The sequence below is a fragment of the Echinicola jeungdonensis genome (assembly GCF_030409905.1).
GTDB lineage: Bacteria > Bacteroidota > Bacteroidia > Cytophagales > Cyclobacteriaceae > Echinicola > Echinicola jeungdonensis.
This window is the reverse complement of record NZ_JAUFQT010000002.1, coordinates 519042-634384: the sequence shown is the minus strand read 5'-3', so window position 1 is coordinate 634384 and position 115343 is coordinate 519042. Positions and strand designations below refer to the sequence as shown.

Here is a 115343-nt window from a genome sequence, read left to right as displayed (position 1 = left end):
AAGTGGTCACGGGGAATTTGTAATTCCTGCCGATGCAGGCCTTACCCTCAGAGGTGACCTAAGCTTGGGAGTTAGTGTAACCATTGCCAGCCTTACGGGGGGAATAGAATTGGCTGGAACCTTAGGGCTGGAAGGGGAAGCTGCTGCGGAAGTGGATGTCAACTGGAGTCCTCAAACTGGAATTACCTTGGATGCAGAGGGCAGGGTAACCGTCAACCCACAATTTACCTTTGATATCAATGCTTTTGCTAGGGCAAGTCTGGGTATTGGCTGGTTTTCCATTTCAGAAACCTGGAGGCATAACCTTGCTTCTTATGAGTGGGGGCCTGGAATCGAATTTGGGGTGGTATTTCCTATCCATTATCAAGAGGGCGAACCATTTGACATGTCATTTGATGATATTGAGGTGATTTATCCGGATCTGGATGTTGTTGATATGGCAAAAGACCTCGCAGGAGATATAAAAAATGATTTATTTGATTAAATTGATACTATGGAATTGAACAAAGCCATTACACTTAACAACCAAGGGGCTAAGCATTTTTTGGAAAAAGAGTATGAAAAAGCGGAACAATGTTATTTAGAGGCTTTTGAGATCAATCCAAAAAATGTATCTGTGCTCAATAACCTTGGTCTTTTTTATCATCAGCAAAAGGATTATGAAAAAGCCCTTTCTTATTTTGACCTCGCTATTTCCCATGAAGAGAAACCCAATTTCAGGGTAAATGCAGGAAATTCCCTGGTCATGTTGAATAAGCCTGATAAAGCCAAGGAACAATATTTAAAGGCTACCAAATTGGACCCTCGACATATAGGGGCTTGGGTAAGTTTGGCCAAACTTTGTACTCATTTGGGTGAGCTGGAGGATGCAGTCCTTTTTTGGAAAAAACTTATGAGATACACGGCCAAGGAGGAATATATATTGGAACTGGCCAAGGTTTATATGTTAAAGAAACAGTTCAATGTGGCAGTAAGCCTTCTTTATGAACGTATTCCTAACCCCAATAACCCAGAAATCTGGTTTCAAATTGGTCGGGGGGAATTTTTATTAAAAAACCATGGAATGGCTGAAGATGCCCTTAAAAAAGCGTTGGCAGAATGTCCTGACCAAGTGGAATATAGATATTATCTGGCCATCAATTACCTGTCGATGGGACAAATAGAAGGTGGTTTGTACCACATTAATATGATACTTAAACTTCAGCCTGATAATTATCAAATTTTAACCGAAAAAGGGATCATCCTATGTGGGCTCCATGAATACGATAATGCATTGAAGCTATTTGAAAAAGCACTTTCAATTCAACCTGAATATGATAAGGCCATCCATTATAAAAAGTTAATTAGCAACCAAACCTCATAACTTATGAAATTGTTAAAATTTAGATCCAGGGGTCCTGAAGTTCATTTTTTGGAGGAATTACTCACTGATTTGGGATATGATGTATTTGTCTCCAATTATTTTGCTTGGGATACCCACCTTGCTGTAAAGCAATTTCAAAAAGAAAATGACCTGGTCATTGATGGCTTAGTGGGAGTAAAAACCTGGAGCAAACTTCTCGGAAAAAACCGTCAGGTATTTGACCAAAATTCAAAATTACTTTCCGAACGTGATTTAGAGGATTTTGCAAAAAATTATGACCTGGAACTGGCTGTAGTAAAAGCAGTAAATGAGGTGGAGAGCAATGGTAGGGGATTCTTGGCCGATGGCCGGGCAAAAATTTTGTTTGAGGGTCATATTTTTTGGCGGGAGCTTAAAAAAAGGGGACAAAACCCTCAGGAATTTGTTAGTGAACAATCCAAGGATATTCTTTACCCCCGATGGACCAAAACCCATTATCAAGGAGGGGCAGGGGAATACACCCGTTTGAATAAGGCCACCCTACTATCCAAAGATCCAGTTTTTAAAGAGGCCGCCTACCGTTCTGCATCCTGGGGTAGTTTCCAGATCATGGGGTTCAATGCTGATAGTTTGGGTTTTAAATCTATAGATGACTTTGTCAATAAAATGCAAAAACATGAAAGAGAGCATTTAAATGCTTTTGGAAAATTTTTAGAAGTAAACCATTTGATTGGCCATCTTAAATCCAAAAATTGGGCAAAATTTGCCAAGGGATACAATGGCCCAGCTTATGCCCAAAATAAGTACGACACCAAGCTTAAAAAAGCATACGAGAAATATTCATAAAATATTATGGACCAACTATTACATTTTTTAAAAGTTGCCATTAAAGCCCGGTTGGATTTTGAATTAGGCAAAACACAACAGCTTGAACAGCCCAAAATGGATATCCATATTCCAAAGCAAGAGGCATTGGGTCAATTTATCAGGGAATATCAAATCAAAAACCAAGACCTCCTATTATTGGTCTTGGCCTGGGTTCCATACATCCATCCCGGTTTTATCCATAAAATCATTCATGAATATTTTCCCAATGGAGGTGAATTTCCAGAATTTGGAGGGATAAAAATGAAAAATCACCGGGGTATTATCCCAACCGGTGAAACAGCCCTTTATATCCTCGCCGGTAATGATCCAAAAACCAGGAAAAAATACTTGCCAATTTTTCAAAATTCCATTCTATTTCAAAAAGAGGTTCTTTTTTTGGACCAAACCCAAAATGGAGAACCTTTCTGGGCAGGGGCTTTATTGATGGAATCAGAATATGCAGAATGGTTTTCCACCGAAAAAGTCAGTAAACCTAAATTGAGCACTAATTTCCCTGCTCAATTGATTGAAACGCAATTAGACTGGAAAGACCTTGTCCTAAACTCCAAGACCTTGATTCACATTCAAGAAATTGAGGAATGGTTAAAATTCGAAAAAGTATTGATGGAGGACTGGGACATGAAAAAGCGGATCAAGCCTGGTTATAGAGTTATGTTTTATGGTCCTCCTGGTACTGGAAAAACTTTAACCGCCTGTTTGCTGGGCAAATACACCCAAAAAGATGTCTATAGAATTGATCTTTCACTTTTAACTTCCAAATACATTGGAGAAACGGAAAAGAACCTTTCTTCTCTTTTTGATAAAGCTGCCCATAAGAATTGGATCTTATTTTTTGATGAGGCTGATGCCATTTTTGGAAAAAGGACCAATGTGAGGGATGCCCATGACAAATATGCCAATCAGGAAGTTTCCTACTTGTTACAGCGAATCGAAAACCATCCTGGATTGGTAATTCTTGCCTCTAATTTTAAAAGCAACATTGACACAGCTTTCACCAGGAGATTTCAAAGCATTATCGAATTCCCCATGCCGGTGGCTTCAGAAAGATTAACCTTATGGGAAAGCAATATACCCCCAAAAGCAGGACTGGAGAAAGGTTTGGACCTTAACACATTGGCCAAAAAATATGAATTATCAGGAGCCAATATTGTAAACATCATCCAATTTGCCAGCTTAAAGGCACTTTCAAAAAATAAACAGGAACTTGAGTCAGAAGACCTTCTTGCAGGAATTAAAAAAGAATTGGCCAAAGAAGGGAAAATGGTTAATTAATGCTGAAGGGACGGAAACCAGTTTTTTAATTTTGAATTAAGAATTGAGAATTGGAATTCATGCTACTTTTTCAAATTAAATTCAAAATTCAGAATGCCATCAGGAAAATTTCAGGGGAGATAATCATTTAAAGTCAAATTTTATCTTTCAAATAATCAATTTCTGAACTGGATTTTGGAATTCTTTACTTTTTCAATTTTTTACATAGGTTCCTTTCCTGTAGTAAACCCTTCAATAAAACCGATATTTCTTTATATATTTTTCAATCATTTTACAATATTTTATTTTTATATATTACATAAAACACAATATTGAATAACATAAATCTGTTAATAGTTTTATTATTTATTTTGTTTTATTTATTTTCAGAACATTCTTATCATCCACCAATAACTCCGGGAATTTGAAAAAGACATCAACCATAAAACAATTTTTTAGCGAACTAACACATAGTGACCATCACAGACCGTTATTTTATAAACCTGGAAAGGATATTCCATCAGGTATTGTAGTTTTTTTGGTGGCACTTCCTTTGTGTTTAGGAATTGCTTTGGCCAGTGGGGCCCCTTTAATTACCGGATTAATTTCAGGAATAATTGGAGGGCTGGTCATAGGAGCCATCAGTGGTTCAGGAACCAGTGTAAGTGGGCCTGCTGCAAGTTTATCTGCAGTGGTCCTTGTTATGATCCAACAATTAGGAAGTTTTGATGTCTTTTTAACTGCCTTAGTTATTGCTGGGGTATTCCAATTTCTTATAGGAATCCTAAAAGCAGGGGTCATTGCAGAATATATGCCCACCAGCATTATTAAAGGTTTGCTTTCGGCTATCGGGATTATTTTGATCATTTCCCAGTTGCCTTATGCTTTGGGTGTGGAAATGAAAACAAGGCTATCCGACTATTCTCAAAATATGGTTGATGATGCACCAGAAAGAATTACTACCATTTTAGAATCTTTTGCTCCTGGAGCCATTATCCTTTCTTTGATTTCCTTAGGCTTTCTAATCTTTTGGGACAAGACATTTCTAAAAAAGTTTAAACTCCTTCCTCCATCACTATTTGTAGTAATTTTATGTGTTATCCTTAATCAACTTTTTAAATGGATAATTCCAAGCCTTTATTTGGAAGGCCAACATTTGGTCCACATCCCAAAAACTGAAGGGTTGTCTTCCATATTGACTTTTCCTGATTTTTCTGTCATTTCCGATCCTAATATATGGGTTTCTGGGTTTACCATAGCAATTATTGCTTCTATTGCCACCCTGATCAATCTGGAAGCAACGGATAATTTGGACCCTCACAAAAGAAGGAGTCCACCCAACAGGGAACTGGTTGCCCAAGGGGTAGGAAATACCATAGCGGGCCTAATCGGGGGGATCCCCATTACTTCGGTAATTGTTAGAAGTTCCGTAAATATAGCTTCGGGGTCAGAGACTAAATTATCTACGCTGGTCCATGGAGCCTTGTTATTGGTCAGTGTATTGTTTTTCAGTGGGGTAATCAATTTAATCCCACTAGCCTCCCTTGCTGCCATTCTATTGGTAGTGGGATATAAATTGGCATCAATAGCCTTATTTAAACAAATGTACCGGAAGGGCTGGTCCCAGTTTATTCCCTACATTGTCACAACAGTTGCCATTATTTTTACGGACGTTTTATTAGGGGTATTGATAGGTTCCGCATTCAGTATTTTCTTTTTGCTTAGGAGTAACTACTTCAATCCATTCAATATTAAGTTTACTCCCTCTCCGCAAGGAGAAATCGCGCATTTGGAATTATCCAATGAAGTTTCATTTCTGAATAAAGCAGCCATCAAGAGGTTTTTATACAAACTTCCCGAGAAATCCAAGATGGTAATTGATGCCTCATTTTCAACCTATGTTGAGCCAGATATTATTGAAATGCTTAGGGATTTTCAAAATACCTACGCCAAGGAAAATAATATCAACCTAAAAATTATTGGCCTCAAAAGCAGTTATGAACATGATAAAAATCTAAACTTGGAAAAAAGGGAAATAGAAGCCGATAAAAAGCTAAATACCCCTCAGGATATTTTGGATTATTTTAAAGATGGAAATACCCGCTATGTCAATGGGGAATTGGTTTCCAAAAGGTTTAGAAATAAAGACCTAATGGATTTTTTCGAATCGCCACCGCTTTCCGCAGTCATCAATTGTATAGACATGAGGGAACCCTTGAATATTTTGTTGGATACAGAAATTGGTGACCTTATTCCTATGCGTGCAGCTGGAAATTTGGTGGGGGAAAGTATCATTCACAGTGCGGAAGTTGCCTGTAGGTACCAAGGTTGTAAACTTATCTTAATAATGGGAAATTCCAACAACGCTTTTATTAAAGAAGCCTTGGAACATCACCATAATGGAAAAGAGAATTCTTATTTGAACCGCTTGATTGAGCCTGCGCTAAGCGATGTAAAAATAAAACAAATGGCTCAGGAATTATCCACAAAGGAACTGGCCGATCAAATAATTAAATGGAATTTAAACGAATCCTGTAACAGGTTATTAAATGAAAATGAATACATCAAAAGCCAAGTTTTACAAGGAAAGATTGGGATATGCACCGCATTTTTTGACCGGGATACCGGGGAAATTACCTTTTCCCCTTTAATGAACACATCCAAAGTTTTAAAGGAGCAGATATAGCCTTAATTTTAGGAATACACACCAATATTAACATGGTCCTCATTTGCAAAGGATCCTAGAAAACAGGCATTTAAAATGCCATCATAAAGACATTATCTGATAGCTAAACCATGTAGGGAAAATCAGGGATCCATTTCTTTAAAAAAACAGGAACAAACCTCTTTTTTGAAATTTGCTCCTGTTTTTCTTGCAAAACCATTTAAACCAATTTGGCATCCATGGTAATTTCAGCCGTTTTTTTTAGCAACATGGAAATTGGACAGGTTTCCTTGGCTTCCTTGGCGGCCTTTTGGAATTCATCATCGTTCATGCCCTCCACTTTGGCTTTTAGGTCCAAATGAATGGCCTTTACTTCTCCATCTTCAAAAGTCACTTTGGCATCGGTATCAATATTTTGCGGATCGTGTCCCATTTCATTGATTACAAAGGCCAGCTTCATACTAAAACATCCTGCATGGGCAGCTCCAACCAACTCTTCAGGATTAGTTCCTTTTTCATCTTCAAACCGGGAATTGGCCGAATATTTTGCCTTGTCTAAAACTTTACTTTGAGTGGTGAGGGTACCTTTACCATCTTTTCCACCACCTTTCCAATTTGCGGATGCTCTTCTGTTAAATTTCATAAGTTATTTTTTAATTAAAAGATTTAAAATACTAAAAACTAATTATGCATCGAATGCCCATATAATTTCAAAATAAAATCGCATTTTCCCAATTATTCCCATGGGGTTATTCACCATTATTTTATTTTATTAACAGTCAAACCTATTAATTTCTTACATTTGATATTGAAATAAAATAATATATTTTACTAGCTATTAATAATTGTTTTAAAATCCTATTAACCAATTAATTACACGCAATGACTCAATTAGCTAATGGTCTGTTAAAATTCCCAAAAGCACAGGAAGTCCCTGAGGAATTTAGATTGACCGAAGAAATCCATCAAAATGAATACCTCTGCAATGGACAGATGAAGCCATGGAATGGGGATGTTCATGAGGTATATTCCCCAATTTGTATTGAAACTGAAGAAGGGCTTAAACGCCAATTGATTGGTGCTTATCCCATTTGTACTGCCAAAGAGGCCATGGAAGCTTTGGATGCAGCTGAGGCGGCATATGGCAATGGAAGGGGAGAGTGGCCTACCTTGACTGTGGGGGCACGGATCAAGTGCATAGAGAAGTTTGTCCATGAAATGATGGAAAAAAGAGATTTGGTTGCCAAGTTGATCATGTGGGAAATTGGCAAATCCTATACTGATTCTCTAAAAGAATTTGACCGTACCGTCCAGTATATCAATGCTACTGTGGATGCTTTGAAGGATTTGGATAGACAATCTTCCGGTTTCCACCTTGTAGATGGAATTGCGGCCCAGGTGAGAAGGTCTCCGTTGGGTGTGGTACTTTGTATGGGCCCTTTCAATTATCCTTTGAATGAAACCTACACCACTTTGATCCCAGCTTTGATCATGGGAAATACGGTATTGTTCAAACCACCAAAGCATGGTTCATTGTTGCATTACCCGCTTTTGGAGGCTTTCGGAAAATGCTTCCCTAAAGGGGTGGTTAACTCCGTATATGGAAGGGGTGCCAATATTATCCCGCCTCTAATGGAATCCGGAAGAATCAATGTATTGACCTTGATCGGATCCAGTAAAGTGGCCGACAAGCTGAAAAAGCAACACCCAAAAGTGAACCGATTGAGGGCTATTTTGGGATTGGATGCCAAAAATGCCGCCATCATCACTGCTAATGCAGATTTGGATCAAGCAGTAAAGGAATCTTTGGCCGGAGCTCTTTCTTTCAATGGCCAACGTTGTACAGCCATCAAAATCGTATTCGTCCATGATAGCCTAAAAGACCAATATTTGGAAAAACTGAGTAAGGCTATCAGCGAATTGAAAATAGGGATGCCTTGGGAAAAAGGGGTTAATATCACTCCATTACCTGAACCTGACAAACCACAATATCTCAAAGATTGCCTGGATGATGCAGTGAAACACGGTGCCAGGATCATTAATGAAAATGCAGGGGAAATCAACGAATCTTTCTTCTACCCGGCCATCGTATTTCCGGTAAATGAGAAAATGAAGTTGTATAGGGATGAACAGTTTGGACCTATTATCCCTGTGATTTCTTTTAGCGATATTGAGGAACCTATTGATTATCTGATTGATTCCCCACACGGGCAACAGGTGAGCTTGTTCAGTGATGATAGCCATGAATTGGCTAGATTGATCGATCCATTGGTCAATCAGGTGAGTCGGGTAAATATCAATTCCCAGTGTCAAAGAGGGCCTGATGTGTTCCCATTCACCGGGAGGAAAGACAGTGCCGAGGGTACACTTTCTGTATCTGATGCTTTGCGTTCTTTCTCCATTCGCTCTTTGGTAGCTACCAAATTGAACGATGAAAACAAAAAGCTGCTCAATGATATAGTCAGCGATGAAGAATCCAACTTCTTGAGCACGAAATTCATATTCTAAGAATTAATCAAGAGTCCTGAGTAGAGAGTATAGAGCTTTTCACTCAGGACTTTTTTTATCAAAGAATTTAGAAATCAAGAGAAAATATTAAAATTCAGTTTAACATTTAGAGACTTCCAATCGATTTATTGAATATCAATCGATGAGATAGGCTTGTACAATGTATTAATTCCCCTTATAAAAATTGCTTACATTTGTAATATGGCTAAGCATGATATCAGGAATAGAGAAGACATAGAAAAATTGGTTCATACCTTTTATGGTCAAATTAGGCAACATCCTGCCTTAGGGCCAATTTTTAATGGAATTGTTACCAATTGGCCAGAACACCTGGAACGCTTATCTGACTTTTGGGAGATGATCCTCTTCCAGACTGGGCCTGGAAAAAACAAATTCAATCCCCTCAAAGCCCACAAAGAGGTGGATATGAAAATAGGACAGCGGCTTACCCAGGTTCATTTTGGGAATTGGCTGGAACTATGGTTTACCACCCTGGACAATTTATTTTATGGCAGAGTTGCCGACCACGCCAAAGAACATGCCCGCAATATGGCCAGCATTTTGTATTTGCGGATTTATGAATCCCGCGACCAATAATAGATAGAAGTAATGAGTATTGAGTAGTAAGAAGACTCGGGATTCATACACACTACTCGAAACTACTATTCAAATCAATTCCCCATACCAAGGGCAATAAAAAATACACAAACAGGGTAATTAATATTATTGAAAGAATATTCATCCAAAAACCGGCCTTGGCCATGGCTGGAATGGTAAGATAACCTGATCCGAAAACCACAGCATTAGGGGGGGTGGCAACAGGAAGCATAAAGGCACAGCTGGCGGCTAGAGTAGCTCCAACCATCAAGCCATAAGGATGGATTCCCAAAGCTGCTGCTACTGAGCCCAGTATCGGTAAAAGCATGGAGGCGGTGGCCACATTGGAGGTGATTTCAGTTAGAAAATTGACAGATGCTACAATCACCAATAAAAACAATAAAAAAGGAATGGATATAAGTGCTTCAAAATGACTACCCAACCAGGAAGCCAGTCCAGTTTCTTTAAATCCAGCCGCAAGAGAAAGTCCACCTCCAAAAAGTATCAGAATACCCCAAGGGATATTTTCTGCTGTTTTCCAGTCCAATAATCTGGCTTTTGTTTTATTGGCTGGAAGCACAAATAACAACACAACTCCCCCCAGGGCAATGATGGTGTCATTCAAAAAGGGGAGGAACCCTTGAAGCAAAAACACCCTGGAAATCCAGCAAAAACTAACCAAAGCAAATACCAACAGCACCCTTTTTTCAGGTACCGTCATTTTTCCTAATTCATGGAGCTGGCGAAGGATTTCTTTATGGCCGCCAGAATATTTTTGACCTTTGGGAAAATGATAAGCCCTATTGACCAAATACCACCAGCATAAGCCCAAAAGACATATAGAAATAGGCAAGCCTATCAACATCCATTTGGCAAAGCTAATGTCCACCCCATATAATTCCTTAACAATACCGGCAAAAACAATATTGGTAGGAGTTCCAATGATAGTGGCCACCCCTCCAATGGAAGCACTATAGGCAATGGCCAACATCAAGGCCCTTCCCATGGAGGTTTCAGAAATAGATTGTTTCGAATTTCCTTCCCCCAACTGATGCACTACAGCCACACCAATAGGAAGCATCATCAAGCTGGTAGCTGTATTGGAAATCCACATTGACAAAAATGCAGTGGCCACCATAAAACCCAACACAATAAATCGCATATCTGTCCCGATATATGCAATGATAGAAAGGGCAATACGCTTATGGAGGTGCCATTTTTCTATGGTCACCGCAATCATAAAACCACCCATATAAAGTAATACCATTGGGTCAGCATAGGGTGCTGCCGCCTGATCCATGTTGAGAGAACCTGTTAAAGGCAAAACCAGTAATGGCAATAAAGCAGTTGCAGAAATAGGAATGGCTTCTGAAATCCACCATACTGCCATCCAAATTGCCAGAGCCATTACAGCCAAGGCTTTTGACTCCAACCCTGAAGGTTCCCATAAAAAATTAATGGCCAAAAAGGATATTGGCCCAAGGAAAAAAACAATGCGGGGGACGTTTTTGCTCATTTATTAAAAATTAAAATCTGACTATCCATTTTCTTTAAGGTAATTACTGGAAGGTAAATTATTAAGAAAGAACCGTGGATGGCCCTTGAAGCATCTGGTTTTTGGGCGATAGCGGAGGGCGTAATAAAAATGAATTAGCTCGTGAAGTGGGTGAGCGAGATCCATTCATTTTTAGCCCGGAGCAATTGGCCAAAAATTAAATTGGGCCAACGAACTTGTTATCGAAAACGATTATGACCCAATTTGAAAGATGTTTCACAGGCCTTGCCCCGAAAGCTTTCGGGGTTGGACACTTTTTCATCAAGGGAAAGTGTCGAAACCTTATAAATAAAGAAAAACCATAAAGAAAACATTATGTTTAAAGTTTCAAATTATCATAAATAATAATTTCTTCATTCTTTAAAAAAAGACTCAAATTCACCCAAAGGCGTTTTCAGGGCCAGGGTATCTTTTCCGAATTTTTGGGTTTTATATCCATTTTTCTCAAGAAGTTCATAACAATTTTGGAGGTCTTCTTTATTCAGGTTTTCATTTTCGAAAATAATGGCCTGGGGTTGCGTTTTTTCAATATCAAATATCCTGATGACTTCCAGGTCAAAACCCTCGGCATCAATTTGCAACAAATCTATTTTGGAAATGGAATAGGATTCCATTAAAGTCTCTGGACTGATGACTTTAACATTTTCAAAGCTTATCTGCTGAGAGGGATCCATAGGCATATTAAGGCCATATTTTTTACAGTTTTTTTGAACAATCCCTTCCTTATAATGTTCCTGCACTTTCTCAAGAGAAAAGGAAGCCAAGCCAGTGGCCCAACGCATTTCACTAAAACCTATCTTATACAGTTTCTGGGAGCCATCTTCTTCCCCAATAGCGGCACAAAGTGGATGTAGTCCTTCATGGTTCTGATAAATTTTACTTAAGGATTCCCGGTAAACTGTAGGCTGTGGTTCCATCAATACTCCAGACCACCTGTCCCTTTTGATAAATTTATGGATAGGATCATGGGTAATGCCATCATTGGCACCAATCTGAACAACAAAAAAATCTCCTTTTTTTGAATTGGAATATTGAGAAAGAAAATCGGATAAACTTCCTTTCTTGGGCTGGTAAAAATATTTATAAAATCCAATAAACAGGGGATTATCAGAGGCACTCAGTTTAAATCGAAATGATTTCCAAAAACTTTTGAATTGGGATTTAATTATCTTTTTCATCTTATACCAGCCATTAAATTCTTTTCCACAAAGGTAATCCACTCCCAAAGGAAGCCTTATTAACCTTTTTTATTTTCCGCTAATATTAGCAAACCTTAAATGTAATGATTTTTTATTAACCGCATTATGGCTTTTGTTTCAATTAATTTCCATCAAATGTGCTTGTATGCATTAAATGAGCCGAAATTATCAGGAAAAATAGCCAAATCGATAGGGGAGATGGGGGGAAGAAATCTCAAAAAGATGATTATCTTTGAAATTAGATTGTTTTATAACGCCAGCTCATCCATGAATAATAAATTAATCTATTCCATTGTTACGAATAATTATGATACTGTAAAACCGGCAATAAAACACCCTGATTTTGATTTTTGGCTTTTTACGGACAATGAAGATTTAAAAGTACCTGGTTGGGAAACCAAGCCCTTACCAAAAGCTGAAAATCCCATTCGACAGCAAAGAGGAATCAAAATCAATAGTTGTTTGCATACAGCAGATTATAAGGTAACAATTTACATGGATGCCAATATTGAAATCATCAAAGATCCTGCAGAATTTTTAGCAAAACATTATAAGGGAGGTTTTTTGACCACAAAGCATCCAAAACGTTTTTCAGTCCAGGAAGAAAGCGAAGAAATACTCAGAAAGAATAAAGATTTGCCATCATCCATTAGCAAAACTTTGGGTTACGCAGAAGAAATTGGGTTTAAAGATGAACAGGGACTGTTTGAAACCATGATTATCGTCAGGGATAAATCCACCGAAGTAGCAAAGCTCGAAAAACAATGGAGCCATATTTTGGAAAACTATTCACACCGGGATCAGCTTTCATTGCCGATAGCCAGTTTTTTGACCGGCGTCAAAATAGATGTAATCCCCAGGACAGAAACTTTTAAATATATGAAGCGAACCCGTGGCCATAACATTTCCTGGAAGTTCCGCAAAAACGGGCATCAGAAGAAATTTCAAATCTCCAATATCTGGCATCAGTTGAAGCTGAAACTAGGGGTATAAGCAATGTTGGTTTTTTGGCAAAAGAGGAAAGGGGTCGGAAATGGGATAGGTATCAGAAAACTCTATTTAACATAATGTAAATTATATAACAATATAGGTTTTATTGCTGCTGGCTCTGATATCTGTCTATTTCGATTATATTCTGCCAGTGCACGATCCAATCGTACACCTTGCCCTAAGCCGAGCAACTATTAATAGTTTTCAGCCCACCGGCTTTTCCGCTCTGGCGGAATCGGTCAAACCCTTAGCAAGAGATCCCGACCCTAAGCCCTGAGATTTGCATATATGAAAGTTTCATGGACAATTGGTCGAATGTCTTTTATCTGTGTTCGCTAAATCGCTCAAGCCACTAGGCTCATACTTTTCCATTGATGAAAAGTATGAAATAATCTAGACAGAATATAGATTCTACTTAACATAATATTAAGTGAAGTTCGATTTTACTTCTTCCCATATTGGTCCGGTTTTTTTCATTCTGGATGGGTTTTTTTTGTTCTTTACCCACATCGCTCTTTTGCTATCAAGTTTTGGCGGCATCATGGCCTGTTTTCATACAGCATCCGCATTGGTCGCTATCGGTTCGGTGTTTGTTCAGTCCCTTATGAAAAGGGACTTTTTTGGTCATCCCCCACCTTTTCATTTTTGGTAAAAAAAAATTGAAATCTGCGGTAGGGATTTTTAGGACTTTATGGTTTTCTGATTGAACACAAAATATGAAAATCATGAAAAGAACAATTTTAATTGCTTTAATAGCTTTTTCAGCTGTACTAATTCAAAGCTGTGGAGAAGATGAAACCATTCCTACTGATGCTCAAGCAAGTTTTGAAATGAAAGCAGTGACCGGTACAACAGGGTCAACTAGTGGACGAGTGGCTAATACCGGATACACTTTTACTGAAGTATTTGCTGGAGTTACCGAAATCGAATTGGAAACCCTTGAGGAAGACTTGGAAGAAGAGGAAAATGGTGAGGATGAAAATGAAGAGGTGGAATTTGAAGGGAATTTTGTCATCAACCTTCTTACCGGAACCAGCGATCCTGATTTTGGACTTTCCGAGCTTCATGCAGGTGTTTACCAGGAAGTGGAAGTAGAATTTGATAACATACTTGAAGGTGATAAAACCCTAATTGTGAATTTCAACTTCACTCCTGAAGGTGCTACGGAACCAACTTTTGTTGAGTTCTCTACAGCAGAAGAATTTGAGCTTGAAATTGAAAATGAAGCCGGATTTGTTTTAGACGGAGGCACAGTAAACGCGATACTTGTTACGCTAGACCTTGATGTACTCTTTTCTTCTATTGATTTTAGTTCGCTAGTTGCTGATGAAGATGGCGTGATCAGAATCAATGAAAATTCTAATAGTGACCTTATGCAGGAAATTGTAGAAAAGCTTGAAGTCGCACTAGAGGCTGAAGATGAAGATGATGAGGACGAGGAAGAAAGTGATGACGATTAATAAAGACCTTTTACGATACATCTAACTCCAAATAATTAGGACTACATAAATATTTGGTGGTGATTTGGGCCTTCGGGCTCTTTTCTTTTATACAGCGTTTAAAACTTATATGAGATTCGAACACTCACATTGGGGGTAATACCAAGTGCTTTTTGATTTACCTGCGACAATTCTCCATCCTCTGTGATGCTCGACAAAGTGTTAATGATGTTTTCACGGTTGGTAAGATTCCAAACGGCAATCCCGCAGTTACCACTCCATTTATCAGATATATCAAATCTATACTTAGCCGAAAAATCCATTCGGAAATAGTTATCAAGCGTCATTGCATTAGGAAAGTCATAGACAATCTCATCATTGGTTTTGTCAATTCCTTGCGGCTCAGTAAAGGGCACACCACTTCGGTAATTCACGCCAGAGGAAAGCTCCAGATTGTTTAATTGGTAGGTCAAGCCAACCGACAATGCATGGGAAATATCAAAGTTATTTCTAAACTCCTGGGGGACAAGATCAGAAAAAGTATAGTCACTATTTAGGAATGAATAAGTAAGCCAGCTATCTAAATCCCCAAAACTTGGATTGACTAATAGCTCTATCCCATGTGACACGTAGCTACCAAAAGTCCGCTCAAATTGGAACTGATTCAAGAATCCCTGACTTGCTGTTACTACACCATCTACACCCTTTATAAAACCCTCCAAAGAGACCAACAAAGATTTCTTTTGATAATTTACCCCAACAGAAGCCTGTCTACTGGTCAAAAGTGGAATATTCTCACCATTAACAAGTTCCCATTTACGATTCTCAACACCCAAAAAATCAGTTTGAAAATCCACTACTTGTACAGTCGTTTGACTTTTTGTTTCCACTAAAACTTCCAAAGAAAAAGGTCCTCCAAGTTTTTTTAATATTGTAAGTCGCGGCTCAATTCTGTACTTGTTGAGCTTATCAAAATAATTGGCACGGATTCCTGCAGCTATAGTTGTGTATGTTTGTAGATGTGCATTGCCTTCCACATATAAGCTTGTAGTTCGAAGTACTTCTTTGCTCAAAGAACGAAATGCGGGTAGATTGATGCCCCTGAAATTACGAATCCCTGTCTCTACTAGTTGAACCCCAGCTTCCACATCCCACGTGTCATTTAAAAAGTACGAGCCTTCTGCTCTTATCGCTGTTTCCAGCACTTCGTTATCAAGGATATGTTCTTGTCCGGTCAGTACGTCAAAGTTTACAGATTCTTGTTTGTAGTTCATGATCGATGAATACAGCGTGGATTTGAATCTATCTGACCACCGTTGTTCGTAAGATAGAAAGCCAGCTATTGTACCCTGATCGAGATTGCTAACTTTAGATTCTACCCTATTTTGGCTACCAAACTACTTTCTTCATAGCTAATGCCATTTTCAAGGGCCATAATACCGCCCTTGATATCTGCAGTCGAGGATGGTTTGTAGTTTGCATTGAATGAAAAATCATAAAAGCTGAATTTTTCATCTGAGTTGATCACCTGAGAGTTGGGGTTATTAATGACATCAGAAAATCGAAACGCCCGATCAAAGTATTGATCATAGGTAGGTGTATTAAATATACCTCCAATCGATTGCCTCGATGCGATTAATAAATGAAGCTTATCTATTGGTACTTCGAGAAGTACATCACTATTGATCAGGTTACTGCCAGCATGTGCTGTGATCTCGCTAGCACTTTTCTTTTTTGTCTCTACTTGTATGGTACCGGACACCCCTTCTCCAAGTCGTGTAGGTGTACCATTCTTTGTAAGGGTGGTTTTTCCAATGATATGAGGGTTGATCGCTGATATCAACCCAAAAAAATGACCTGTTTGGTAAAGTCTTAGCCCATCCCATAAAATAAGGTTTTGATCGTTTGATCCCCCTCTTATATTAATATCTGTGACTGTTTCATTGATACTTTGAATTCCAGGAAGATTTTGCAAAGTGAAAAAGATATCCGGCTCAGTCAAGCCCGGAAGCATGTGGGTGTTTTGAACGTCCACTACAGTTTCTCCATTGTCTCTCTTATCAATTCCCCTGGTGATATAGTTCTTAATGATAACTTCTTCTAACCGTTCAATTGATGGGATGAGGTAAAATTTCATGCACTCATTTGACAAGTTATCAAAACTTAAAACCTGATCTTCATAACTCACATGACTTATCTGAATAGCAGAGCGTATTACTTCATTTGGTAATTCGAAATACCCATTTTGATCTGAGGTTGTTGAATTTTTTTGACTGAAAATTAACGCATCGGACACAGGGTTTCCATCATCTTTATCCAATAGATATCCACAAATTTGTACTACTGTTTTTCGTCTTCTGATGGAAATAAAATTCTTATCAAGCTTAATGAAATCAATTGCAATCTGACCCTCCAGATTATCAAGAGCTTGTTCCAGGTCTAGGTTATTTCTAGGCAGCTGGACCCGTATGCTATCAATAGTCTGATCCATGTAAGAAAAACATACAGGGAACTGTTCTTCTAGTTGATCCAGTACATCACGCAGAGGTTTTTTACCAATACCCTGAGCATTACTTTCCTCTAACAGGAAAAAAGCAAAAAATAGAATCAACCATATTTTTGGATTATTCCTTCCCACCCGTGATTAGTACTTTACCATCCTTTTGTTGATAAAGATAACCGGAAGGTATAGTAACAGCGTCAAGTGCTACGTCAAGGTCATCGTTTGGAAAGCTACCTGTAAAGGTAGCTTTTAGATCAATGTCTTTTGTTTCAATAACAATCTCATATTGATTTTCTAGCTCCTCCAGCACTACATAATATTGGGTTCTGAAAAAGGAACTTTGACCGTTTAACCAATCAGGTTTATAGTCTATATTAAGATCAAATTTCTCTTCGCCACTAGAAGCCTCACGGTAGCCGTCACCGGCAATAAGTGTCAGGTTTTGTCTTGAAGTTTCCACTCCGACTTTCCCTTCATAACATATTACTTCGTAGTAATCACCACGTTGTTTCACATTAAATGAAGTACCCAATACGCTTACTGTTCCATTTGAAGTAGCCACTTCAAACGGAGAACCCTTTTTAACCTGAAAAAAACCTTCACCTTTTAGCATCACTTGACGGGAAGTAGCCCATTCTTCTGTTTCGTAGACCAACTCAGATCCTTTATTTAGGGTAACTATTGAAGAGTCCGGCAAATAATAAGCTTTTAAACCTTCAGATAGCTTGACGGGCTGAGTGTCTGATGATGGTCCAAGAAGCAAAAAACCAATGACAGAGATAAGAATGACAGAGGCTGCAATCCCGACCCAACGTTGATGCCAAGACACCTTAATCACTTTGGTTTGTTTGTTGTGTGATGAATGAAAGCGCTCCAATTCCCCTTCAACAGAATAGTCTGGTGGCGTTGCGACACTCAGACCAGCCCATATTTTTTCCAGTTGGGCAAACTCATCAGTCTTCCTGAGAAGCTTTTCATCCGCTTCTGTAAGCTGATCAGTCAGCCATTTCCTTATGAGTTCTTCGTTTTTCATGCTCCTTCTTTTCAAAAAACCGAAATGTCCCCTATTTCCCTACCGCTCATTATTATTTATTTACAAAACGTTTCCAAGTTTCTCCCGCAAAGTGTTCATTGCTTTATATAGTCTTTTCTCTACAGCCTTCTCTGAGATGCCCAGCATTTCAGCAATTTCTTTCTGTTTCTTGCCTTCTATCCGTTTCAATAATAAGGTCACCCGTTGTTCCTCCGGAAGTTCCTGAAGGGCCCGATTCAACTTGTCCTCAAATTCAGATTCCTCCATTAAATACAGTGGGTTCTCCACGCTAATCTCATCTACTTTCAGATAGGGCTGATGCTTTCGTGCCGTATTTTTCTTTGACAAAATGTTTTTCATCAAATTATTGGCAGACACGAAAAGAAATCCTCTCGCCTTTTCAATAGTTACTTTCTTACAATTATCCCACAGTTTTCCAAAGACCTCTTGAACAAGGTCCTTTGCTTCGTCCTCATCCTGATATTTGAAATGCAGGAAATTAAACAGGTCCTTGGCATTATCCCCAAAGACCTGATTGAATACCTTCTCTTTACATACGTTATCACTTTTTTCCATTTCTCGCTACTGAATCAGCATCAGTATGATATTGTTTTCAAACCTATTATAATTACAGTTTCATAACCCAGACTCGAAAGTAAAATAAAAAAAATATTTTCGGTCGGTTCGGTAGGGATTTTTTTAGGTTTTCTGTTTTTTAATTGAAATGAAGCATACACTATCCATATTGGTAAAGCTCTTGATTTTAGGTATCAGCTTAATGGCTTTGGCTAGTTGTCAGGATGAAATTGAACCTGAAATAGAAATAGATATGGATGGGATCATTTCAGATGATCCCGTGGCGCAATCAATTGTAGCTGTTTCGACGAAAGATGGCTCTGCAGACAACATCATTGATAGATCAAGCTGTACAACGGTCATATTCCCAATCACAGGAATTTTCGAAGATGAAGAGCAGGTGTTCGAGGCTTTGGAAGAAGTAGAAGTTCTTGGAGCAGGAGCATTAGAAGTAGATTGGATATATCCTTTCAATGTCATCATATTTGACCATTCAGAAATAACCTTGAATTCTGAAGATGAGCTTGAAGCTATACAAGATAGCTGTATTGAGGGAGGAAGTGATGCAGATAATGAATGCATTGATTTCATTTATCCTTTCACCATTCAGGTTTTTGACACACGCACAGAAAATGTAGCCTCTCGGCAAATATATAGTGATCGAGAAGCATATAACACCTTTATATCACCTGACTTAATTACTACCATTGAATTTCCCGTCAGGATGATTGATGCAATGGAAAATACGCTGGAAGCTTTCTCGAATGAAGAGTTGACCAACATTATAATTAATGCGGCTAATTCATGTGATGAGCAGGACATTATAGAGTTTGAAGAAATTTTTGAAGATGAGTTAAAAATGCTTTTCACATCGACCGATTGGGAAGTAAGTTTCTATGAATCAGATGGTGTTGAGAACACCTCACTTTTCTCTGGCTATACCCTGCGATTCAATGAAGACATGACACTCCAATCACAAGGTGAAGAGGGCTTAGAAGGCGAGTGGGATATCGAGTTATTGGATACCGGAGAATCAGTTTCCATTGAATTCGATACGGAAGAGGAGCCACTATTTCTATTAAACGAGAACTGGACAATAACAGATCATAATCAGACACAAATCACTCTGGAATACCAAGACATTGAGGAAGGCACGAAACGACTACAGCTTTCATCGATTTAAATTTTAAACAAAAAGGACAATTAAAATGAAACAAACAATGAAGTACACGGTAATTGCATTACTTGCTTTTGCATTGGTGTCATGCAGCGATGATAAGGATGGAACAAACAGCCCAACAGTCGCATTTAGTTTTAAAACTAATACATCTTCGATAAACGTTCCTGCAGGTAGAGTTCAGGCTAATACCTTGGAATTTACATCTGGGACTATCCGACTCTCTCGAATTGAATTTGAAGCAGAGACGGATGAGGCTGACTCTGTAGAAGTAGAAATTGAGCGTACCATAGAAATTGATTTCGCAACTGGTGAGACCTCTCCGAACCTGGATAATTTGGTTTTTGCTATGGGTACCTATACTGAGGCACGAGTTGAATTGGAGATTCTGGATGAGAACAGTAATCCGTCAGTGGTAATTGAAGGAACATTTACCGACGCTGAAAATGAAACACATCCAATCCGCTTTGAATTCAATTCCGGAGAGACATTCGAAGTAGAGAAAGAAGGAAGGATTGTTTTTGGCGAAGGAGCCAGTGTTTTAGCTGAGGTTACTTTTGATCCAGGCGTATGGTTTGCAGGAGTGACCAGAGAGGAGCTTTCAGCAGCAACCAAGAACAATGATGGAGTAATCGTAATCAGCGAAACCAGTAATGCAGAGATCTTTGACATTGTTGTTGATGGACTAGATTTAGCTACAGAGGTCGAAATAACATTATAGTTTTCTATATTTGATTTTAATAAAGAGGGTCTGGGTAGTTAAATCCAGACCTTTTTTTATCCTTTTTTGGACATTACCTTTTGGGTAGGTCTTTCGGTAATACACTATCCTTTGCCTCTCTATCCCTAACACATTACCTACCCTTATTCCGCACACATTCACCACTCTTGACGCTAATGGTCAGCACAGGACCTTCCCGCCTGTCCTTCATCCCCCAGCCGGTCGCCCTCACTGCGGCATGGTGATTCCTCAGAACGAGCCGCATAGACAAGGTGTATCCTAACGAAGGTATGGCAAATCGATTCAGCTTTCAAGTGGAGAGATTCACGAGGGGTTGTGCAGCAGCCTGTGCGTTTAAGTAAAAGAGTGTTCCAGCCCCTTCCCTCCTAATGCGTATAATTTTCCCTCCCTTCCTGAAAGCATTAATCCCGCCCCTGAACCAAAGCTATATTAACATAACGCAGGCCATTATATAACATTTGAAGGGGTTCCCGCAATACGAGAGCTTTTAACATAAAACCAGTTATCATCACATTAGTGTGATAGCGTTTGGCTTTATGTTAATGGTATCGCAATCATCATCCAAAATACTCTCCATCACTGACTTTTTCCAGCCAATTGACCACTTCTCCATTTATTTCTTCATGGATGGCAATATGACTCATGGCGTTATTTGGACTTGCTCCATGCCAATGTTTTTCCCCAGGTTCAAACCAAATCACATCTCCGGGCAGGATTTCTTCTACAGGTCCGCCTTCCCGCTGGATCCAGCCCAAACCTGATTGCACAATCAATGTTTGTCCTGCAGGATGCGTATGCCAGGCAGTCCTGGCACCCGGCTCAAATGTCACCAACGCACCGGCAGCTTTCGTGGCTTCTTTTTTAGCAAATAATGGATCTATACGCACATTTCCGGTAAACCATTCCACTGGCCCTTGCTTTGATCCCTGGGTTCCATTTCTGATTATTTCCATAGTTTAATTTTTATCTAAAATCTCATTTCTAACATCTAATCTGAAGCTGAATACAAATCAAAACTGCTACCAATCCTTCTTACCCAAAGTTATTGGGGTTTCAAGGTCCTCAATATAACTAAACAGGTATTTTTCATCCAAAACTTTCCAGATAATCATTACCAGGTCATTATACCCAATGTAGCCCCTAAAATAATAGAAAAGGGATAAATTACTGAAATTAATCTCCTTGCTGTTTAGTTCAAATCCATAAAATGTGTATTTTTGATCTATGACAGATATTATCAATTAACAATACAAAAAGCATTTAATATTAACTAATACAAATGCCTTACCCCAAAATCATATAAGATTTTGTCAAAAAAAATTCTAACTTGGTTTATTATCCCTTTTTTTGTTCAAAAAAAACTAAGATACTTTATTATTTTATGAAAGTACATAATTACATATTTAGTGCAGTGATTCCTCTATTTTTTATATTTATTATTTCATGCTCAAAAGAAGGAGACCCAATATCCTATGTTAAATTTGGAGATGTATCAGTAAATGGTTTTAAATCAAAGTTTAAAGAAGAGGGTCTACTAGAAGCTGTAAATATCCAAGATGAAGATTATGATTCAATTACTTATTTCTACCTGGATGGTGACCCTAATTTAAAAACTACTTTGTGGGAAAATCCAGATGGTTATGAGTTTGATAATTTTTATTCAGCTAAGTTGAATTTTGGATCAGACTCTATAATGTTCTTTGATAAAAAGATATTTCGTCCTGGTAAAGGTGAAATATCCGAATTTAAACTTAACAGAATAATAAACCTCTACAAAAAGTGGTATGGAGAACCAAACCTTTCATTTTTAAATTCTATGCACCATTCTGAAATATCTAAAGTAATAGCATTGTATGAAAAAAGTCAACAGAAGTCATTAAAGGGAAAACTTGCTAATTCTATTAGTGCCAGGAGCGGTAAAAATTATTTTATTATTTGGGAATTGGAAATGTATAATGTAATGATTTCATACAGGAGTAATTTTGCTGATAGTAGCTTCAATAACGGATTCATTAAATATGAAGCATTAAATTATGATAAAATAATTGATCAGAAAAAGGAAGATATAAGAGCGAATGCCTCTTTAAATGATTATATCTATATGAACTTAAATCTAAATACGTTTACACAAGGACAACCCCCTTTTACAGATAGATTAAATTTATACATTTATAGTTTAAGGCATAATCTTCCAGAAGAGTCAAGAAATATTCGTAAATTTAAATTTGATGTAATGTTTGAAGATGAATATGGGGATTTGATCTTAAAAATTAATGATATAGATTTTGACCCTGACTCTCCTTTGAAATCTCCAATTGATGGGTTGATTTTTACAAAATCAGGTGGATATACGATATTTATGGATTTTAATAAAACACATGAAAAGTATAAGGATTTTGAGAAATTGAGAAAATTAAGAGAAAGAAAAATTAGTAATGGAAATTTTGATGATATAAAGATAAAGTATAAGGTAACCTCCTTAATATTCGAAGATGGTGAAGTATTAAAATAATCAAAGGTTCACCAGCTAAGCAACCTTACTTCTAGAAAAAATAAACGAGATCCCGCAATACAACTGGATTTCCATCGCTTAACACTTGACCCTTAACATTAAAACTTTCCCAGCTTCAAACCTTCCATCCCCCTCCCCTTTCCAAATCCCGACATTTTCCTTAATTTGTTTTTTAGTTTTTAAGTTTTTTAGCACCAAGCCTTATGACAAATTCAACTTCCCGTAATATCCATCAAAGACGAAATATCAAGCGTTTCCCCAAGATGCCGGCCATCAACATGAACAGGGTGCCGACTGGTCCCAAAAGAAAATCTCCTTCCTAGAATAAAAAGAACCCGTAGAAGAGTATATCCTCCGTCAGGTATCTGAGATTCTCCATATCCCAGAGGAACCCTTCCGGAATTTTGATGAAGAGCAGGCGATGAATATTATTGCTAATACTTTTCATGCCAATGATAGTGCCACCGGATTCATTTATAACAACCATCCTACATTCCATCCTATTGATAAACTGGTGCAGCTACATGAAGAAAAGATGGCATTGTATGAAAGGATGCTGAAGGAGAAGGATGAGATGGTGGCGAGGTTGGAGAGGCTGATTTCAGGAAAATAGTTCATTATTACCTAACAAGACTAAATAAATTAAAACTAGTTATGGAGATACCCAAATTCAATATACCAGACTTTTCGAGATTAATCTCCAAAACACAAATGCCCACTCAAATCATGAATAATTTTACCCCCCCACAAATGGAATGGGAAGATGGAGTAATGGTAGAAGTAAAGGAGATTTCTTCATTAAATTTTTTAGAAAAAGTATATAGCGATCCGTCTCCTCTAACTCTAGGTAGCCCAAAAAAAACAACAAGAGTCTCGGGCAATGTTGAATTTGATTTAAATAAGTATAATAGAAAATCACTTACCCTAATAAATTTTGAATTCACAGGAGGTGTATCTTTTTCTGGAGATCATAAAAAGAAATTTAATCTTGGGGAGAAAATCATTCTAAAGGACTGTAAATTATTTAAACCATTAATATTCAATAATTGTGTATCTGACGACACTAAACCTGAAGATTTTAGCCAAAAATCTGGCGCAATAGAGATTATCAATGGATCATATATTCTCCTTCGCATTTCAAAATGTGTTTTCCCTTTCGGTGTAGATATTTATGCTGAGGAAGGAGAAAAACTAGAAATAGATTGGTTTGAAAGTCATTCAAACAATTTTTCTAAAGCAGGATATAATTTTGAAAATGTAACATTTAAAAGTAAGCTGGATATTACTGGAGATACCATTAAAAATATTGGGGTTGATTTCAGAAATTGTATTTCGAAATGCCAAACAAGAATTTCTTCTGTGAGTTCTCCCACAATTGCATTTGTTGGTACTCATTCAATTTTTGAAAAGGATATTAGAATCTGGAATGGTGATCTTAATGCTTTGATTTGGAATGATGGAGATTACAATGGAGAAATCAATGTTTCCGCAATTAAACTTGAAAAGTCACTTTCTATAATTGGATCAAACTTTAATGATAAATTTCAATTTCAAAGAAAAGATCCAGGTTTACAAACCGTTAACTTTAAATTACCTGAGGAAATATGGATTCAAGATTCACAATTTAAAAATGGGATTGAATTTCATGGTGATAATATCAAAACTAATAATCTTAACATTGTCTTTTCCGAAAAATCTTCTGGCGTTATTGATTTTCGAAATACATTTTTCAAACAAGTAACTTTAAAAGGCAATAACTTTAACAATTCCCTTTTTCTTCGGGATTGCTCCTATGATAAACTAATATTGACTCATTTATTTAATAAGTCTCTAATTTCATTTAATAATAATAACCCAGAATTAAATGATGGGATACCCAAAGAATTTCTCATTCAAAACTCTAATCTAGGTAATACAGAGTTTTATGATTTTGATTTTTCAATCTATCCAGTTGTTAGAGTTATTGATTCTAGATTTGATACCATTTTTATCAACGGAGTAGAATGGTTTGAACCTCAAAATTTAGAAGTGGATGAAAACGAAAAAGATAATACAAAAATTCTTTCTCAAAAAAGGGAAATATATAGACAGCTAAAACTTGCAGCCGAAAAACAGTCCGACAGAATAACTACATTACTTTTTAAGGGAAGAGAAATTCAGATTCATGATAAGTATTTAAGATCGAAAAGGAAAAAAGGCATAAACTTGATAGCCCTGAAAAACAACCTTTTATTAATCGGATAAAAAAGGCCAAGCTTGCTAGTACTATTAGTCGATTTAGTAATTACATTAAATACCAATCTGACAAAATCAGCATACTCTTGGGAGAAACCAACGATCATGGTCAAAACTGGATAAAGCCTCTCCTTTGTATTACATTGATTTCTACTGGAATATTCCCTCTACTTTTTATTATGGCTGATCCTGAAATTAATTTTTGGCCTGACTTCTCATATGATGGTTGGAACTTTTTTTGGGCTAAGGTCTCAGAACACGGATCTGTCTGGCCTCAGCTATTTAACCCTACCCGAAGAGTTTCCTTTCTCTTTGGAGCAATCGAACATCCATTTTGGGTTTATTTCCTTGATGGTCTCCAACGTATCGTACTGGCTTTCTTTATATTCCAAATCGTTTCTGCATTCAGGAAATTTGTCAAATAGGACTAAAACACAACATCAAACCAAAGCCTTCTCCAACCTTAACTTCCACTTTTCCCAATCGGGCATTATTTCGGATTGAAGCTTATAAAAGGCTTTGCTGTGGTTGGGATGGATCAAGTGGCATAGCTCGTGTATGACCACATACTCAATGCATTTTGATGGGGTCTTGATGACCTCCGGATTCAGTATTATCCTTCCTTTTGGGGTGCAACTCCCCCAACGTTTGTTCATCCGCTTTACCACTAAAGGCGGATCTTGCGGAATACTGTAATTGCTGAATTTTTTGACCGATTCGGCGATGCAGGTGTTAAATTTTCTCTTGGCGTGCCTGTAATACCAATCATTCAAAAGATGTTTTACCAACTGATTGTTGTTCTTTTCATGGGCAAAGACCATCAACTCCCCTCCCCTGTTACATCATTCTTTCTTCCTGTAGCTCATTACATGCTTCCTGTTATACAGGGAGACAATTTTGATCTACAGGGAGCACAACTCACCCTACAGGGAACCCTCATATTGCTACAGGGAGGGTAATTCACTTACAGGAAGCTATTGATATAGCATTGAAAATGCAATGATTTAAAATTCCCCTTGGTAATGGAATTAAAAAAGCCCTTCCGATTGAAAAGGGCTTTTTGATCTTTGGAAAAAAGACTGACTTAATCTGAAATGATATCCTCTGTGCTTTTTTCTGTACGGCTTCTATTAAGCTTACGATAGTAGGCACTGGTAAAGCCTTTCAGTTTTTCGGGATTTTTACGGAATACATATTTGCCCGTGTCCCGAACTTCATCCACAGCTCTTTTCAGAAGGGTATAAGCTTTGTCCCGAATGATTTTGGCCTCATTGTTAGTGGCGCTTTCACCATTCATTTGGGCCAGGAACTTGGACATTTCGGAGGCTGAAGCCTCGGCCATCTGCAGTTTCTCTACACTTACCCCTATGGCTTGAAGCAAGGACAAGTTGGCATTGCCCAGGGCAGCCAAATCACTCAGGTCCTGCACCATATCGGCATGGCTTGTTCCATCCTCTACCTGCTGGACTTTGGCCAGAAGATCGGGGCGTTTTCGGAAAGCAAAACGGCAATCAGCTTCCAGGTCATTTTTCAACTCAAAGGCTTCAGGAGATTTTAATTCCCATTTTCGGCGGGCTTCTTCCTGAGTGTTAAATTCCTTCATCCACAGGGACTGTGCATAACGTAGGGTTCCGGCCAGTTCCGGAAGCCTGACGGCCAGTTTCCAATCCATTCCGGCTTTCTTCATGGCCTCTTTTTCATCTTCAACCCATACCGCAAGGTCGGCAGCTTCCTGGACATAAATATCCACTGGGATAGCTGGTTCTCTTACTTCTTCATTGGGAATGTCATTGAGGTCCTCAAGGCATGATTCATAGTTTTCCTTAGACATAACAAAATTAGGTTTAGTTAAAAAATCATTTATTCTTAAACCCAATATTATCAATTGTTTATGTCAATACCGCAATTAGGGTATTTTTTTACCTCTCAAATCCTATTTCAAATAGCTAAAATCTAATCTCTAGCGTCCAAAACCAATCTGGATGCAGAATACAAATCAAAAACGGCCACCAGTCCTTCCTGCCCATAGTTGTTGGGATATCGTTCATAACTCTCTAGTTCCTGAAGTTCTTCAATATATGCTGGCTTATATTCTTGATCCAAAACATCCCAAATAATCAATAAATAGTTATAACAAATCTTTTTATCGTGGCCTTGTTCCAGCCAGTTTTCAAAAAGTGCTTCATCAAGAGGTTTGGGGTAATCCGGACTTTCGAACATATTAAAGAGATATAGCATTAAGGATAATTCCGGAAATTTAGTCATCTCTTCCTCTTGAGCCAAGAAAGTCTTTCATTCAATTTCCAAGGAAATATCAATTATTTAAAGGGGTTACCTATCCTCACTTGGCACCTCAGGGTAGAAAAAGAATAAATAAATAGCTTCTACAGGAGGATTAGAAGTATTTCCCTAACTTTACTGCCCTTTTATAAACGAAAAAGATATGACCGAATTTCCTCCCTGCCCAAAATGTGGCTCTGAATTTACCTACCCCATGGACTTGTTACTGGTTTGCCCAGAATGTGGTTATGAATGGAATCCTGATGAGATTGCCGAGGAAGAAGAAACTGGACTGGTGGTTAAAGATGCCAATGGGACAGCACTTCAAGATGGCGATAGCGTGATTGTAGTGAAAAATCTGCCCGTAAAGGGTTATCCCCAACCTATTAAAGCAGGAACAAAAGTCAAAAATATCCGGCTGACCGAAGGAGACCATAATATTGATTGCAAAATTGAGGGTTTTGGGTCTATGGCATTAAAGTCGGAATTTGTCAAAAAAGCATAATTATCTGACGGTTTCCCACATGGTATACCAGAAAACAGGAGACTTGGACCGACTGTCAAAGGTTAATAAAATGATGGTATGCAATTGATTTTTCCTGATAAAAATCCCCATGTATCTTTACTATCCTAAATTTCGTCTAATAGAATATGCAGGAAACCTGGAAATTCCATATTAAAAAATTAGGCCCTGAGGCTAGCAAAAAAGAATGGAAATCAGCCATTTGTCAATCTCTTAAGGAGGAGCAAAAAGAGCTGGGTATTTTTTTGTCCTACTTTTTCCGGCCAGATGGTGCTGTGGTGGAAGAAGTTGAGTTGGCAGGTAATATCCATTTTGAAACGCCCACCAGTGGAAACTTTAAAGTTAAATTCCGACTGATTTTTTATAATGCCTGTTTAAATATCCATGAAAAAGAAAAGGATAAATTAACATTATCATTTACGGTCGATCCTGAAAAAAATCAAATCACCTTAATCAGTCCTTATGTTCCTGAAAGAGGAATGGATGATATTTAGATTAGAATTTAAACGGTTTGCTCTGACCACCTATTTTAAAACTTCCTCAAGTCCTTCTATTATCCCTTGATAATCATACTGAAGGTCCTCATGGAGGTTGTTTTTTATTTTTTGAATCTTGTTTAATTGCATTTGGTACAAGTTTTCAATGACAGGATGTGCATAATCCAGATATCCATGCTGAGCAAGTCCCTTACAGAAAAATGCAATCAACTCAAGCTGGACCGTTTTGTCCTTGGTGAATTTTAGGTATTTATTGAGTTTCCGCCGGATGGATTGTGCAGATTTTTTTGCAAAATGGGCACGGTCCATATTGGCATTTTCAAATGCAGCCTGTAACTCTGCTTCCACCATTTCCTGAAAAAACCCTGGGTTTTCCCGGCCAAAGACCTTAAAAAACAGAAATTGCTTATTATCCGTGGTGAACTTTGCCGTTTCCATCAACAAGGCAATAAGCTCCTCTTTGGATAAAAAAGAAACTTCTTTTTTTATAGCAGAAAGACTGGGGAGTTTCATGGGAAGTTTGCAGAAAACAGGTTTTAAATAATCCTAACTTAATCCCTTGATTTGGACATTAAAATGGATTGTGTTTACAAATGTGACCATTATCAGTTGATTTACAACTTGGTGCTATAAAATTCCCTGGTTTTATTCCTTCCATTTGTATCTCCTAAAATAAAAGACCATCACTATTATTGGATAAAAACAATCAGGCACTTTATATTGCTTGCTTATATTTATTCCTAAAGCCATTTGTGAAAACAATTTAAATAAACCTTTAATAACAACATGGAATTACCTATCCTTTTTGAAGATGATTTTTACATTGCCATTAATAAGCCGGCAGGGCTTTTGGTTCATAAGACCAGTCTGGCTATGGATGCCGAGCCGGTATATGCCATGCAGCTCTTAAGGGATCAAATTGGACAGAGGGTTTATCCCATTCATCGGATTGACCGCCCTACTTCAGGAATTTTGTGGTTTGCCAAATCTCCTGATGTGGTAAGGGTTTTCCAGGAATTATTCTTGGACAAGGAAATCAAAAAATATTACCTGGCAATTGTAAGAGGATATACTAAAGAGGAACAGGGTCTTATAAATCAACCCTTAAAGAAAAACTTAAATAAGGATCTTCAGGAAGCACAGACCGAGTACCTGCGGTTAGGTCAAATAGAAATTCCGGAAGCTTCCTCTCCCAGGCATTCCACCAGTCGTTATTCTTTGGTTAGGGCTTTTCCTCATACCGGTAGAATGCATCAGATCCGCAGGCATTTTGCTCATGAGCGGAATTATATCATTGGTGATAAGACTCATGGAGACAACAAACAAAACCGCTTTTTTAGAATGCATTTTCAAATGCCCAACATGTTGCTCCATGCCTGGAAAACCCAAATGAACCACCCAGTCACAGGAAAGGAAATCCATGTAGAAGCCCCTGTTCCCTCCTATTTTAATAAAATTCTCAAGGAATTTAATTGGGAATCACTGGTCCATGAGGTCAAATATGACAGTTGACAGTCGAAGGTCGACTGACGACTGCTTTGAGCAATTTCAACTTTTTAAAAGGATTGAAATAATTATTTCAATGATTTGATTATCCGCTTTTCTGCAAGTACTTGCAAATTAGTTCAACCCCTAATGGGGTTGGCTGTAATATTCATTTTAGCCCTCCCCGGGTTTACACCCGAGGTTATTATTGTTGAAGCTTTAACAGGCTTCAAATTTTAAATTTCCCTTCCCTCGAAGGAACAGGCTTTGAAAACTGATTTTTGAATTAACCTAGACTAATTATTCACTTAACTTCCAGTATGAAAACAATAACGATGGATTCATGGAATAAAGGAAAATTCCCTGAAAGGGAATAATAAATTTAGCCCAGGGCCAAGCTATTGCTTGCCCTGGGTTAAATAAGCAAATGAAGTTTCCTGCATTAGCCGCTGGCACTTTCAATGGAGAGAAAAAATTTCCGCTAATGCCCTTGGCCATTTAATCTTGCTTTCAGGCAACCAGCAATTGAATTTTATTCTTTCTTGTTTTAAGGTTAAATTACATGAAGAGCCATTTGGATGGTTGATTTTAGACCACTGGCCCAATTGCTGATATACCTTTAAATGAATATCTTTACTTGGAAACCTTCAGAAAAATATGAAAAAACCTACTTCCTCCCTCCTTTTAATATTTATTACTTCCATTTCATTTTTCACCAATGCCCAAGGGCAAACCATTGACCAGGTTATTAAACCAAAGGAATCACTGGCTCATTTCCGTTTTTTAGCATCAGATGAACTCAAAGGAAGAGATGCCCTCCGGTCTGAAATAGATATTGCCGCAAAATACATCGCTAACCAATTTTGGAAATATGGGGCAAAGGAACTTTCCAATGCTAATGGATATTTCCAGCCTATCCCCTTTCGCTTATCCCAACCTCCGCAATCTGCCCTGATCCAATTGGACACCAGCCTTTTAAAACATGGTGATAATTTGTTGATGATGGATGGGGGAAGTTTGAAAGGGAAATTTGAATTGAAAATTGCAGGTTATGGCTTGGAGGAAAACCTTAAAAATATTGATCTTAATGGGAAAATCCTGGTGACCCGTGTGGGGGCACCTGGAAAGACCAATCCTGCGGAAATCCTGGAACTTGGAAGAAAAAAGCAGCAATGGGCAAAAGGAAAAGGGGCCATTGGTTTGATAGAAATGTACCATTTGCCCAATACCCCTTGGGGTTTGCTTACCAATTACCTTAATAAGCCCAGGCTGACCATTGCCGAAAGTTTTGATCAGCCCTCCAGCATTCCTTATTTCTGGGTCAAGGACCTAGATGGTAAATTGATGCATTTCATAGATCAGAATAAATCTGTAAAAGCCAAAATTTCCATAGAAAGCAAAGGCAACCAATTGATCAAAGGACGTAATGTAATTGCCAAAATTGAAGGGACGGACGCCCAACTCAAAAATGAATTTGTAATGCTTTCTGCCCATTTTGACCACTTAGGGGTAGGAAGAGTTGATGCAGAAGGTGATTCCATTTATAATGGTGCCAGAGACAATGCGGTAGGAACTGTAGCCCTTATCAATGCTGCTCAATATTTTGCTCAAAATCCACCCAAAAGGTCTGTTCTGCTTTGCGCCTGGACGGCCGAAGAAAAGGGCTTGTTGGGTTCTGCCTATTTTGCAGAAAATCCATTAATTCCCCTTGACCAAATTATTTATAATCTCAATATCGATAATGGTGGATATAATAATACAGAAATCATTACCGTAGTTGGTTTGGGAAGGTCCACAGCTGATCCTCTTATCAAGGAAGCCATAAATCATTATGGATTAAAAACTATCCCGGATCCTTCTCCTGAACAAGGGCTATATGACAGGTCAGATAATGTCAATTTTGCTAAAAAGGGGATACCAGCTCCAACATTTAGTTTAGGCTTTACAGCTTTTGATGAGGAAATCATGAAATATTATCATCAACCAGCAGATGAAGTTGATAGCATGGACCTGGAATATGTTATGAAATATTGGAAATCCTATCTATTGACAGCCCAAAAAATCGCCAATATGAAGGAGCAACCTTTTTGGTTACCGGGGGATAAATATGAAGCTGCAGGAAAATCACTTTATGGATACTAATGGATTTTTTTGAAGTTTACTGCTATTGAGATCTTCAATGTTCATTTACCCATTTCCTTAAGAACAAAGAGTGAAGAGAAATGAATAAAAATGAAATAAAATAAGGTGTAATTAAGAAAAATTACACCTTATTTTATTCTTTGCGAATTTGCGTGAATATTATTTGGTGATTTTTATTTGGAAAATCTGGGTCCAAGCCATTTTTTCCAAATATAAAGGATAATCAATGCGCCAATAACTGCCCAGACCAAACCCCAGCCCAGACTACTTCCTCCCGCACTTTCAAATCCAAGAGCTCTTCCTATTATTCCCCCGACAAAAGCGCCTCCAATTCCAATCAGGATAGTTATAAATATCCCTCCCGGATCCCTGCCGGGCATAATCCATTTGGCCAAAGCCCCTGCAATTAACCCAAATATAAGCCACCAAATGATCTCCATAATTTTGCTCTATTATTTATGGAATATAATCATTATCCATTATTATTTTTTTCCTGACAAGGAAATAATTTTTGAAACATACTTCCTCTTTCTTCAAACCATCCTTGTCAATTTAAAATACGAATACTACCGGAACTTACATTACCATTAACAGTTTCCGGGGCTCCATTATCTATTTCCAATTTATCCCCATCCTTTTGATTTCCAACCTTGACACTTCCACTGGAAGCTTTTAAATAAAAATTAAAATTACTCAAATCATCATCTGTCTGAATATGAATGGAGCCGGAAGAACATTCCAAAAAAGTACTGGAACCTAATCCTCCATTTTCCACCTGAATGGAACCTGAGCTTACCTTTAAATTTCCCAGGGAGCTTACATTCTGAAGTTTCATTTTTCCGGAACTGACTTTTCCATCTACCTTTCCATCCACTTGGTTTAGTTCCAAGTAACCACTGCTGACCTCCCCTTTTATCGATCCTTTCAAATTTTCGAGTTTTCCATGACCAGATCTAACGGTAATCTCCATATCTGCGGCTACATTCTCCCCATTTATTTTTCCTGAACCAGCACTCAAATGGATTTTATTCCCCGATAAGTTGGACACTTCCATTTTTCCAGATCCCGTATTAATAATGATTTCCTTATGGTCCACATTTTTTACAAAAACAGGCCCTGAGCCATTTTTGATAACAAGCTTAACATTTTTAGGGCCCGCTAGACTAATAAACCCCTTATTGTTGCTGAGCCAACCTGGGAAATTACCACTTATATCGAAACTGATAATTAGTAAATCATCTACTATAGAATATTCTATTCCTGGGACTTCTTTATTAGCAGATTCAAAATATGCGTTTAGGAAAAAATTTGACCGATTGGCATCTCCTTCATAGCTTACTTCCAAGGGCCCACCATTTATTTCCACTTTGCTTATTCCATCCAATTCCTTTTGGATATTTGTGATTGCATGTTTGGGTCCATTGTTGCAGGAGTTAATTAGACTCCATAGGGGAATTAGCAATAGCCAATAAAGGGAAGAAAAACACCTGTTATGCATGGCCTTTGGATGCCTCATCAGATTCATTTCCATTTGGAGTAGTACCTCCATTACCTGTCATACCCCCGTTGGACATCATATTCAAAGTTTCATGGGCAATTTTGATATTATATTCGTAGGCGAGACTTTTATAATTTACCAAATCCACAATGGTACCTATCCAACATAACCCTACTGTAAGGAGGTAAAGGATGCCAAGGCCTATTTGCCCTAAAATAAACCGGTGCAAACCCGCAAATCCAAAAAAACCCAAAATTGCCAGGATAAGTATCATTTGGTTATCTTTCCTTCTTGCCCGGTACACTTGAGCAAAAAGATTTGCCTGTTCGTCATCCATGTTTTTAAGGATACCTTGTACATATCCAAGCTCCATACCCTCCAGTTCCGGGAGGTGTTTTAATACATTAGCCATAATATTGCTTTGTTTTTAATTGTTTTATTAGTTGAAAAATACGGATAAGAAGAACTGACCATGCGAAACCTGCAAGGGGGTGCATTTCCCAGGAAGTCCCCCATTTCCCCATAATCATCAATTTCATAGCCCTTCCCAATCCACAACCAGGACACCAGTCTCCCCCCAACCCATGAATTGGACAGAGGGAAAAAGAATGGGTAGCCATTGGGTCAATCCATAGAATACCAAGGAGGGCAATGGACCATAAAATTAATTCTGTAGGAAATGATTTTTTCAAGGCCTGTCTACTTATCTATCGGTTTTCAAATTACTAAAAGAATGCCATATGTTAAAAATACCAGTTTTGGCCTTCCCAAGTCATATCCTAAAATTTCTTTGTATCAAAACCGAACAAAAAAATGTCCGAATTCGAACTATTAAATACATATAATTTGGGATTTAAAACAAATTTTGACCCATTGGCTACCAATTGGAAACCATCGAAGAAATAGGTGTATCTTTAAAGTTTTTGATTTACTTTTTTAATTTAGAGATTTGTAGCTAAATATTAGTTAGACATGAAAAAACATTTCCTATTTATATTTCTTATTAGTTTGGTTTTAGGTTCTCAAAACCTATATGCTCAAGGCTCCTATGACCTTATTTCATTAGAGACCAAAAAATTTCTCGGTCAATTCAGTATTATTCCTGGAAGTGCAAAAAAAATCACAGATAGGCAGGGTTATGACAATCAACCATTTTTCATCAACGATGATCAAATGGTGTTTTCCTCCTCGGATGAAAAAGGGAATTTTGATATTTTTCTGTATAGTTTTGAGTCAGGGAAGTTCACCAATATGACCAGGACTTCAACAAAAAATGAATATTCCCCCCTATTGACAGATTGTGGCAAATACATTTCTGCTGTCACCGTAGAAGAAGACAACAGTAAAAGATTATGGTTATACCCCATCAATTTTGGGGAACCCGAATTGCTTTATGATGACATTGAGCCTGTCAATTATTATGATTGGTACAATAATATAGCTGCGATGAATATAGAAGGGGAACCCAATAAGTTGATTTATCCACGTAGCAGGGAAAATGTGGTCACCTTGGCAGAAAACGTTGGAAGAAGTATCCAAAAAAGACCTAAAACCAGCCAAGTGACATTTTTGGATAAAGGAGCCAATGTGGTAATCAACGGAAAGGACACCTATGAAATCAAAGCTTACGACCTGGAAGAAAATGTGCAGTCCAATTTTGGGGTGGCCTTAAGTGGTGCTGTTGATTTTATATGGTTGGATAAAAACACCCTTTTGATGGCCAGGGACCAAGAACTGTTTATCAAAAAAATTAAGAAAAGCCAAGACTGGGTCAAAATTGCAAAGGTAACGATGCCTGGTTATGGTGCCATAAGCAGAATGGCCATTAGTCCCAAATCAAACCGCCTGGTTTTGGTGATGGAAAGGAATGAAAAGGAATAGATTAAGATAAAAAATGGACTATTTGATTTTCAGGGGTTAAACATTAAATTCTGCATAAATTGTTTTCAGCAAATGTACCACTTAACCTTTTAACAACTCAATAGCCATTAACCAAGGCCCAAAAAGCCTTCCAGGGTCATTAAGCCTGGAAGGCTTTTTTTTAGATCTTAATCCTGATTTATTTTGGCCTCCAATAAATTGATGGCCAATCGGGTATCAATCTTGGAATCAAGCTCTTGTAGGGATTTAATTGCACTATTAACTTCAAAAACAAAATCCCTGCTTTGAGGGTTATAGGGAATGCTCTCCACTCCATGCAATATATCATCCATTTCCTTGGAGATTTCATAAAGTTGAGGGTCAAAATAAGCCTCATTGAATTTGGAAGTGATGTAATCTGAGGCCATTTGATTGGGCTGCAAGAAATCCCGCTCATAAAAACGGTAATCCCTCAAATCACTGATCAAAAATTCATAAGCAGGGAAATATTTTACTTCCGGAAACTCTGATACAATCTGATGCATTGCCACCCTTAATACGGATTTGCTGACCTGATTAAGGGTAATACTATCCTTAGTGTGCATCACGGGACTGAGCACCAATATAATATCCTTAAAATGATTGAGCTGAGGATAAATATGCCGAAATGCTTTTAGGATTTGTTCGGTTGATAATAACTCCTTTTCAAAAAGGTGTTGAGGGGCTTTATGACAATTGGCCACTACTTGTTTGGTTTCCTTATGCCTAAAAACAAAAGCTGACCCAAAGCTCAATATCAAAAACTCATTTTTAAAAAATTCTTTCCGGACCTGCTCGACCTTTATATTAATATTGTTGAGCAAATCCTCTGGAGATTTTCTCCTTCTTAAAAAATTAAACTGAAAATGATTCCAGTTCCCATCGTATTCGGTTATTTGTTTTTCATCTACCTGAACGTGATTACCGGCTATTTCCAGCAGGTTAAATATTGATATGGGGTTGTACACCCGGCCAAACGGATTGTTGGAAATATTTAAACCATATCTCATCAGATTTTCTGCCATCATGGATGAAAACCCCGACCCCATTGAGAGGATTTTGGATCCCTTTTCAATTTTAGTAGGATTCTTGGAAATCTTTAGTTCACTTCTAAATGTACTCATGGGCATATTGTCTATAGTTAAATTTATATCGAAAATTTTGAAGGGCATGCTCCTCCTATTCCATTGGTAAAAAACTTTATCAACGAAAATACATTTTAAGATTGTTCTCTTTAAGATAGGAAAAAAAAGATTTTGACCATATCGGGAACAAATAATCTTTTTTCCTCATTAGATCATTTTTTTTAATGGATTAACTAACTCAATAAAGTAAGTCCTCCCGCCTTCTGATTTCTAGTGGATTAACTTATAATTTTTGTGATGCTTTATTTCTAAGACCACAAACCCTATATTTGCAGCTTTAAATAATTAAAAAGCAGCTAAGAATTTCTATGAACAGCTTTATAGAAGAATTGCGCTGGAGAGGAATGCTCCAGGATATGACACCGGAAATAGAAGAACATCTAAATAAAGGGATTACCTCTGCATATCTTGGATTTGACCCTACAGCAGATTCTTTACATATCGGCCATTTAGTTGGAGTAATGACCCTCCTTCATTTTCAAAGAGCAGGGCATAAACCTTTTGCTTTGGTGGGAGGTGCTACAGGAATGATTGGAGATCCTTCATTTAAATCTGCCGAAAGGAACCTGCTGGACAAGGCTACCTTGGATAAAAACATTTCCGGCATCCAAAAGCAATTGGCTAAATTCCTGAATTTTGAAGATGATAAATCCAATAAAGCCGAATTGGTCAATAACTATGATTGGATTTCCCAATTTTCCTTTTTAGAATTTATACGGGATGTTGGAAAGCACATTACAGTTAACTATATGATGGCCAAAGACAGTGTAAAAAGGCGCTTGGAAGATGGAAATGGCCTTTCTTTCACTGAATTTTCCTATCAGTTGATCCAAGGCTATGACTTTTACCATTTATGGAAAAATAATAATTGCACGGTCCAGCTTGGTGGATCTGACCAATGGGGTAATATTGTGACCGGAACTGAAATGATCAGAAGAATGGGCGGAGGCAATGCCTTTGCGCTTACTGTTCCTTTAATTACCAAGGCAGATGGTTCTAAGTTCGGTAAAACTGAAGGGGGTAGTGTTTGGTTGGATCCTGAAAAAACTTCCCCCTATGCTTTTTATCAATTTTGGCTTAATGTATCCGATGAAGATGCATCCAAATATATTAGGATATTTACCACCTTGGATAAGGACACGATTGAGAACCTGGAAAAAGAGCATGCAGAAGCTCCTCATCTAAGGATATTGCAAAAAGAAATTGCGAAGAACATCACCATTTTGGTCCATTCAGAGGCTGATTATGAAATGGCTGTTAAAGCTTCCTCTATTCTGTTTGGAAAATCATCCACTGAGGATTTGGCCTCTCTGGATGAACGGACTTTCCTTCAAGTTTTTGATGGAGTTCCGCAGGTAGAAATTTCACAGGGGGAATATCAAGATGTCAATGGAGTACTTGACCTTTTGGGTGACAAAGGCCAGGGAGTCATTTTCAAATCAAAAGGGGAAGCCAGGAAAATGATTCAAGGTGGAGGAGTCAGTATCAATAAAAGCAAATTGACCGATCCCCAAGGCAGCTTGGAAGGTACCGAATTGCTTCAGGATAAATATTTGCTGGTTCAAAAAGGCAAAAAAAATTACTTTATCATCAAAGTACTAAACTAATACCTAAGGGGCTCCCCGCCCCTTTTATTTTGCTTTTTAGAAAGTGGTTTCTTTTTTAGATTAATTTGGTTTTAATAAATAATTCTCCACTCTTTACTTTTAAACAAAATTCAAATCAAATAAACTTTAGTCAAAATTCCGTATTGCTCTAAAAAACAGGTACTTTTACTCTCCCACTTCAATCTTAAAAATTAGAAAACTTTAAAAATATTTCAGGTTTAACTACAGCTTTTAAATAAAGTTCAATATTTTTAAAACCTGTTAAGGAAAAATGGATTTTAAAGTTCATGGGAAAATTAGAAAGACAGCAAAAAGAAAAAGATATATTAGAAGCAGCCATTAAGCTTTTTTCTTCCAAAGGGTATCATACTACCAAAATGGATGAAGTTGCCAAGCAGGCCAAAATGAGTAAAGGACTTATTTATTTTTATTATAAGAATAAGGAAGACCTTTATATGGCTGTTACTAAAAAGGCCTTTGAGGAGCTAAAGAATATCTTTAAGGAAACTCAAAAAGCCAAAGGGAAAAATGGAATTTCCCTCATTACAGATTTAGTCAATAATTTTTTAAGTTTTTCAAAGGGCAACAGGATGTATCATGAAGCTATTCTGAATTTTATGGGAATAATGGCCCTTTATAATGATAATTCTAAGAGAAAACAGATTGACCCTTTAATATTGGAAAGCCCCCATTTTAGCCATTTGCTCGAAATCCATCATGAGCCAGCCAAGATTGGGATTCAAATTATTTCTTTAGGGGTAAGAGATGGAAGCATGCGTCCGGACCTCCAACCGGAAATTACCTTTTATACCATATGGACCATGTTGATCGGCTATGAAAGGTTACGTGGACCGATAGAATATGAACATAAAGAAGTAAAAATAAGCCAGGAAAACTGGAAGAATGGATTTATCAAATTGCTTCATGATATGCTGAAAGGCACCATCCAGGCTCAAAAGCCCAAAGCAGTACAGGGTAGCCTATTTTAATGCTGAATTTCTAAATCTGACATATATCCCATCGAAAGGCTCACTTTTTTAAAGTGGGCTTTTTGTTTTTATAGGCATCGGTTAAATCATATAAGCTTAAAAGGAATAAATCTTTCATTAAAAATTTGGTTTAGCGATATTAAAACTCCAGTATTTCCTGTAAATAATCATCAAAAAATTTCAGGGGCACTAAGTCGAATAATTAGGAAATTTTTTATATTAAGTCAACTTTTGTGACACTATAAACTTTTGAAACACATGGATTTATCAAGCCTATTTTCCCTAGACAACAAGGTGGCAATCATTACCGGGGCCAGTAAAGGAATTGGTTTCAGTATAGCGGAGTTTTTTGCCGCAGCAGGCGCCAAAGTAGTTATCAGCAGTAGAAAACAAGAAGCATTGGACGAATTGGCTGATATTCTAAACAAAAAAGGCTATGATGTGACAGGAATTGCCTGCAATGTCGGTAAAATGAGTGATTTGGACGCCTTGGTAAATAAAACAATAGAAACCTACGGTCAATTGGATATTTTGGTCAATAATGCTGGAGCCAGTCCTGTTTACGGGCCTGTTCATGAAACCAGTATCAAGGCATTTGACAAAATTATTGATGTGAACCTTAAAGCTCCATTTCAGTTGGCAAAGCTTTGCTTACCCTATCTGAGGGAATCAAGCAGTGCTTCCATAATCAACATCACCTCCATTGGAGCCATTTCTCCGGAACCTGGATTAGGAATTTATAGTGTCAGCAAGTCGGCTTTGATATCCCTCACCAAAGTGATGGCAAAAGAATGGGGCCAACAGAAAATAAGGGTCAATGCCATTTGCCCTGGGCTTATTAAAACAAAATTCAGTGAAGCCATATGGTCAAATGAAGCCGTTTTGGAACCTATGATCAAAAGGCTTGCTATCAAAAGAATGGGGGAAAGTGATGAAATCGGGGCTTTGGCTTTATTTTTGGCTTCCCCTGCAGCATCTTATTCTACCGGGTCAGTTTATTGGGCTGATGGTGGCTATAATGCCTGAACAGTAAATTAGGTTTTTTCTTGTTCAATTTTATCATCTTCAGGTTCATCCACCTCCTCAAGTTCTACAATCTTGACTTTAATGGCTTGTTTAATGGGTTGAATACCTTTTCCAATGTTTTCAGCTATAAAATAGGTTATCTGTGCCCCAAACAGGAAAATAATTACCGAATAATAAACCCAAACCAAAACTATTACCAGTGATCCTGCAGTTCCATAAGCACTGCCCACATCACTATTCCCCAGATAAAAACCTATAAGGTATTTTCCCAAGGCAAACAATACCATGGTAACAATTGCCCCTAACCAAACCGAACGCCATCGGACCTTTGCATCGGGTAAAATTTTGTACATCAAACCAAAAATCACAACCATAAGCCCTTGGGTAAACACAAAACTAGTGAGAGTAGCCAAATAAATGGATACCCCTTTAATCAAAAGCTCCACATAATTGAAAAATATCACTATCAAGGCATCAATAATCAGGGATACTAATAGCACAAAACCAATAGAGGCTACCAATGAAAAGCTTAAAAGCCTGTTTATGACAAATTTAAGCAGCCCCTTTTCCGGCATCGGTTTAATATGCCAAATATGATTAATGCTGGTTTGCAAGCTTACAAATACCGTGGTGGCACTGAATAGGATTACTCCTATGGCGACCATTTTTGGGACAAATCCTTCTGTTTCCAAGGAGGCATTATATATTATCGAATCCAAGGTTTCGGCACTTTCCGGGCCGCTAAGTTGCTCCACTTGGTTAAGCAGTTCTTCCTTTACGGTACCTTTTTGGTAAAAGGTAGATCCAATATTTAAAACAATAATAAGGAGGGCTGGCATACTAAAAATGGTATAAAATGCCGTACCCGCAGCATAACTCATGGAGTCACTTTTCCCAAAAGCAATGACGCTATCTTTCAGTATTTGAAAGACGGTCATCTCCTTTATTTTATCGATCATTTCTTTAGCCTTAAAAATACCAACTTTATTACAACTATCTTATCTTAAGATAGTTAAGGAAACTAAGAAAAGTTTTGATAAATTAAAAAATATTCGATGGTATATGTTACTTACCTTATACCTTTTTCTGGATGTCTTCCCGTTATTTTCCTACCAAATTCTTTCATTTCACCAATCTGACCATCCATATTACCATCGGGCATAAAAACAGGTCCGATTCCGGCATGTTTCTTCTTATAGTCCAAATAACCTATCACAATCGGAACTTCTGCCCCCTGAGCCACACGGTAAAAGCCAGTTTTCCACTTTGGTGCAAAACTCCTTGTCCCTTCAGGGGTAACCATTATTACCAATTGATCCTTTTCCTTTAACATATTGATCATAGCTTCTGTATAGGTCTGTCTCTTCTTCCCAGATATCCGCTTTCGATCAATTGAAATTCCTCCTAACACTTTGATCAACCAACCAAGGGGCCCTACCATTACCTCTTTTTTAATAGTAAACTTAACCGGTATATCCATCAGAAAAAATGCCGCTCTGGCATACAAAAGGTCCCAATTACTGGTATGTGGAATAGCAATCAGGACTGCTTTTTTCAATCCCTTAGGCCAGCCTCCCATCACTTTCCAACCAGTTATCCAAAAAATAAACCTAGAAATTAATTTCATCATTCTTTTTTAATTTTCTTTTCCCAATTCCGTTATGGCATTATTTGATCGAATAAATTCCTGTGTTGACTTATAACCGGTATCAAAAATAGCTTGGGCACTTTTAATATCAAAAACCCCAAACTCTGCCAAGCCTTTTGGTTCTATAAAATAATCACATTTATTTTTTCTGCTGTAAACATTATAATTAATCGACATAATTACTGTCCTTTCTATCATCCTCTTCATATTATGGACATTGTCACTCTCAGGCAGATGATTACAATTTACCCCAATAATGTACTCACATTCCTTTTCCAAGGCTTCCACAGGCAAATTATTTAACACTCCACCATCTACATAATGCCTGTTTCCAATCTTAATCGGCTCAAATATCCCTGGAATACAAGCGGAAGCCAAAAGTGGCCGAATCAGTTCACCTTGGTAAAAATAAACCGATTTTCCTTTTTTAAAATCAGTAGCAGTAATGCTTAAGGGAATTTTTAGGCTTTCAAAGCTATTATCAACCAAATATTTCCGGTAAAGGGTTTCCAGCATATCCATTTTTAATATTCCTTTCCAACTAATTGCAGGCCTGATAAACCTGAAATAGTTGGTCCGGAGAATTATTTCCAATATTTCATCGGGAGAAAACCCTTGACAAAAAAGCGCTCCCACAATAGCTCCGGCACTAGTACCAGAAACCATTTCTATTGGAATATTTGCTTCTTGCAAAGCTTTAATAACTCCCAAATGGGCAATACCTCTAACTCCACCTCCGGATAGGGCTATTCCTATTTTTTTATAAGATTTCACTTAGCGGAAATGTTTGATCCAACCTAACCCCTTTTTCTGTTTTTTTGAGAGTACAGCATTCATTTTTTGGATCATGCTCTAGAAATATAATGTAGCCCTTTTCGGCAGCTTCTTCCAGAAATATTTTCTTTTCCTCCAGTGTAATCAAGGGGCGGGTGTCATACCCCATTACATAAGGTAGTGGAATATGTCCCACCGAGGGCAGCAAATCGGCAGCAAATACAATTGTTTTCCCATAATAATTTAATTTGGGAATCATTTGCTTGTCAGTATGTCCATTGACCGTGAAATAATCAAAATTAGGAAGAAAAGTACCCTTTTCCTCTTCCAAAAAATTCAAATGACCACTTTCTTCCAATGGAAGGATATTTTCCTTTAAAAAAGAAGCCTTTTCCCTGGCATTAGGCTGTATCGCCCAATCCCAATGGTCTTTGTGGATCCAATATTTTGCATTTTTAAAAACTAATTCCAACCCCTGCTTACCATTTTCTTTGTACTTTACCCCTCCCCCACAATGGTCAAAATGCAAATGGGTCAAAAAATTGTCAGTAAGGTCATCAGGGGAAAAACCTGCTTTTTTTAGCGACCCCATTAAATTTTCCTTGCCATGAAGATAATAATGGGAAAAAAACTTTTCATCCTGTTTGTTCCCAATGCCATTATCTATTAGTATCAAGCGATTATCCATTTCAACTAATAAACAACGCATGGCCCAGGTACACATATTTTTTTCATCTGCAGGATTGGTACGTTGCCATAAAGTTTTGGGGACCACTCCAAACATGGCTCCACCATCAAGTTTAAAAAAACCTGTATGAATGATATGTAATTTCATAAATTACATTGATTGATTTTAATATTTATTTCCAGAAAGTACCCTAATAAGGGATTAATTTTGCTGGCCTAAATAAAAAGACCTCTGTAAAAACAGAGGTCAAAATTAAAGTAATGATTATTTATTTTCATTGACCACTCCCATACTACAAAATTTATCGATACGGGCATCAATTCTTTTTTCGGGTTTCAATTTATCCAACTCTCCGAGGGCTTCAATTATTTTTTCCTTGATCGTCTGGGACATATCCTTAAGGTTTTTATGGGCTCCTCCCAATGGTTCAGGGATAATACCATCAATCAGTTTATTTTCCAGCATATCAGATGCAGTTAACTTCAGCGCCTCTGCTGCTTGCTCTTTGTAATCCCAGCTTCTCCACAAAATAGAAGAGCAGGATTCTGGAGAAATTACTGAGTACCAGGTGTTTTCCAACATATATACCTTATCTCCAATCGCAATACCTAATGCTCCACCCGATGCACCTTCACCAATAATGATGCAAATGACCGGAACTTTTAACTTAAACATTTCTTTAAGGTTTTTGGCGATTGCCTCCCCCTGACCTCTTTCCTCAGCTTCTAACCCAGGGAAAGCACCCGGAGTATCGATGAGTGTAACAATGGGTTTACCAAACTTTTCGGCCATTTTCATCAAACGAAGGGCTTTTCTGTAACCTTCAGGATTGGCCATACCAAAGTTCCTTTCCTGTCTCTGTTTGGTATTTCTGCCCTTTTGTTGGCCAATAAACATTACGGTCCGACCATCCACATCACCCAGTCCTCCGATCATCGCTTTATCATCTTTTACATTTCTATCGCCATGCAATTCCACAAAATCATTGCTGATTTCATAGATATAATCCAAGGCATAAGGTCGGTCAGCATGTCTGGAGAGTTGTACTCTCTGCCATCTGGTTAAATTTTGGAATGTTTCTTTTTTCAAAATTTGTATCTTTTCTTCCAATGACTGAATATCAGCAGATAAATCTACATCTCTGCCCTTTGCCAAATCCTTCATTTCCTGAAGTTTAAGTTCTAAATCAGCAATTGGCTTTTCAAATTCTAATACCATATTTACAATTTTTAACCATTACAAAGATAAAAAGATATTCCTGAAGAAATATCATTAATAGCAGCTTTCCTTATATCTCTGCCCAACTTCTTAGAAAAACTTATAAGGCCGAAAATAATTTAAAATTTATTACCCTGATATTGAGAGTAATAATCCTAAGGGTGATTTTTTTTAAGGACAAGGCTTTGCAATAAAATTAAGAACTACTACCTTTGCATCACTTCAAACGAGAAGAAAACAGCAAAAAGAGGTTAACAAGCCATAAAATGCTGCAAATTGAAAAAACGGAGTGGTAGTTCAGCTGGTTAGAATGCCTGCCTGTCACGCAGGAGGTCGCGGGTTCGAGTCCCGTCCATTCCGCTTTTATTATAAAAAAGAGTTTTAAATAGACTCAAAATGAACCAAAGGAGTGGTAGTTCAGCTGGTTAGAATGCCTGCCTGTCACGCAGGAGGTCGCGGGTTCGAGTCCCGTCCATTCCGCTTAAAGCCTAACAGTTTTGTTAGGCTTTTTTTTATGTCCTTTTCCAAAAGTTTGAATTGGTTAGGATTGGATTTCAAGGTCCCATTTTATCCACCCTTCTTTTCCCACTAATAAATTCAGTTGGTTAGAATGTCCCGCCCAAACGGGAAGGTCGCGGGTTCGAGTCCTCCCGATCTCCTTCGGGACAGGCTGTCAGTTCCACGAAAAAGCTAAAAAATTATATCTCAATAAAATTTTAATCTACATTGGAATAATAAATTGCAGTAAGGAATACTATTCGACATTTTCAATTTCGAATCTTTGATAATCAGTATTTTAAAACCTAGATGATGGAATTAATTAGTGATTTCAACTTCCGGTCAATGATTATTACCCCTAATACGGAACTCAGGGTTAATGGAAATAAAGCCCGGGCCCTTTTTGATTATTATTGCCTTGTGAGCCTTCTTCCCTCAAATGAAAACCTTACTCACTCTTGGAGAAACCCAATTGCAAAACCTGGGTTTTGGAATCACCTTTCCTTATTAATGGAATAAAAAATGCCAACTTCTCAAAGCCTTTATAACAAATTAGGACTATTTGGTTGCTCACCAAGATGTAAAAGAGTGAAAAGTTTCTATATTTATTAACCTTAGCAATCTTTGTGCCTCAGCGAGAAAATTAAAATTACTAAGCTCGATAACATTGCCCGATCACATCAACAGTGTCAACAATTCCAGGTTATCATTAAGGTAATTGTATTTGATCCTTTTTTCATCCATTCTTTTGAAAAGGCCATGCACATCATTTGGGTCTTTCAATTCTACACCTACTACTGCCGGCCCATTTTCCCTATTGTTCTTTTTGGTAAACTGGAAATAGGCTATATCATCATTGGGACCAAGGATTTTACTGACAAAATCCTTTAAGGCGCCAGGCCTTTGCGGAAATTGAACCATAAAGTAATGCTTCAAGCCTTCATACAATAAAGAACGCTCTTTGATCTCAGCCGTCCTCATTATATCATTGTTTCCACCGCTGACCACACAAATCACGTTTTTCCCTTTAATTTTTTCTCTATCATACAAGGATAAAGCAGCTAATGTCATGGCTCCAGCTGGTTCAACCACAATACCTTCATTATTATACAAATCTAAAATGGTTGTACAAATTCTCCCTTCAGGAACCAAATGCATTTCCTTGATACTCTCCTTACAAATTTGGAACGGAATTTCCCCTACCCTTTTTACTGCCGCTCCATCAACAAAACCATCAATATCCTTCAGTGGAACGGTAGAGGATTTTTGAATAGCGGTCAACATGGAAGGGGCTCCTTCCGGTTCAGTACCGATAATATGGGTTTGGGGACTTATTTTTGAAAAATAGGTCGAAATTCCTGCTGCCAATCCTCCGCCGCCAATGGGTAAAAACAGATAATCAATTGGGAATTTAGCTTCATCAAGAATTTCTTTACCTACTGTCCCCTGCCCCTCTATTACTTTGACATCATCAAAGGGATGAACAAATACTGCCCCCCTATCCTGACAAAAACTGGAAGCAGTCTGAAAAGCATCATCATAAGTGTCTCCAGTCAAAACTATTTTGACCATATCCTTTCCAAATAATTGCATCCTTTTAATTTTTTGGGGAGGAGTGGTAGAGGGAATAAAAATCGTTCCTTTGATGCCCAAATTTTTACAAGCAAAGGCAACTCCTTGGGCATGGTTTCCTGCACTGGCACAAACAACCCCTCTTGATTGTTCCTCTTCACTTAAATTTGAAATCATATTATAAGCCCCCCTCAATTTATAGGACCTGACTACTTGAAGATCCTCTCTTTTGAGGTAAAGGTTACATCCATACTCCTCACTCAATTGGTAATTGTATTGTAATGGTGTGGAGGTAACCACATTGGCCAATAAGTGGCCCGCCTGAACTATTCCCTCGAAAGTAACAGCACTCATGATTTCTTTGCGTTTTTGGGTAATCTTCTATATATAAATATAAAAACTTTTTATGGTTTATGTACCATTTTTATTAATTGTCAAACTCCCCAAGTAAAGAACTGGAAATTAGATTATGGTAAATTTTCAAATAGTAATTGTTCAAAAACTAGATCAAAAGTTAAAACCCTAAAACCCCTTATAAGACAAAATCCTTTCCTTCATTTAATCAATTTTATCAGGGTAAAATCTATCATGTTTCAAATTGACATTTGTCAGCTTTCCTGATATTCTCCTCACCTACCTTTACAACCGCATTAACCAAATGATACTTTGTCATGGCTTCGATTACTATCCCTACCCAAAAAACCACAAAATCAAAGACTTCAAAAAGGAATAAAACATGGTTAAAATACTGGAATCCGGAGGATGTTGAACTATGGAATACTAAAGGCAAAAAACTTGCCTGGACCACCTTGTCCATAACTACAATAGCCCTCACCCTTTCGTTTGCTTCATGGTTTATGATAAGTGCCATTGTGACCAAACTTAATTCAGTTGGATTTGCCTTTACACAAACCCAGTTGTTTTGGTTGGCTGCTATGCCCGGTTTGGCGGCTGGGACCCTTCGGATTTTACATACATTCCTTATCCCCATCTATGGGACACGGCACACTATTACCATTTCCACCTTAATTAAATTAATCCCAGTAATTGGTATTGGACTGGCCGTAATGAATCCTGGAACCCCATTTTGGGTATTTATGATATTGGCCTTTACCGCTGGGTTTGGCGGAGGAGACTTTTCTTCATACATGCCTTCCACCAGTTTGTTTTTTCCCTCCAGGTTAAAAGGAACGGCTCTGGGAATTCAGGCAGGCATTGGGAATTTTGGGGTAAGCCTGGCCCAGTTTATGACTCCGGTCATGATTGGCATTGCCCTTTATGGTGCTCCCCAGGTGATCCAAAAATTGGATGGAGCAACTGGAAATATGGTTTACGAGGAATTCTTCCTTCAAAGTGCGGCATTTTGGTATGCTCCCCTATTAATAATAATTGGGATCCTTTGTTGGTATTTCTTAAAAAGTGTTCCGGTGAAAGCGAGTTTTAAGGAACAATTGGACATATTCAAGGACAAGCATACATGGAATTGCACCATTACCTATTTTATGACCTTTGGAACATTTGCAGGGCTTTCTGCAGCCTTTCCGATGATGATTCAAAGCCTTTATGGAAAGTTTGAAGCTGCTCCGGATCCCTTAAAATACGCCTTCTATGGTCCATTGATTGGATCTGCATCAAGGGTGCTATTTGGATTTATTGCTGACAAAGTAGGTGGTGCTGTATTGACCACCCTAACAGGAATTGGATTATTATCAGGTGTAATTACTCTTCTTTCCTTTGGTTTGGTAAACCCATCCGGAATGGAGCAGTTCCCATTATTTATTGGGGTAATGATGGTATTATTTTTCTTTACTGGAATAGGAAATGCATCGACATTCCGACAATTTCCTATTATATTCAAGCATAGTAGTCGTCAAGCGGCAGGAGTTATTGGATGGACAGCTGCCATCGCGGCCTATGGCCCATTTGTTTTTTCCCTTGCTATAGGTGCTTTTATTAGTCATACCGGCAGCGCAGATGGATTCTTTTGGTTGTTAGGAGCTTTTTTGATTCTGGCCACTGGCGTCAACTGGTATTTTTACCACAGAAAGAATGCTGAAAGACCTAGTTAAACCTAAAATAACTTGAAAGGATGTTTAAATTTTTGAATACATTAAACAAAACCGCATTCATCAAAGCCTCGGTTGCAGCAATTTTAGCCATCATTTTGGTATTCATTGGGTCCAGGGACCTACAAAATTTTGACCCTGCTTTGATTGGCTATTTGATGGGAACCATTTTTGCAGTCTTTGGAATAGCCTACCGGTATTCTGTTTGGCTGCAAAGGCCTCCCACAAGACTTTATTGGAGAAGGAGCTGGCAATTTCTTTTAAGCAAGGATTTTGTCAAATATGCCACAAGATCAATAGGTCTTTTTTTTAAAAATATCCTTTTCCAACGATTTATTTACCCTAGGGGAAAAGCCCGTTGGTGGGGCCATTTTATGCTGGCCACCGGTTGTCTTATTGCATTTGCAGTGACAATCCCACTTACTTTTGGTTGGATACATTTTACCCTGCAACCAGGGGCTACGGTATATACAGCTAATTTCTTTGGTTTTCCTGTAGGTCAGTTTGACCTGGGCTCCCCTATAGCTTTTATGACTTTCCATGCATTGGTATGGTGTTCGGTTTTAGTCACCATTGGGGCTGCCATCATGCTAAAAAGAAGATTGACTAATGGCGGCCTGATAGCTACCCAAACCTTTGAAGGGGATTGGCTTCCATTAATATTGCTGATAGCTATTTCTTTGACAGGTTTGGGAATTACATATGATTATACATTTCTGGAGGGCAGAACCAACCAGTTTATGTCCGTCATCCATGCGGTTACGGTTATCCTGTTTTTGATTTGGATGCCATTTGGAAAGTTTTTTCATATTTTCCAAAGATTAGCCCAGGTGGGAGCCAATATTTATATAGTGGAAGGAAAAAGAAGGGGGATGGCAAAATGTCCCCATACAGGGGAGGAATTTGCTTCTAAAACCCATGTGGAGGACTTAAAAAAGGTAACCAAAGAGTTGGGTTTTGATTTTTCTTTGGAAAATGGGCAAAACCACCTGGATTATTCACCAGAAGGAAAAAGGTCTGCCCTGGCCAAAGCCCACTTCCAAGCTCGAAAAGAATCAGGAAAGTTTTTTGGATAAACTCAAAATAAACTCAATAAAATATGTCTAAAATCCCTGTACCGCACCAAAAACTCATTGAAAAATACGGTCCTCACAAGGCTTATACGCCAAAAGGCGGTTTTGAGGGGTCCAGTGAACCGGACAAATTGGTGAAAACCCATTGCTGTTTCTGTGGTATGCAATGCGGCATCCAGTTAAAGGTAAAGGACAATAAAATTGCTGGATTTGAACCTTGGATGGAATTTCCCTTTAATGAGGGCCGTCTTTGTCCCAAAGGGGTTCAGCGGTATTTACAAAACAATCACCCTGACCGGATCTTAAGCCCATTGAAAAGAGTGGAAGGGAAAGGGTTTGAACCTACTTCCTGGGAAAAAGCAATGACCAGGACTGTTCATGAAATCCAACGCATTCAAAAGGAATATGGGAATGATGCATTTGCCATGCTTTCCGGAGTTTCGCTGACCAATGAAAAAAGTTATATGGTGGGCAAATTTGCCCGAGTAGCACTTAAAACAGCCAATTTGGATTACAATGGCCGTTTATGCATGGTAAGTGCAGGAGCAGGCAATAAAAAAGCCTTCGGCCTCGACCGGATTTCCAATAACTGGAGTGACCTGAAACATGCCGAGGTCATCATCATTGCCGGAACCAATATTAGCGAAACCTTCCCCACCCTGACTCATTACATTTGGGAAGCCAGGGATCATGGGGCCAAACTTATTGTAGTAGACCCCAGGGTTACCCCAATTGCCAGAACAGCTGACCTACATTTACCTGTCAGGCCTGGAAGGGACTCTGCACTTTTCGGGGCCATGCTCAAAATCTTGGTTGATAATGATTGGCTGGATCATGAATTTATCGACAATTACACCAGTGGATTTCAAGAAACCATTGATGCGGTAAAGGATTATGATTTGGATTGGGCCGAAGAAACAACCGGCATTCCAAAAGAAAAAATCCAGCAAGCTGCCTCATGGTGGGGAAAAGCCAAAACCAGTTTTCTATTACATGCCAGGGGTATTGAACACCACAGCAAAGGGGTGGAAAATGTATTAAGCTGTATTAACCTTGTCTTGGCTACGGGTAGAATTGGAAAACCCTATTGCGGCTATGGGACCATCACCGGGCAGGGAAATGGCCAAGGAGGAAGGGAACACGGGCACAAATGTGACCAACTTCCCGGAAACCGTGACATTACCAATCCCGAACACCGGAAATACATTTCTGAAGTTTGGGGCATTGATGAAAAGGACATGCCTGGAAAAGGTTTGACTGCCTATGAACTGATTGAAGCCATCCATAGAGGTGAGGTCAAAGGGTTAATATCTATTTGTTTTAATCCATTAGTATCTCTTCCCAACAACAACTTTGTCAGGGAAGCTTTAGAAAAACTGGAATATTATGTATGCATAGATTTCTTTTTAAATGAAACTGCCAGGCATGCGGACATTATTTTTCCTGGTTCTCTTCATGAAGAAGAGGAAGGCACCGTTACCACAGCAGAAGGAAGGGTCGTAAAAATCAACCAGGCAATCACCCCACCGGGAGAAGCCAGAAAAGACAGTGATATCCTCATTGAACTTGCCCAAAGATTAGGCGCAGGGGATAAATTTAATTATAAAAATAGTGAGGCCATTTTTAATGAATTACGGGTGGCCTCCAAAGGAGGAACTGCGGATTACTTTGGCATTACCTATGAAAAAATAGAAAAAAACATGGGTGTTTTTTGGCCCTGTCCTTCAGAGGACCATCCAGGAACACCCAGACTATGGGAAGACCGGAAATTCAAAACGCCGGACGGAAAAGCTCATTTCAACCCGGTTTCTTACCGGGAACCTTCCGAAGTGGTAGACAAAGAATTCCCAGTAGTATTAACAACAGGAAGGGTGGTTTCCCAATACCTCAGCGGTACCCAAACCCGGAGGATTGGAAAGTTGGTGGACCAATACCCAGAGCCTTTATTGGAAATCCATCCCAAATTAGCCTACCAATATGGTATTCAGGAAAGGGAATTGGTTAAGGTCAAAACCCGGAGAGGAGAAGGTGAATTTCCTGCCCAAATTGTGGAAACTATCAGGGAAGACACGGTCTTTATCCCCTATCATTGGGGAGGAAAGCAGTCTGCTAATCAATTGACTATTGGCACATTGGATCCGGTTTCCAAGATCCCTGAATTCAAAGTTTGTGCCTGCCAGTTAATTCCATCTGGAAAAAAAGCCCCTGATATCAAATTATCGAAAGCCTATCAAAGTTTATAACCCAAAATACTATTATTATGCCTAAGACGAGTTATAACGAAAACATGGAATTTTTTATCGACATGCAGCGGTGCATTGGTTGCCATGCATGTGAAATGGCTTGTGCAGAGTGCGAAACAAATGGACAAGAAAGCATGATCCATATCCATTATGTGGAAAGGCCGGTTTCAGTTCAAACGACAGTCCAGGTTTGCATGCATTGTGAAGATCCAGCCTGTGCCAATGTCTGCCCAGCAGACGCCATCACCAAAGATGAATTTGGAGTGGTTCACACTGCCAATACATCCCGTTGCATTGGCTGCTCCAATTGTGTACTGGCTTGCCCATTTGGGGTTCCCCAAAAGCAGGAACAGGCAGAATTGATGATGAAATGCAACCTTTGTTATGACCGGACCAGTGCTGGCAAAAAGCCCATGTGTGCTACTGTTTGCCCCAGCCAGGCATTGTTTTATGGTACCCGGGAAGAAATCCAAAAAATGCGCCCCGACAGTACTCCGGTCAACAAATTTAATTTTGGCCAGGAAGAAGTCAACACCAAAGTCAATATCATGATGCCAAAAGGCAGTACCCATTTAAAAGTTCATTAACCTTGATTTAAAACATGAAAAAAAACAATTCGGAAAAAACACCTAGCTGGAAAAAAGATTTCCCAATTGATTTTGGAGAAGCCACACATGTTTCCCGCAGGGAGTTTGCCAAGTTTTTAGGATTATTTTCTGGTGCCTTGGCTTTAGGGAATGCAGCCATTGTCATCAAAAGCCTGGCCTTTCCAGAAAAAGAACTGGAAGGCCAGCACTTTATTTGTCAAGCATCGGAAGTTCCAGTGGGTGAAATGAAACAATTTGAAATTACCGGGAAAGAAGTAATTCCATATATCCTAATCCATTTGGAGGAAGGAGAATGGAGGGCTTTTGAACAAAAATGTACTCACCTGGCTTGCGCGGTAAGATACCGGGCAGATATCAACCAAATTGAATGCCCCTGCCATAAAGGTTACTTTGATCCAAAGACGGGTAGAGTTTTGCAAGGTCCTCCGCCAAGGCCTCTGCCTCAATTAGATGTGGTCATTAAAGAAGACCAAGTTTTCGTGCAGGCTAAACCCAAAAAAACTAAAAAATCATGAGCGATTTTAGAACTTCCCAGAACAAAGCCCACCCCAATAAGATCAACACTTTGATGACCGGAATAATATTTCTTCTCATTTTATTTATTAGTATTCAAATATGGTTGTTATATTCGGCACTCAATAATGCGCTAAATGCAAAATTTGGCATCGCAGTGGCTACTTTTATAGGCTCTCTCTCCCTCTCTTGCCTATCTTTTTGGCTTTTGCGGTTCCTGCCAGACCCTATACCTTCCAATAAGGAAGGTTAGGATTTGATGTTTTTTTCTTCATTTACGCATTTAATCAAAGTCGGAAAACTTATTCTTTGTCATCCTATGGGTGGCATAATTAAAATAACCATAAAAGAAAATGCAAAACGATATTAGTCCTGTATCACACAGAATCTTGTTTCTAAACACCCTTGCATTTACCATTTGCTTTGCCGTTTGGACCTTTAACGGTGTCATGGTAACATATTTAGTTAACGCAGGTGTATTTGACTGGGGCCCAGTTGAGGTGGGCTGGCTTTTGGGAATTCCTATATTAACCGGCTCTATCCTTCGACTACCCCTTGGAATTTTAACTGATAAATATGGAGGAAAGTGGGTTTTTGTAGGCATATTGTTGGCATGTGCCATCCCGATGCTGCTACTACCCTATGCATCCAGTTTTATAGTTTTTGCTTTGCTTAGTTTTATCTTTGGTTTGGCAGGAGCTTCGTTTGCTGTAGGAATTGGTTTTACATCCGTTTGGTACCCAAAACATTGGCAAGGAAGGGCATTAGGGATTTTTGGTGCCGGAAATGCTGGTGCTGCTTTGACCACCTTATTTGCCCCTACCCTTTTGAATTCATTTACCAACAACGGTGAAAATATTGAAAATTGGGTTTATTTACCCCAGGTATACGCAGGAGTATTGATTGTGATGGCTGTTATTTTCATAATATTTTCAGTCAATAAAAAGCCCGATACCCCACCAAGAACCCTTAAAATGGTCATGAAGCCACTTGGCAATGTAAGAGTTTGGAGATTTGGCTACTACTACTTCTTAGTTTTTGGCTGTTTTGTTGCCTTCTCCCAATGGTTGGTGCCTTATTTTATGAATGTCTATGGCACCAGTTTGGTCGTTGCCGGTTTATTTGCTTCCATATTTAGCCTTCCTTCTGGTGTCATCCGGGCCTTAGGAGGTTGGATGAGTGATAAAATTGGCGCCAGAAGGGTAATGTTCGGTGTTTTTAAATGGTCTATTTTATTATCCGTTCTTCTAATGATACCCAAGATGGACATCTTTACTCCTGGTAAGGGGGTAATCTCTAAAGTTAATGGAGAAGTGACTGAGGTTGGCAATAACTCCATCAAAGTCAATGGAAATGAATACCCTTATAAACCAAAAGGAAATATTGAAGAAAAAAGTGACGACCCGGGAGGGTTGGCTTCCATATTCCCTATTAAATACAATTGGCAGGAACCAGTTGTTGAAGAAGGCGACCAGGTCAAGAAAAAAGAATTGTTAGCTAAAGGAACAACTTTAATTTCCTTCCAAGCCAATATGTGGATTTATATTGTCTTTATGTGTGCCATCGGCATTTCCTGGGGAATTGGAAAAGCGGGGGTTTACCGCTTTATCCCGGATTATTTCCCCAATGAAGTGGGTATAGTCGGAGGTATGGTAGGCGTAATGGGAGGCCTTGGAGGCTTTATTTGCCCCATCCTATTTGGTTACCTTTTGGATTGGACTGGTTTGTGGACCAGTAGTTGGATGTTAGTGTTGTTGATTTCCGCGACTTGTTTCTTCTGGCTACAAAAAGTGGTTCAAAAAATTATCCATAACAAAGCTCCTGAAATCGCAGAACAAATGGAGGAAAAGAATGGGAATAGTTAAGAATTCCATTTAATCCTATATCTAATAAAACCTAATTAAAAAAGGTGGTTTCCCTGGAGATCACCTTTTTTTCTTTTGCAGATAATGTAAAAGCCTCATCCCTTGATTTTTGGAGAAAAAGTAGGAAAACTTAAAATGTATTTTGAATAAAAATAAAGTTCCAACATATATTTTCCACCCCGACAAAAACACCCCATTTACCAAAATACCTTGCTATAAAATCAAAACATAATTTCAATAAAAAATAATAAAACAGCACAAATCAAAATATTAAAACTGTTTTTGGGACAAAAAAATAATAATCGAATGTATAAATTCGAACTATGAAAGGCCAATTCGTGTTGGCTAAAAATAGAAATCGGAAGCCTTGACCCTTTTAATTTTAAAGTAGGCCTATGAGCAAAAAGCAGTATTTTATTATCATCTTAATTTTAGGGGCATTGAGTACAATCAGCCCTTTTTCTATTGACATGTATTTGCCAGGTTTTCCGGCCATTGCCAAAAACCTCAATACAAGCATCGCCAATGTGCAACTTTCCCTGACCAGTTACCTTGTGGGTATTGCCATTGGACAGCTTTTTTATGGTCCACTTTTGGATAGGTTTGGCAGGAAAAAGCCTTTATATATTGGGCTGTTCATTTATGTTTTGGCCTCAGTGGGATGTGTGTTTACCCAGAACGTCGATAACTTGATATTGATGCGTTTTATCCAGGCAATTGGAGGCTGTGCCGGAATGGTAGCCGCTCAGGCTTTGGTAAGGGATATCTTCCCGGTAACCAAAACTGCCCAAGCCTTGGCCATGTTGATGTTGGTAATAGCGGTTTCCCCTATGATCGCACCCACATTGGGTGGTCATATTACTGCCCATTTCCATTGGCATATGGTTTTCTTGACTTTGGCAGCTATCACCTTGGTGATATTAATAGCCTCTTATTTTGTCTTACCTGAAGGGGCCAAACCTGATCCTGCAGTTTCACTAAGGCCTCATAAGGTATTGAAGAATTATTTGGAAGTTTCTAAAAATCCCCAATTTCTAACATACATGTTAGTGGGCGGGATTGCCGGGGCTACTCCATTTGCCTATATAGCTGGCTCTGCAGATGTATTTATGAATATTTATGGGGTTACTGAACAGCAATATGGTTGGATATTTGCCAGCTTGGCTACTGCCATGATCGGTTCGACCCAGCTTAACCACTTGTTACTGAAGCGATTTACCAGCCAACAGATTATTAGAGTATCCCTGACCTATCAAACCCTGGTCGGTTTTATCCTGATCCTTGGGGTTTGGAACAACTGGTTCAATGTAATTACCCTGATTGCATTAATGTTTGTCTTTCTTTCAGGACATGGCTTATGTAACCCGAATGCAGCTGCCCTGACTTTGGCCCCATTCTCCAGAAATGCGGGTAGTGCAGCCGCAATGATGGGAAGTATGAGAATGGCCATGGGAGGAGTAGTTTCCGCAGCAGTTAGTGTTTTCCATAATGGAACAGCAAGTCCCATGGTGATCATGATGACCTTTTGTTCTGTAGGAGGATTGCTGACCATTATTATTGATAAATCGGTCAAGAAAAGAAACCTGGTCAAAAATGGCCAACCAAAAGAACCATCCATGGCAGTATAATTAGTATTTCATTGATTAACTGCCGTATAAACAATAGCCCTACAAAAAGCATTAACGCTTATGTAGGGCTATTTTATGCTTGATTCCACCAATTGGAATATAGGCCTAAATAACCCATAGATCTTTTAATAAAAAACAGGAATTAGGGTAGGTATTTGGTACTGTACCCCAAAAGAAATTTGTATCTTTGCCACTTGTTAAAAACGAATCGGAATAATTCATGATTTCAGTCGATAATCTTTCTTTAAAGTTCGGAAAACGAACCCTTTTTGAAGACGTTAATTTAAAATTCACCCCCGGCAACTGCTATGGTGTTATTGGCGCCAATGGTGCCGGAAAATCCACTTTTTTGAAAATCCTTTCTGGAGAACAGGATAGCACTACTGGAGGGATCAATATTACTCCCGGTCAAAGGATGGCAGTCCTTAAACAGGACCACTTTGAATTTGATAAGGAAGAAGTGCTCAACACGGTAATAATGGGCCATAAAAAACTTTATGCCATCATGCAGGAAAAAGATGCCATCTACATGAAGGCAGATTTTTCTGAAGAAGATGGTATCAAAGCGTCCGAACTTGAAGCTGAATTTGCTGAAATGGATGGCTGGAATGCAGAGTCTGATGCTGCTGCCTTGCTTTCTGGTTTGGGCATCACCGAGGACTTGCATCATAAATTGATGAAAGACTTGGCAGGTAACCAAAAAGTAAGGGTATTATTGGCCCAAGCCCTTTTTGGAAATCCGGATATCCTGATTCTGGATGAGCCTACCAACGACCTGGATGCTGAAACTATCAGCTGGCTTGAAGATTTCCTGGTCAATTTCAAAAACTTGGTCATTGTTGTTTCCCACGACCGTCACTTCCTGGATGCTGTTTCAACGCATATTGTGGATATTGATTTTGGTAAAATCAAAATATACTCTGGTAACTATACCTTCTGGTATGAATCTTCCCAACTTGCAGCCAAACAAAAGGCAGATCAAAATAAAAAGGTAGAGGAAAAACGAAAAGAATTACAGCAATTTATCGAGCGGTTTTCTGCCAATGTGGCCAAATCCAAACAAGCCACTGCCCGAAAGAAAATGCTGGAAAAGTTGAATGTAGATGATATCCAACCTTCCACAAGAAAATATCCTGGCATCATTTTCAAACCAGAAAGGGAAGCCGGTGACCAAATTTTTATGACAGAAGAATTGGAGTTGAAGGAAGATGGTACCACCTATTTTACCGATGTCAATTTGATGGTGGACAAAGGGGACAAAATAGCTTTTATCTCCAAAACCAAGCAGGCTGTCAATAAATTCTTTCAGACCATAATGAATGAAATACCCGTTCAAAAGGGAGATTACAAATGGGGAGTTACCATCAATAAGGCCTATCTTCCCAATGATAATTCAAAATATTTTGAAACCGATCTCAACCTGATCGACTGGTTGCGACAATATTCCTCCAATCAAGAGGAGGCCTATGTGAGGACATTCCTAGGTAGGATGCTGTTTACAGGGGAGGAAACTTTGAAAAAGGCTTCTGTCCTATCCGGGGGTGAAAAAGTCAGATGCATGATTTCTAAAATGATGCTGCAAAACCCCAACCTTTTGGTGATGGATGAACCTACCAACCACCTTGATTTGGAGTCAATTACCGCATTTAACAATGCCATCATAGAATTCAATGGCACAGTGCTCCTCTCCTCCTTTGACCATGCTTTTGTTCAGTCCACAGCCAATAGAATTGTGGAATTCACTCCAAACGGCACCATTGACAGAAGAATGCCTTACGATGATTATTTGGAAAGTGAGGAAATAAAAGCTCTAAGGGAAAAGATGTATCAATAGAATTTGCCTTTTATTTAATCTTTATGGGGTTTATCATGAATTCCATTTGCACCAAAAATAAATAATTATCATCCCTTTTTGCATGCCAGCGGTTCGCAACATGTCAAAAAGGGATTTTTTTATCCAAAACAACATGTCCAATCACCCGAATATCATTCTTAAAAAAGGAAAAGAAATTTCCCTCAAACGGCACCACCACTGGGTATTTTCCGGTGCTATTGCCGAAAAAGATGGCAACATCCCAAATGGACAATTGGTGACAGTTTGGAGTCAGCAGAAGGGATTTTTGGGTATCGGACATTATCAAAATGGGTCTATTGCTGTCAGAATTATTTCTTTTGAAAATAGAGAAATAGACCAGGCATTTTGGAAAGAAAAAATACAAAATGCATTTAATATGCGACAGTCCCTTGGTTTGACCAATAATAAAAGTTCAAATGTTTACCGTTTAGTCCATGGTGAAGGGGATTTACTGCCGGGTTTAATTATTGATTTTTACAATGGTACAACAGTAATCCAGGCCCATAATATTGGAATACATCAACATTTAGATGAAGTATCCAATGCCTTACAAGAAATATATGGAACTGATCTTCAAGCTGTTTATGATAAAAGCGCCGAAACCCTTCCCAAAAACCAAATAGAAACAGAAAATCGTTTCTTATTTGGCCATCCCAAAACCAATATGGTATTGGAAAATGATTGCCAATATGAGATTGATTGGGAAAAGGGGCAAAAAACTGGCTTTTTCATTGACCAAAGGGAAAACAGAAAATTGCTGGGAGATTATAGCTTGGGTAAAAAGGTTTTGAATACTTTTTGTTATTCAGGCGGATTTTCCGTTTCAGCTCTCAAAGCTGGTGCAAAGGAAGTTCATTCAGTAGATATTTCTGCCAAAGCCATTGAACTGACTCATCAAAATGTAGCCTTAAACCCTGATCATTTAGGTCACCATGAAGCTAAAACGGCGGATGTTATTAAGTATATCCGGGAAATTAAGACTGATTATGATATAATTGTATTGGATCCTCCTGCTTTTGCCAAAAATATTAAAGCAAGGCATAATGCGGTACAGGCTTATAAAAGACTCAATGCAGCTGCTTTCAAACAAATTAAACCCGGTGGATTGTTATTTACCTTTTCCTGCTCCCAAGTGGTGGATAAGCGGCTTTTTGCAAATACTATCACCGCTGCAGCCCTAGAGTCGGGAAGGAATATAAAAATCCTGCATTATCTCTCCCAACCTGCAGATCATCCTGTTAATATTTACCATCCGGAAACAGAATATCTAAAAGGTTTGGTGCTCTATGTGGAATAATTTTTTGCCCACAAAGGCTCGAGGTCACTAAGAATAATTTATGGTTTTATATGCTTTGTCGTGGAAAGGCTTAATTAGGTTATTAATGATTTAACTATTTAGTAGTTAAGTACTTAAATTAACTCACTTTAATATACCCTACCCACATACTTAAGGAACCTTTCAATGGTAAAAACCTGGCATTCAACCCTTGTCATTCGTTTATTTGAGCAGGTTACCTAAGAAACTTATTGGCTGAATCCGTTAAAAGAATCCATTCAAACAACTCGCTTCAACTGCACAGAAATTCCCCTCCTGTATTTCCCATAGGATGGTATATATTAATAGAACCAAAAAATTTTGGGGCTTGGGACCTTATTGGGAATTTATGGCCCAAAGGCTTTAATCTTTAAATTCAGGTTTAACATCTCCTATCAAACTGTTACCAATTTCCAGTTTATTACGTATATGGTATTGGACCAAAGAAATCTAGTGATGCGATTTCCTTCAAAAAATACATTGAGTATATTGCTAATAACAATATTGATGACCTTGATTTCCTGTGAGGGCAATGCACAAAAAGAAAAATACATGAAAAAATCAGATCATACCTTTAATATTCAAAAGTCAGATGAAGAGTGGAAATCCGAATTGGATCCTCAGGAATACCATGTACTGATCGAAAAAGGTACCGAGAGGGCATTTACTGGAAAGTATAATGTAAATAAGGAAAATGGTATTTATACTTGCGCTGCCTGTGGGCATCCAATTTTCAAATCAACTGACAAATATGACAGTGGTTCCGGATGGCCAAGTTTCACCGAACCTTATAATGACAGTGCTATTGTAGTTGAAATAGACAAATCCCTGGGAATGATCCGGGAGGAGGTCTTATGTGCCAATTGTGGCGGACACCTAGGCCATAGGTTCCCTGATGGCCCTGAGGATAAAGGAGGAATACGGTATTGTATTAACTCCGTTTCCATGGATTTTGAAAAGAAAGATGATAAGCCAGAGTAAAATTAATCCCAGGAAATAAAATTCCTGGGATTTTTTAGTGATTATCATTTCATGGCAACATTGTAAACAAAAGCCCTGTATTTCAATAAGGCCACAAACACCGCCCCACCAATAGCATTGCCAAATAGTGCGAAAAACTGAAAGTTCAGATAATTACTTACACTTATTTTCGTTGAGCTGATCAATGCTGAGAAAGCTTCTATGTTTCCAATGATGCTATGATGCAATCCAGTAAAGGACATCGTGGCAGTAATGATAAAAATGATGCATATCCGGCTAAAGGTATCCCTGGAGGAGGTTATCAACCAAGATAATAAGCCCATAAGCCAACCCGCCAATATTGCACTGGCAAAAATTACCCCGGCACTAAAACTGGTCACATGAACACCAATTTTTTCTATGGTTATCAAATCGAAAGCACCCAACTTGGGACCGATCCAAATCAAAACAAAGGCAATCATATAGCCACCCAAAATATTTCCGGTAATTACCAATCCCCAAATTTTAAGCAAACTTCCCAAGCTTCTTTTTTTGTTAAGAACAGGCAAGGTTAATAATGAAGTTTGTTCAGTAAATAAGATGGACTGGCCCAAAATGACCATGATAAAACCTATGGGGTACACCAAGGAAATCAGTTTATATAAAACATTTTCCGAAACCATTCCACCAAAAAATGAAAATACGGCACAGATCAATAAATAACTAAAACCAATTTCAAGGCCCGCAGTGATGGAACTTAACAAAATACTGCTTGACCGACGGTCATAAGTTTCCAGGCCCTCAATGATCTGCTGTTTCAGGATTTCCCCATGGGATTTTGTTCCGTCTTTTGAGCTGGATTTTGACTTCCTTAATTCTGTATCAATATTTTTTTGTATTTCTTTTTCTTTTTTGGAATCTGTCATATCGAAATCCATTAATGCCAGTATTGTTTAAATTAATGATACCCCCCTTTTGAAAACTTTTCCATCGGTTACATTCCTTTTGAATAACCAAATTTTGATCCAACCCTTAATATAATCAAATCCTTTCATAACGGAGATCAGGGTTAAATTTCAGAAAATAAAACAAAAAAACTAGTGGTTTTTATTCGTTAGTTTGTCCAGGTATAATAACTAAATGAGAACAATAATAGTTGGAAAAAGTTGAATTTAATTATGAAAAAGTCATTAATTAAAGCATTCCTTCCTCACAACTTCATTTCAAAATGTATATTTGTAGCATCAATAAAACGAACATTTTGCTTACTTCTATTTTTCAAAGATTCTGAATATGACATACGATATAACTATAATAGGAGGAGGAATAGTGGGCTTGGCCACTGGCTTGAAAATAAAAAAACAAAATCCTAACCTAAAAATAGCAATCCTGGAAAAGGAAAAGGAGCTGGCAAAACACCAAACAGGTAACAATAGTGGTGTAATTCATTCCGGTTTATACTATAAGCCAGGGTCACTAAAAGCCACCAATTGCATAAAAGGTTATCACGAGTTAATCCAATTTTGTGAAGAAGAAAATATCCCGTTTGAAATAACTGGAAAAGTGGTGGTAGCCACAAAAAATGAACAACTTCCACAGTTACAAAAACTTTTGGAAAGAGGCCTTCAAAATGGCCTGACCGGCACCCGACAAATCACCTTGGATGAATTAAAACATTATGAGCCTTATTGTGCAGGGGTGGCAGCCCTCCATGTTCCTCAGACTGGGATTGTAGATTACCAAAAGGTAGCCTTGGCTTATGGCGAAAAATTCAAAGCTTTGGGAGGTGAGATCTTTCTTAGCCATAAGGTACTGAAAATCAAAACTAAAAATAACACCACTAGAATTAACACTTCAATAAAGGATTTGGACACCAAATTGATTATTAATTGTGCAGGTTTATTTTCAGATAAGGTGGCCAATATGAACAGCGAGGTCAATTTGGATGTCAAAATCATTCCTTTCAGGGGAGAATATTATAAATTGAAAAAAGAGCGGGAATACCTGGTCAAAAACCTGATTTACCCGGTACCTGATCCCAACTTCCCTTTTTTGGGAGTACACTTTACCCGGATGATGAAAGGCGGAGTAGAAGCAGGTCCTAATGCTGTGATGGCTTTTAAGCGGGAAGGCTACAAGCGATCTGATTTTAACTTTTGGGACTTTAAAGAATCTATTTCCTGGCCTGGCTTGCAAAAGGTAGCGGCTAAATATTGGAAAACAGGTATTGGAGAATACCATCGTTCCTTTTCAAAAGCCGCCTTTACAGCAGCCTTACAAGAACTGATTCCGGACATTAAAGAAGATGACTTAGTTGATGGAGGAGCAGGTGTCAGGGCGCAGGCTTGTGATAGGACAGGAGGCTTATTGGATGATTTTGCAATTACAGAAAATGAGCATGCTATCAATGTTATCAACGCCCCTAGCCCTGCAGCTACCAGCTCCTTAGCTATCGGAGGAACCGTTGCCGAATTGGCTTTGAAAAGAATGTAAATTTTGGAGAGGATTGATCTAAGAAAAAAGATTAATGACCTTAGCTAACCAAATTTCTATTGACCGTTTTTAACAAAGAAAAATAATGTTAAAAACGGTCAACTTATTTCAGGGAATGCCAAATCTCATTTCTCACTAATCCACCCTATTCAACACAGAATCTGGGAAAAACTTATTGGACAGTGCAACCATTTCATCTCCTTTGACAAACATGCTGATGTCAATTTCATTAGTATGATTGACACCACAAGCCCCCAAAAGCTCCAATACGGCTTTCATGGTATTCCTGTGGAATTGATAGGCTCTTTCAGCTTTTTCCTCGACTACCAGGCCTTTGACCAGCATTTTATCTTGGGTGGCCACTCCAGTTGGACATTCATTGGTATTGCACCTCAGTGCTTGTATACACCCAACGCTAAACATAAAAGCCCGCGCGGAATTACACATATCGGCCCCCAATGCTCTCATCCTTAGAATTGAAAAAGCCGTCAATACTTTTCCTCCGGCAATTACTTTAATTTCTTTTCTAAGATCAAATTTTTCCAATGTCCGATTTACAAAAATCAATGCAGGCTCCAGCGGAATCCCTACCGAATCCGAAAACTCTAACGGGGCAGCACCGGTCCCCCCTTCTGCCCCATCCACCGTGATAAAATCCGGGTAAATTTCCGCATCCTTTATGGCTTTACACAGTTCCAAAAATTCTTCCGTCCTGCCAATACATATCTTAAAACCAATTGGTTTTCCATCTGAAAGCTCCCTCAGTTCCGCGATAAATTTTACCAGTCCCTCCGAATTTGAAAACCTCCTATGGCTTGGAGGAGAAATCACCGTAGTGTGTGGTTTTAATCCTCTGATCTGGGCTATTTCCTTTGTATTTTTGATTCCGGGCAACACTCCACCATGACCGGGTTTGGCACCTTGTGATATTTTGATTTCAATCATTTTCACCTGTTCATAGGAAGCTTTTTCTTTGAACTTTTCAGGATCAAAATCTCCATCTTCAGTTCTGCAACCAAAATATCCTGTCCCGATTTGCCAGACTAAATCGCCCCCTCCCTTAAGGTGGTAGGATGAAATTCCTCCTTCACCTGTATTATGGTAATAATGGCCTTTTTTTGCCCCCAAATTTAGCGCCATAATGGCATTTTTACTCAGAGAGCCAAAACTCATGGCGGAAACATTCAAAACGGAGGAACTATAGGGTTGTTTACATTGGCTACTCCCAACAATAACCCTTGGGAATTTTTCCACCGGCGCTGTGGCATACATGGAGTGCCTGATGGCTTGGTAGTTTTCGCCGGTAATTTCCATTTGGGTTCCAAAAGGGTGGGTATCATTGATATTTTTTGCCCTCCTGTAAACCAAGGCTCTATGATTCCGACTGAAAGGTTTCCCATCTGTTGTTCTTTCAATAAAATACTGCTGAATTTCCGGGGCAATCATTTCAAAAATATAGCGGAAATAACCCAAAATAGGGAAATTCCTTAAAATGGTATGCTTTTTCTGGAAACGGTTATAAATCCCCATCAGGGCCATGGGGATGATAATGATAAATGCCCAAATCCATTCTTCATAGTAGTAAGTAAGAATGGAGACCAGGACAATTAATACGATGGTTATATTATAAAAGAGGTAACGCATAATAATTTTAATTGGGTTGAATAAATATAAGCTTTTAAATCCGTCAAAAAAATTTGAGGCTTAAATAGGAGATCAATAGGGCAAACCGGGATAACTAATCCTATATTGAGAAAATATTAAGTAAATCAAAGAAAAAAAAATTGACCATTTTCCAAAAATTGCTTTAATCACACATTCAAATGAGTCCAAGCGGCAAAAAGTTGAATGATTATTGATCAAGTATTTCCATCTTTTGGCGAAAAAAAAGAAAACAATACTTATGGTGAAATTAGATAGTTGGATCCAGCTTTGGATTAAACAATTCCAACATCCGACGTTCCACCCAGGCAATTTCCTCATCCTTCAATGAAAAACCTGTGTGACCACCCCTAGAAGGTGTTTCCAAGAAAATACGTGAATGGGAATGGGCCAATTTTCGCGGAAAACAAACTTCTCCCAATAAAGGGTCATTTAAAGCATTGACAACCAAGGTGGGTACTCCAATATCCTCCATCCAATTGTCAGGGCTAACACTTGAATAAAAATCATTGCCATCTTTAAATCCATGTAAGGGAGCTGTAAAGTGGTCATCAAATACATCAAAATCTTTTACTTTATCCAAAAGTTCCAAATCCAATAAGCCTGGAAATTGTTGACCTTTCGCATGAAACTTCATTTTAAGTTTAGAAAGAAATTTATTTCTGTAAAAGCGGTTTCCTTTTAACCTTAAGGTTGCTGCACTGGAAGGCAAATTGCAAGGGATACTATAAACCACTGCTGCACAAATAAAATCTGAAAGGGAACGGCTTTCTTCCCCCAAATATTTAAGGGTTTGGGCCCATCCCATGCTGATTCCCGCTAAGACTAACTGATCATAAAACCCTAATTTTCAATATGGTCAATAACAGCCTTTAGGTCCTCTGAACTTCCGAGATGGTAAAGTCTTTTATTAAGATTCATTTCACCGCTACAGAAGCGGTTATTCCAAACTATACATCGAAATGATGAGCATTAAAAAGTTTTCCTATAGCCATTGAATAGTGACGGGTGGAGTTTCCTTCCAAACCATGAGAAACCAACCATAATCTGGGACTTTCTACTTTGCTCCAATCCAAATCCAAAAAATCATTATTGGGAGTTTCAATACGCTCCCTCAGGTAACTTACCCCCTGGATTTTTCTAAATAGACTTGGGATAACAGTTTCAAAATGTCCATTGAAGTAATAAGGAGGAGGACCTTGATATGTTGAGTTTTGAATAATGGGCATTTTTAAACCTAAAGGACAAATTCCACAGCTCCAAATATTCAGGCCCTTGTAAAAATGGTTATCAAAAAATAAATTATTCGATTATCTCCTCTAAATCTCTTAGGACTTCATCTACCACCCTGACAAACTCTTCCTGATGCTGCTTTAAATTCCCTTCCAAGCCCTCGGTGGATATTATTTCTTTTCCTTTTTGCAATACAGCCATCAGGCTTTTCAATTCAAAAATGGCTAAAGTCGGTTTGATTTTATGTCTTGCCTGATGAATTGTTTTCTCATCCTTTTGTCCTATCCCCTCCAAGTATTTGCTTCGCAAATCAACAACAGAGCTATAAATTGCAGTTAATAATTCTTTTTCAAAAGACATATCACCCTCCGACATTTCATGCACTTTCTGCATATTAATATTTTGGCTCTTGATCATATATTCTTTCATTTAAACTCCTTTTTACTAGCTGATACCCCTGCTATATATCCTGTGGTCCAAGCCGCTTGGAAATTAAATCCACCTGTAATTCCATCTATATCTAATACTTCCCCAGCAAAATAAATGTGAGGAACCAATTTGCTTTCCATGGTTTGGGGATTAACGGATTTTAAATCCACCCCTCCTGCGGTTACAAACTCTTCTTTGAAAGTAGTTTTCCCATCTACATGCAATATATAGCAAAAAATTTGCTGTTCCAATTTATTTATTTGCTTTTTATTAATATCCATCCACATTTTTTCTGCAGTAATTTCAGCGGAATCCACCAGATGTTCCCAAAGTCTTTTGGGTAATTCGAATAAAGGATTGGTCTTAATTTTCTTTTTGGGATGGCCATTTTTATACTCCAGCAAATGTTGGCGAATTTCATTTTCGGTTAAATCAGCCACCCACCTAATTTGGACATTGGCCTTATATTCTTTTTCATTAAGCCATCTGGCTCCAAATGCGGATAATTTTAAAACTGCGGGACCACTAACTCCCCAATGGGTAATAAGGAGGGGTCCCTGATAAGCCAACTTACTCCCTTCCAATTTTAAATGGGCATTGGGAAGAGATATTCCTGCCAACTTTCTTAAATCTGACTTTGGTGAGTTAAAGGTAAATAGGGAGGGAATAGGGGAAACAATTGGATGATTTAAATTTTCTAACATTCGAAAACCCTCTTTTTTAGGATGACCACCTGTGGTAATGATAACCCTATCCGCCAAAAAATGTTCATTTTTGGTCTTTATACAAAAACCACCTTCCATTCGCTCTATATTAGTGACCGGTGAGGATAATTTCACTTCCACTCCCTGCTTGTTAACTTCCCTTCTTAAGGCATCAATTATGGATTGGGATAGGTCTGAAGTTGGAAATATTCTACCATCTTCCTCGGTTTTAAGCTGAACCCCACGGTCTTCATACCAAGCAATTGTGTCTTTTACAGAAAATTGTTGGAATGATTTTTTTAAAAATCTCCCTCCACGGGGATATTGTTTTACCAAATGGGAATTTTCAAATGCTGCATGAGTTACATTACAACGACCACCTCCTGATATTTTAACCTTGGTCAATACTTTTGACCCTTTTTCAAATATCACAACTTGGGCCCCTGAGGCTGCTGCATGAATGGCGGAAAAAAATCCTGCAGCTCCCCCTCCTACAATGGCAATTTTTAACATACTTTTTTAATTAGGAATTATAAAAAGTAAAATTGTAGAATAAATTTTTTCCAATAAAACAACTTATTAAGGTTTTTCAGATTTTTCACGCTTTAAAAGAAAATGGAATTCTTTTCCTTTAAAGGCCTAAAAACAGCACATTCAATTTGCCTTGTCAAGGTACTATTGGGTAATTACTTATAAATCCAAAATTCCGGAAACTATTTGGAATAAAAAAAATCTACTTTATTGTCCCAAATAGGATGAGTGACTAAATAGAAATGCAGTGTTACCTCTTATTGAAATTACTTCCCAAAAGCTTTCTAAAGCTAAAAATAGAGATTGTTCAAATGGGCAATCCCTACTACCATTTTCCAATAATCAAAGATGGTTCCCATTGGTAACCAGGATTATACGAAACCTTCTAAGACTTAATGTTAAAATGCATATTAATTTATTAATAAATAAATATTATGAGTAAAATCTTTTAGGAAATTACCCTTTCATTGAATTACCAATTATTATTTGACATTTATCTTCCTTACCCATTCAAAAAAATTACTGAGCTAATTCTCCTGAAATAGGACAATTAATAATATGAACTAAACTTCCCTCCTTCTACATTTTAAGGTTGGGTTCCTTTTTTGGCCCATTAATTAATTTTAATGAAAAGTCCTTGCCAGAGGTAATTCAATAGCCCTACTATTATTCTTCCGTATTTTTCGTTAATAATCCTTAAAAATTTTTGAAAAATTAAGGACTTATGCAGGTAATTTAAGTTCTTTATGATTCAAAAATTTCGCTTATTCAGTTCGATTTATGATCTCAATGTTAACCTGCATATTGATCTGCAAAAAAAGATTAATAAATTTTACAAAATATCTTTTTCCATTATTTCTTATTTTCCTGGTTTTGCCTGCTGAAACACAAGCTCAAGTTAAGCCCCATTTGGGAAACACTTCCCATTTATTGCAGCAGGCCAAAGCTCAAATGCAAGCTGAGGAATTCGAAAAAGCTAATTATTATTTCCGACAAATTATTGAAAGTGGGGTTCCCATTCCTACTGAAATGCCATACTTTTTTGCCAAGACTTTATTTGAATTAAAGCAATATGATAACAGCTCCAAATTCCTTAAAAAATATCTTGAAATTAATGGTGAAGGGGCTCAACAGTATAAAATGGCCAAAACTTTAGAAGCCCAATTGGAAAGTCCACTAGAGGCAATAAAAAATTGTTCACTTTGTAATGAGCATGGCTACCAATACCAAACTTGCTCCAATTGTAAGGGGGAGAAAAAAATTGAATCCTCCTGCTCACTTTGTAAGGGAAAAGGCATTATCGGTTGCAGCCATTGTGTAGGGACTGGCTTGATTACAAAGAAAAATATTTTCAACATTACCGAATATTTTGAATGTCGTAATTGTAATGGAAAAGGCAGATTAATCTGTCCTGAGTGTAAAGGAAGTCTCGTAGAAACCCGTCCCTGTCAAAGCTGCCTTGGGACGGGCAAGATTCCTACGGATATCCTATGCAAACACCAGCCATAAAAAAATCCCGGCCAATTTTGACCGGGATTTTTAATTTTTTCAATCCAATTCTTATTGACAATATTTCTCAATTGCCTTTGTGGCTGGATTATACCCCAAAGTTTCCGCCTGTTTTAAATCTACACAAGCACCTCTCCTATCTTTAGTAGCATATTTCAATACTCCCCTATAATAAAAGGCTTGTCCATAATTCTGATCCATTTTAATGGTATTATTATATTCCTTAAGGGCCTCATTAGTACTTCCTATTTGGTGCAAAGCCCTGGCCCGCATAAAATAGGCCGTTGCTGGAGCTCCTGGAACTTCCACAGCCCTATCTGCAAATAGTAAAGCCCTCTCGTGCTTTCCTTGCTTTTGGTACAAATTGGAAAGCCCTAAAAGGAATTTGGTATTTTTGCTATCCAACTTCACAGCAGCTTCAAAATCAGCTATGGCTTCTTCCAGATTACCCAGTTCCTCATAGGCCCTTCCACGCCTGTAAAGGACTTCCTCATTTTTAGGATAATTTTTAAGTTGTTCGCTGTAAGCTTCCACAGCCTGCTGGTAATTCCCTTCTGCATACAAAGTATCCCCAGCAGAATTTCCCGACTTTCCACATCCCCACAAAAGGGCTGCTGACAATAACAACCCTAAAATTGATTGTTTAATAAGCATTTCATTGTATTTATACGGCAACATTATTTTCTCTCAAAGCTTCATTCAATGAAGTTTTGCGATCTGTCGATGCCTTTCTTTGTCCGATGATCAGGGCACATGGAACCTGGAATTCTCCGGCTGCAAATTTTTTGGTGATGGAACCAGGGATTACTACCGATCTTTCCGGAACATAACCTTTAAATTCTTTTGGTTCGTCACCGGTAACATCGATAATTTTGGAGCTTGCTGTCAAGGTGACTCCAGCCCCGATTACGGCTTCTTTACCTACACGTACACCTTCTACGATGATGGCTCTGGAACCGATAAAGGCCCCGTCTTCGATGATCACTGGAGCGGCCTGTACAGGTTCCAAAACCCCTCCGATTCCAACACCACCACTCAAGTGAACATCTTTGCCGATTTGGGCGCAGGAGCCTACAGTTGCCCAGGTATCCACCATAGATCCTCCATCCACATATGCCCCAATGTTGACATAAGAAGGCATCATCACTACACCCCTAGCAAGATACGCGCCATATCTTGCCACAGCATGAGGGACTACCCTTACACCATGCTTGGCATAGTTATTTTTAAGGGCCATTTTATCATGGAATTCAAAAGGTCCAACCTCAATGGTTCTCATTTTTTGGATAGGGAAATAAAGAATTACCGCCTTTTTCACCCAATCATTCACCTTCCATTTTCCATTGTCCAAAGGTTCAGCAACCCGGATTTTTCCCAAGTCCAAGTCATCTATTACGGTTTTTACCGCTATTTGAACTTCTTTTTCTTTTAACAACTCCCGGTTTTCCCAGGCATTTTCAATGATAGTCTGTAATTCCATAAAATTATATTAGATTCGCTCTGTTAGTTGATCGATATGAAAAAGGCTAAAGTCGTCATTGCTTCCGTACTCAAACCTGTCACTGACACCAGGGCTTTTTACAAGCTGGCGATTTCACTTCGTGAAACAAATAAATACCAAATTAACATCATAGGATTTTTAAGAAAAAATCCTCCCAAGCTGTCAAATATTGAATTTACTGCAATTTTTGGCCGGCATCGTTTACATCCTCTCAGATTACTTGCCCCATTTATATTTTTTCTAAAACTTAAAAATTACAAACCGGACTTGGTCATCGTTACTACTTATGAACTCCTTTGGCCCTCCATCCTAGCCAAAGTATTGTTCGGTAATAAACTGATCTATGATTTACAGGAAAATTACAGTAAAAATGTAAATTTTCACCAAACTTTGCCCATTTTATTCCGACGATTGGTGGTAAAAGGGATACAAATTATGGAAAAATCCTCCCAACCCTATGTGGACCATTATTTTTTTGCCGAGGAATGTTATATAAAGGAGTTTCCTCAAATCAAAAACTGGACATTATTAGAAAATAAATATCAGGGAAAACCAGTCCAATCTGCCCCCATATCTTTGGCCAGAAAGGAAAGTCTTCAATTTTTGATTTCAGGCACCCTTACCCCAGCCTATGGGATTGAAAATGCCTTTTATTGGTTTAAGGAACTTGCCAAAGAAAATCCTTCTTATCAACTCCATGTAATTGGTCATGTGCCTTTAAAGGACTTTAAAAACGAACTAGAAAAACTGGGGCAAAACCATAATCAAATACACCTCCGGTTGGCCCAAAGACCTGTTCCCTATCCTGATATTAAGAAACAGCTTTTAAATGCGGATATCCTATTGTTACCTTATCTTCAATCCCCGGCCATCATGCCCAAAATTCCCACCAAGCTTTATGAAGCACTGGCATTAAACATCCCTGTTTTAACCACAAAAAATCCTAGGTGGGAAAAGCTTTTGGACCGGTACAAAGCCGGAATAGGGATTGATTTTTCCAATCCAAAAAATGCAAAAAATGACCTGGACCGCTTAATTAACCAGCCACTTTATACCCACTTACCTGGTAAAGAAGTCACCTGGGCATCCGAGGAAGAAAAGCTGATCCAGGTAGTAGATGGATTGGTCAGAATTGAAAAGTGAAATTTTGGAAGCTTGATATAAATAATAAAGTAAAGGGTCGTAGTTAGAAACTAGGCCCCACTACCCCCCGATCCTCCCAACTCCCCAGCCCCCTGGACCCTTTTACCACATTGCTTAAAACAACAATTCCTTCCACAGGCCCAAAAAGTTATCCACTCTTATCCCCATCAGGAAACCCATTTTACCCTTTTGGAAACTCGTTTACCTTTCTTCAAAAATCTTCCAAGCAACATTTTAAAAACGTATAAACCATTGTTGTATAGCTATTTATAATATTTTTAGTTTAAATCTAAATTTATTTTTAGCCAACACTAAACCCGAATCAACAAATAAAAATGAGTTATCAACAGCTGTTTTAGCTTTGTCCAAAATATTTTTTTAGCACAACCTAAATCACTATATTTGCCCTGTCTAATGATTTTGAACAAAATGCCGACATTAACCTACGCCGAGGAGAATTACCTTAAAGCCATTTACCACCTTTCTGATGAGGGAAAAAAGAGTGTTTCCACTAATGACATTTCAAAGGAGCTGAAGACCAAACCTGCTTCGGTCAGTGATATGCTCCGGAGGTTATCAGAAAAACAGGTGATTGATTACAGAAAATATTACGGGGTCCAAATGACGGATGAAGGCAAAAAATCGGCCCTTCAAATCATCAGGAAACATCGACTTTGGGAAGTGTTTTTAGTTGAGAAACTAAAGTTCAACTGGGACGAAGTTCATGAGGTGGCAGAGGAACTGGAGCATGTCAAGTCCCCTATTTTGATCCAAAGGCTTGATGACTTCCTTGGCAATCCAAAATACGATCCCCATGGTGATCCTATTCCGGATGAATTTGGGGATGTAAAAGCCCGGCCAAGACTTCCTCTCAATGAGCTTTTGGTAGATGATGCCGGACAAATTGTGGCGGTCAAAGACAGCAGTGCAGCCTTCCTGAGATACTTGGATAAAGTAGGAGCCTATATCGGTGCAAGGATAAAAGTATTGGACAAAGTTGAATTTGATGGCTCACTGGAAATTCTGGTGGACAATAGAAAAACCCTATTTATGTCCAAAGATGTAGCAGCCAATATTCTGATTATACAATAATATATGAAACGCATATTCACCCTTTTTATTCCATGCCTATTGCTTTTGGCCGGGGCTTGTAGATTTGATGATGAAGTTGATAATGGCAAATTCCGCATTACAGCAACCACCAATATCATGGCAGATGCGGTGAAAGCATTGGTGAGGGACAGTGCAGAGGTAACCCCTATTATGGCTGTGGGTGTAGACCCCCATTTATATAAAGCCTCCCACAAAGACCTGGACTTGCTTTTTGATGCAGACCTGGTCATTTACCATGGGCTTCATTTGGAAGGAAAAATGAATGAGGTATTGCACAAATTTTCCCGAACCCATCCGGTCATCAATGTTGGAGAACACCTCCCTTCCAACCTTTTAATCTCGAGCCCGGATTATACCAACACCGTGGATCCACATATTTGGTTTGATGTTAATTTATGGAAAATAGCCATGGAAAAATTGGTTCGGGAAATCATAAAGAAAAAGCCGGAATGGAAATCTTATGTGGAAGCCAATTGGGAGGCTTATAAAAAAGAACTGGAATCCCTTGACCAGTACATCAAAAATGAAGTCAACAAAATCACCGCCCAAGGACAGGTGCTGATCACGGCCCATGATGCTTTTTCCTATTTTGGCAAAGCTTACCAAATAGAAGTTAGAGGACTTCAAGGTTTGTCCACCCTAAGTGAACCAGGCCTTAATGATGTTTCCAACCTTGTCAACTTTATTATTGAAAAGGACATCAAAGCCATATTTATAGAACAGTCCATATCTCCAAAAGCCATAGAAGCGGTTGAAGCAGGCTGCAGAAGAAAAGGACATCAGGTTAAAATTGCAGGACCTTTATTTACAGATAGTCTTGGTGAACCAGATGGTGAGGCCGGAACCTATCTGGGCATGGTCCGCACCAATGTAAATTCCATTGTTAATAATTTGAGAGAAAAATGATTGAACATATCAAAAAACCGGTAGTAGAAGTCCACGACCTGATTGTAAGTTATGGTCAAAATCCTGTTTTGTGGAACATCGACTTGACCCTGCCAGAAGGAGCCCTCATAGGAATCCTGGGCCCCAATGGTGCAGGTAAGTCCACCCTGATCAAAGCCATTATGGGACTGGTCAAAGCCAATAGCGGTTTCGTTAAAATATTTGACCAAGGTTTAAATCAGGTTCGAAAAAGGATCAGCTATGTTCCCCAAAGAGAATCTGTAGATTGGGATTTCCCCGCCTCAGCTCTGGACATCGTAATGATGGGGACCTACCACAAGCTGGGCTTGTTCAAAAGACCAGGGAAAAAAGAAAAAATCCTGGCACTTGATTGTTTGGAAAAAGTTAACATGAAGGCATTTGCCAACAGGCAGATCAGCGAACTTTCCGGCGGCCAACAGCAAAGGGTTTTTATTGCCCGGGCATTGGCACAGCAAGCAGACATTTATTTTATGGATGAGCCATTTGCCGGTGTGGACATGAGTACCGAAAAAGCTTTAGTGCAATTATTCCAGGAAATGACTCAAGAAGGAAAAACAGTAATTGTGGTTCACCATGATATTTACTCCGCAGGAAAATACTTCGATTGGCTGATCATGCTCAATATGCACCTGATTGCCTCTGGACCTACCAATCAAGTTCTCACAGAGGAATTATTGACCAAAACTTATGGAGGAAAACTTTCCATGTTAACCGATGTGGGCGAATTGATCAAGAAAAGCAGTTTCAACCCTTTAAAGAGTTGATATGGATAAATTCATTTATTTCTTTTCCTTTCAGGATCCAAATGTAATGATGGTGGTAACAGGCATTTGCCTATTATCCATCAGTTCAGCCATGGTAGGGACCTTCACCTTCCTGGACAAAAAAGCCCTGGTGGGTGATGCCATATCTCATGCTGTTCTTCCAGGTGTCTGTCTTGCTTTTATGTTTGCAGGTACAAAGAATCCTTATTGGATTGTCTCGGGGGCATTTGTCACCGGCGCCATTTCAACCTATGCTATTACCTGGATTACCAATACCACCAAACTCAAAGAAGACACCGTAATCGCCGCGGTACTATCTATTTTCTTTGGGATAGGTATTGTAATGATGACCCAATTACAACAAACCGGAAACGCGGCTCTTTCCGGCTTGGATCATTTTATCTTTGGAAATGCCATTTCCATTGTCAAGGAAGATCTTTGGGTGTATGGCCTTCTTGCCTTTGCCGTTATCACCACTATCCTGTTTTTCTACAAAGAATTCCAGGTAATGGTTTTTAATAAATCTTTTGCACAGTCGGTGGGCCTTCCCATCAAAAGCCTGGAGTTTCTCTTCAATTCCTTGATGGTATTGGCCGTGGTGACAGGCATTCAAGCCATTGGGGTGGTATTGATGGCGGCCTTGTTAATTACTCCTGCAGCTGCAGCCCGATTTTGGACAGACCGCCTGGACCGCACTTTAATGATAGCGGTTGGGTTCGCCCTGTTTTCTGGCATTACCGGAGCATACATTTCATTTATCCTGCCTCATATGCCTACGGGCCCCTGGGTGGTGATTGTGCTTTCTTTATTGGCCTTTTTATCCTTCTTCTTCTCCTTTAATAAAGGAGTCCTGACCCGGTGGATGGCCAAAAGAAAATACCAAAGGAAAATTCATACGGACCATATCCTAAAGTCCCTTTATAATTCCCGGGAAAAAGGAATGGAAGGCATTGCACTTGACACTTTACGGCACCATTTCCCTGGGATAAAAAGCAGTATCAATTCTTCAATCAAAGAATTAGAAGGAAAAGGATATGTAACTAAAAATGAATACATTATAGACCTTACAGAAAAAGGATTAATAGAAGCAAAAAGGATCGTAAGGCTGCACCGTTTGTGGGAGCTTTACCTGACAGAATATATGAATATTGCTCCCGACCATGTACATGAAAGCGCAGAAAAAATGGAGCATATCATCACTCCTGAATTGGAAGCCAAGCTGGACGAAAGGCTAAACTTCCCCAAATCAGATCCACATCATTCCATCATACCAAGAGACAAATCATGAGTTTTGACCCAAATGCATTTATTATCATTGTAACTGGTTCCATGATCGCCATATCCTGTGGACTGCTGGGCGTTTTTCTCATGTTGAGAAAAATGGCAATGACCGGAGATGCTATCTCCCATGCGATTTTGCCTGGAATAGTTATGGCTTTCCTGATATCAGGAAACAGAAATGGCCTGACCATGGTGATTGGAGCAGGCTTGGTAGGTATCCTTGCTACCATTATAATTGAATACCTAAGTTCAAAAGTAAAATTGCAATCAGATGCATCCATAGGCATCACCTTTACCTCCCTATTTGCTGTTGGGATAATTTTAATCACCTTTTTGGCCAACCAGATTGACCTGGACCAGGACTGTGTTTTATATGGTGAAATTGCTTATGTCCCCATTGATCTTTGGATCACCAAAGCTGGCACCATTCTGGGGCCAAGGGTCACCTATTTAGCAGGGATCAATTTTGTTTTGGTATCCACCTTTATCTACCTATTCTTCAAAGAATTAAAAATCAGCACCTTCGACAGCCAGTTTGCTGCCACCATAGGCCTATCCACTGCGGGTGTCAATTATGGTTTGATGGGCATGGTTTCTTACACCACCGTAAGCTCATTTGAGGCAGTAGGCGCAATACTTGTTGTGGCCCTTTTGGTAGTTCCGCCTGCCACAGCCTACCTTTGGACCAAAGATTTAAAAAAGCTCATACAACTCACTATTATTCTGGGTATTACAAACTCCTTTTTTGGTTATTATTTAGCCTATTGGCTCAACAGTTCCATAGCCGGATCCATGGCCTCAGTGGCTGGATTGATCTTTTTTGTCAGCATCGTCCGGCACCAAAAAAAGATTCCCAAGTTATTTCAAAAAGGAATTCAAATTCCAAAAAGTAAAGGCCTTTCCAATTAAAGGACGTTAAGGCAAATCCAGGTGAGGAACTATGCTTACCAATGCTTAGTTTTATGAATTGAAATTAGAAATACAATGAAAATATACACGATAATATTATTGCTTCTGCTTTTGGGAAGCCCAATTCTTGCTCAGGAAAAAAACGCCATTGAATGGTATAGCTTTGAGGAAGCCATCGCCCTCAATCAAAAAGAACCTAAAATGGTATTGGTGGATGTTTATACTGACTGGTGCGGATGGTGTAAAAAAATGGACAAGCATACCTTTACTGATGAAAACGTAATTGATTATGTCAATGATAATTTTTATGCGGTCAAATTGGATGCGGAAAACACCAAAAAAAAATTCGAATTCAAAGGAAAAGAATATTCAGAAGCAGCCATGGCCAGGGCCATGCGAGTCAGCTCCTACCCCAACTTTGTCATCATCGATGCTGCGATGGAAAACATTACCCAGCTCCCGGGATACAGAGAACCTGATGTTTTCCTCAAAGACCTGAGCGCTACCTTAAAGCAATTAACAGGAGAGTAAGCTTAGTATCAAGTAGCTAGAAACAAGTATAAAGACCTTCTAAGGAAATATCACAGGTCTAACGTCTAAAATCTATAAACAATGGCTTTTTCAATCAGTGAAAAAGAAGACACCATCATTGCACTGGCAACGCCTCAAGGTGTAGGAGCCATAGCAGTGATCCGGCTTTCCGGAAAGGATGCCATCAAACTGACCAATGAAGTTTTCAAGGGCAAGGACCTTGAAAAACAGGACAGCCACACCATTCATTATGGCACCATCAAGGATGAGGACCGCATTATTGATGAAGTGTTGGTATCACTTTTTGTGGCCCCTAAATCTTTTACCAAGGAAAATGTGGTGGAAATTTCCACTCACGGTTCCTCTTATATCATCAACCAGGTTATCAAACTTTTTATACGGAAAGGTGCCCGCCCTGCCAAACCCGGAGAATTTACTCAAAGGGCCTTTCTCAATGGCCAGTTTGATTTGGCCCAGGCAGAAGCAGTGGCCGACCTGATCCACTCCGACTCTGAAGCCTCCCACCAAGCTGCCTTGCACCAGATGAGAGGTGGATTTAGTGGGGAAATCAAAGCCCTACGGGATCAATTGATCCACTTTGCTTCCATGATTGAATTGGAATTGGATTTTGTGGAGGAAGATGTGGAATTTGCCAGCAGGGATGACCTGAGAGTATTGGTAGAAAAACTGATGCGGGTGGTTGAAAACCTGATTTCCAGTTTTGACCTGGGCAATGTAATCAAAAACGGGGTCCCTACTGTGATTGCCGGCAAACCCAATGCGGGAAAATCCACCTTACTCAATGCCCTTTTGAATGAGGAAAAAGCCATTGTCACCGATATTGCCGGAACTACCCGGGATTTTATTGAGGACGAAATCAATATCGGCGGGGTAATTTTCCGTTTTATCGATACGGCCGGACTGCGCGAAACTACAGACACCATTGAGGCCATGGGCGTCAGCCGGACCCAGGAAAAAATGAAATCAGCCTCCCTGATCCTCTACCTTTTTGATCTGACGGATACTGACATGGTAGAAATCAATAGGGATGTCAACAAACTTGAAAACCTGGGGGTGCCATTTGTCAAGGTGGCCAATAAGGTGGATAAGGGAGAACCACTATTTATGGAAAAATTAATGGCCAAATACCCAGAAACTATTTTTATCTCAGCCGGCCAAAAAGAAAACCTGGACGAGCTCAGAGACAAGATTTTGGAATTGGTCAACCTGGACAAATTCAAAACCGGCAATACGGTAGTCACCAATATCCGCCATTACGATTCACTGGTCAAAACCAGAGAATCCCTATTGGACGTGCTGGGTGGTTTGGATCAAGAAATCACCAATGATTTCCTGGCCATGGACATCCGCAGATCTCTACATTTCCTGGGTGAAATCACTGGTGAGATCACAACGGATGATTTGTTAGCGAATATCTTTTCTAAGTTTTGTATCGGAAAGTAATTACTTTTCAGATAGTACACTAAAGCCTTCTTTTTCTTGCTTTTAGGCTGTTTTTACTTCCTTTACTTGTTGCTAATTTTCCTATTTTTTCCTATCTTTCGTTTCTAATTTGTTGCTGACCAATCAATATTTGTTGTTAGCAACAGATTTTTAAGATAGTGGCGAGATGATGTTACATAGAGATACATCCTGATACAAAGGGATACACTCTGATACAGAAACAAGCCGAAAAAGGAAACACCATGAGCAGCAACATTCGAGTTCCAAAAATCTGTCAGCATTGCGGTACTGAGTTTATCGCCAAGACAACTGTGACCAAATTTTGTGGTGATAACTGTGCCAAGCGTGCCTACAAGAAACGCAAGAGAGATCAGAAGGTACAGGAGATTGCCCCTACTGCGGTACAGAAACAAGAGTACAATCAGGAGCAAGTCAAAGACAAAGACTTTCTAAGTATTGCCGAAACCTGCAAACTACTTGGAGCTAGTAGAATGACCTTGTACCGTCAGATCAAGAACGGAAAAATTCAAGCTGCGAAAATTGGTAGCCGTACCATCATCAAGAGAGAAGAAATCGAAAAACTGTTTCAGGCATGAAAGTAACACTAAGAAAACGTAATCAAGGTGGCAAGACCAGTCTATACCTCGACTACTACCATAAGGGAAAAAGGAAAACCGAATACCTCAAATTATACCTTACTCCTAATCCGAAGACCAAGGAAGAAAAGGAGGTCAACAAAAAGACTCTTCAATTAGCTGAGACTATCAGAGCACAGCGACAAATTGAAATCCAAAACGGTGTTTATGGGTTCCGAGACAATGAGAAATTGAAAGGTAGCTTCCTTGCATACATTGAGCTACTTGCCAATCAGAGACAAGACAGTCCAGGCAATTACGGCAACTGGACAAGTATGCTGAAACATCTAAAGGCATTTTGTTCCTATGAGGTATCCTTCTCAGATATTGACAGGCAGTTTATTCAGGATTTCAAATACTATCTTGATAAGAAAGCTATAGCACACGGCAGTCAGAAGCTATCCCAAAACTCAAAGTACTCCTACTTTAACAAGCTGAGAGCAGCTTTAAAGCAAGCAGTGAAAGACGGTATTCTACCGACTAACCCAAGCGAAGGAGTTGACGCCTTTAAACAAGGTGAGCCTGAAAGAGAATTTCTAACCTTGGAGCAACTGCAAGCAGCAGCCAATACAGAATGTGAAATCCCTCAGATGAAAACGGCATTCATATTTTCATGCCTCACTGGTCTGAGGTGGTCAGACATCAATAAGCTTCTCTGGTCAGAGGTGCAGCATTCAAATGATAACGGGTATTACATCCGATTCAGACAGAAGAAAACCAAGGGAGCTGAAACCCTACCTATTTCAGAACAAGCCTTTGGCTTGCTCGGTGAAAGGCAAGCTCCGGAAGAACGAGTATTCAAGGGATTGAAATATTCTGCCTGGCATAACCTGAAATTGCAACAATGGATGATGAAAGCTGGTATCTTCAAGACCATCACTTTTCACTGTGCCCGTCATACCTATGCCACTTTACAGCTTACGGCAGGAACTGATATTTACACAGTCTCAAAGCTCTTAGGCCATAAGGAATTGAAGACCACCCAAGTCTATGCCAAAATCATAGATGAAAAGAAACAGGAAGCAGCCAACAAAATCAAACTTGACCTATGAGCAATCAAACCAAGATACTTGACGACATCTTATATCAGGAGCTTCGCCCTTGGTTAGGAAAAAATAGCCTTGATCAAAAGTATGCTTCCAAACTCAGCAGCTTAAAGGAAACCTCCACAGATTTTCAATTCAAATATGAAATCAGCTTTCACAGGCCATTCGATCACAAAACAAAGTACTATTCCAAACTGATATTGAATAATGTCAAAGCGGAATGTGTCAGACTTGTGGAGCTGATCAAGGAGGATAACAATGAAAACTTAATCAAGTATTGGCTTGAAGACACACTTAACAAGCGGATTAAAACACGTTTAAATGACCTTGGAAAATTGATTAAAGAAAAGGACTATGCACTTTCGTACATAGATCCTAAGAAAACATCCTTTGAATTAGACCAAACCCATAAGGCAAACACATTCATCGTCCAGCTTCTAAAGCTTGCATACATGCAGCTTTACTTGGAAATCCAAGATGCTTTCAGCACTTGGATAGATGATCAATTCATACTGGAAGACTTTTACAGCCAACTACTCTTAGAACCTGTCCCGGACAAACATTTCTTGAAGCCAGTTCAACTAATTGAAGTTGAATCCAAACCAGTACCAGCAACCAAAACGGAAACCGCAGCAACAGCAAATTCATTTCATTCATTTACCTACAAGCAGCTAAACACCAACCCATATAAATTGACTGATTTATGGGATAGCCTAAAGCTGAATCATTTCATTAGCAAATCTACAACCCTACTCAATTTCAAAAAGGTATTCTCAGGAGGTGAAATTAAAACACCTGTAGAATGGACAGGGAATATCAGCGAACTATTCTATTTCATTAAGCTGATATACTCAGAACATAAATTAGTAGATGACCTCAAGCAAAAGCAATGGGAAGTGACTTGCCTTTGCTTTGTTGATAGTGATGGAAGTTCCTTTGACAGGTCAAAGTTCAGGTCTTTAAAAAGACCAAACCTAACAGGAGATAAAATAGAAAAGGCAGTTTCGCACTTGATATAGTCCACTCTGCACTATACTCCTTTTATCTTTTTTCTGTTTTTGTTTAGTCCTCTTTTGCCCTAAAAGTGGACTATCGTTTTTTACAGCCCACTCTGCACTCTGCACTCTACACTGCACCATGCTTTAGAGCCTCAAAACGCCCCATTTAGCCTCCTACTTTAGCATCGTATTCGACAATCGAATATGACTTTTGGCCAAGAGTCCATTCATTAATTCTTAATACGATTTAAGATGGACGAAATAATTGAACGTCTTGAAAATCTCCAACGCCTAATTGAGAGCCAGGGGATTTACACGAAAGAAGTTTTAAACTTCACTGAGGCTTGCCAGTACTTGGAGCTTTCACAGTCACACTTGTACAAGTTGACAAGTGCAGGAAATATTCCACACTACAAGCCCAATGGGAAAAAGCTCTATTTCAAGAGAACGGAGTTAGAAAGCTGGTTGCTACGCAACCGCAATTCCACCCAGGAGGAAATAGACCGCAGAGCTGCGGATTACCTAATCAAAAAAGGGAGGGTAAAGCTATGACAGAGGTATTAGATATGCTCCTGACACTTACTCAGGACGTTAAAACGATCAAAGCTTACCTCCTCAACTTCCATAAGTCACGATTGGAGCAATTCAGTGACGAATGGATTGATGGTCAGGTAGTGATGCAGACGCTACACATTAGCAAAAGAACCCTTCAATCCCTTAGGGATAGTGGGGTTCTTCCCTACAGCCGAATCAATGGCAAGTTCTATTACAAAGTTTCTGACATGGAAGCTTTACTGGAATCCAACTACTCACCTTCAAAATCAAAGCATTATGGAGATAAGTAGAAAAGCCATATTGAGTAAAACACATTACGGCCTGAATATCTATGCCCATGTGTTACGCCACTACTATCAGGGTGAAACAGTCCTATCCCTTTCGGGAAGGGACTGTAAACCTGCTAAAAATCCATTCAATGCGGACAAGCCCACATTGATGGTTAAAGTAGTTGACGGCATTGCTAGGCATACCGATACAGAAGAAGCCATTGCACAGGGCAATGTCTTTGATTTTGCTTCATTGCATTTCAGCCTCGAAGGGCAAGCCCTTCTCGACAAGATCAATGAAGAACTATACCTGAGAATTGGAAAGGAAAGAGGTTTTTATCATCAAGAGGAAACGCAACCTGCGGTTGCTCTTCCTGAAATAGTCAAACCAGCTCCGCCAGTTTTCAGCTATTTCAACAAGCCTGTTACCAACACAATCCCAAGTCGCCAAGTCTCCTTGATAGAGGTGTACCACCTTATCAAAGGCAATGATTTTGCTTCGTGTACAAGTACACTTCGCAATATCTCCGAGCCAAAGGATGCCCGAAAGTATAAGGCTCAAAACTTCGATTATGTGACCTTCTCAGGCTCATTCTCCAAGCGGAATGATGCTAACCTCCAAAGACATTCAGGTTTGCTCACAATCGATTTTGACCACATTGAGGACATTCCTTCACTCAAGGAATCATTACTCAGCGACCACTATTTTGAAACGGAGCTACTGTTTGTATCTCCTTCAGGTGATGGGTTGAAATGGGTAATACCGATTGACTTGACACAGGCAAAACACCAGGACTATTTCAAGGCAGTGGCAAACTACGTTTCCCACACCTATCAATTAGAAGTAGACCAATCAGGAAAGGATATTTCAAGAGCATGTTTCCTTCCGCACGATACAGATATATTCATCAACCCTAAATACATATAGGTTATGGAGCGAAAAACATTCAATCCGCTGGAATGGCTTGATAAGCCAGACCAACAAGTAAAAGTTACAGAGCAAGGCGATTACAATACAAGTACACAACTCGAAGAAGTTGAACGAATCATACAGGGAATTGAGGCCAACCAAATAGATGTTACCTCCGCTTACAGCGATTGGGTAAACATCGGCTTTGCCTTTGCAGACGAGTTTGGTGAGACAGGCAGAAACCTGTTCCACCGTGTAAGTCAATTTCACCCTGAGTATTCTATACAGGAGTGCGACAAGCAGTTTGATAATTGCATGAAAGCAAGAGGACAGGGAGTTTCCCTGAAAACCTTCTTCTATCACGCTAAAGAAGCAGGAATACCATTGAATACTCCAAAGAAGGAAAGACAAGTCTATAGCCCTGCAAGCAGGTCTGAGCATCAAAGTAAGACCCTAACAAGTCAGGAAGAAATCAAGAAAGAACCGGAGCAAATGCCAACCTTTCCTGATTCCCTATTTCCTGAACTTCCTGAATACTTACAAAGGGTAATACAGATAGCAACCTCTAATGAAGAAAGGGATATTCTACTCCTTGGCTCCTTAGTGGCTATTAGTGCCTGTTTACCCAAAGTGTCAGGCATCTATGATGGAAAGCGTGTCTACTCCAATCTGTTTCTATTCATTACCGCCCAGGCATCCGCAGGGAAAGGACGTTTGGTACACTGTAGGCAATTAGTGAATCCAGTTCACAAGGAGTTTCGGGAACAAGCAAAACTCCACAAGCAACATTATGAACTGGAATTGGCTGAATACAATGCCAATAAAGGGAAAGTTGAAGGAATAGAGAAGCCTGACAAGCCACCTGAAAAAATGCTCTTTATACCTGCCAATAACAGCTCCACAGGAGCATATCAATTATTGGGTGATAGTGATGGTAAAGGGCTGATATTTGAAACAGAAGGTGACACACTTGCACATGCTTTTAAGAGTGATTACGGCAACTATAGTGACGGCTTTAGAAAAGCCTTTCACCATGAGACTATTTCCTACTATCGCAGGACAGACCGTGAATATGTGGACATAGAAAGCCCTTGTCTTTCTACTGTCCTTTCAGGTACGCCCAAGCAAGTAGCAGCACTTATTCCGAATGCAGAAAACGGCTTATTCAGCCGTTTCATATTCTATTATATGAATGTTCGACCGGTGTGGAAGAATGTATTTGCTTCGCAAACTACAAATGGATTAGACGACTACTTTGATGCGTTAGGCAATGAGTTCTTTAGTCTTTACAGTTCATTGAAAGCTGGACAGGATGTTCAATTCTTTCTCACCGCTGACCAGCAAGACCAGTTCAATCAGTTCTTTGGTCAGATACAGGAAAAGTACATGAGTATTCAGGGAATCGACTATATGGCTACCATCCGAAGATTGGGATTGATTGCATATCGTTTCTGCATGATATTCTCCGCTTTGCGGATCATGGAAACAGGCGAAACATCATCAAAGATGATTTGTGAAGAAAGAGACTTTCAAGCTTCGCTTGCTATGGTCAGAGTATTGGTCAAGCATTCAAGTAAAGTATTTGCGGAACTCCCAGAGGATGTTCAGAAACCTACTCGATTAAATAGGAAAGAGAAATTCTTGAACAAGCTACCCAAACACTTCAACCGTCAGAAGTACTTGGAAGTGGCAGCAGGCTTGAGCATTCCTCACAAAACGGCAGAGGGCTATATCACTGACTTCTGTAAATCAGGGCTGATTCACCGTGAGTCTCAGGACAACTACATAAATACCTCGATTGAGGAAAGTCAGGATTCTGAGGATGCTAAGGAAAGTTAATCCTTGGTATCCTCTATTTCCTTAAAATCCTGAGTTGGGATTAATGGTTTTATTTTCTTTTTCTAACCTTATTTTTTCTTATATTAGCCAAATATTGACAAGTCATAAAATAACAGGTCATGCAATTTGGTGAAAAGATCAAGCAATTGAGAGAAGAGAAAGAGCTTTTACAGCGACAATTAGCTGCAAGCCTTGAAATTGATACTCCAATGTATAGCAAGATTGAAAGAGGAGACAGAAAAGCAAAGAGAGAGCAAGTAACGGCTTTGGCTCAATTGCTTGGTGCAAACGAAGAGGAATTATTGACTATTTGGCTGTCTGATAAGATAATTGAAAATGTAGGTAATGAATCTACCGCATTGGCGGCTATCAAACATGCTGAAGAGGAATTGAAAAAGAAATCGAAATAATTGGACAATGGTATTAGAAATCAAAAAAAACGGAAACAAGATTTTTGCCCCTCTACTTGGCAAAGAGTTGATTTGTACACCAGAAGAAGAAGTAAGGCAAGAATACATTGTTCATTTGGTTGAGAAATATGGCTTTTCACTTGACCAGATGGCTCAGGAAGTGAAAGTAAACAACTCAAAAAGAGGTCAGGGAAAAGCAAGAGCAGATATTGTTATTTGGAAGAGTCAAGAAGACAGGAATACAGATAACAGCCCTGTTATAGTTATCGAGTGTAAGGCAGAACAAATAACAATACATGAGGAAGACTACTACCAAGGTTACAACTATGCCTCTTGGGCTGGTGCTGACTTTTTTGTAACTACTAACCTAAAAGATACCAAGTTTTTTAGAGTGGTAAAAGGCAAAATGCCTAAGAAGCTCGAAGAGGTTGTTGAAATCCCAAATGCAAAGGAACTCTTTGATAAGAAGAAAATCGAAGAGCTATTAACCAAGACAAAGGCATTTACTAGAGATGAGTTTAGTAAACTACTTTTCAAGTGTCATAACATCATCCGTAATAATGACAAACTATCTCCAGAAGCTGCTTTTGATGAAATCAGCAAGATCCTCTTTATGAAGATTCGTTATGAAAGGGAACAAGCTAAAACAAAAGCACTTTTCTCCCGAAAAGAATTTGAGGATCTAAAATCAGCTTATGAAAAAATAACAGGAAAGGATTCATTGCCCTTCTACCAGCACTTTTTTGAAAAGACCAAAGAGGTTTTCAGAACTGATGAAATCTTCGACCCAAACGATAGTATTAAGATTCGGGAGACCAGCTTTCTGCAAATCGTAAAGGAACTAGAGAAATACAATCTCTCCGATACTTCTGATGATATAAAAGGTATTGCCTTTGAAGAATTTTTGGGAAGGACATTCAGAGGAGAATTAGGGCAGTTTTTCACCCCGCGTACCATAGTGGACTATATGGTAGATGTAATTGACCCGGAAGAAGGTGACGTAATCTGTGACCCATGCTGCGGTAGTGGTGGGTTTCTGATTAAAGCTTTTGAGTATGTAAGAGACAAGATTGAAAGAGATGTTCAAAAACAAAAAGAGAAAATCAAAGAGCTTTATTTCGGGCAGGATTACGAGAAATTATCTGAAAAGAAACAAGAGGCTTTAGCAAAACAAGTAGATGAACTTTTTGTCAAGCTCAATTTTGAACTGGACATACACAATCCGAAAGGCAGGCTCAAAACCCTTTCGTATGACTGCATTTTTGGTACGGATGCCAACCCTAGAATGGCAAGAACGGCCAAAATGAATATGATCATGCATGGTGACGGTCATGGAGGCGTTCATCATCATGATGGATTGCTCAATGTCAATGGCATATTTGACGGTCGATTTGACGTAATACTAACCAATCCTCCATTCGGTTCAAGAGTGAATAAAACATTAAAAGTCACTCCTTCGGATGTTCCTAATGAGGAGAAAATAAAATTCTATGAACAGCGATATGGCACTGATTACAGACAAACTGTAGTAAAACAGATTCAGGATTGGGCAACACACGATAACGGTCACGGCAAAAGCCGTGGAAAGGCGTTGTTAGATATTTTTGATGTTGGGGCATGGAGTGGACTAACAGAAGTACTATTTATGGAAAGATGTCTCAATCTCTTGAAACCAGGTGGTAGAATGGGAATTGTATTACCAGAGGGTGTATTAAATAATAGTGCCCTGCAAAAGATCCGAGAATACATTGAAGGCAAAGCTAAATTAATCAATATTACATCCATACCTCAAGATGTTTTCATTGCGTCTGGAGCTACTGTGAAGCCTAGTTTACTATTCCTTAAAAAATTCAGTGAAGAAGATCAAGCTACCTACTTGAAAATCACAGAAGACACCACCAAAGAAATAAGGGATAAACACCAGCCTAAATTGGATGAACTAAAAGCCACCTTCAAAAAAGCAGAAAAGAAGCTTAAAGAAGGCAAGGCAAGTAAAGAGCTTAGAGAACTAAAGAAAAAATACGCTGAGGATGTAAAACAAGTAGAAGACTTGATAACTGCTGAAATCAAACCATTAATTAAAGAGCGTTTCGACTATCCTATCCCAGTGATCGAAGTGGAAAAAGCAGGTATTTCCAGTACAGGGGCTCCCTGCGAAAATGAATTGGAAGATGTGGCCATTGAATTTCGAGAATATAGAAAGAAAGCCAACCTATGGGCTGAACCAAAGAAAGAGACCCAATACCCTGTAGACGAAGAAGGCAATATCTCCCGACTACAGTTGATTGACGGGACGGCAGTAAGTGAACCAGAAATATTCTACGGAGCATATGCAGACTGATACCGCATTCAAATATCTCAATGAGGTTCGCTTCAAGACTTTATCCAATTGGAGTGCTGGTGCTATACTAAGCGATACAGTACTCTATAAAGATGGGTTTAAGCTGGAATCTATTGGTAGTTTGATACTCCGTAATCGGGACAAAGAAATACTAGAAGATGACAAGGCATACAAGCAGGTAACCATCAAGCTTTACGGCAAAGGTGTAGTGCAGCGAGGCAGTGAATTGATCTTAGGTAAAAACATTGGCACAAAAAACCAATTCCGCATTTCCGAAGGACAATTCATTATGAGCAAAATAGATGCTCGTAATGGTGCTTTTGGTATTGTGCCAGCGGAGCTTGAAGGTGCTATTACTACTCAGGACTTCTTGAGCTATAACATTAATATTGAAAAAATTCTTCCTGAGTTTTTCAATCTGATCACTGGCACAAAACACTTTGCGGATCTATGCCAACGAGCTAGTTCCGGTACTACAGGCCGCCAGAGAGTAGATGAAAAAGCCTTTCTAGAGTTTAGGATTCCAGTGCCTAAGATTGATTTACAAGCGAAAATTGTTCAACAGTATAAAGACAATATTGAAAAAGAAAGGCAGCTACGTTCTAAGTTAAATATTCAAAGAAATGAGATAGACTTATATCTGAATAGAAAAATTGGAATCACGAGTTACACTTTACAAGAGCCAACTAAAAGATTCAATGTAGTAAGCTTCTCAAGTTTATCTGAGTGGGGAATAAATAGTCCTATGGCCAGAATGAGGAGTTTTTATTCCAACTTAAAGTACCGGACCTTACCCATTAATGCCTTATGTAAAATTAGTAGCGGTGGTACACCTAGTCGATCCAATAAAAAATACTATGGGGGTAAAATACCATGGATAAAAACAGGTGAAGTTCGTGAAAATATCATTACTGAAACAGAAGAATATATAACAGAACTGGGGCTTCAAAGATCTAGTGCAAAATTATACCCTAAGGGAAGCCTAATTGTGGCCATGTATGGGGCTACAGCAGGTAGAAGTGCAAAATTAGGAATTGATGCAACCACGAATCAGGCATGTGCAGTATTGCATGACATTAATTCCGACATGATATTGACAGATTTTCTTTGGATTTATCTTATCAGCCAAATTGAGAACTTCAAATTACTAGCATCTGGAAGTGCTCAGCCAAATCTAAATGCATCTAAAGTGGCTAACTATTTGGTACCCATTCCAAGCATTGATGAACAGGTCAAAATCTTGAATGACATAAACTCCATCAAAAGCAAGATAAACGAACTGGAAAACGAAATTGAGAGCATTAATTCACAGACTAAAATTCAATTTGAATCAGCAATATTCAATATAGATTAATATGAATAAAACAGCCATTGCCATATACGGACAAGCAGGACGAGGTAAATCTGCAACGATAAGAGAGGTAGCTAGCCAGCTGATGAATGCCTTTCCTAATCATACGCTCCAAATCATAAATGATGGAGGAGATATTACCTACATCATCGAAATCAATGGGGTAAAAATTGGGATTGAAAGCCAAGGTGACCCTAATAGCCGACAGCCCAGAAGTTTGGCTGACTTTGTTGCTGCAAATTGTGATATTATCATATGTGTTTGCCGTACTTCTGGTATGACGCGGGATGCTGTAGCAGACCTACACCGCAATCACCAATATGAGATTATCTGGACTGCCAACCACCGTTCATGGCAAAAGAATCAAGACCAACTCAATCTGATTTCGGCAAATGAAATTCTTGAGCTAATCAAACTCATTATGAATGGACAATTATGAGGATACACCATTTACATATCAAGGATTTCAAATCATTAAAGGATTTTACCATTGACTTTAATGAGCCTGTTTCGCTATTTATAGGTAAAAACGGTTCAGGTAAATCCACTCTTATGGAGGCCATAGCATGGATATTTCGCTCGGCACACCTCACTTATGTTGAAGAGAAACAAGAAAATCCACCATTTGAGTTTGAAATCACCTACGAACTCAGAATAGAAAAAGTATTGTCCGAATCCAGCACCTTTAGCGAAACATCTACCGATTACATCGGTGTTACCTTGAAAGGCAGCAGAGAAGATAAAAAATACTGGTCTATCGAAACCGATAATAACACTTACAGTATTGATGATCTAATCAAAAGGCATTCAATGGAAAAGTTATTGCCGTCTAATCTGGTAATTTACTATGCAGGTTGGTTTGAGTCAATGGAATTTATTTGTAGTGAGCATGAAAAGATTTATAAGGAAAGACTGCTAGAGGTGAAAACAGAGTCAGATATTACTACTTCATCTGACGAACTATATTCAAGAATAGGCTCTCTACCATTAATGTATGTAGAAAAACATCATTTTGAAATCTTGCTTGCTTCACTATATGCTTTTGAGTTCAATGACCGTGTAGATCGCTTCTTTGTTGAGGATCTTAAAATTACCAAACCTGATCAAAACCCACTCGCTTTGTTTGTCAAAAAAAGACAATGGAAATCAGGGGTTGGAGCTGATAAATTTTGGGGAGCAAGAGGACTCCTAAAAGGCTTCTTAGATGTGGTTAGGAGGTTTGCTTACAATGAAACAGCAAACTACATGGATGAAGATCAAATCTTGTTCAATTTCCATGCACATGATTGGTATGCATTAAGGGAGTTTTATGGAGAAGAAAAGAAGTTATTCTACCTTCTTCATATACTTCATGCTTCTGACATGCTTGGTGGGATTCAGATTTTTATGGATCTCGGAGAAACGTCAATTTCACATCATGATCTAAGTGAAGGACAGCAGCAATTAATTACTATTAAAGCCATCAATGAACTGCTAATAGAAGAGAATACACTCCTTTTATTTGATGAACCAGACACGTACTTACATCCTCAGTGGCAAAGTAGTTTCCTAAAGGGAGTTTACGAAATCATAAATCTCTATGATGAAATGGCCACACCACCCCCACAATTTATCATTGCATCCCATTCCACTATTATGTTATCAAATCTCTCAACTGGAGATTTATTCAAAATGCGAGAAGGCAAGGCACTGAAGATTGATAAGGGTTATTATGGAAGAGAATATGGGTTCAATTTATCCACTATAATGGGAGGTAATGAACGTGTACCAGAGGTACAAGAAGAGTTTGACATTCTGTTTGAATTGATTGATAGTGAAAGCTTTGATAAGGCACAGGAAAAACTGATGGAGTTAAAGGAAAAACATAAGGACGATCCAGAATTGACAAGAGCTGAGACAATGTTGGCATTTTTTAAAGGTGAATAGTAAATGAAGTTCATTGAAAAGGGAAAGGAGCCAGCAGCTTGGAAAGCACATAGGGAGACTCCAGGAGTCGATTTTGATGCCATTCCAGAACTGAAAGAGGCATTACTTCAAGAACAGGGTTATATCTGCTGTTACTGCATGAGTGGAATAAAAGAGAGTAATATGAAGGTTGAACATTATAAGCCTCGTGGAAAGTACCCCAATTTGAAATTGGACTTCACCAATTTGTTTGCTGCTTGCAAAGGCAATTTCTGTTCTGACAAACACTGTGATACTAAAAAAGATAAAACCGAATTATCGATACATCCGGCAGATCCTAAAAATAACTGCGAGCTGATAGTAAGCTATAAATTGAGCGGTCATTTGACTTACCCAGCAGAATATAGAACAGATATTGAAAACACTTTGAATCTCAATAATCCTGTTTTACGGTTAAACAGAAAGTCCACCATGGAGGCAGCTGCAATTGCATTGAAGAAATTGGGATATAGCAAGGCTGTTATAGAAAAGCAGATTTCAAAATTTAATAGTAAAAATGATGCGGGAAAATTCAATCCATACTGCAATGCGGTATTGTGGTTATTAAGAAAAAAATTAAGTGCCAACTAATTATGGAAAGACTAGTACATGGAGGTAAAACCTATAGCTATTATGAGTATGGCAAAGAGCAGGAATTTGAACAAGTGATAGTTCAGGAGGCAAGTCATATTTTTGGTAGTAAGAGTATTTACATTGACATTAAAAAGAGAATTGGAGACAGTATTATCACCATCCCAGATGGCTACCTGATAGACTTTTCATTTGAGGCAGAACCAAGGCTTTACATCATAGAAAATGAACTTTCAAGTCATGACCCTTACAAGCATATAGGTTCACAGCTTCTCAAATTTGCTATTTCTTACAAAGCCAGTGGCAGAAAGATAAAGGCATTTCTATTGGATCACTTAATAACCGATACAGTTAGTCTGTCTCAGATTGAAACTGGATTAGTAAAAGCTGGTTATAGAAACATTGATGACTTTCTGGAAAGCATCATTTTTGAAAAGCCTGTTGCTGCAATTGTAGTAATCGATCAAAGCACACCAGAACTTGAGAATGTCTTGAGTCAATTGACAATGGATACGGATATTATCGAGTTCCAAACCTTCAAAAATCAAGAAGAGGTCATTCACAAATTCACCCCCTTCAATGCAGAAATAAGGGAATTGTCAGAGTCACCAAAAACCAACCTCAAACCTGATGAATTAAATACCGTGGTTGTGGCAGCTCGTGAAGAAGGATTTGAACAGGAATTTCTAAACAATAATTGCTGGTATGCAATTCGTATAAACGCCTCTATGCTTGACAAGATCAAATATATAGCAGCTTATCAGGTAGCACCAATTTCTGCCATCACGCATTATGCAGAGGTAGCATCTATTGAAAAGTGGAAAGATACCAATAAGTACATCCTACATTTCAAGGATAATGCCTTTCCGATTAATCCAATCCCACTTGATAAAGATAAAAAGGGACTTGCTCCGCAAGCACCCAGATATACAGCCATCGACAAAATATTGAAAGCAAAAAAACTATCTCAAGTATTTTAATCTTATGTGATGTCCAACCTCTCATTCAACATACTTACATTCAATCATCCACAAGAAGAACAAGTCTTCTTCTTCACGGATCAGGAGCAAGAGAATCTTACAAGGATTCACAAAACCTTAGTTCCCAAAGAAGTGATTGAAAAGTATGGAGAGCAAGAGCATTACTACACTTCATTTACAGAGGAAAGACCTGATTTTTTAGCAGTACTCAAACCCACGTCACCAGAATATCAAACCATAGTTACTGAAGATGGAGAAGAAAAAAGCATACCAGTAGACAACTCTACTTTTTCATCATCAGTACTAAAACGCCATTACAACTCTCTAATTCATAATCATTTCAAATCAAAAGGATTCCTGGTAAAGCCCAACTTCATAAGTGATACAGAAGTTTGGTTGGCAAGTGACAAGCAGGACACCACAGGAGTTTACAAAATCTTTGATCGCTTCTCTCTCAAAGTACAGTTCAAAAGCGTTTCAGGAAGTTTAGAGCTATTGGTAGCATTTGAGGGGAAATCCAAAATATTCAAGACTTCCGTCTCAGAATTTTTAGAAGAAGTACCTATTCAGGCATTCAATTGGGTAGTTTACAATAAAGGACTTTACCGATTTGATGAGTTGCCAGATGATGGACGAAGAGAATACGACAAGGTATATCCTGTTTGGAATTTTGACATAAGAGATGCCCTACTCCAGGAAACAGAAGCACCCGACAAGTCAAACCGATACAAGAAGTTCAAAACAGCCATTGATAAGTTTCACAGGAACTACCTGAATACGGATGAGTTCAAAAGCATTATTCCGATAGATGCTAATGGTTTCATCTCTGTAGATAAAAAGAGAATTGGAGAAGTCTATAAGAGCAGTAATCAACTCGTATTTGGCAAAAAACAGACAGGTAAAATCCCAATGTACGGGATTAGAGACAATGGGCCATTCGATTTAAGTACGGCAGTCAAAATCAATTTCTTTTTCATCCTGCATGAAGACGATCAGGAAGTTGGTGCCAAAATGCACCGATATTTCAATGGCACTCAATCAGGTTTCAAAGGACTTGAAAAGTTTGTTCACCTTCCATATCAGCCCAATAAAGAACATGCAATAATCTTCAAAGATAGAGAGAACCCATGGCCAGAAATCTATCAGGCTATCATTGATCAGGACTTTGATACAGACATTCAGTATTTAGCCATCTACATTACTCCAATCTCCAAGCATGTATCAGACAGATCAAGACGACAGGTTTATTTTAAACTCAAAGAACTGTTATTGCAGAAAGGGGTATCCTCTCAGGTAATTGATCCAGAGAAAGTCTTGTCAAACGCCAAGTATCACTTTAGCCTACCCAATATCGCTATTGCCATTCTGGCAAAGCTCAACGGTACACCTTGGAAATTGAGTACTAAGCTCAAAAGTGAATTGATAGTAGGCGTTGGAGCATTCAAGCATACAGATGTAGATGTACAATACATAGGAAGTGCGTTTAGCTTCTCAAATACAGGCAAATTCAATCGGTTTGAGTGTTTTCAAAAAGATCAGACAGATGAATTGGCAGGTTCGATCATTCGGGCAGTTAAAGATTATGTCAATATCAATTCCAATATCAGACGGCTGGTAATCCATTTCTTTAAGAGCATGAGCAGAGAAGAAATTGAGCCTATAGAGAACGGGTTGAAAGAGCTTGATTTAGAAATACCTGTGTTCATTGTATCAATCAACAAAACTGAATCGTCTGATATTGTGGCATTTGATCAGGACTGGAATGAGCTCATGCCGATTAGTGGCACATTTATCAAATTGGGCTACAATCGGTTCTTACTGTTCAACAATACCAGATACTCAAAATCAGAGTTCAACTTCAATGATGGTTTCTCATTTCCAATCAAGCTAAAAATTGAATGTACCGTACCAGAATTGGTAAATGACTACAGAACCGTCAAAGACTTGATTGATCAGGTTTATCAGTTCAGCAGAATGTACTGGAAATCGGTAAGACAACAGAACCTACCTGTTACAATCAAATACCCTGAAATGGTTGCAGAAATGTTACCCTATTTTGAAGGGAACGAAATCCCAGAATATGGCAAAGACAATCTTTGGTTTTTGTAAATCAATAAGGAGATCCAACAAACAATAGCCTACCCACACCCATGTGCTTCCAGTAGGTTCATTGCATTCGTTCGTGCCTCACTCTTTTCATTCACCCACTTCCTGCACCGCACAGCAAGAGTAGCCCGTTATTCCATTCCGCAAAGCTGCATTCCATACCGTGCCACACTTGCCTTTCCCAACGCACCCCCCAACGCAGGTAAAGCGGTGTTCGTCAATCGTTCCGTTTTGTTCCGCAAAAACATATCTGCAAGGGTAAAATAAACTCCCTACGGTCGCCCTTGCATATACCGTTCACTTACCAGGTGGTTTGTGCTCCAGTAGGTGCTCACCACCTGCCGTTCACTTGTTTTGCTTCACACACTACTCTCAATCCTCACTTGCAGCTACTTCATCCCCCCAAACCCCAATAAGGTGTTCGCTGTACTCACAGAAGAATAAAACTGGGGGTCTGTCGCTACATGTGTTTTTGCTCGCCTGCGGGTCGCTGCGGGCTGATCGGGCTGTCATGCTTTTTGCAATTAGTCCAGTGCCTACAGTAGCTTCATTCCAGTCTTTCGTTCCTCTTTCCTTTCATTCAGCCACTTTCAGCACCACACGCAAGAGTAGCTCATTCTCTTCACTACACGAGCCGACACAGTTCCATTTCGCAATCCGTCTGTTATGCCTTCAATTAGTATTTGGTGGATTGCTTATGATGTCAAATACTTCAACACTAATAACAGCCAGTAATTGCTCCATTCCACCCAACAAATCGTTTCGTTCCGTTCAATCGCTACCCTTGCCTTTCCCGACCTTAAAGCAAAAAATCACGCCAGCCCTGCCGTAAACGGTAGGTGTCTGCCGCCCTCATTCTTCGGGCTTTTGCAGCCACCACCCTTGCTCCACTCGCAGGCGGCTCGCATAAATGGCTACGCCTTAGTTTACCTGCGTTTCGCACAGCAAATGCAACTCAGTTAGAAGTAATCAGTATCTTTATTATATGGATTCATTAGAAGCAGATTTAGAAAAAGTTGAATTAGGGGAAGTTCCATCTCCTTTTGGTGAAATTCAGTTTGAATTAGAGTTAGAGCCTATTTCACAAGGTGCAAGTTCAAAGCAAAAAGCTAAACTCAGAACAGCAATAAAAAAAGTTTGCAGTAAGTACCAATTTTTATTAAGTGGTGATGTACAGGTAGAAATACAGTGGTTAGTTCATCAACAATACAGGTATGAATACCATAAAGCCCCAGACATAGATAACATTATAAAGCCACTACTGGATTCATTGTGTGGTAATTCCGGACTACTAATTGACGATACACAAGTTCAGTACATAGGATCTCATTGGATAGACTGGACAAAAAGAGAACACAAATTGATCGTGACTATCAAATACGCACCAGACGATTATGTTTTTAAATCAGACTTAGTATTGGTAGAGGTTGATAAAAAACTATGTCTACCATTTAATATTCAAACCTCCAAAGAAGCCAATATCATTATTTTGAATCACTGGAAAACTATGATTGACCAACGAAATCAGTTTGATGAAATGGGAATGGATTACTATAGTTCTCGAATGATTCTTCCAATTCAAAGATTCTTCCACAAGAATAAATTAAATGACTATCCAGTGTTTACGGTAGATGATTTGATTGAAAAAATAAAAACAACAACATAGCACAAAGTTACAGGCATGCGGATGTGAGCGTTTGCAAGGGTTCGCTACGCCAGTTTCAAAAAAATCTCCACACCTACGGGTAGTATTTTTTCTTCACTGCCCTTGCCACAATCACACCGTCCTGTGATGAGGCACTATGTTTAAGTTATTATTTAGAGTTCGTTTCGGTAGCAGGTGGCTATTGGCGGGCGTTCGTACTTCAGGTCGTCCATTCTTTATGGGCATTGTTCGGTGTGGTGTTGTTGATTACACTATTCGGCTCTTTTGGTTAGAGCTTAGTTTCTCAGAGCTGCCCTTTTAGGGTGGCTTTTTTTGTCCTTTCCGAAAAGATAGTCTTGAAGACAATAAAAAAAATGAGACAAGCAAAATTAGGTGGGTTCCCACAAGCCCAACGCACAAGCGGTTTGTCAAGGTCAAGCCCTACGGGTTTTGATAAAAATCTCCACCCTCTGGGTAGTATTTTTCCCAAAAACCTTGTCAACCCTCCACCACCCACCTTTATCAAAGCTTTCTCTTTTCTTTTTTTCCCTTTTTTCTTTTCTCTTTTGAAAATGTCTGTGCGGAGCGTAGCGAGCAAAACTTTAATGGCTTGCTATATGAAAACGTTTCGATTGAAAACTCACAGACCAGAAAACACCTACACCAAAGCCCACTTCTTTATCCTGAATAAAGGATTGAATAGTGGTAAACCACTCAATACACCCTGCCCGAATTGTTTTGTGTGTATTGTAGAAAATGAAGCAGACAGGGAATTTTTATACTGGTTATGTTTCGGATTGTGGAGGTCTAAATCATTCCATTTCTATTTGAAAGGGTCAGTGATTCCATTTATAACAATTGACGAGATCCGAAAGGTCATAAGAGATAGTGAAGTCAAAGCAAGCACCAAAGAGAAGGCATTTGATAAGTCGATTCAGGCACTAAAACTATTGGATGTCAACGAGCAAAAACTCAAGCTCACCTTAAAAATGATAGATACTGCGAGGCAGTCAATATTCCATAACCTAATGAAATAATCAGAGACAGGATAACTCCTTGATTTGACATAAGAACAGGGCAACAAAGGCAAAATAAAGCACACCAAAGCAACAGCAACCAAGACTGAATCTTCGCCTGTTTCTTGTAGTATTTTAGATGGAGAAGGGCAAATCCATGGTAAGTCCGTGTCAAGTCCAAGCAAATGTTTAACCCTTAATAAATCGTAAAAAAATGGGAAAAATTAATCAAGGTATTCTCGGTGGTGTCTCAGGACAGGTTGGGAATGTAATCGGTGGAACTTGGAAGGGCATCGATTACCTAAGAATCAAACCTTCCAGTGTAGCGAACCCAAGAACTGAAGGTCAAGTTGACCAGCGTTCTAAGTTTTCAACAGTATTGAAGTTCTTGCAGCCAATGACAGACTTCCTTAGAGTTGGTTTTAAGCAGTATGCCAACAAGATGACCCAATTCAATGCGGCCATGTCATACAACCTGAACAATGCCATTACAGGAGCTTACCCCAGCTTCATGGTTGACTATGCAAGTGCATTGGTTTCAAGAGGCAACCTGACGGGTGCTGCGAATGGTGCCGCTTCTTCTCCAAGTGCTGGAAACGTAGAAGCCACCTGGACAGACAATTCAGGAAGTGGTAGTGCATTAGCAACAGATAAAGCTCTGATTGCTCTTTTGAATACCACAAGAGGTGAGGCAGTTTTCACAACTGCTGGACCAGAAAGATCAGTTGGTACAGCAACCATTCCAGTGCCTTCTGAGTACTCAGGAGAAGACGTTGAAGTCTTCTTAGGGTTTGTATCAGAAGACGGAACTAAAGTTGCTAACAGCTCTTATTTAGGCTCTGTAACAGTTGCGTAAAGCGATTGGTGTTTTCGATAAAAACCGCTTCCTTTGTGAGGCGGTTTTTTTATGTCCGCTCCACTCCATTTTTCCTTTCTTTATTCCTTATTTAGCTGTTTAGCGATAGTTTTTGTTGCTTATTTGTACCTATAAGCACGTAACTACCTGATAATCAACCTACATTATATTTTGTATTGGAAAGTAATGGCATCAATGGTAACTGTTCAACCTTTGACAACCAAAAGATCTAATAGCTCAGGGTTTCTGTATCCGTGATTTAGAGATGTGGATCAGGAACTAGAAAACAGAAGCATCTTTAAAGAAAACGGCCAAAAAAAACTATTTCTTACCAGACCCTACCCAATTGATGGCATTATGAAGCAACTGACGGTAATCAGGATTGTCATAAGCCGATTCACTATGCCCATTGATCAAGTACACTATTTGGGAATTGCCATAAGTATTGACCCAACCTATAACAGTTCCACTGGAGGGATGATCAGTGGTTAATAGCACTTCTACATCGCTATTGACAACATAGTTTTTATAGGTTTCATCCAGTATTTTAAAATCATCCATTCCACGGGTAACAGGATGCTCCTTATCAGCAATATGGACTTTATAGTGCACATCATGTTGAAACGCCGATTGAATCGTGTCGCCATCGGGGGTAATTAACGGAGTTTTATTATAATACCTTCCCCCGATAATATCAGAAAATTTATCCCATTCCCGGTAGGATAACAAAGAATGGTGGAGAAAAACAGCAGAGGCCCCTTCTTCAAAGAATCTTAGCATATTTTCCTTTTGCTCCTCTGAAAGGACTACATTTTCGGGCATATCATAAAATACTAAGGCGTCATAGTATTTAATACTGTCTGATCCAAAGAGGTTCAGGACTTCAGACTGAGATATTTCACACCATTGTATGTTGTCAAAGCTATCGAACATGGCAAAAAATGCTTCACGATTGAATTTTCTGTCATCCGTCACAATCAATACATCCAACTGCTTTTCTTTATCAACGGATTGCCCCTCACTATGAAAAAAGGAGAGGGTGAATAATAGAATAGGAAATGATCTCATGCCTGTCGAAATGATTAGATTGTTAACTAAAAATAAAAGACTGTAAGATTAGTTTTACAGCTGTGTAACTACTCAGCTGGTTGTAATTTAGCAATCAGTGCCCTGTTCTCCAAGATATTCTGGATGCCCTCGACCATCAAAACCAGTTCGGGCCACTCCAGCACGCCGTTGCCCTTGGCCCCCAAGGGGCAAATGTCATTAAGTGAGTGACTACAAAAGTTTCTCCATAAGGCAAAAGAGGCCAAGTTTCTTTCCTTTGGACCCTTACGCTTTTGCGAGAAATTTTAAAGTTTTTTTAGTTTAAATAGCATTGCCGGGGGGCAGGAAGGTTCACTTCTCCCAGTAAAGAAGTTTGATCAGGTCGCAGTTCAGAAAGACGAACACCTCGCCGGAAACCTTATCCCGGTCCCGTTCGTCGGCCACGATACCTGGAGCCCGTGAAAACCCTTCCTCCTATCCCAAGGAAACGTTACAGGGAATAACGATGTAGATATGAAGTTTCTTGATCAAAAAGCCCCTCCATTCTGAAAGCGTTTTTTCATCCGACAAGGGAGGGATCTTGAAGGACTCAATATCGATATTGAAAACTAGATCCATCTTGGCGATACGATTTCGAAAAGATGCCCCGCCACCGCGGGCAAGTTCCTTACGCCTTTCCACCGTGGCGGATCAGCATGAAAGCAGTACTTTATATAATATTTTACTGTTAAGTTAATAGCGAATTCCCTGAATACGACACCTTCCTTTTCATTTTAAAATTTCTTAAACATAATAGAACATTCTTTGGCCTTTGCAGCACATTTCCCTTCCCCTTTTAGATGTAATTTTATTAATAGGAAGTCTAAAAAATTCACTTGCTTGAAATTTCAATGACTTGGTAAAGCAAAAAGAATATGTAAAAATAATTTGTTTAACTAAATAATTAAGGTCATGGAAAAGATTAGTTATTACTCACAGGAGAATCATGGTCCCTACCAAGTTTATAATCTCGGGGATTTTGAATTGGAAGAAGGAGGCATTATTAATGATTGCCAAATTGCCTATTCCACATTTGGAAAGTTAAACCCAAGAAAGGATAATGCCATCTTAATTACTACCTGGTATTCGGGAACAAGTAAGATCATGGAACAGGTTTATCAGGGCGAAGGTCGCGCGATTGACCCTGCTAAATATTTTATTGTCATTATCAATCAAATTGGTAATGGGCTCTCCACTTCCCCTCATTCAGCAATGGATGGATTAAAGGGAGCAAAATTTCCAAGGGTAAGGATTTCCGATGATGTGCGGGCCCAATATAGGTTATTGACCGAACTTTTCGGCATTGAATCCTTAGCATTGGTAGTAGGGGGCTCTATGGGCGCCCAACAAACCTGGGAATGGGCCGTTCGCTATCCGGATATGGTTAAACGTGCTGTCCCAATTGCGGGAAGAGCCAGAAATACACGGCATAACTTCTTGTTTATTGAAACCCTTAAGTATGCCTTAATGAGTGATCCTAACTGGAACGAAGGAAATTACACAGATTCCAATTTGGTTTCACGCGGATTGAAACATCATGCTGATTTGTGGTCGGTCATGGGTTTTAGTATTGAGTTTTATAAACAAGAATTATATAAGAACCTGGGGTTTTCTTCTTTAGAAGAATTTAGAGTTGGGTTTACACAGGGGTACTTCCTTCCTATGGATCCTAACAATCTCCTATGTATGGCCTGGAAATGGCAAAAAGGAGATGTCAGCCGAATAACTAACGGGGATCTTTCCGCAGCACTCGGGCGTATTAAATCAAAGGTCTTAATCCTAGCTATTGATGGAGATATGTTATATCCACCCAGCGATTGTGAAGCCGACCAAAAATTAACTCCTAATAGTGAAATGAGGATCATTCATAGTTATGCAGGGCATTTAGGATTATTTGGCATCGAACCCTCTTTCAGCGAGCAGGTTGATAAATATTTAAAGGAAATATTGGATACCCCAATTGAAAAGAAAATCAGTGGAAAAAGTTTTTCCTTGAGGAATTAGTAATTTCCAATTAATAAAGAAACGCCTATGAGCAAATATGAAATTCTGCTGTACCAACCTTTTTTTTATCTCACATTTCGGATTTCTCTAAGGTCCGGGCTCCTGGAATGGTCAGAGAGCTCCTTGAGCACCTTTGATCATTCCAGTCATTTTGCAAACTTCGATGAATCATATTTCGAATATTTGGAAAATGAGGCCTACTTTTCAGCCTACTTATTATTTAAATAATTAAAAAATGTTGAACCTTAAATTGAAGTCAGGATTTTGAAAAACCTGCTACAGAAACCATGAAAATTTTTTAACTTAAATAAACCGAAAATGCTATGTAGCCATGGTAGTTTCCCTTCTTGATTTTGTTCACAATAACAGCTTATTTAAACAATTTAAAGTCGATGACCTTTTGCTTGTGGAATATAAGTGCATTGTTGATGAAACTAAATTAAAAATATGGTCAGAGCACAATTACTTTATTTACGTAGTAAGCGGGAAAAAAATATGGCATACCATCCATTCAAAATATGAAGTCTTAAGTGGACAAGCCATATTTGTTAAAAAAGGAGCCAATATTGTTCACCAATTTTTTGACAAGAACTTTTGTTCCCTAATTATTTTTATGCCCGATAATTTTATTAGTGATGTGATTAAAAATTGCGACACCCCATTATCTTACCAGAGGAATAAGAGAAAGCCTTCAGATTCAATAATTCCCCTACAGCCAAATCCTAATCTTAATCTTTATTTTCAATCTGTTTTCGCTTTCTTTAAAAATAAAGCCAGTCCCCCTCCATCCCTGTTAAAGCTAAAGTTTAAGGAGTTAATTTTAATTATTATTTCGTCAGGAGGTAATGATTTGCTTTCGGATTATCTCATGTCTTTATGTGAGGAAAATAAAACCTCTATCCGGGAGATCATGGAGCATAATTTTATTTATAATATGAAGTTGGAGGAGTTTGCTCGCTTGAGCGGCCGTAGCCTAACTTCTTTTAAAAGGGATTTCATGGCTACCTTTAAAACAACTCCCGGTAAATGGCTCACCCAAAAAAAGCTGGAACATGCACGACATCTTCTGGAAACTACAGATAAAAATATTAACGAGTTGACTTTCGAGAGTGGATTTGAAAATTCTTCCCATTTTATAAGGAAATTTAAACAAGTCTATCAAACAACCCCTCTCAAATACAGAAAAAAATTCTTTAGCAGATCAGAATATTTTAATTCTTAAGGATTCAATTAAAATTGGCACCGGGCATTCAAACTCAGGATTTCCCAGGAGATTGTTAATTCACAATCCTGTATGGGGTGAACAAATCTGAATGAAATTTTTGGCAGAAAAGCGGATAATCAATTTTTAAATTTTCCTTATTTTCTTTACAAATTCAATTTACAGTAAAAAGGAAAATTTCAAGCATAGCGTCAAATAGAAAAAGGTGTAGTCTTGGCTACACCTTTTCATGTAAAGTACTTAAAAAAATCACTCACAGGAAACTTTTGGGTTGAATTGGGTGAATATTCCCTCTGGATTATTTTTCCATATCCAGACATGCAACTGATAATTGGGGAAGGGTAATGCCATAGCATCATCAAAATCAAATTCCCTGCTCCCAAAAAAGGGTGGTTGATCATTTTCAGCATCCCAAAATGCTTTATCAATAACAAATTCCACCGCCACCAATTGCATATGACCATTTTCTGTTTTTTCATAAAGAAGGGCTTGTGGGTTGGCAGGATCATATCCCTCAGTGATCGCCGGGAAGTTCACAAAGTGATAACCCATTCCTCCAAGGCCAGGAACAGAAACACATTCAGACCCCATTTCATATCCATTCTCCTCAGCAACTTCTAAACGGTGATACTTGGCCGTGGCTTTCCGCAAATTGGAAAGCAATTTAAGCATTTCAGGATCCATTCTCAGATTCACCAATGGATTATCGAACGGAATGGGCGCTTCACTCTCTAACCTGAATATTTGATCATTTTTGGAATCAATACCAGTTTCGGAGATACAACTAACAAAGGTGATGCTTAGGGCAATAACCAATAACATCGCCCATAACTTTTTAATTAATAATAACATAGGCTCAGGTTTAATTGTTGACTAAAAATTTTTCTTAAACAAACCATTACTAGTGGTACCGATACAATTGTAACCTTGATGAGCAAAATATAAAACAATTCCTTACACCAACTTACAATACATTATTTGTAATTTAACTTAATTAAAATGTATTTTGAAATATATTCCATAAAATTTCCTGATTGTTATCCCTCACAAAAAATAGTTTCAATTTTTACACCGGAACAATTTGTTTTGGAGTTGTCTATTCCGGCGATGCTGGGCCAGTGTTTCCGGCGTATACTGGGCCACGGATTCCGGGAATCATTGGGCCACTTTCCAAGTGCAATAATAGGGTTAAAATTTAATTGTCCAACTTCTTTTTGCTTCTCATGGATTCTCCTTCCAGTTCTATCCTATGTGAGGAGTATACGAGCCTGTCGAGCACGGCATCTGCAATGCTGTCATCACCAATGGTTCCATGCCATTGGCTGACCGGTATCTGTGATGCAATGATCGTTGAACTTTTCTCATAGCGGTCTTCCATGATGTCCATAAGGGCAATCCTGGCCTGCCCATCCATCGGGGCCAGACCAAAGTCGTCCAAGATGAGCACATTGGTTTTTTCGAGCTTTTTGAGCAGTTTATGGTAGGTACCTTCCAGCTTGGCCAATCTTACCGCATCAAAAAACCTGGCCGTATTGTAATAAAGCGTCCTGAACCTGTGCTGGCAGGCCCTGACCCCAAGACACTGGGCCAGGTAACTTTTCCCGGATCCGGTGGCCCCGGTAAGGATGATGTTCGTCCGGTTTTTGATGAAGGCCAGTCCGAGCAATCTCTCAAACAGCCCCCTGTCCAGGTTACGGGAGTTATGGTAATCAATGTCAGTTGCCGCAGCGGCCTGTTTAAACCCTGCCTGACGTATGAGGTTGTCTATGCTTTTGTTCTGCCTGTACTCCCATTCGCTGTCCACTAGAAAGGCCAACAGTTCGTCGGCCGACATGTCCTGATAGAGATGTTCTGTCAGATTCTTGTGGTAAAGTTCCGCCATGGTACCCATGCGCATCTGTTTCATTTTTTCAATGGTGTTGTGTTCGTTCATAATTCATTTGGTTGGGATATTATAATTCGTTTCATCAAGAGGGCGGCCTGTCAGCTGTAGGAGCCCCTGATGTTCTTGTGACCCGGGGTTAAATGATCCTTGGCAGGAGGCAGTTCCTCGAGGTCCATTTTGTTTTTAAGTATCCTTTCAAGGGTATGGTAGGAGGCTTTTTCGAAGCCCAGTGCCCGTTTACAGGCCCTTTCCAGACGCTCCTGTCCATAGCTTTTCAAGAAGGAAAGAATCCCCTGTGCCTGTTTGTAGCCGATTTCGGGATAGGTGTACTGGCCGATCAACGTTCCGATATACTCCTGGGTGTTCGGACCAACTTTTTGTGCCCTCCGGTCAAAGTATTCCGGGCTCCAGTCATTGTAGTATTGGTGGTTGCTGGGCATATGTTCCCCGATGGTGATGTACTGGCCTTGCCGGGAAGCCCTTTTGTGGGATGCGATCCGCTCCTGACGGTAAAATATCTCCACGGTGTTCCGGTTGTACTGTAACTCCACGCTCTTGCCCATATAGCGATAGGGACAGCTATAATAGTTTTTGTCCTCTCCCAGGTAAACATGGGAGGATTTCTGGACGGTGGCCTTTTTATAATAACGGATGCTGTAGATGCTTTTGGGAAGGGGCTGCAGGAACTCCTTTTCGATGTCCAAAAACTGGCTTCGCCTGCTGCCCTGTCCATGGCTGAGCAGGTAGTCATTGTACTCCTCCAGTTTTTCTGCAATGGCCGCATTGAGCTCCTCCAGGCTGAAGAAGGTATGGTTGCCCAAGGGGTAATAGATCCGTTGGTAGACCAGGGTGACCGAACGCTCCACGAGTGATTTGTCCTGCGGGCTATAGGGCCGGGCAGGATCAAGGGCGCAGCCGTAATGGAGGCCAAAATCCGAAAAGGTCTTGTTGAGGACCGGGGCATATTTTGAGGCCTTGTCCACTGCTGATTTGAGATTGTCAGGGACGACGGCATAGGGTACCCCGCCCATCCAGCCCAGACAATAGACCAGACAGCTGATAAAATCCTCCCGTTTTTGGCTGGGCACCGCCCTTATGTAAGTGTACTGGCTGCAGGGCAGGACACCAACAAAAACCTCTACGGCTATCTGCTCCCCAGTCCGGCGGTCAACGTAGTGCAGCTTCTTTCCGCAAAAGTCCACGAAAAGCTTTTCCCCGGCACGGTGGGACAGCTTGCCACTGGCGTTGTTGCGCTTCTTCCATTGCCGGTAGTGCCAGGTGAACTGGCTGTATTTATAGCCTTCCGGATTTTGGGAGATATATTCCTTCCACAGTACCTGCAGGGTACAGCCGGGCTTTTTCATCTCCCCGTCGATGTGGGGAAAACACCCCGAGAGATGCTCATAACGTTCCTTTTCGGTCTGCCCTGTCTCGGTGAAAAGTTCCTGTAGATCTTTGCCGTCAAGGGAGAGCAGTTCCCCGTACCCAAGGGAAAGATCCCTGAAACGCCTGACATAACTGTCAACGGTCTTTCGGTTGACGCCCAATAGGTCTGCCACTTTTCGGTTGCTAAGCCCCTTCTGCTTGAAGGTGATCAAACTTCTTAAATCCATGATGTCTATTCTTTGTCCTGCCATGTAGTTGCTGTTATTCGACTACAAGGCTAATAACTTATCATGGAAAGTGGCCCAATGACCTCCGGTACCAAACAGCTCGGGAATCCTAAAATGGCCCAGTGACCTCCGGAAAACCGACTCTATTTTTGGCCCAGTGATTCCCGGAATGGCTGGCCCGCTATCACCGTAAACCGTGGCCCAGTGACCTCCGTTTTAGACAGGAGTCCAATCCATTTGTTTAAGATGAAAAAATCTTAAAAATTTATCGCTTCTTTTATTGAATCAAATTAGTGGGTGTATTTACATGGGCTGAAAACTAATAGTTTTTAAATCAATACCTTTCATTTTCAAAGAAATTGATGAAATAGCCTCCAAGGCCAATACTGGTATCGAATTTAATTATTCCCTATCCCCTGGGATTTTTTACTTTGGATATAATTACTAGCAAAAGAAAATCCCCTTAGAAGTGTCTAAGGGGACCTTAATTTTCTCAATTCTAATCCAATAACGGTAATAAAACAAAAGAAAAATTAGGCTATTTGGGAAAGGCAAGCCAAACCTTAGTTTACATCAGTTGGAATTTCATAAAATCTAAGTTGTAGGACTTTAAGTCCATTGTTATCATAATTCCAAAAATAGTCTTCTAATTCCTCATCAAATAAAGGATACCGTTCAGTTCTTCCATCTCCATCCAAGTCCGCATAGATATAAAGTAGATCTTTGGATACATTACTAAATTTGGGAACTGAGTTTCCATTGCCATTGGACCTAATGGCAACATAACTTTCTGTACTACATACTTCCTCTCCAGTATCAGGATCTGTAGCACAGGTGGTCATTGTTGCAGACCCTCCCGGAGTTCCAACAGGGCGTGCCCAAACCGAGTAATCAGTAATCCCATCGTTGTCGGGGTCTGGGTGGGGAAGCTCAAATTTTGCTCCATCTGCATCGGTTCCATTGGCATCCAAAACTCCAAAACTTTCTCCTTCTCGAAGATAGATTTTGGTATTTCCTTCCAAATTGACAAAAATTCTATGTCCATTGTTTCCTGTCATGTCCGCTGTTTTATCTTTGGGTACACCAATGATATTGAGGTTGTAATGGGCACCACTTGGTGAGCCATTTCCTGTAATCCTGTAGGCAGCACCCTCTTCACTGGTTATGCTGCTGCTAAAGGATGTACTGCTGTTGTTGGGGGTTGTTGAGGGTGAAGGGGAAAATAGAGTCCTCCAAAGAGCACCCTACCATAACGCTAGCTGAAAATGTTAATACTGCAAATGTTCTCAAAAGTTTCATAATAAATAAAATTTAATGTGAAAATAAAGTTTGGTGTTAATTAAAATCTATTTGCTATCACCGTCATTGCATTTCTTTGTGAATCTAGCACTAAATTATACTAAATGCAAATTTTATTATTCAAAATTCATTTTTTTAGATTCTAAAATTAAACGGGTAATTAAAAAACAGCCTATTGAGCCTATTCGGCCAAAAAATTGCCTTTGGAATTTTTAAGGCTTCTGCCCAAAATTCAGACTTTCCTTGCTTTTCTCGCCAACTTTATGCCCAATTTGATGGATGGATATATCCTTCTGATTATCAAAACAAATTACATTTTTTAATGGAAATAAATATAGCCTAACGGGCAAAACAATATTTTTTTTCCCAACATGAGGGAAATAATTTTTGGGTCTAACAAAAATTAAAAATCGAGGGTGATTTTCTTATTTCCTCACATTTGAAACCAATTATTTCAAAAACTTCCTTGTAATAGCTATTTGATTCCTTTCTGAAATTGTCCCCTATTTTAGGTGAGGGTAAATTTAATTGTTGGCTAAGGGGAAGTGCAGTGATCTTATTTCTAAATGAATAACTTTTGCAATTGAATATCCAGGTCAAAAAATTAATTAAATATTACCCTACAGACATTTTAGCTGAAGCATTCCAGAGATATGGTGGAATTGGTTCTTCCAATTTCCATTTAATATTCATTGGTTTTGCACCATAATATTCCTCAAGATTTCCTTTCCCGACAAACACGTACCCCATTGTATTATTGTAAGCATCCTTGGCTTGTTCTCTAATAAAGAGCAATATTTTCTTCCCTTTTTGTAAATGTTCTACATAAGCTAAACCCTTCCCTTTATCAGGTCGAGCAGAATTCTGTGATTGCCAATGAAAAAGTGTTTCACTTAAAGCATAGTCATCATATAGAGTAGTTGGAGAAAAATTTTCTTCTGACTTGACCAAATCAATAAATAATAATTCCGTATTCAAGGATTTGTTTTCTGCAACTCCCTCTCGATTAGAATCTTTTTTATTAAAAGTACTTTTCCCAAAAGCAATCAAAATTTGCTCACGAGTATATCGAGCATGTAATTTTAGTGGTTGTTCATATGGTAAGTTAGGTTCAATTTCTAAAAAAGATACTTCACCTTCCATAAAACTTAACACCTCTATAATCTCTTCAATTAGCACACTATTTCTGCCTATTGCACGAATACTTTCCTCCAACGAATCAAACCCTCCAGGTTGTTGCCAAAAATCATAATGTAACATTAAGCACATCTTTTGCTCATTATGGGAAAGTTGGGTAAGATCCAGTTCAAAATTTTTCCTTGCTAGTTTTAAAATAAATCTAAAATAAGTAGGTGAAGATGTGGACAACCATTTTTTCGAAACACAACTTATTAGGTGTTTTTCATTGATTGATTCAAAGTTTTCTATCTTACCCGCCTCCTGGCACAAACGCTTCCAAGAACCTCTTTTATACATGACTGCCAATGGTATATGATGGAATTTTAAAAAATTTTCTAGAGTCAAAGACAAAGTTGACTGATGTTCAAAATCTCTAATCTTTTGAATTATTTGATTTCTCTTAAGATTCGTTGCAGCCTTAATATTATTTAAAATGGTTGTTTTGGCTTTCTTTTCCAAAACGATAGCACTTCCAAGGGGGACATGTGGAAAATCATCTTCAATTTCTTTTTTAATTGAAGTATTGGTTTTTCCTACCAAAGCTCTAAACTTCCCTTCAAAGTCATATTCTGGCCTAGCATTCCCAACAAAATCAAGTACTGTTAGACACTCCTTATCTTCATGCAGTCTTAACCCTCTTCCTAACTGTTGTAAAAAGATAGTCAAACTCTCCGTAGGCCTTAAAAACAAAACAGTATCAATTTGTGGAATATCAACCCCCTCATTGAAAATATCCACCACAAAGAGATAATTAATTTCCTTTTTCTCTAAATGATGGGTTATAGTAGACCGATTTCCATTTTGACCACTAACAAGGTAATCTGATTTTAGCCCAGCCAGATTAAACTTTTCCGCCATAAACTTAGCATGTTCCTTGGTGACACAGAAACCAAGAGCTTGGACATCATGAAAATCAGTCAAATACTTTTCTAGATTTTGAATAATATGACCCACCCGCTGATCATTTCCAGTATATACTTTACTTAACTCGCTTGGTAAATACTTCCCCCTCCAATTTAAGGTGGTTAAATCCACACTATCCGATATCCCAAAATATTGAAATGGACAGATTAGTTTCTTATTGATAGCTTCTGGAAGGCGAATTTCGGCTGCAACTCGATTACAAAAATCTTCCAAAATATCAGTACCATCCATTCGCTCAGGAGTTGCAGTCAACCCGAGTAATATTTTAGGGGAAAACTTATTCAATATTGCCCGGTAGCTTTTTGCTGCAATATGGTGAACTTCATCAATGATAATGAAGTCGTAATAATTGGCAGGAATCCTCCAATTATCTAATTGCGGATTCAACGTCTGTACTGATGCAAATAATTGTTTGCGATCATCTGGTTCAATTCCATCCACCCACAACTCCCCAAAATTCTGATCCTTTAAAATTCCCCTAAAAGTCTGTCTTGATTTGAACAATATTTCTTTACGATGAGCCACAAATAGTAACCTGGCTTTTGGATTATCTTTCCGAAATAATTTAAAATCAAATGCTGATATAACCGTTTTACCAGTCCCAGTAGCTGCCACCACCAAATTCTTAAACCTTAGATGGGTTTGGCGTTCAACCTGAAGTTGTTCTAAAATTTCCTCTTGAAATTTATAGGGTCTAATGTCAAAATAACTAGTTATTTCATTATCATTTCGAGGATTAAACTTGCCAGCATTAAGTGCAACCTTTAGTCTTTCTCCATCACTTTCCCTTTGTGCATCGTACAATTCAAAATCTGGGCTTTTCCAATAAGTATCAAAAGTTTTCTGAAATTTATCTATAATATGGGGCACTTCTTTAGTGGTAATTTTGATATTCCACTCCAAACCATTAGTTAGAGCAGACCGAGAAAAATTTGAAGACCCAATATAACCAGTATGGAACCCTGTATTCCTATGAAATAAATATGCTTTCGCATGTACTCTTTCATTTCCAGTATTATAGGAGACTTTTACGATTGTATTTGTCAAGCTAGCTAATTCCTGGATTGCTTTATAGTCGGTGGCCCCAACATAAGTTGTGGTTATCACTCTAAGTTTTCCTCCTCTTTTTGTAAATCTTTTTAATGCAGGTAAAATCAAACGCAAACCACTCCATTTAATAAAAGAAACCAATAAGTCAATTTGATCAGAGGAATAAATTTCTTTGTTTAATTCACCATCGAGCGAAAGCCGGGCATTCCCACCTGTAAATAATTCGCTATAAATCAACCGGGAATAAGGCGTAATTTCTGCCAAATGTTTATCCAAATCTGTAAAATCTGCATTTAATTTGGAGATAATTGCTTTTAACATTTTTCCCTCAGTTGCAATTAAATCACCTTCAAAATTAACCTGATCCAATTCGTCTCGAATTAAAAAGATCAATTTGTTAGTTAGTGATAATTGCTTTTCCAAACCATGATCATGCTTATAAAGAGAAAGGGCTTTTTTCACAATTTCATATAAATAATTGGCAAGTAAATTGGCAGCCTCCTCCTTATCTATTGAAACTGTTTTAATATGATATTTATCCTTATTGAGTTCTTCTAATTTAGATTTGATAAGTTGGGTGATAATTGACTCGTATATTCCTTCTTTCATTATATTCCTTTTAAAAAATCCCTAACAATAGGCAAATCCGCTTCTGCCCAGTCCAAATCTAACAATTCTTCTTTTTCCAACCATTGATGGGATCGGTGTTCTGTTAAAACCAATTCTCCAGATTGAATCCGGCATATATAGGGAATCAAGCGGATGGTAAAATCGGGATAATCATAAACCACTTCGGAAAGCTTATCCCCTATCTCAATTTCCAGGTTTAGCTCCTCTTTTATTTCTCTGGCCAAGCAGGATTGCTCAGATTCCCCATTTTCCATCTTTCCTCCTGGAAACTCCCATTTTAAAGGCATTTTCATTTTTGTCCCCCTTTGGACTGCCAACACCAATCCATCTTTAATGATCAAAGCACAGGTCACTGCTATCATAGAAAAATTGTTTTCCCTCTAAGTTATTAAATGGATGGTTAAGATCAACAAGCCTTCCCATCTTTGCTTTAATCTTTTGTGGTTCATTTATTCCATAATTCACCTGGCCAAAAAATCACCCACCACCATTTAATAACCCTCAAATACAATATTTTACAAGCCTGGTAAATTGTGATAAAACCTTAAATATTACTATATTATAAAATAAAACAAGGTCAGACTCGAGCTTTTGAAGCTTGAGGAAATATGTTGACCAATATTTCATGGATATTCAACTCAAAATACTTTTAGCCATGAAAATTTTACTTTTATCCATTATCACTTTTTGGGGATTCTGGCCTACTTTGGTTTTTGGCCAACCTGATACTACTTCCAATCTTTTGGATAATTTTAAATTGCAGGATTCATTAGATGTATTCCGGTCAAGCCCTTCGCTTCCTGATTCGGTTGTTCTTAAATCCTGGGATATTGATAAAGAACTGCAGGCGCAAAAGCAAGAGGAAGCCCAAAGAAAGGCTTATAGGAGATTGTCTTTAGAGTTACAATTGATTGATTCCCTGGTAAAAGAGGATAATTATCAACAGTTGAACCGTTTATCCAATGCCAATAGGTTTCAGAAGGTCAGTTTTATCGGGGATAGGGTAAGGCGAAAATCCAGGATGCTGATTACTGCCAGAAACCTTTCTTCATCTACCATTGAAGACCTTTTGAAACGCTTCAAATGGATCAACAGAAAGCTTAGGGTAAATATCACCTTTTCTATTGCTGCTCCGATTGAGGTAGATCCCTTAATCCTCTATGAGGACAATAAGGAAGGGTATTGTGATTACCTGATGTCGATCATCAAAAACATGTTGGGACAGCATCAGGAAATCTTGGATTGCAGTTTTGTTGAGTATGAAGCCTATGAGGAAAGCAAGGAAATCGATGTCCTCCAGGAATTGATCAACTTCAGGTACCAATTTATCCTTTTTTGTGATGCTAAGCTCCCTTAAAATCTTTTTGGTCTTAATTCTTTGCTTTTTAGTGCAAAAGGGCTTTCCCCAGTCTGGGCTTTTGGAAGAGTTTGATTCTATCCAGAATGCACAGTCCGCTGAAAACGGGGATACTTTGGGAGTGGATGGTTTTCCTTCTTATGCAGATTACAGTAGCCAGACCTCGGGGGTAAAGGAATCCTTTGAGGAATATAAACTTTTCAGTCTGGAACACCGGAAAAAGGTTTTCAACTGGCAATACTATTCCTCCATCATCATTTTTGTGACCGTTTTATTGATTGTTTATTCAGGCTTGATACTTTCCTTTATGCATTTTCGTCAAAGCCTAAAATCCGATCTGGATAACGAAACCGAACTGGAAATAGGCAAAACCGGCATTAAGGTCAAATCCAGCATTATTGGCATCATCATCCTGCTGATCTCGGTTTCCTTTCTTTACCTCTATCTGGCCCATGTATATCAAATTAAAGAAGTGGGGATTGGAGGGTTTTAAGCTGATTTAAGTAGCGGTTCAAGGGCAACCTCCCACAGAGATCCCTGAAAAAGTTAACCAGATTGAGCAAAATGAAGCTGCAAAAACATTTTTTCTATTTTATCCTATATGATCTTAGCGAATCCCCAAGCAAACTTAGCGGTAAAATCAACCCTGATTTAAGAATTAGAAATTTCCTTATAGCTGATTAGGGGCACATTCCTGGGCTATTACTTCCAGCTGATCCATTACCTTTGGTATGGATTTCCACTCGGTCCAGCTGATCAATTTGACCATCCATTTAAGCCTGGTCCCGGGATTCGCAATTTTCGAAGCCAAATTGGCAATTCTTTCATCCCTTTCATTAAGGCAAAGGGCCCTATCCTCGGCAATGAAATATAAATTGGCAAATTTCCATGCGCCATCCCTGGCCAACCGAATGCTAAATTCCATCAGCATTTCATCTTTGCCATTGGCAAACTGAATTAAAAAGCCAAAAACCGGGGAAACCTTGGATATATTGGCTTTCACCCCATCCACAAGCTCAGCAAGGATTAAATTGATTTTATCAAAATCGTTGATGATTTCGATTAGATTTTTGCCTTCCATGGTTTCTACTGTAGCAATACCCAAATCAAGGTTGATATGGGCATTTACTCCTAGCAATAGATGCTGCAAAACCAGGTATCCAGAGGATTTGGAAGTGTCAAAAGCATGAAGCCAACTTTCGGTTGTGGAATCCTCATTGATATAGTTATCATAAGCATCAAAAAATCTTTGGGCAAAGAGGATATCCAGTTTTTCCATTCTTGGATTATCCTCAAACTCCCCATTTTCTATTCCTTCCCTAATCCGAATCGTCACTCTCCTATAAAGGACGGCAAAATACCCTATCCTGCTTTTTTTGGATTTACATTCCTCTACAATTTCATCCATTCGGGAGATGACCTGATCAATGCTTTTCATGGAAAAGTGAATTTTAATTAAATGAGACCATTAATATATCCCGAAAAGTCTACCAAAAGAACCAATTAAGCAGCAAAGTAAGAGCAACGACCCAAGAATAAAGAAAAAAGTTTCCAAATCTCATATCAAAAATCTCCTTTCTACCTCACCACTTTCCTTGGGATTGACGCGGGCAACCTACTTAGCATTTCATTATTGAGCAGATTGGTAAAATTGGTAAAGCTGCTTATGTGGATTACATTATTATTCTGCCTCCCGATCAGTACCACCTCATCTCCAACTTTGGCTTTAGGAATATGAGTGATGTCAACCATAAAAAGGTTCATATTGATCAAACCTACGATGGGCGCTTTTTTTCCCTGGATCAATACATAGCCCCGGTTGGAAAGGCCTCTGGGATATCCATTACAATATCCCAACGGGATAACTGCAATATTCATTTTACGTACTGCCTGAAATGCTGTTCCATAGCCAATAAACTCACCTTCATTGACTTTTCGGGTGTCCATGATATCTGTTTTCCAGGTAATAATCCTTTTTAGTGCGCCATCCTTATTTTTCCCAACTTGATTTATATGGGTATAATATATATCCGGACTAGGCCAAAAACCATATTGGGCCACCCCTACTCTGACCATATCATAAAGCGACTCTTTGATGGACAATGCAGCTGCAGAGGATGCCACATGCCTTAAATGGGGCATTACTTTCTTTTGTTTGCATTTGGTCAAAAAGGTCTTAAAATTTTTTAGTTGTTTTTCAATTTTAAAATTATTGGCAAAGCTTTCTGCACCGCCCAAATGGGTACATAGCCCTTCAAACACCAAAAAATCAGCATTGTTTTTCAAAAAAGTTAGAGACTTGGAAAACTCTTCTTTGGGCATGCCGGTACGGTTTGCACCAGTTTCCACCTCAATATGAATTTTTGCTGGCTTTCCCACTTTCTTTGCAGCGGCTAAGGTTACCGACAAACGGTCATAATTATAGACATAAAATTCAATATTATTTTCAATGGCCCAAGGAATATCATCTTCATATAGAATTCCCATAATCATAATATGACTATCGGGATTACATACTTGCAATACCTCCCAAGCTTCATAGGCAGAAGCCACTGAAAAGTGGTCCACCCCGCAACTTTCA

Annotated in this window: 107 protein-coding genes and 3 tRNA genes (2 of these 110 cut by a window edge); 69 read left to right on the top strand and 41 right to left on the bottom strand. The window is 38.9% G+C overall.

Annotated elements, in window-relative coordinates:
- The 5 genes from QWY93_RS15930 to QWY93_RS15910 form a co-directional block, all read left to right on the top strand.
- Positions 1–484: the final stretch of an eCIS core domain-containing protein gene (locus QWY93_RS15930; RefSeq protein WP_290249396.1), read on the top strand. 3233 nt of this gene lie to the left of the window's left edge; 484 of the gene's 3717 nt are visible here — the last part of the coding sequence; its start codon lies beyond the left edge, outside the window; it ends in the stop codon at positions 482–484.
- A gap of 9 nt (positions 485–493) precedes the next feature.
- Positions 494–1363: a tetratricopeptide repeat protein gene (locus QWY93_RS15925; RefSeq protein ID WP_290249395.1), complete on the top strand. Its 870-nt coding sequence runs from the start codon at positions 494–496 to the stop codon at positions 1361–1363.
- A 3-nt stretch (positions 1364–1366) separates the two neighbouring features.
- Positions 1367–2188, top strand: a complete 822-nt coding sequence (locus QWY93_RS15920; RefSeq protein ID WP_290249394.1) for an N-acetylmuramidase domain-containing protein — start codon at positions 1367–1369, stop codon at positions 2186–2188.
- 6 nt (positions 2189–2194) lie between these two features.
- The gene (locus tag QWY93_RS15915) at positions 2195–3502 is read left to right on the top strand and encodes an ATP-binding protein (protein ID WP_290249393.1); all 1308 of its coding nucleotides are present in this window, start codon (positions 2195–2197) and stop codon (positions 3500–3502) included.
- Between the two features lie 403 nt (positions 3503–3905).
- A complete protein-coding gene (locus QWY93_RS15910; protein WP_290249392.1) occupies positions 3906–6167 on the top strand; it encodes a bifunctional SulP family inorganic anion transporter/carbonic anhydrase in 2262 nt (753 codons plus the stop codon).
- A 199-nt stretch (positions 6168–6366) separates the two neighbouring features.
- Here the strand turns inward: QWY93_RS15910 and QWY93_RS15905 are convergent, their stop codons facing one another.
- Positions 6367–6789, bottom strand: coding sequence for an OsmC family peroxiredoxin (locus QWY93_RS15905; RefSeq protein WP_290249391.1), 423 nt, complete (start codon positions 6787–6789; stop codon positions 6367–6369).
- 239 nt (positions 6790–7028) lie between these two features.
- On the opposite strand from QWY93_RS15905, the gene QWY93_RS15900 reads away from it, so the two are divergent.
- Complete coding sequence (locus tag QWY93_RS15900; protein WP_290249390.1) at positions 7029–8654, top strand: NADP-dependent glyceraldehyde-3-phosphate dehydrogenase; 1626 nt, start codon at positions 7029–7031, stop codon at positions 8652–8654.
- A 201-nt stretch (positions 8655–8855) separates the two neighbouring features.
- Positions 8856–9251, top strand: a complete 396-nt coding sequence (locus tag QWY93_RS15895; protein WP_290249389.1) for a group III truncated hemoglobin — start codon at positions 8856–8858, stop codon at positions 9249–9251.
- 52 nt (positions 9252–9303) lie between these two features.
- Here QWY93_RS15895 and QWY93_RS15890 read toward each other — a convergent pair whose 3' ends face one another.
- Positions 9304–10767, bottom strand: coding sequence for an SLC13 family permease (locus QWY93_RS15890; RefSeq protein ID WP_290249388.1), 1464 nt, complete (start codon positions 10765–10767; stop codon positions 9304–9306).
- A 392-nt stretch (positions 10768–11159) separates the two neighbouring features.
- Positions 11160–11984, bottom strand: coding sequence for an FkbM family methyltransferase (locus QWY93_RS15885; RefSeq protein ID WP_290249387.1), 825 nt, complete (start codon positions 11982–11984; stop codon positions 11160–11162).
- 288 nt (positions 11985–12272) lie between these two features.
- On the opposite strand from QWY93_RS15885, the gene QWY93_RS15880 reads away from it, so the two are divergent.
- On the top strand, positions 12273–12998 hold the full coding sequence (locus QWY93_RS15880) for a glycosyltransferase domain-containing protein (protein WP_290249386.1): 726 nt from the start codon (positions 12273–12275) through the stop codon (positions 12996–12998).
- Between the two features lie 722 nt (positions 12999–13720).
- On the top strand, positions 13721–14455 hold the full coding sequence (locus QWY93_RS15875) for a DUF4382 domain-containing protein (RefSeq protein WP_290249385.1): 735 nt from the start codon (positions 13721–13723) through the stop codon (positions 14453–14455).
- A gap of 98 nt (positions 14456–14553) precedes the next feature.
- On the opposite strand, the gene QWY93_RS15870 is transcribed toward QWY93_RS15875, so the two are convergent.
- The 4 genes from QWY93_RS15870 to QWY93_RS15855 all read right to left on the bottom strand — a co-directional run bounded on the left by QWY93_RS15870 (position 14554) and on the right by QWY93_RS15855 (position 18546).
- Complete coding sequence (locus QWY93_RS15870) at positions 14554–15708, bottom strand: TonB-dependent receptor domain-containing protein (RefSeq protein ID WP_290249384.1); 1155 nt, start codon at positions 15706–15708, stop codon at positions 14554–14556.
- 101 nt (positions 15709–15809) lie between these two features.
- Positions 15810–17072: a TonB-dependent receptor gene (locus tag QWY93_RS15865; protein WP_290249383.1), complete on the bottom strand. Its 1263-nt coding sequence runs from the start codon at positions 17070–17072 to the stop codon at positions 15810–15812.
- A complete protein-coding gene (locus QWY93_RS15860) occupies positions 17059–17970 on the bottom strand; it encodes a FecR family protein (RefSeq protein WP_290249382.1) in 912 nt (303 codons plus the stop codon). Before QWY93_RS15860 ends, QWY93_RS15865 begins: the two co-directional genes overlap by 14 nt.
- Positions 17971–18030: 60 nt before the next feature.
- Complete coding sequence (locus QWY93_RS15855; RefSeq protein ID WP_290249381.1) at positions 18031–18546, bottom strand: RNA polymerase sigma factor; 516 nt, start codon at positions 18544–18546, stop codon at positions 18031–18033.
- Between the two features lie 148 nt (positions 18547–18694).
- Between QWY93_RS15855 and QWY93_RS15850 the strand changes: the two genes are divergently transcribed.
- Together QWY93_RS15850 and QWY93_RS15845 are read left to right on the top strand one after the other, a co-directional pair.
- Complete coding sequence (locus QWY93_RS15850) at positions 18695–19729, top strand: hypothetical protein (RefSeq protein ID WP_290249380.1); 1035 nt, start codon at positions 18695–18697, stop codon at positions 19727–19729.
- A 25-nt stretch (positions 19730–19754) separates the two neighbouring features.
- Positions 19755–20444 carry a hypothetical protein gene (locus QWY93_RS15845; RefSeq protein ID WP_290249379.1) on the top strand — a complete coding sequence of 230 codons (690 nt, stop codon included), beginning with the start codon at positions 19755–19757 and terminating at the stop codon, positions 20442–20444.
- Positions 20445–21022: 578 nt separating this feature from the next.
- Here QWY93_RS15845 and QWY93_RS15840 read toward each other — a convergent pair.
- Positions 21023–21418 carry a (R)-mandelonitrile lyase gene (locus tag QWY93_RS15840; RefSeq protein ID WP_290249377.1) on the bottom strand — a complete coding sequence of 132 codons (396 nt, stop codon included), beginning with the start codon at positions 21416–21418 and terminating at the stop codon, positions 21023–21025.
- A 428-nt stretch (positions 21419–21846) separates the two neighbouring features.
- Here QWY93_RS15840 and QWY93_RS15835 point away from each other — a divergent pair, with 428 nt between their 5' ends.
- The 3 genes from QWY93_RS15835 (at position 21847) to QWY93_RS15825 (ending at position 25221) form a co-directional block, all read left to right on the top strand.
- On the top strand, positions 21847–22977 hold the full coding sequence (locus QWY93_RS15835) for a hypothetical protein (RefSeq protein WP_290249376.1): 1131 nt from the start codon (positions 21847–21849) through the stop codon (positions 22975–22977).
- Between the two features lie 421 nt (positions 22978–23398).
- Positions 23399–23590 carry a hypothetical protein gene (locus QWY93_RS19775; protein ID WP_353959659.1) on the top strand — a complete coding sequence of 64 codons (192 nt, stop codon included), beginning with the start codon at positions 23399–23401 and terminating at the stop codon, positions 23588–23590.
- 113 nt (positions 23591–23703) lie between these two features.
- Positions 23704–25221, top strand: a complete 1518-nt coding sequence (locus QWY93_RS15825) for a hypothetical protein (protein WP_290249374.1) — start codon at positions 23704–23706, stop codon at positions 25219–25221.
- Positions 25222–25652: 431 nt separating this feature from the next.
- Here QWY93_RS15825 and QWY93_RS15820 read toward each other — a convergent pair whose 3' ends face one another.
- Positions 25653–25985 carry a M48 family metallopeptidase gene (locus QWY93_RS15820; RefSeq protein WP_290249372.1) on the bottom strand — a complete coding sequence of 111 codons (333 nt, stop codon included), beginning with the start codon at positions 25983–25985 and terminating at the stop codon, positions 25653–25655.
- Here QWY93_RS15820 and QWY93_RS15815 point away from each other — a divergent pair.
- Complete coding sequence (locus QWY93_RS15815; RefSeq protein WP_290249812.1) at positions 25893–26171, top strand: hypothetical protein; 279 nt, start codon at positions 25893–25895, stop codon at positions 26169–26171. The genes QWY93_RS15820 and QWY93_RS15815 overlap by 93 nt on opposite strands.
- A 125-nt stretch (positions 26172–26296) precedes the next feature.
- On the opposite strand, the gene QWY93_RS15810 is transcribed toward QWY93_RS15815, so the two are convergent.
- Together QWY93_RS15810 and QWY93_RS15805 are read right to left on the bottom strand one after the other, a co-directional pair.
- Positions 26297–27043 (bottom strand): hypothetical protein, encoded by a 747-nt coding sequence (locus QWY93_RS15810; protein ID WP_290249370.1) that lies wholly within the window; start codon positions 27041–27043, stop codon positions 26297–26299.
- Between the two features lie 122 nt (positions 27044–27165).
- Positions 27166–27477: a hypothetical protein gene (locus tag QWY93_RS15805; protein ID WP_290249369.1), complete on the bottom strand. Its 312-nt coding sequence runs from the start codon at positions 27475–27477 to the stop codon at positions 27166–27168.
- A 178-nt stretch (positions 27478–27655) separates the two neighbouring features.
- On the opposite strand from QWY93_RS15805, the gene QWY93_RS15800 reads away from it, so the two are divergent.
- Positions 27656–27997 (top strand): zinc ribbon domain-containing protein YjdM, encoded by a 342-nt coding sequence (locus QWY93_RS15800; RefSeq protein ID WP_290249368.1) that lies wholly within the window; start codon positions 27656–27658, stop codon positions 27995–27997.
- A 146-nt stretch (positions 27998–28143) separates the two neighbouring features.
- Positions 28144–28509 (top strand): hypothetical protein, encoded by a 366-nt coding sequence (locus tag QWY93_RS15795; protein WP_290249366.1) that lies wholly within the window; start codon positions 28144–28146, stop codon positions 28507–28509.
- Between the two features lie 30 nt (positions 28510–28539).
- Here QWY93_RS15795 and QWY93_RS15790 read toward each other — a convergent pair whose 3' ends face one another.
- Entirely contained in the window at positions 28540–29025 is a 486-nt protein-coding gene (locus QWY93_RS15790; protein ID WP_290249364.1) for a hypothetical protein, read from the bottom strand.
- A gap of 273 nt (positions 29026–29298) precedes the next feature.
- On the opposite strand from QWY93_RS15790, the gene QWY93_RS15785 reads away from it, so the two are divergent.
- Entirely contained in the window at positions 29299–30024 is a 726-nt protein-coding gene (locus QWY93_RS15785) for a pseudouridine synthase (RefSeq protein ID WP_290249363.1), read from the top strand.
- A 630-nt stretch (positions 30025–30654) separates the two neighbouring features.
- Positions 30655–32139, top strand: coding sequence for a M28 family peptidase (locus QWY93_RS15780; RefSeq protein WP_290249362.1), 1485 nt, complete (start codon positions 30655–30657; stop codon positions 32137–32139).
- A 173-nt stretch (positions 32140–32312) separates the two neighbouring features.
- On the opposite strand, the gene QWY93_RS15775 is transcribed toward QWY93_RS15780, so the two are convergent.
- The 4 genes from QWY93_RS15775 to QWY93_RS15760 all read right to left on the bottom strand — a co-directional run bounded on the left by QWY93_RS15775 (position 32313) and on the right by QWY93_RS15760 (position 34257).
- On the bottom strand, positions 32313–32579 hold the full coding sequence (locus tag QWY93_RS15775) for a GlsB/YeaQ/YmgE family stress response membrane protein (RefSeq protein ID WP_290249361.1): 267 nt from the start codon (positions 32577–32579) through the stop codon (positions 32313–32315).
- 107 nt (positions 32580–32686) lie between these two features.
- Positions 32687–33655, bottom strand: coding sequence for a DUF4097 family beta strand repeat-containing protein (locus QWY93_RS15770; RefSeq protein WP_290249360.1), 969 nt, complete (start codon positions 33653–33655; stop codon positions 32687–32689).
- Entirely contained in the window at positions 33630–34049 is a 420-nt protein-coding gene (locus tag QWY93_RS15765) for a TM2 domain-containing protein (protein ID WP_290249359.1), read from the bottom strand. The genes QWY93_RS15770 and QWY93_RS15765 overlap by 26 nt, the downstream gene beginning before the upstream one ends.
- On the bottom strand, positions 34042–34257 hold the full coding sequence (locus tag QWY93_RS15760; RefSeq protein WP_290249798.1) for a DUF2752 domain-containing protein: 216 nt from the start codon (positions 34255–34257) through the stop codon (positions 34042–34044). Before QWY93_RS15760 ends, QWY93_RS15765 begins: the two co-directional genes overlap by 8 nt.
- A 352-nt stretch (positions 34258–34609) precedes the next feature.
- On the opposite strand from QWY93_RS15760, the gene QWY93_RS15755 reads away from it, so the two are divergent.
- Positions 34610–35518 carry a TolB family protein gene (locus tag QWY93_RS15755; protein ID WP_290249358.1) on the top strand — a complete coding sequence of 303 codons (909 nt, stop codon included), beginning with the start codon at positions 34610–34612 and terminating at the stop codon, positions 35516–35518.
- Between the two features lie 167 nt (positions 35519–35685).
- Here the strand turns inward: QWY93_RS15755 and QWY93_RS15750 are convergent, their stop codons facing one another.
- A complete protein-coding gene (locus QWY93_RS15750; RefSeq protein ID WP_290249357.1) occupies positions 35686–36660 on the bottom strand; it encodes a GSCFA domain-containing protein in 975 nt (324 codons plus the stop codon).
- 329 nt (positions 36661–36989) lie between these two features.
- Between QWY93_RS15750 and tyrS the strand changes: the two genes are divergently transcribed.
- From tyrS to QWY93_RS15735, 3 genes are all read left to right on the top strand, one after another.
- Positions 36990–38288 carry a tyrosine--tRNA ligase gene (gene tyrS, locus QWY93_RS15745; protein ID WP_290249356.1) on the top strand — a complete coding sequence of 433 codons (1299 nt, stop codon included), beginning with the start codon at positions 36990–36992 and terminating at the stop codon, positions 38286–38288.
- Positions 38289–38575: 287 nt separating this feature from the next.
- Complete coding sequence (locus QWY93_RS15740; RefSeq protein ID WP_290249355.1) at positions 38576–39277, top strand: TetR/AcrR family transcriptional regulator; 702 nt, start codon at positions 38576–38578, stop codon at positions 39275–39277.
- Positions 39278–39535: 258 nt separating this feature from the next.
- The gene (locus QWY93_RS15735; RefSeq protein WP_290249352.1) at positions 39536–40303 is read left to right on the top strand and encodes an SDR family NAD(P)-dependent oxidoreductase; all 768 of its coding nucleotides are present in this window, start codon (positions 39536–39538) and stop codon (positions 40301–40303) included.
- 8 nt (positions 40304–40311) lie between these two features.
- On the opposite strand, the gene QWY93_RS15730 is transcribed toward QWY93_RS15735, so the two are convergent.
- From QWY93_RS15730 to QWY93_RS15710, 5 genes are all read right to left on the bottom strand, one after another.
- Positions 40312–41262: a YihY/virulence factor BrkB family protein gene (locus QWY93_RS15730; protein WP_290249349.1), complete on the bottom strand. Its 951-nt coding sequence runs from the start codon at positions 41260–41262 to the stop codon at positions 40312–40314.
- A 110-nt stretch (positions 41263–41372) separates the two neighbouring features.
- Positions 41373–41933 (bottom strand): 1-acyl-sn-glycerol-3-phosphate acyltransferase, encoded by a 561-nt coding sequence (locus QWY93_RS15725; protein ID WP_290249346.1) that lies wholly within the window; start codon positions 41931–41933, stop codon positions 41373–41375.
- A gap of 6 nt (positions 41934–41939) precedes the next feature.
- The gene (locus QWY93_RS15720) at positions 41940–42725 is read right to left on the bottom strand and encodes a patatin-like phospholipase family protein (RefSeq protein WP_290249345.1); all 786 of its coding nucleotides are present in this window, start codon (positions 42723–42725) and stop codon (positions 41940–41942) included.
- Positions 42712–43560, bottom strand: a complete 849-nt coding sequence (locus tag QWY93_RS15715) for an MBL fold metallo-hydrolase (RefSeq protein WP_290249344.1) — start codon at positions 43558–43560, stop codon at positions 42712–42714. The genes QWY93_RS15720 and QWY93_RS15715 overlap by 14 nt, the downstream gene beginning before the upstream one ends.
- 117 nt (positions 43561–43677) lie before the next feature.
- Positions 43678–44631, bottom strand: coding sequence for an acetyl-CoA carboxylase carboxyltransferase subunit alpha (locus tag QWY93_RS15710; RefSeq protein ID WP_290249343.1), 954 nt, complete (start codon positions 44629–44631; stop codon positions 43678–43680).
- Positions 44632–44917: 286 nt separating this feature from the next.
- On the opposite strand from QWY93_RS15710, the gene QWY93_RS15705 reads away from it, so the two are divergent.
- The 3 genes from QWY93_RS15705 to QWY93_RS15695 all read left to right on the top strand — a co-directional run bounded on the left by QWY93_RS15705 (position 44918) and on the right by QWY93_RS15695 (position 45283).
- Positions 44918–44991 (top strand) — tRNA-Asp (locus QWY93_RS15705).
- Between the two features lie 46 nt (positions 44992–45037).
- Positions 45038–45111: transfer RNA gene (locus tag QWY93_RS15700), tRNA-Asp, on the top strand.
- A gap of 114 nt (positions 45112–45225) precedes the next feature.
- Positions 45226–45283, top strand: a tRNA-OTHER gene (locus tag QWY93_RS15695).
- Positions 45284–45804: 521 nt separating this feature from the next.
- On the opposite strand, the gene ilvA is transcribed toward QWY93_RS15695, so the two are convergent.
- Positions 45805–47055, bottom strand: coding sequence for a threonine ammonia-lyase IlvA (ilvA, locus tag QWY93_RS15690; RefSeq protein WP_290249342.1), 1251 nt, complete (start codon positions 47053–47055; stop codon positions 45805–45807).
- Between the two features lie 232 nt (positions 47056–47287).
- Positions 47288–47572, bottom strand: coding sequence for a hypothetical protein (locus QWY93_RS15685; protein WP_290249341.1), 285 nt, complete (start codon positions 47570–47572; stop codon positions 47288–47290).
- A 1-nt stretch (position 47573) separates the two neighbouring features.
- Here QWY93_RS15685 and QWY93_RS15680 point away from each other — a divergent pair, with 1 nt between their 5' ends.
- The 11 genes from QWY93_RS15680 to msrB all read left to right on the top strand — a co-directional run bounded on the left by QWY93_RS15680 (position 47574) and on the right by msrB (position 60848).
- A complete protein-coding gene (locus QWY93_RS15680; RefSeq protein ID WP_290249340.1) occupies positions 47574–48770 on the top strand; it encodes an MFS transporter in 1197 nt (398 codons plus the stop codon).
- Positions 48771–48790: 20 nt separating this feature from the next.
- A complete protein-coding gene (locus QWY93_RS15675; RefSeq protein ID WP_290249339.1) occupies positions 48791–49843 on the top strand; it encodes an MFS transporter in 1053 nt (350 codons plus the stop codon).
- A gap of 23 nt (positions 49844–49866) precedes the next feature.
- On the top strand, positions 49867–52083 hold the full coding sequence (locus QWY93_RS15670; protein ID WP_290249338.1) for a molybdopterin oxidoreductase family protein: 2217 nt from the start codon (positions 49867–49869) through the stop codon (positions 52081–52083).
- 17 nt (positions 52084–52100) lie between these two features.
- On the top strand, positions 52101–52670 hold the full coding sequence (locus QWY93_RS15665) for a 4Fe-4S dicluster domain-containing protein (RefSeq protein WP_290249337.1): 570 nt from the start codon (positions 52101–52103) through the stop codon (positions 52668–52670).
- Between the two features lie 14 nt (positions 52671–52684).
- On the top strand, positions 52685–53206 hold the full coding sequence (locus tag QWY93_RS15660; protein ID WP_290249336.1) for a QcrA and Rieske domain-containing protein: 522 nt from the start codon (positions 52685–52687) through the stop codon (positions 53204–53206).
- Positions 53203–53457 (top strand): DUF6755 family protein, encoded by a 255-nt coding sequence (locus QWY93_RS15655; protein ID WP_290249335.1) that lies wholly within the window; start codon positions 53203–53205, stop codon positions 53455–53457. Before QWY93_RS15660 ends, QWY93_RS15655 begins: the two co-directional genes overlap by 4 nt.
- A 100-nt stretch (positions 53458–53557) precedes the next feature.
- Positions 53558–55069, top strand: coding sequence for an MFS transporter (locus QWY93_RS15650; RefSeq protein ID WP_290249334.1), 1512 nt, complete (start codon positions 53558–53560; stop codon positions 55067–55069).
- A 395-nt stretch (positions 55070–55464) separates the two neighbouring features.
- The gene (locus QWY93_RS15645; RefSeq protein ID WP_290249333.1) at positions 55465–56697 is read left to right on the top strand and encodes a Bcr/CflA family multidrug efflux MFS transporter; all 1233 of its coding nucleotides are present in this window, start codon (positions 55465–55467) and stop codon (positions 56695–56697) included.
- Between the two features lie 220 nt (positions 56698–56917).
- Positions 56918–58531, top strand: coding sequence for an ABC-F family ATP-binding cassette domain-containing protein (locus QWY93_RS15640; RefSeq protein ID WP_290249331.1), 1614 nt, complete (start codon positions 56918–56920; stop codon positions 58529–58531).
- A 133-nt stretch (positions 58532–58664) separates the two neighbouring features.
- Complete coding sequence (locus tag QWY93_RS15635) at positions 58665–59849, top strand: class I SAM-dependent rRNA methyltransferase (RefSeq protein ID WP_290249330.1); 1185 nt, start codon at positions 58665–58667, stop codon at positions 59847–59849.
- Between the two features lie 570 nt (positions 59850–60419).
- The gene (gene msrB, locus QWY93_RS15630; RefSeq protein ID WP_290249329.1) at positions 60420–60848 is read left to right on the top strand and encodes a peptide-methionine (R)-S-oxide reductase MsrB; all 429 of its coding nucleotides are present in this window, start codon (positions 60420–60422) and stop codon (positions 60846–60848) included.
- Positions 60849–60892: 44 nt separating this feature from the next.
- Here msrB and QWY93_RS15625 read toward each other — a convergent pair whose 3' ends face one another.
- The gene (locus QWY93_RS15625) at positions 60893–61753 is read right to left on the bottom strand and encodes a formate/nitrite transporter family protein (RefSeq protein WP_290249328.1); all 861 of its coding nucleotides are present in this window, start codon (positions 61751–61753) and stop codon (positions 60893–60895) included.
- A 367-nt stretch (positions 61754–62120) separates the two neighbouring features.
- Between QWY93_RS15625 and lhgO the strand changes: the two genes are divergently transcribed.
- Entirely contained in the window at positions 62121–63320 is a 1200-nt protein-coding gene (lhgO, locus tag QWY93_RS15620) for an L-2-hydroxyglutarate oxidase (RefSeq protein WP_290249327.1), read from the top strand.
- Between the two features lie 135 nt (positions 63321–63455).
- On the opposite strand, the gene QWY93_RS15615 is transcribed toward lhgO, so the two are convergent.
- The 5 genes from QWY93_RS15615 to QWY93_RS15600 all read right to left on the bottom strand — a co-directional run bounded on the left by QWY93_RS15615 (position 63456) and on the right by QWY93_RS15600 (position 67861).
- The gene (locus QWY93_RS15615; protein WP_290249326.1) at positions 63456–64964 is read right to left on the bottom strand and encodes an FMN-binding glutamate synthase family protein; all 1509 of its coding nucleotides are present in this window, start codon (positions 64962–64964) and stop codon (positions 63456–63458) included.
- Positions 64965–65232: 268 nt separating this feature from the next.
- On the bottom strand, positions 65233–65790 hold the full coding sequence (locus QWY93_RS19770; protein WP_353959658.1) for an alpha/beta fold hydrolase family protein: 558 nt from the start codon (positions 65788–65790) through the stop codon (positions 65233–65235).
- 142 nt (positions 65791–65932) lie between these two features.
- Positions 65933–66211 carry an alpha/beta fold hydrolase family protein gene (locus QWY93_RS19765; protein WP_353959657.1) on the bottom strand — a complete coding sequence of 93 codons (279 nt, stop codon included), beginning with the start codon at positions 66209–66211 and terminating at the stop codon, positions 65933–65935.
- A gap of 73 nt (positions 66212–66284) precedes the next feature.
- On the bottom strand, positions 66285–66644 hold the full coding sequence (locus QWY93_RS15605) for a hypothetical protein (RefSeq protein WP_290249325.1): 360 nt from the start codon (positions 66642–66644) through the stop codon (positions 66285–66287).
- Positions 66641–67861, bottom strand: a complete 1221-nt coding sequence (locus QWY93_RS15600; protein WP_290249324.1) for a BaiN/RdsA family NAD(P)/FAD-dependent oxidoreductase — start codon at positions 67859–67861, stop codon at positions 66641–66643. The genes QWY93_RS15605 and QWY93_RS15600 overlap by 4 nt, the downstream gene beginning before the upstream one ends.
- A gap of 891 nt (positions 67862–68752) precedes the next feature.
- Between QWY93_RS15600 and QWY93_RS15595 the strand changes: the two genes are divergently transcribed.
- A complete protein-coding gene (locus QWY93_RS15595) occupies positions 68753–69388 on the top strand; it encodes a tetratricopeptide repeat protein (RefSeq protein WP_290249323.1) in 636 nt (211 codons plus the stop codon).
- 51 nt (positions 69389–69439) lie between these two features.
- Here QWY93_RS15595 and QWY93_RS15590 read toward each other — a convergent pair whose 3' ends face one another.
- Positions 69440–70042, bottom strand: coding sequence for a tetratricopeptide repeat protein (locus QWY93_RS15590; protein ID WP_290249322.1), 603 nt, complete (start codon positions 70040–70042; stop codon positions 69440–69442).
- Between the two features lie 10 nt (positions 70043–70052).
- Complete coding sequence (locus tag QWY93_RS15585) at positions 70053–70868, bottom strand: 2,3,4,5-tetrahydropyridine-2,6-dicarboxylate N-succinyltransferase (protein ID WP_290249321.1); 816 nt, start codon at positions 70866–70868, stop codon at positions 70053–70055.
- Between the two features lie 36 nt (positions 70869–70904).
- Here QWY93_RS15585 and QWY93_RS15580 point away from each other — a divergent pair, with 36 nt between their 5' ends.
- From QWY93_RS15580 to QWY93_RS15455, 26 genes are all read left to right on the top strand, one after another.
- The gene (locus QWY93_RS15580) at positions 70905–72032 is read left to right on the top strand and encodes a glycosyltransferase (protein ID WP_290249320.1); all 1128 of its coding nucleotides are present in this window, start codon (positions 70905–70907) and stop codon (positions 72030–72032) included.
- Positions 72033–72461: 429 nt separating this feature from the next.
- Entirely contained in the window at positions 72462–73124 is a 663-nt protein-coding gene (locus QWY93_RS15575) for a metal-dependent transcriptional regulator (RefSeq protein ID WP_290249319.1), read from the top strand.
- Between the two features lie 3 nt (positions 73125–73127).
- The gene (locus tag QWY93_RS15570; RefSeq protein WP_290249318.1) at positions 73128–74051 is read left to right on the top strand and encodes a metal ABC transporter solute-binding protein, Zn/Mn family; all 924 of its coding nucleotides are present in this window, start codon (positions 73128–73130) and stop codon (positions 74049–74051) included.
- Entirely contained in the window at positions 74048–74836 is a 789-nt protein-coding gene (locus QWY93_RS15565; RefSeq protein WP_290249317.1) for a metal ABC transporter ATP-binding protein, read from the top strand. Before QWY93_RS15570 ends, QWY93_RS15565 begins: the two co-directional genes overlap by 4 nt.
- Position 74837: 1 nt before the next feature.
- Positions 74838–76124 carry a metal ABC transporter permease gene (locus tag QWY93_RS15560; protein ID WP_290249316.1) on the top strand — a complete coding sequence of 429 codons (1287 nt, stop codon included), beginning with the start codon at positions 74838–74840 and terminating at the stop codon, positions 76122–76124.
- On the top strand, positions 76121–77026 hold the full coding sequence (locus tag QWY93_RS15555; protein ID WP_290249315.1) for a metal ABC transporter permease: 906 nt from the start codon (positions 76121–76123) through the stop codon (positions 77024–77026). The genes QWY93_RS15560 and QWY93_RS15555 overlap by 4 nt, the downstream gene beginning before the upstream one ends.
- Positions 77027–77101: 75 nt before the next feature.
- Positions 77102–77557, top strand: a complete 456-nt coding sequence (locus QWY93_RS15550; RefSeq protein ID WP_290249314.1) for a thioredoxin family protein — start codon at positions 77102–77104, stop codon at positions 77555–77557.
- Between the two features lie 81 nt (positions 77558–77638).
- Complete coding sequence (gene mnmE / locus QWY93_RS15545; RefSeq protein WP_290249313.1) at positions 77639–79021, top strand: tRNA uridine-5-carboxymethylaminomethyl(34) synthesis GTPase MnmE; 1383 nt, start codon at positions 77639–77641, stop codon at positions 79019–79021.
- 242 nt (positions 79022–79263) lie between these two features.
- Positions 79264–79617 (top strand): helix-turn-helix domain-containing protein, encoded by a 354-nt coding sequence (locus QWY93_RS15540; protein ID WP_115869583.1) that lies wholly within the window; start codon positions 79264–79266, stop codon positions 79615–79617.
- Complete coding sequence (locus QWY93_RS15535) at positions 79614–80708, top strand: site-specific integrase (RefSeq protein WP_290249312.1); 1095 nt, start codon at positions 79614–79616, stop codon at positions 80706–80708. The genes QWY93_RS15540 and QWY93_RS15535 overlap by 4 nt, the downstream gene beginning before the upstream one ends.
- On the top strand, positions 80705–81721 hold the full coding sequence (locus QWY93_RS15530; protein ID WP_290249311.1) for a hypothetical protein: 1017 nt from the start codon (positions 80705–80707) through the stop codon (positions 81719–81721). The genes QWY93_RS15535 and QWY93_RS15530 overlap by 4 nt, the downstream gene beginning before the upstream one ends.
- A gap of 231 nt (positions 81722–81952) precedes the next feature.
- Complete coding sequence (locus QWY93_RS15525) at positions 81953–82252, top strand: helix-turn-helix domain-containing protein (RefSeq protein ID WP_290249310.1); 300 nt, start codon at positions 81953–81955, stop codon at positions 82250–82252.
- Positions 82249–82545, top strand: coding sequence for a helix-turn-helix domain-containing protein (locus QWY93_RS15520; RefSeq protein WP_290249309.1), 297 nt, complete (start codon positions 82249–82251; stop codon positions 82543–82545). Before QWY93_RS15525 ends, QWY93_RS15520 begins: the two co-directional genes overlap by 4 nt.
- Positions 82532–83452 carry a BT4734/BF3469 family protein gene (locus tag QWY93_RS15515; RefSeq protein WP_290249308.1) on the top strand — a complete coding sequence of 307 codons (921 nt, stop codon included), beginning with the start codon at positions 82532–82534 and terminating at the stop codon, positions 83450–83452. The genes QWY93_RS15520 and QWY93_RS15515 overlap by 14 nt, the downstream gene beginning before the upstream one ends.
- 3 nt (positions 83453–83455) lie before the next feature.
- Complete coding sequence (locus QWY93_RS15510) at positions 83456–85273, top strand: DUF3987 domain-containing protein (protein ID WP_290249307.1); 1818 nt, start codon at positions 83456–83458, stop codon at positions 85271–85273.
- A 119-nt stretch (positions 85274–85392) separates the two neighbouring features.
- Positions 85393–85683 (top strand): helix-turn-helix domain-containing protein, encoded by a 291-nt coding sequence (locus tag QWY93_RS15505; RefSeq protein ID WP_290249306.1) that lies wholly within the window; start codon positions 85393–85395, stop codon positions 85681–85683.
- A gap of 7 nt (positions 85684–85690) precedes the next feature.
- Positions 85691–88024 (top strand): type I restriction-modification system subunit M, encoded by a 2334-nt coding sequence (locus QWY93_RS15500; RefSeq protein WP_290249305.1) that lies wholly within the window; start codon positions 85691–85693, stop codon positions 88022–88024.
- Positions 88014–89378: a restriction endonuclease subunit S gene (locus QWY93_RS15495; RefSeq protein ID WP_290249304.1), complete on the top strand. Its 1365-nt coding sequence runs from the start codon at positions 88014–88016 to the stop codon at positions 89376–89378. The genes QWY93_RS15500 and QWY93_RS15495 overlap by 11 nt, the downstream gene beginning before the upstream one ends.
- Before the next feature lies 1 nt (position 89379).
- The gene (locus QWY93_RS15490) at positions 89380–89814 is read left to right on the top strand and encodes a hypothetical protein (protein ID WP_290249303.1); all 435 of its coding nucleotides are present in this window, start codon (positions 89380–89382) and stop codon (positions 89812–89814) included.
- The gene (locus QWY93_RS15485) at positions 89811–91301 is read left to right on the top strand and encodes an AAA family ATPase (protein WP_290249302.1); all 1491 of its coding nucleotides are present in this window, start codon (positions 89811–89813) and stop codon (positions 91299–91301) included. Before QWY93_RS15490 ends, QWY93_RS15485 begins: the two co-directional genes overlap by 4 nt.
- Before the next feature lie 3 nt (positions 91302–91304).
- Entirely contained in the window at positions 91305–91910 is a 606-nt protein-coding gene (locus tag QWY93_RS15480) for a retron system putative HNH endonuclease (RefSeq protein WP_290249301.1), read from the top strand.
- 2 nt (positions 91911–91912) lie between these two features.
- On the top strand, positions 91913–92890 hold the full coding sequence (locus QWY93_RS15475) for a DUF8743 domain-containing protein (protein WP_290249300.1): 978 nt from the start codon (positions 91913–91915) through the stop codon (positions 92888–92890).
- Between the two features lie 9 nt (positions 92891–92899).
- Positions 92900–94999 carry a Piwi domain-containing protein gene (locus QWY93_RS15470; protein WP_290249299.1) on the top strand — a complete coding sequence of 700 codons (2100 nt, stop codon included), beginning with the start codon at positions 92900–92902 and terminating at the stop codon, positions 94997–94999.
- 982 nt (positions 95000–95981) lie between these two features.
- Positions 95982–96662, top strand: a complete 681-nt coding sequence (locus tag QWY93_RS15465; protein WP_290249298.1) for a RusA family crossover junction endodeoxyribonuclease — start codon at positions 95982–95984, stop codon at positions 96660–96662.
- 353 nt (positions 96663–97015) lie between these two features.
- Positions 97016–97678, top strand: a complete 663-nt coding sequence (locus tag QWY93_RS15460) for a DUF6943 family protein (protein ID WP_290249297.1) — start codon at positions 97016–97018, stop codon at positions 97676–97678.
- Positions 97679–97871: 193 nt separating this feature from the next.
- On the top strand, positions 97872–98513 hold the full coding sequence (locus tag QWY93_RS15455; protein ID WP_290249296.1) for a DUF6266 family protein: 642 nt from the start codon (positions 97872–97874) through the stop codon (positions 98511–98513).
- A gap of 321 nt (positions 98514–98834) precedes the next feature.
- On the opposite strand, the gene QWY93_RS15450 is transcribed toward QWY93_RS15455, so the two are convergent.
- Positions 98835–99581, bottom strand: coding sequence for a ThuA domain-containing protein (locus QWY93_RS15450; RefSeq protein ID WP_290249295.1), 747 nt, complete (start codon positions 99579–99581; stop codon positions 98835–98837).
- 930 nt (positions 99582–100511) lie between these two features.
- Between QWY93_RS15450 and QWY93_RS15445 the strand changes: the two genes are divergently transcribed.
- On the top strand, positions 100512–101603 hold the full coding sequence (locus QWY93_RS15445) for an alpha/beta fold hydrolase (RefSeq protein ID WP_290249294.1): 1092 nt from the start codon (positions 100512–100514) through the stop codon (positions 101601–101603).
- A gap of 331 nt (positions 101604–101934) precedes the next feature.
- Positions 101935–102825 (top strand): helix-turn-helix domain-containing protein, encoded by an 891-nt coding sequence (locus tag QWY93_RS15440; protein WP_290249293.1) that lies wholly within the window; start codon positions 101935–101937, stop codon positions 102823–102825.
- Positions 102826–103074: 249 nt separating this feature from the next.
- Here the strand turns inward: QWY93_RS15440 and QWY93_RS15435 are convergent, their stop codons facing one another.
- The 6 genes from QWY93_RS15435 to QWY93_RS15410 form a co-directional block, all read right to left on the bottom strand.
- Entirely contained in the window at positions 103075–103677 is a 603-nt protein-coding gene (locus QWY93_RS15435; RefSeq protein ID WP_290249292.1) for a hypothetical protein, read from the bottom strand.
- Between the two features lie 343 nt (positions 103678–104020).
- Positions 104021–104758 (bottom strand): IS21-like element helper ATPase IstB, encoded by a 738-nt coding sequence (istB, locus tag QWY93_RS15430; RefSeq protein ID WP_290246277.1) that lies wholly within the window; start codon positions 104756–104758, stop codon positions 104021–104023.
- A 50-nt stretch (positions 104759–104808) separates the two neighbouring features.
- The gene (istA, locus tag QWY93_RS15425; RefSeq protein WP_290246278.1) at positions 104809–106347 is read right to left on the bottom strand and encodes an IS21 family transposase; all 1539 of its coding nucleotides are present in this window, start codon (positions 106345–106347) and stop codon (positions 104809–104811) included.
- Between the two features lie 539 nt (positions 106348–106886).
- Complete coding sequence (locus QWY93_RS15420; protein ID WP_290249291.1) at positions 106887–107381, bottom strand: hypothetical protein; 495 nt, start codon at positions 107379–107381, stop codon at positions 106887–106889.
- 856 nt (positions 107382–108237) lie between these two features.
- Entirely contained in the window at positions 108238–111384 is a 3147-nt protein-coding gene (locus QWY93_RS15415; RefSeq protein WP_290249290.1) for a DEAD/DEAH box helicase, read from the bottom strand.
- Positions 111384–111767, bottom strand: coding sequence for a (deoxy)nucleoside triphosphate pyrophosphohydrolase (locus QWY93_RS15410; RefSeq protein ID WP_290249288.1), 384 nt, complete (start codon positions 111765–111767; stop codon positions 111384–111386). The genes QWY93_RS15415 and QWY93_RS15410 overlap by 1 nt, the downstream gene beginning before the upstream one ends.
- A gap of 293 nt (positions 111768–112060) precedes the next feature.
- On the opposite strand from QWY93_RS15410, the gene QWY93_RS15405 reads away from it, so the two are divergent.
- Both QWY93_RS15405 and QWY93_RS15400 read left to right on the top strand, forming a co-directional pair.
- Complete coding sequence (locus QWY93_RS15405) at positions 112061–112762, top strand: hypothetical protein (RefSeq protein WP_290249287.1); 702 nt, start codon at positions 112061–112063, stop codon at positions 112760–112762.
- Between the two features lie 31 nt (positions 112763–112793).
- Entirely contained in the window at positions 112794–113255 is a 462-nt protein-coding gene (locus tag QWY93_RS15400; RefSeq protein ID WP_290249286.1) for a hypothetical protein, read from the top strand.
- Positions 113256–113432: 177 nt separating this feature from the next.
- On the opposite strand, the gene QWY93_RS15395 is transcribed toward QWY93_RS15400, so the two are convergent.
- Together QWY93_RS15395 and alr are read right to left on the bottom strand one after the other, a co-directional pair.
- The gene (locus QWY93_RS15395; protein WP_290249285.1) at positions 113433–114200 is read right to left on the bottom strand and encodes a DUF5995 family protein; all 768 of its coding nucleotides are present in this window, start codon (positions 114198–114200) and stop codon (positions 113433–113435) included.
- A gap of 140 nt (positions 114201–114340) precedes the next feature.
- Positions 114341–115343 carry the 3' portion of an alanine racemase gene (gene alr / locus QWY93_RS15390; protein ID WP_290249284.1) on the bottom strand. 155 nt of this gene lie beyond the right edge of the window, so the window shows 1003 of its 1158 coding nt (coding positions 156–1158); its start codon lies beyond the right edge, outside the window; it ends in the stop codon at positions 114341–114343.

Excerpts from the sequence above, each read along its gene's own strand:
- QWY93_RS15480 (WP_290249301.1), top strand. The coding sequence starts at position 91,305 with ATGAAGTTCATTGAAAAGGGAAAGGAGCCAGCAGCTTGGAAAGCACAT.
- QWY93_RS15785 (WP_290249363.1), top strand. The coding sequence starts at position 29,299 with ATGGAATTACCTATCCTTTTTGAAGATGATTTTTACATTGCCATTAAT.
- QWY93_RS15535 (WP_290249312.1), top strand. The coding sequence starts at position 79,614 with ATGAAAGTAACACTAAGAAAACGTAATCAAGGTGGCAAGACCAGTCTA.
- QWY93_RS15405 (WP_290249287.1), top strand. The coding sequence starts at position 112,061 with ATGAAAATTTTACTTTTATCCATTATCACTTTTTGGGGATTCTGGCCT.
- istA (WP_290246278.1), bottom strand. The coding sequence starts at position 106,347 with ATGGCAGGACAAAGAATAGACATCATGGATTTAAGAAGTTTGATCACC.
- QWY93_RS15710 (WP_290249343.1), bottom strand. The coding sequence starts at position 44,631 with ATGGTATTAGAATTTGAAAAGCCAATTGCTGATTTAGAACTTAAACTT.
- QWY93_RS15470 (WP_290249299.1), top strand. The coding sequence starts at position 92,900 with ATGTCCAACCTCTCATTCAACATACTTACATTCAATCATCCACAAGAA.
- QWY93_RS15520 (WP_290249309.1), top strand. The coding sequence starts at position 82,249 with ATGACAGAGGTATTAGATATGCTCCTGACACTTACTCAGGACGTTAAA.
- QWY93_RS15810 (WP_290249370.1), bottom strand. The coding sequence starts at position 27,043 with ATGTCTAAGGAAAACTATGAATCATGCCTTGAGGACCTCAATGACATT.
- QWY93_RS15525 (WP_290249310.1), top strand. The coding sequence starts at position 81,953 with ATGGACGAAATAATTGAACGTCTTGAAAATCTCCAACGCCTAATTGAG.
- QWY93_RS15540 (WP_115869583.1), top strand. The coding sequence starts at position 79,264 with ATGAGCAGCAACATTCGAGTTCCAAAAATCTGTCAGCATTGCGGTACT.
- QWY93_RS15440 (WP_290249293.1), top strand. The coding sequence starts at position 101,935 with ATGGTAGTTTCCCTTCTTGATTTTGTTCACAATAACAGCTTATTTAAA.
- QWY93_RS15805 (WP_290249369.1), bottom strand. The coding sequence starts at position 27,477 with ATGACTAAATTTCCGGAATTATCCTTAATGCTATATCTCTTTAATATG.
- QWY93_RS15505 (WP_290249306.1), top strand. The coding sequence starts at position 85,393 with ATGCAATTTGGTGAAAAGATCAAGCAATTGAGAGAAGAGAAAGAGCTT.
- tyrS (WP_290249356.1), top strand. The coding sequence starts at position 36,990 with ATGAACAGCTTTATAGAAGAATTGCGCTGGAGAGGAATGCTCCAGGAT.
- QWY93_RS15675 (WP_290249339.1), top strand. The coding sequence starts at position 48,791 with ATGTTTAAATTTTTGAATACATTAAACAAAACCGCATTCATCAAAGCC.
- QWY93_RS15840 (WP_290249377.1), bottom strand. The coding sequence starts at position 21,418 with ATGGAAATAATCAGAAATGGAACCCAGGGATCAAAGCAAGGGCCAGTG.
- QWY93_RS15800 (WP_290249368.1), top strand. The coding sequence starts at position 27,656 with ATGACCGAATTTCCTCCCTGCCCAAAATGTGGCTCTGAATTTACCTAC.
- QWY93_RS15775 (WP_290249361.1), bottom strand. The coding sequence starts at position 32,579 with ATGGAGATCATTTGGTGGCTTATATTTGGGTTAATTGCAGGGGCTTTG.
- QWY93_RS15670 (WP_290249338.1), top strand. The coding sequence starts at position 49,867 with ATGTCTAAAATCCCTGTACCGCACCAAAAACTCATTGAAAAATACGGT.
- QWY93_RS15445 (WP_290249294.1), top strand. The coding sequence starts at position 100,512 with ATGGAAAAGATTAGTTATTACTCACAGGAGAATCATGGTCCCTACCAA.
- QWY93_RS15510 (WP_290249307.1), top strand. The coding sequence starts at position 83,456 with ATGGAGCGAAAAACATTCAATCCGCTGGAATGGCTTGATAAGCCAGAC.
- QWY93_RS15860 (WP_290249382.1), bottom strand. The coding sequence starts at position 17,970 with ATGAAAAACGAAGAACTCATAAGGAAATGGCTGACTGATCAGCTTACA.
- QWY93_RS15650 (WP_290249334.1), top strand. The coding sequence starts at position 53,558 with ATGCAAAACGATATTAGTCCTGTATCACACAGAATCTTGTTTCTAAAC.
- QWY93_RS15875 (WP_290249385.1), top strand. The coding sequence starts at position 13,721 with ATGAAAAGAACAATTTTAATTGCTTTAATAGCTTTTTCAGCTGTACTA.
- QWY93_RS15850 (WP_290249380.1), top strand. The coding sequence starts at position 18,695 with ATGAAGCATACACTATCCATATTGGTAAAGCTCTTGATTTTAGGTATC.
- QWY93_RS15560 (WP_290249316.1), top strand. The coding sequence starts at position 74,838 with ATGGATAAATTCATTTATTTCTTTTCCTTTCAGGATCCAAATGTAATG.
- QWY93_RS15770 (WP_290249360.1), bottom strand. The coding sequence starts at position 33,655 with ATGAGGCATCCAAAGGCCATGCATAACAGGTGTTTTTCTTCCCTTTAT.
- QWY93_RS15395 (WP_290249285.1), bottom strand. The coding sequence starts at position 114,200 with ATGAAAAGCATTGATCAGGTCATCTCCCGAATGGATGAAATTGTAGAG.
- QWY93_RS15825 (WP_290249374.1), top strand. The coding sequence starts at position 23,704 with ATGAATAATTTTACCCCCCCACAAATGGAATGGGAAGATGGAGTAATG.
- QWY93_RS15575 (WP_290249319.1), top strand. The coding sequence starts at position 72,462 with ATGCCGACATTAACCTACGCCGAGGAGAATTACCTTAAAGCCATTTAC.
- QWY93_RS15550 (WP_290249314.1), top strand. The coding sequence starts at position 77,102 with ATGAAAATATACACGATAATATTATTGCTTCTGCTTTTGGGAAGCCCA.
- QWY93_RS15605 (WP_290249325.1), bottom strand. The coding sequence starts at position 66,644 with ATGAAAGAATATATGATCAAGAGCCAAAATATTAATATGCAGAAAGTG.
- QWY93_RS15925 (WP_290249395.1), top strand. The coding sequence starts at position 494 with ATGGAATTGAACAAAGCCATTACACTTAACAACCAAGGGGCTAAGCAT.
- QWY93_RS15515 (WP_290249308.1), top strand. The coding sequence starts at position 82,532 with ATGGAGATAAGTAGAAAAGCCATATTGAGTAAAACACATTACGGCCTG.
- QWY93_RS15725 (WP_290249346.1), bottom strand. The coding sequence starts at position 41,933 with ATGATGAAATTAATTTCTAGGTTTATTTTTTGGATAACTGGTTGGAAA.
- QWY93_RS15635 (WP_290249330.1), top strand. The coding sequence starts at position 58,665 with ATGTCCAATCACCCGAATATCATTCTTAAAAAAGGAAAAGAAATTTCC.
- QWY93_RS15760 (WP_290249798.1), bottom strand. The coding sequence starts at position 34,257 with ATGGCTACCCATTCTTTTTCCCTCTGTCCAATTCATGGGTTGGGGGGA.
- QWY93_RS15625 (WP_290249328.1), bottom strand. The coding sequence starts at position 61,753 with ATGACAGATTCCAAAAAAGAAAAAGAAATACAAAAAAATATTGATACA.
- QWY93_RS15580 (WP_290249320.1), top strand. The coding sequence starts at position 70,905 with ATGAAAAAGGCTAAAGTCGTCATTGCTTCCGTACTCAAACCTGTCACT.
- QWY93_RS15870 (WP_290249384.1), bottom strand. The coding sequence starts at position 15,708 with ATGAACTACAAACAAGAATCTGTAAACTTTGACGTACTGACCGGACAA.
- QWY93_RS15685 (WP_290249341.1), bottom strand. The coding sequence starts at position 47,572 with ATGGCACTTATCATAAACCATGAAGCAAACGAAAGGGTGAGGGCTATT.
- QWY93_RS15615 (WP_290249326.1), bottom strand. The coding sequence starts at position 64,964 with ATGCGTTACCTCTTTTATAATATAACCATCGTATTAATTGTCCTGGTC.
- QWY93_RS15795 (WP_290249366.1), top strand. The coding sequence starts at position 28,144 with ATGCAGGAAACCTGGAAATTCCATATTAAAAAATTAGGCCCTGAGGCT.
- QWY93_RS15655 (WP_290249335.1), top strand. The coding sequence starts at position 53,203 with ATGAGCGATTTTAGAACTTCCCAGAACAAAGCCCACCCCAATAAGATC.
- QWY93_RS15920 (WP_290249394.1), top strand. The coding sequence starts at position 1,367 with ATGAAATTGTTAAAATTTAGATCCAGGGGTCCTGAAGTTCATTTTTTG.
- QWY93_RS15750 (WP_290249357.1), bottom strand. The coding sequence starts at position 36,660 with ATGAGTACATTTAGAAGTGAACTAAAGATTTCCAAGAATCCTACTAAA.
- QWY93_RS15765 (WP_290249359.1), bottom strand. The coding sequence starts at position 34,049 with ATGGCTAATGTATTAAAACACCTCCCGGAACTGGAGGGTATGGAGCTT.
- QWY93_RS15485 (WP_290249302.1), top strand. The coding sequence starts at position 89,811 with ATGAGGATACACCATTTACATATCAAGGATTTCAAATCATTAAAGGAT.
- QWY93_RS19770 (WP_353959658.1), bottom strand. The coding sequence starts at position 65,790 with ATGGGATGGGCCCAAACCCTTAAATATTTGGGGGAAGAAAGCCGTTCC.
- QWY93_RS15475 (WP_290249300.1), top strand. The coding sequence starts at position 91,913 with ATGGAAAGACTAGTACATGGAGGTAAAACCTATAGCTATTATGAGTAT.
- QWY93_RS15410 (WP_290249288.1), bottom strand. The coding sequence starts at position 111,767 with ATGATAGCAGTGACCTGTGCTTTGATCATTAAAGATGGATTGGTGTTG.
- QWY93_RS15585 (WP_290249321.1), bottom strand. The coding sequence starts at position 70,868 with ATGGAATTACAGACTATCATTGAAAATGCCTGGGAAAACCGGGAGTTG.
- QWY93_RS15890 (WP_290249388.1), bottom strand. The coding sequence starts at position 10,767 with ATGAGCAAAAACGTCCCCCGCATTGTTTTTTTCCTTGGGCCAATATCC.
- QWY93_RS15665 (WP_290249337.1), top strand. The coding sequence starts at position 52,101 with ATGCCTAAGACGAGTTATAACGAAAACATGGAATTTTTTATCGACATG.
- QWY93_RS15600 (WP_290249324.1), bottom strand. The coding sequence starts at position 67,861 with ATGTTAAAAATTGCCATTGTAGGAGGGGGAGCTGCAGGATTTTTTTCC.
- QWY93_RS15755 (WP_290249358.1), top strand. The coding sequence starts at position 34,610 with ATGAAAAAACATTTCCTATTTATATTTCTTATTAGTTTGGTTTTAGGT.
- QWY93_RS19765 (WP_353959657.1), bottom strand. The coding sequence starts at position 66,211 with ATGCCCATTATTCAAAACTCAACATATCAAGGTCCTCCTCCTTATTAC.
- lhgO (WP_290249327.1), top strand. The coding sequence starts at position 62,121 with ATGACATACGATATAACTATAATAGGAGGAGGAATAGTGGGCTTGGCC.
- QWY93_RS15500 (WP_290249305.1), top strand. The coding sequence starts at position 85,691 with ATGGTATTAGAAATCAAAAAAAACGGAAACAAGATTTTTGCCCCTCTA.
- QWY93_RS15420 (WP_290249291.1), bottom strand. The coding sequence starts at position 107,381 with ATGACAGGAAACAATGGACATAGAATTTTTGTCAATTTGGAAGGAAAT.
- msrB (WP_290249329.1), top strand. The coding sequence starts at position 60,420 with ATGAAAAAATCAGATCATACCTTTAATATTCAAAAGTCAGATGAAGAG.
- QWY93_RS15460 (WP_290249297.1), top strand. The coding sequence starts at position 97,016 with ATGAGACAAGCAAAATTAGGTGGGTTCCCACAAGCCCAACGCACAAGC.
- QWY93_RS15915 (WP_290249393.1), top strand. The coding sequence starts at position 2,195 with ATGGACCAACTATTACATTTTTTAAAAGTTGCCATTAAAGCCCGGTTG.
- QWY93_RS15880 (WP_290249386.1), top strand. The coding sequence starts at position 12,273 with ATGAATAATAAATTAATCTATTCCATTGTTACGAATAATTATGATACT.
- QWY93_RS15735 (WP_290249352.1), top strand. The coding sequence starts at position 39,536 with ATGGATTTATCAAGCCTATTTTCCCTAGACAACAAGGTGGCAATCATT.
- QWY93_RS15740 (WP_290249355.1), top strand. The coding sequence starts at position 38,576 with ATGGGAAAATTAGAAAGACAGCAAAAAGAAAAAGATATATTAGAAGCA.
- QWY93_RS15570 (WP_290249318.1), top strand. The coding sequence starts at position 73,128 with ATGAAACGCATATTCACCCTTTTTATTCCATGCCTATTGCTTTTGGCC.
- QWY93_RS15845 (WP_290249379.1), top strand. The coding sequence starts at position 19,755 with ATGAAACAAACAATGAAGTACACGGTAATTGCATTACTTGCTTTTGCA.
- QWY93_RS15790 (WP_290249364.1), bottom strand. The coding sequence starts at position 29,025 with ATGAAACTCCCCAGTCTTTCTGCTATAAAAAAAGAAGTTTCTTTTTTA.
- mnmE (WP_290249313.1), top strand. The coding sequence starts at position 77,639 with ATGGCTTTTTCAATCAGTGAAAAAGAAGACACCATCATTGCACTGGCA.
- QWY93_RS15565 (WP_290249317.1), top strand. The coding sequence starts at position 74,048 with ATGATTGAACATATCAAAAAACCGGTAGTAGAAGTCCACGACCTGATT.
- QWY93_RS19775 (WP_353959659.1), top strand. The coding sequence starts at position 23,399 with ATGAATATTATTGCTAATACTTTTCATGCCAATGATAGTGCCACCGGA.
- QWY93_RS15645 (WP_290249333.1), top strand. The coding sequence starts at position 55,465 with ATGAGCAAAAAGCAGTATTTTATTATCATCTTAATTTTAGGGGCATTG.
- QWY93_RS15640 (WP_290249331.1), top strand. The coding sequence starts at position 56,918 with ATGATTTCAGTCGATAATCTTTCTTTAAAGTTCGGAAAACGAACCCTT.
- QWY93_RS15895 (WP_290249389.1), top strand. The coding sequence starts at position 8,856 with ATGGCTAAGCATGATATCAGGAATAGAGAAGACATAGAAAAATTGGTT.
- QWY93_RS15590 (WP_290249322.1), bottom strand. The coding sequence starts at position 70,042 with ATGCTTATTAAACAATCAATTTTAGGGTTGTTATTGTCAGCAGCCCTT.
- QWY93_RS15780 (WP_290249362.1), top strand. The coding sequence starts at position 30,655 with ATGAAAAAACCTACTTCCTCCCTCCTTTTAATATTTATTACTTCCATT.
- QWY93_RS15900 (WP_290249390.1), top strand. The coding sequence starts at position 7,029 with ATGACTCAATTAGCTAATGGTCTGTTAAAATTCCCAAAAGCACAGGAA.
- QWY93_RS15435 (WP_290249292.1), bottom strand. The coding sequence starts at position 103,677 with ATGTTATTATTAATTAAAAAGTTATGGGCGATGTTATTGGTTATTGCC.
- QWY93_RS15555 (WP_290249315.1), top strand. The coding sequence starts at position 76,121 with ATGAGTTTTGACCCAAATGCATTTATTATCATTGTAACTGGTTCCATG.
- QWY93_RS15715 (WP_290249344.1), bottom strand. The coding sequence starts at position 43,560 with ATGAAATTACATATCATTCATACAGGTTTTTTTAAACTTGATGGTGGA.
- QWY93_RS15905 (WP_290249391.1), bottom strand. The coding sequence starts at position 6,789 with ATGAAATTTAACAGAAGAGCATCCGCAAATTGGAAAGGTGGTGGAAAA.
- QWY93_RS15455 (WP_290249296.1), top strand. The coding sequence starts at position 97,872 with ATGGGAAAAATTAATCAAGGTATTCTCGGTGGTGTCTCAGGACAGGTT.
- QWY93_RS15835 (WP_290249376.1), top strand. The coding sequence starts at position 21,847 with ATGAAAGTACATAATTACATATTTAGTGCAGTGATTCCTCTATTTTTT.
- QWY93_RS15490 (WP_290249303.1), top strand. The coding sequence starts at position 89,380 with ATGAATAAAACAGCCATTGCCATATACGGACAAGCAGGACGAGGTAAA.
- ilvA (WP_290249342.1), bottom strand. The coding sequence starts at position 47,055 with ATGAGTGCTGTTACTTTCGAGGGAATAGTTCAGGCGGGCCACTTATTG.
- QWY93_RS15730 (WP_290249349.1), bottom strand. The coding sequence starts at position 41,262 with ATGATCGATAAAATAAAGGAGATGACCGTCTTTCAAATACTGAAAGAT.
- QWY93_RS15465 (WP_290249298.1), top strand. The coding sequence starts at position 95,982 with ATGGATTCATTAGAAGCAGATTTAGAAAAAGTTGAATTAGGGGAAGTT.
- istB (WP_290246277.1), bottom strand. The coding sequence starts at position 104,758 with ATGAACGAACACAACACCATTGAAAAAATGAAACAGATGCGCATGGGT.
- QWY93_RS15530 (WP_290249311.1), top strand. The coding sequence starts at position 80,705 with ATGAGCAATCAAACCAAGATACTTGACGACATCTTATATCAGGAGCTT.
- QWY93_RS15495 (WP_290249304.1), top strand. The coding sequence starts at position 88,014 with ATGCAGACTGATACCGCATTCAAATATCTCAATGAGGTTCGCTTCAAG.
- QWY93_RS15660 (WP_290249336.1), top strand. The coding sequence starts at position 52,685 with ATGAAAAAAAACAATTCGGAAAAAACACCTAGCTGGAAAAAAGATTTC.
- QWY93_RS15855 (WP_290249381.1), bottom strand. The coding sequence starts at position 18,546 with ATGGAAAAAAGTGATAACGTATGTAAAGAGAAGGTATTCAATCAGGTC.
- QWY93_RS15415 (WP_290249290.1), bottom strand. The coding sequence starts at position 111,384 with ATGAAAGAAGGAATATACGAGTCAATTATCACCCAACTTATCAAATCT.
- QWY93_RS15450 (WP_290249295.1), bottom strand. The coding sequence starts at position 99,581 with ATGAGATCATTTCCTATTCTATTATTCACCCTCTCCTTTTTTCATAGT.
- QWY93_RS15885 (WP_290249387.1), bottom strand. The coding sequence starts at position 11,984 with ATGAAAAAGATAATTAAATCCCAATTCAAAAGTTTTTGGAAATCATTT.